The 110,498-nt window shown below is 73.3% G+C and carries 116 protein-coding genes and 1 pseudogene (2 of these 117 only partly in view); 54 read left to right on the plus strand and 63 right to left on the minus strand.

Translation table 11 applies throughout. The features are described from left to right. The 3 genes from Dvina_RS32605 to Dvina_RS32615 all read left to right on the plus strand — a co-directional run. Window positions 1-34: the 3' portion of a VOC family protein gene (locus tag Dvina_RS32605; RefSeq protein ID WP_223093128.1), read on the plus strand. 359 nt of this gene lie to the left of the window's left edge; 34 of the gene's 393 nt are visible here — the last part of the coding sequence; its start codon lies off the left edge, out of view; the stop codon is at window positions 32-34. A 122-nt stretch (window positions 35-156) separates the two neighbouring features. Beyond that, on the plus strand, window positions 157-2,049 hold the full coding sequence (locus Dvina_RS32610; protein ID WP_223093129.1) for a glycosyl hydrolase family 18 protein: 1,893 nt from the start codon (window positions 157-159) through the stop codon (window positions 2,047-2,049). Window positions 2,050-2,108: 59 nt separating this feature from the next. Next, window positions 2,109-2,288 (plus strand): hypothetical protein, encoded by a 180-nt coding sequence (locus tag Dvina_RS32615; protein WP_223093130.1) that lies wholly within the window; start codon window positions 2,109-2,111, stop codon window positions 2,286-2,288. A 205-nt stretch (window positions 2,289-2,493) separates the two neighbouring features. On the opposite strand, the gene Dvina_RS32620 is transcribed toward Dvina_RS32615, so the two are convergent. The 3 genes from Dvina_RS32620 to Dvina_RS32630 all read right to left on the minus strand — a co-directional run bounded on the left by Dvina_RS32620 (window position 2,494) and on the right by Dvina_RS32630 (window position 4,749). Further along, the gene (locus tag Dvina_RS32620; protein WP_223093131.1) at window positions 2,494-2,916 is read right to left on the minus strand and encodes a hypothetical protein; all 423 of its coding nucleotides are present in this window, start codon (window positions 2,914-2,916) and stop codon (window positions 2,494-2,496) included. Window positions 2,917-3,162: 246 nt separating this feature from the next. Continuing rightward, the gene (locus Dvina_RS32625; protein ID WP_223093132.1) at window positions 3,163-3,450 is read right to left on the minus strand and encodes a YggT family protein; all 288 of its coding nucleotides are present in this window, start codon (window positions 3,448-3,450) and stop codon (window positions 3,163-3,165) included. Between the two features lie 213 nt (window positions 3,451-3,663). Further along, window positions 3,664-4,749, minus strand: coding sequence for a GGDEF domain-containing protein (locus tag Dvina_RS32630; protein WP_223093133.1), 1,086 nt, complete (start codon window positions 4,747-4,749; stop codon window positions 3,664-3,666). A 98-nt stretch (window positions 4,750-4,847) separates the two neighbouring features. Here Dvina_RS32630 and Dvina_RS32635 point away from each other — a divergent pair, with 98 nt between their 5' ends. After that, window positions 4,848-6,194 carry an extracellular solute-binding protein gene (locus Dvina_RS32635; protein WP_223093134.1) on the plus strand — a complete coding sequence of 449 codons (1,347 nt, stop codon included), beginning with the start codon at window positions 4,848-4,850 and terminating at the stop codon, window positions 6,192-6,194. On the opposite strand, the gene Dvina_RS55355 is transcribed toward Dvina_RS32635, so the two are convergent. Beyond that, window positions 6,187-6,315, minus strand: coding sequence for a hypothetical protein (locus Dvina_RS55355; RefSeq protein ID WP_281428127.1), 129 nt, complete (start codon window positions 6,313-6,315; stop codon window positions 6,187-6,189). The genes Dvina_RS32635 and Dvina_RS55355 overlap by 8 nt on opposite strands. A 123-nt stretch (window positions 6,316-6,438) precedes the next feature. Between Dvina_RS55355 and Dvina_RS32640 the strand changes: the two genes are divergently transcribed. Next, window positions 6,439-6,990, plus strand: a complete 552-nt coding sequence (locus Dvina_RS32640) for a Uma2 family endonuclease (protein WP_223093135.1) — start codon at window positions 6,439-6,441, stop codon at window positions 6,988-6,990. Window positions 6,991-7,014: 24 nt separating this feature from the next. On the opposite strand, the gene Dvina_RS32645 is transcribed toward Dvina_RS32640, so the two are convergent. After that, window positions 7,015-8,133, minus strand: coding sequence for a PLL family lectin (locus tag Dvina_RS32645; protein WP_223093136.1), 1,119 nt, complete (start codon window positions 8,131-8,133; stop codon window positions 7,015-7,017). 146 nt (window positions 8,134-8,279) lie between these two features. On the opposite strand from Dvina_RS32645, the gene Dvina_RS32650 reads away from it, so the two are divergent. From Dvina_RS32650 to Dvina_RS32665, 4 genes are all read left to right on the plus strand, one after another. Continuing rightward, window positions 8,280-9,392 (plus strand): glycosyltransferase, encoded by a 1,113-nt coding sequence (locus Dvina_RS32650; RefSeq protein ID WP_223093137.1) that lies wholly within the window; start codon window positions 8,280-8,282, stop codon window positions 9,390-9,392. 38 nt (window positions 9,393-9,430) lie between these two features. Then, complete coding sequence (locus tag Dvina_RS32655; RefSeq protein ID WP_223093138.1) at window positions 9,431-9,994, plus strand: hypothetical protein; 564 nt, start codon at window positions 9,431-9,433, stop codon at window positions 9,992-9,994. Window positions 9,995-10,136: 142 nt separating this feature from the next. Continuing rightward, a complete protein-coding gene (locus Dvina_RS32660; RefSeq protein ID WP_223093139.1) occupies window positions 10,137-11,105 on the plus strand; it encodes an aldo/keto reductase in 969 nt (322 codons plus the stop codon). 109 nt (window positions 11,106-11,214) lie between these two features. After that, on the plus strand, window positions 11,215-11,835 hold the full coding sequence (locus tag Dvina_RS32665) for a hypothetical protein (protein WP_223093140.1): 621 nt from the start codon (window positions 11,215-11,217) through the stop codon (window positions 11,833-11,835). Between the two features lie 52 nt (window positions 11,836-11,887). Here Dvina_RS32665 and Dvina_RS32670 read toward each other — a convergent pair whose 3' ends face one another. Beyond that, window positions 11,888-12,859 carry a carbohydrate-binding protein gene (locus Dvina_RS32670; protein WP_223093141.1) on the minus strand — a complete coding sequence of 324 codons (972 nt, stop codon included), beginning with the start codon at window positions 12,857-12,859 and terminating at the stop codon, window positions 11,888-11,890. A 232-nt stretch (window positions 12,860-13,091) separates the two neighbouring features. After that, the gene (locus tag Dvina_RS32675) at window positions 13,092-14,657 is read right to left on the minus strand and encodes a bifunctional AfsR/SARP family transcriptional regulator/alpha/beta hydrolase (protein WP_223093142.1); all 1,566 of its coding nucleotides are present in this window, start codon (window positions 14,655-14,657) and stop codon (window positions 13,092-13,094) included. Between the two features lie 78 nt (window positions 14,658-14,735). Here Dvina_RS32675 and Dvina_RS32680 point away from each other — a divergent pair, with 78 nt between their 5' ends. Continuing rightward, on the plus strand, window positions 14,736-16,100 hold the full coding sequence (locus Dvina_RS32680) for an FAD-binding oxidoreductase (RefSeq protein WP_223093143.1): 1,365 nt from the start codon (window positions 14,736-14,738) through the stop codon (window positions 16,098-16,100). After that, a complete protein-coding gene (locus tag Dvina_RS32685; RefSeq protein WP_223093144.1) occupies window positions 16,097-16,975 on the plus strand; it encodes an SDR family oxidoreductase in 879 nt (292 codons plus the stop codon). The genes Dvina_RS32680 and Dvina_RS32685 overlap by 4 nt, the downstream gene beginning before the upstream one ends. Window positions 16,976-17,131: 156 nt before the next feature. On the opposite strand, the gene Dvina_RS32690 is transcribed toward Dvina_RS32685, so the two are convergent. The 4 genes from Dvina_RS32690 to Dvina_RS32705 form a co-directional block, all read right to left on the minus strand. Then, window positions 17,132-17,308, minus strand: coding sequence for a hypothetical protein (locus Dvina_RS32690; protein WP_223093145.1), 177 nt, complete (start codon window positions 17,306-17,308; stop codon window positions 17,132-17,134). Between the two features lie 24 nt (window positions 17,309-17,332). Next, complete coding sequence (locus Dvina_RS32695; protein ID WP_223093146.1) at window positions 17,333-17,626, minus strand: DUF3618 domain-containing protein; 294 nt, start codon at window positions 17,624-17,626, stop codon at window positions 17,333-17,335. Between the two features lie 59 nt (window positions 17,627-17,685). Beyond that, on the minus strand, window positions 17,686-17,991 hold the full coding sequence (locus tag Dvina_RS32700; protein WP_223093147.1) for an STAS domain-containing protein: 306 nt from the start codon (window positions 17,989-17,991) through the stop codon (window positions 17,686-17,688). A gap of 141 nt (window positions 17,992-18,132) precedes the next feature. Continuing rightward, on the minus strand, window positions 18,133-19,197 hold the full coding sequence (locus tag Dvina_RS32705) for an NAD-dependent epimerase/dehydratase family protein (RefSeq protein ID WP_223093148.1): 1,065 nt from the start codon (window positions 19,195-19,197) through the stop codon (window positions 18,133-18,135). Between the two features lie 35 nt (window positions 19,198-19,232). Here Dvina_RS32705 and Dvina_RS32710 point away from each other — a divergent pair, with 35 nt between their 5' ends. Continuing rightward, window positions 19,233-19,397, plus strand: coding sequence for a hypothetical protein (locus Dvina_RS32710; RefSeq protein WP_223093149.1), 165 nt, complete (start codon window positions 19,233-19,235; stop codon window positions 19,395-19,397). 3 nt (window positions 19,398-19,400) lie between these two features. Here the strand turns inward: Dvina_RS32710 and Dvina_RS32715 are convergent, their stop codons facing one another. Together Dvina_RS32715 and Dvina_RS32720 are read right to left on the minus strand one after the other, a co-directional pair. Beyond that, window positions 19,401-19,679 (minus strand): BatC protein, encoded by a 279-nt coding sequence (locus tag Dvina_RS32715; protein ID WP_223093150.1) that lies wholly within the window; start codon window positions 19,677-19,679, stop codon window positions 19,401-19,403. A 75-nt stretch (window positions 19,680-19,754) separates the two neighbouring features. After that, the gene (locus Dvina_RS32720; RefSeq protein WP_246655464.1) at window positions 19,755-20,183 is read right to left on the minus strand and encodes a DUF6158 family protein; all 429 of its coding nucleotides are present in this window, start codon (window positions 20,181-20,183) and stop codon (window positions 19,755-19,757) included. A gap of 56 nt (window positions 20,184-20,239) precedes the next feature. Between Dvina_RS32720 and Dvina_RS32730 the strand changes: the two genes are divergently transcribed. Beyond that, window positions 20,240-21,046 carry a transglutaminase-like domain-containing protein gene (locus Dvina_RS32730; protein ID WP_223093152.1) on the plus strand — a complete coding sequence of 269 codons (807 nt, stop codon included), beginning with the start codon at window positions 20,240-20,242 and terminating at the stop codon, window positions 21,044-21,046. Between the two features lies 1 nt (window position 21,047). On the opposite strand, the gene Dvina_RS32735 is transcribed toward Dvina_RS32730, so the two are convergent. Then, complete coding sequence (locus tag Dvina_RS32735) at window positions 21,048-21,941, minus strand: DUF3500 domain-containing protein (RefSeq protein ID WP_223105835.1); 894 nt, start codon at window positions 21,939-21,941, stop codon at window positions 21,048-21,050. Window positions 21,942-22,071: 130 nt separating this feature from the next. Further along, complete coding sequence (locus Dvina_RS32740) at window positions 22,072-22,761, minus strand: TetR family transcriptional regulator (RefSeq protein WP_223093153.1); 690 nt, start codon at window positions 22,759-22,761, stop codon at window positions 22,072-22,074. A gap of 74 nt (window positions 22,762-22,835) precedes the next feature. Here Dvina_RS32740 and Dvina_RS32745 point away from each other — a divergent pair, with 74 nt between their 5' ends. Beyond that, window positions 22,836-23,294, plus strand: coding sequence for an anthrone oxygenase family protein (locus Dvina_RS32745; RefSeq protein WP_223093154.1), 459 nt, complete (start codon window positions 22,836-22,838; stop codon window positions 23,292-23,294). On the opposite strand, the gene Dvina_RS32750 is transcribed toward Dvina_RS32745, so the two are convergent. After that, window positions 23,291-24,343, minus strand: coding sequence for a glucose 1-dehydrogenase (locus Dvina_RS32750; protein WP_223093155.1), 1,053 nt, complete (start codon window positions 24,341-24,343; stop codon window positions 23,291-23,293). The genes Dvina_RS32745 and Dvina_RS32750 overlap by 4 nt on opposite strands. Window positions 24,344-24,585: 242 nt before the next feature. On the opposite strand from Dvina_RS32750, the gene Dvina_RS32755 reads away from it, so the two are divergent. Then, window positions 24,586-26,094, plus strand: a complete 1,509-nt coding sequence (locus Dvina_RS32755; protein ID WP_223093156.1) for an MFS transporter — start codon at window positions 24,586-24,588, stop codon at window positions 26,092-26,094. 13 nt (window positions 26,095-26,107) lie between these two features. Next, on the plus strand, window positions 26,108-26,680 hold the full coding sequence (locus Dvina_RS32760) for a TetR/AcrR family transcriptional regulator (RefSeq protein WP_223093157.1): 573 nt from the start codon (window positions 26,108-26,110) through the stop codon (window positions 26,678-26,680). A gap of 83 nt (window positions 26,681-26,763) precedes the next feature. Here the strand turns inward: Dvina_RS32760 and Dvina_RS32765 are convergent, their stop codons facing one another. Then, window positions 26,764-27,975, minus strand: a complete 1,212-nt coding sequence (locus tag Dvina_RS32765; protein ID WP_246655466.1) for a low temperature requirement protein A — start codon at window positions 27,973-27,975, stop codon at window positions 26,764-26,766. A gap of 127 nt (window positions 27,976-28,102) precedes the next feature. On the opposite strand from Dvina_RS32765, the gene Dvina_RS32770 reads away from it, so the two are divergent. Together Dvina_RS32770 and Dvina_RS32775 are read left to right on the plus strand one after the other, a co-directional pair. Continuing rightward, on the plus strand, window positions 28,103-29,041 hold the full coding sequence (locus tag Dvina_RS32770) for a MarR family winged helix-turn-helix transcriptional regulator (RefSeq protein ID WP_223093159.1): 939 nt from the start codon (window positions 28,103-28,105) through the stop codon (window positions 29,039-29,041). A gap of 5 nt (window positions 29,042-29,046) precedes the next feature. After that, window positions 29,047-29,733 (plus strand): endonuclease/exonuclease/phosphatase family protein, encoded by a 687-nt coding sequence (locus Dvina_RS32775; RefSeq protein WP_223093160.1) that lies wholly within the window; start codon window positions 29,047-29,049, stop codon window positions 29,731-29,733. Here the strand turns inward: Dvina_RS32775 and Dvina_RS32780 are convergent. After that, window positions 29,700-30,605: a GNAT family N-acetyltransferase gene (locus Dvina_RS32780; RefSeq protein ID WP_223093161.1), complete on the minus strand. Its 906-nt coding sequence runs from the start codon at window positions 30,603-30,605 to the stop codon at window positions 29,700-29,702. The two genes, Dvina_RS32775 and Dvina_RS32780, sit on opposite strands and share 34 nt — an antisense overlap. Before the next feature lie 228 nt (window positions 30,606-30,833). Here Dvina_RS32780 and Dvina_RS32785 point away from each other — a divergent pair, with 228 nt between their 5' ends. The 3 genes from Dvina_RS32785 to Dvina_RS32795 all read left to right on the plus strand — a co-directional run bounded on the left by Dvina_RS32785 (window position 30,834) and on the right by Dvina_RS32795 (window position 34,282). Beyond that, window positions 30,834-32,072 (plus strand): hypothetical protein, encoded by a 1,239-nt coding sequence (locus Dvina_RS32785; protein WP_223093162.1) that lies wholly within the window; start codon window positions 30,834-30,836, stop codon window positions 32,070-32,072. 104 nt (window positions 32,073-32,176) lie between these two features. Next, entirely contained in the window at window positions 32,177-33,598 is a 1,422-nt protein-coding gene (locus Dvina_RS32790; protein ID WP_223093163.1) for a glycoside hydrolase family 26 protein, read from the plus strand. Window positions 33,599-33,661: 63 nt separating this feature from the next. Then, the gene (locus tag Dvina_RS32795) at window positions 33,662-34,282 is read left to right on the plus strand and encodes a GNAT family N-acetyltransferase (protein WP_223093164.1); all 621 of its coding nucleotides are present in this window, start codon (window positions 33,662-33,664) and stop codon (window positions 34,280-34,282) included. Here Dvina_RS32795 and Dvina_RS32800 read toward each other — a convergent pair. Continuing rightward, window positions 34,279-36,033, minus strand: a complete 1,755-nt coding sequence (locus Dvina_RS32800; protein WP_223093165.1) for a tannase/feruloyl esterase family alpha/beta hydrolase — start codon at window positions 36,031-36,033, stop codon at window positions 34,279-34,281. The two genes, Dvina_RS32795 and Dvina_RS32800, sit on opposite strands and share 4 nt — an antisense overlap. A gap of 112 nt (window positions 36,034-36,145) precedes the next feature. Here Dvina_RS32800 and Dvina_RS32805 point away from each other — a divergent pair, with 112 nt between their 5' ends. Further along, the gene (locus Dvina_RS32805) at window positions 36,146-36,586 is read left to right on the plus strand and encodes a hypothetical protein (protein ID WP_223093166.1); all 441 of its coding nucleotides are present in this window, start codon (window positions 36,146-36,148) and stop codon (window positions 36,584-36,586) included. A gap of 111 nt (window positions 36,587-36,697) precedes the next feature. Here the strand turns inward: Dvina_RS32805 and Dvina_RS32810 are convergent, their stop codons facing one another. Next, the gene (locus Dvina_RS32810; protein WP_246655467.1) at window positions 36,698-37,753 is read right to left on the minus strand and encodes an aldo/keto reductase; all 1,056 of its coding nucleotides are present in this window, start codon (window positions 37,751-37,753) and stop codon (window positions 36,698-36,700) included. An 86-nt stretch (window positions 37,754-37,839) separates the two neighbouring features. Between Dvina_RS32810 and Dvina_RS32815 the strand changes: the two genes are divergently transcribed. After that, on the plus strand, window positions 37,840-38,466 hold the full coding sequence (locus Dvina_RS32815; protein ID WP_223093167.1) for a TetR/AcrR family transcriptional regulator: 627 nt from the start codon (window positions 37,840-37,842) through the stop codon (window positions 38,464-38,466). A gap of 85 nt (window positions 38,467-38,551) precedes the next feature. Further along, complete coding sequence (locus Dvina_RS32820; RefSeq protein WP_223093168.1) at window positions 38,552-39,610, plus strand: hypothetical protein; 1,059 nt, start codon at window positions 38,552-38,554, stop codon at window positions 39,608-39,610. On the opposite strand, the gene Dvina_RS32825 is transcribed toward Dvina_RS32820, so the two are convergent. Next, entirely contained in the window at window positions 39,580-40,320 is a 741-nt protein-coding gene (locus Dvina_RS32825) for an SDR family oxidoreductase (protein ID WP_223093169.1), read from the minus strand. The genes Dvina_RS32820 and Dvina_RS32825 overlap by 31 nt on opposite strands. Before the next feature lie 93 nt (window positions 40,321-40,413). Between Dvina_RS32825 and Dvina_RS32830 the strand changes: the two genes are divergently transcribed. Beyond that, window positions 40,414-40,878 carry an RrF2 family transcriptional regulator gene (locus Dvina_RS32830; RefSeq protein ID WP_223105837.1) on the plus strand — a complete coding sequence of 155 codons (465 nt, stop codon included), beginning with the start codon at window positions 40,414-40,416 and terminating at the stop codon, window positions 40,876-40,878. 145 nt (window positions 40,879-41,023) lie between these two features. Here Dvina_RS32830 and Dvina_RS32835 read toward each other — a convergent pair whose 3' ends face one another. The 9 genes from Dvina_RS32835 to Dvina_RS32875 all read right to left on the minus strand — a co-directional run bounded on the left by Dvina_RS32835 (window position 41,024) and on the right by Dvina_RS32875 (window position 50,186). Beyond that, a complete protein-coding gene (locus tag Dvina_RS32835) occupies window positions 41,024-41,971 on the minus strand; it encodes a fibronectin type III-like domain-contianing protein (protein WP_223093170.1) in 948 nt (315 codons plus the stop codon). Between the two features lie 10 nt (window positions 41,972-41,981). After that, window positions 41,982-44,321, minus strand: coding sequence for an alpha-xylosidase (gene yicI, locus Dvina_RS32840; RefSeq protein ID WP_223093171.1), 2,340 nt, complete (start codon window positions 44,319-44,321; stop codon window positions 41,982-41,984). A gap of 19 nt (window positions 44,322-44,340) precedes the next feature. Continuing rightward, window positions 44,341-45,153 carry a carbohydrate ABC transporter permease gene (locus tag Dvina_RS32845; protein ID WP_223093172.1) on the minus strand — a complete coding sequence of 271 codons (813 nt, stop codon included), beginning with the start codon at window positions 45,151-45,153 and terminating at the stop codon, window positions 44,341-44,343. Next, window positions 45,150-45,992: a carbohydrate ABC transporter permease gene (locus Dvina_RS32850; protein ID WP_246655468.1), complete on the minus strand. Its 843-nt coding sequence runs from the start codon at window positions 45,990-45,992 to the stop codon at window positions 45,150-45,152. The genes Dvina_RS32845 and Dvina_RS32850 overlap by 4 nt, the downstream gene beginning before the upstream one ends. Window positions 45,993-46,063: 71 nt before the next feature. Beyond that, entirely contained in the window at window positions 46,064-47,371 is a 1,308-nt protein-coding gene (locus tag Dvina_RS32855; RefSeq protein WP_246655469.1) for an ABC transporter substrate-binding protein, read from the minus strand. 331 nt (window positions 47,372-47,702) lie between these two features. After that, the gene (locus Dvina_RS32860) at window positions 47,703-47,942 is read right to left on the minus strand and encodes a hypothetical protein (RefSeq protein WP_223093174.1); all 240 of its coding nucleotides are present in this window, start codon (window positions 47,940-47,942) and stop codon (window positions 47,703-47,705) included. Between the two features lie 251 nt (window positions 47,943-48,193). Next, window positions 48,194-48,820, minus strand: coding sequence for a lipoyl(octanoyl) transferase LipB (lipB, locus tag Dvina_RS32865; RefSeq protein WP_223105839.1), 627 nt, complete (start codon window positions 48,818-48,820; stop codon window positions 48,194-48,196). 86 nt (window positions 48,821-48,906) lie between these two features. Then, a complete protein-coding gene (locus tag Dvina_RS32870) occupies window positions 48,907-49,332 on the minus strand; it encodes an SPFH domain-containing protein (protein WP_223093175.1) in 426 nt (141 codons plus the stop codon). Then, window positions 49,329-50,186, minus strand: coding sequence for a hypothetical protein (locus tag Dvina_RS32875; protein WP_223093176.1), 858 nt, complete (start codon window positions 50,184-50,186; stop codon window positions 49,329-49,331). Before Dvina_RS32875 ends, Dvina_RS32870 begins: the two co-directional genes overlap by 4 nt. Window positions 50,187-50,433: 247 nt before the next feature. On the opposite strand from Dvina_RS32875, the gene Dvina_RS32880 reads away from it, so the two are divergent. The 4 genes from Dvina_RS32880 to Dvina_RS32900 are packed head-to-tail and all read left to right on the plus strand — an operon-like array spanning window position 50,434 to window position 55,093. Next, the gene (locus Dvina_RS32880) at window positions 50,434-51,159 is read left to right on the plus strand and encodes a S1C family serine protease (RefSeq protein WP_246655470.1); all 726 of its coding nucleotides are present in this window, start codon (window positions 50,434-50,436) and stop codon (window positions 51,157-51,159) included. 37 nt (window positions 51,160-51,196) lie between these two features. Continuing rightward, on the plus strand, window positions 51,197-52,183 hold the full coding sequence (locus Dvina_RS32885) for an AAA family ATPase (RefSeq protein WP_223093178.1): 987 nt from the start codon (window positions 51,197-51,199) through the stop codon (window positions 52,181-52,183). 4 nt (window positions 52,184-52,187) lie between these two features. After that, entirely contained in the window at window positions 52,188-54,002 is a 1,815-nt protein-coding gene (locus Dvina_RS54660; protein ID WP_246655471.1) for a DUF58 domain-containing protein, read from the plus strand. Further along, complete coding sequence (locus Dvina_RS32900; protein WP_223093180.1) at window positions 54,002-55,093, plus strand: VWA domain-containing protein; 1,092 nt, start codon at window positions 54,002-54,004, stop codon at window positions 55,091-55,093. The genes Dvina_RS54660 and Dvina_RS32900 overlap by 1 nt, the downstream gene beginning before the upstream one ends. A gap of 13 nt (window positions 55,094-55,106) precedes the next feature. On the opposite strand, the gene Dvina_RS32905 is transcribed toward Dvina_RS32900, so the two are convergent. Continuing rightward, window positions 55,107-55,499: a hypothetical protein gene (locus tag Dvina_RS32905; protein ID WP_223093181.1), complete on the minus strand. Its 393-nt coding sequence runs from the start codon at window positions 55,497-55,499 to the stop codon at window positions 55,107-55,109. A gap of 123 nt (window positions 55,500-55,622) precedes the next feature. On the opposite strand from Dvina_RS32905, the gene Dvina_RS32910 reads away from it, so the two are divergent. Then, entirely contained in the window at window positions 55,623-56,585 is a 963-nt protein-coding gene (locus Dvina_RS32910; RefSeq protein ID WP_223093182.1) for a LacI family DNA-binding transcriptional regulator, read from the plus strand. Then, on the plus strand, window positions 56,582-56,866 hold the full coding sequence (locus tag Dvina_RS32915; protein WP_223093183.1) for a putative quinol monooxygenase: 285 nt from the start codon (window positions 56,582-56,584) through the stop codon (window positions 56,864-56,866). Before Dvina_RS32910 ends, Dvina_RS32915 begins: the two co-directional genes overlap by 4 nt. A 9-nt stretch (window positions 56,867-56,875) precedes the next feature. On the opposite strand, the gene Dvina_RS32920 is transcribed toward Dvina_RS32915, so the two are convergent. Continuing rightward, entirely contained in the window at window positions 56,876-58,924 is a 2,049-nt protein-coding gene (locus Dvina_RS32920; RefSeq protein WP_223093184.1) for a tetratricopeptide repeat protein, read from the minus strand. A 246-nt stretch (window positions 58,925-59,170) separates the two neighbouring features. Further along, on the minus strand, window positions 59,171-60,181 hold the full coding sequence (locus Dvina_RS32925; protein ID WP_223093185.1) for a LacI family DNA-binding transcriptional regulator: 1,011 nt from the start codon (window positions 60,179-60,181) through the stop codon (window positions 59,171-59,173). Between the two features lie 194 nt (window positions 60,182-60,375). On the opposite strand from Dvina_RS32925, the gene Dvina_RS32930 reads away from it, so the two are divergent. Next, entirely contained in the window at window positions 60,376-61,902 is a 1,527-nt protein-coding gene (locus Dvina_RS32930; protein ID WP_380029177.1) for a methyl-accepting chemotaxis protein, read from the plus strand. 6 nt (window positions 61,903-61,908) lie between these two features. Here the strand turns inward: Dvina_RS32930 and Dvina_RS32935 are convergent, their stop codons facing one another. After that, window positions 61,909-62,238 (minus strand): GlsB/YeaQ/YmgE family stress response membrane protein, encoded by a 330-nt coding sequence (locus tag Dvina_RS32935; RefSeq protein ID WP_223093187.1) that lies wholly within the window; start codon window positions 62,236-62,238, stop codon window positions 61,909-61,911. A gap of 112 nt (window positions 62,239-62,350) precedes the next feature. On the opposite strand from Dvina_RS32935, the gene Dvina_RS32940 reads away from it, so the two are divergent. Continuing rightward, window positions 62,351-63,724 (plus strand): dihydrolipoyl dehydrogenase family protein, encoded by a 1,374-nt coding sequence (locus tag Dvina_RS32940; protein WP_223093188.1) that lies wholly within the window; start codon window positions 62,351-62,353, stop codon window positions 63,722-63,724. Here Dvina_RS32940 and Dvina_RS32945 read toward each other — a convergent pair. Next, window positions 63,705-64,088, minus strand: coding sequence for a VOC family protein (locus Dvina_RS32945; RefSeq protein ID WP_223093189.1), 384 nt, complete (start codon window positions 64,086-64,088; stop codon window positions 63,705-63,707). The genes Dvina_RS32940 and Dvina_RS32945 overlap by 20 nt on opposite strands. Before the next feature lie 75 nt (window positions 64,089-64,163). Here Dvina_RS32945 and Dvina_RS32950 point away from each other — a divergent pair, with 75 nt between their 5' ends. From Dvina_RS32950 to Dvina_RS32965, 4 genes are read left to right on the plus strand one after another with little or no spacing between them, the layout of a single operon-like run. Continuing rightward, window positions 64,164-64,586, plus strand: a complete 423-nt coding sequence (locus Dvina_RS32950; RefSeq protein ID WP_246655473.1) for a VOC family protein — start codon at window positions 64,164-64,166, stop codon at window positions 64,584-64,586. Continuing rightward, on the plus strand, window positions 64,583-64,762 hold the full coding sequence (locus Dvina_RS32955; protein ID WP_223093191.1) for a hypothetical protein: 180 nt from the start codon (window positions 64,583-64,585) through the stop codon (window positions 64,760-64,762). The genes Dvina_RS32950 and Dvina_RS32955 overlap by 4 nt, the downstream gene beginning before the upstream one ends. After that, on the plus strand, window positions 64,743-65,489 hold the full coding sequence (locus tag Dvina_RS32960) for an inositol monophosphatase family protein (protein ID WP_223093192.1): 747 nt from the start codon (window positions 64,743-64,745) through the stop codon (window positions 65,487-65,489). Before Dvina_RS32955 ends, Dvina_RS32960 begins: the two co-directional genes overlap by 20 nt. Beyond that, on the plus strand, window positions 65,486-66,322 hold the full coding sequence (locus tag Dvina_RS32965) for a ribokinase (RefSeq protein WP_223093193.1): 837 nt from the start codon (window positions 65,486-65,488) through the stop codon (window positions 66,320-66,322). Before Dvina_RS32960 ends, Dvina_RS32965 begins: the two co-directional genes overlap by 4 nt. Window positions 66,323-66,328: 6 nt before the next feature. On the opposite strand, the gene Dvina_RS32970 is transcribed toward Dvina_RS32965, so the two are convergent. From Dvina_RS32970 to Dvina_RS32980, 3 genes are all read right to left on the minus strand, one after another. Then, a complete protein-coding gene (locus Dvina_RS32970) occupies window positions 66,329-67,024 on the minus strand; it encodes a class I SAM-dependent methyltransferase (RefSeq protein WP_223093194.1) in 696 nt (231 codons plus the stop codon). 118 nt (window positions 67,025-67,142) lie between these two features. After that, complete coding sequence (locus tag Dvina_RS32975) at window positions 67,143-67,961, minus strand: IclR family transcriptional regulator domain-containing protein (RefSeq protein ID WP_223093195.1); 819 nt, start codon at window positions 67,959-67,961, stop codon at window positions 67,143-67,145. A gap of 35 nt (window positions 67,962-67,996) precedes the next feature. Next, window positions 67,997-69,415, minus strand: a complete 1,419-nt coding sequence (locus tag Dvina_RS32980) for an amidohydrolase family protein (protein ID WP_223093196.1) — start codon at window positions 69,413-69,415, stop codon at window positions 67,997-67,999. A gap of 184 nt (window positions 69,416-69,599) precedes the next feature. On the opposite strand from Dvina_RS32980, the gene Dvina_RS32985 reads away from it, so the two are divergent. From Dvina_RS32985 to Dvina_RS33005, 5 genes are read left to right on the plus strand one after another with little or no spacing between them, the layout of a single operon-like run. Beyond that, window positions 69,600-70,721 (plus strand): CaiB/BaiF CoA transferase family protein, encoded by a 1,122-nt coding sequence (locus Dvina_RS32985; RefSeq protein WP_223093197.1) that lies wholly within the window; start codon window positions 69,600-69,602, stop codon window positions 70,719-70,721. Then, the gene (locus tag Dvina_RS32990; RefSeq protein ID WP_223093198.1) at window positions 70,706-71,488 is read left to right on the plus strand and encodes a citryl-CoA lyase; all 783 of its coding nucleotides are present in this window, start codon (window positions 70,706-70,708) and stop codon (window positions 71,486-71,488) included. The genes Dvina_RS32985 and Dvina_RS32990 overlap by 16 nt, the downstream gene beginning before the upstream one ends. A 30-nt stretch (window positions 71,489-71,518) precedes the next feature. Continuing rightward, the gene (locus tag Dvina_RS32995; RefSeq protein WP_223093199.1) at window positions 71,519-72,385 is read left to right on the plus strand and encodes a DODA-type extradiol aromatic ring-opening family dioxygenase; all 867 of its coding nucleotides are present in this window, start codon (window positions 71,519-71,521) and stop codon (window positions 72,383-72,385) included. Continuing rightward, window positions 72,378-72,740: a hypothetical protein gene (locus Dvina_RS33000; protein WP_223093200.1), complete on the plus strand. Its 363-nt coding sequence runs from the start codon at window positions 72,378-72,380 to the stop codon at window positions 72,738-72,740. The genes Dvina_RS32995 and Dvina_RS33000 overlap by 8 nt, the downstream gene beginning before the upstream one ends. Before the next feature lie 3 nt (window positions 72,741-72,743). Next, a complete protein-coding gene (locus Dvina_RS33005) occupies window positions 72,744-73,700 on the plus strand; it encodes a quinone oxidoreductase family protein (RefSeq protein ID WP_223093201.1) in 957 nt (318 codons plus the stop codon). Window positions 73,701-73,781: 81 nt separating this feature from the next. Here Dvina_RS33005 and Dvina_RS33010 read toward each other — a convergent pair whose 3' ends face one another. From Dvina_RS33010 to Dvina_RS33020, 3 genes are all read right to left on the minus strand, one after another. Then, window positions 73,782-74,483, minus strand: coding sequence for a phosphotransferase (locus Dvina_RS33010; protein WP_223093202.1), 702 nt, complete (start codon window positions 74,481-74,483; stop codon window positions 73,782-73,784). Between the two features lie 62 nt (window positions 74,484-74,545). Continuing rightward, entirely contained in the window at window positions 74,546-75,130 is a 585-nt protein-coding gene (locus Dvina_RS33015; RefSeq protein ID WP_223093203.1) for an FhaA domain-containing protein, read from the minus strand. 10 nt (window positions 75,131-75,140) lie between these two features. Then, window positions 75,141-76,055, minus strand: a complete 915-nt coding sequence (locus Dvina_RS33020; RefSeq protein ID WP_223093204.1) for a LysR family transcriptional regulator — start codon at window positions 76,053-76,055, stop codon at window positions 75,141-75,143. A gap of 69 nt (window positions 76,056-76,124) precedes the next feature. Here Dvina_RS33020 and Dvina_RS33025 point away from each other — a divergent pair, with 69 nt between their 5' ends. Further along, window positions 76,125-77,018: an EamA family transporter gene (locus Dvina_RS33025; RefSeq protein ID WP_246655474.1), complete on the plus strand. Its 894-nt coding sequence runs from the start codon at window positions 76,125-76,127 to the stop codon at window positions 77,016-77,018. On the opposite strand, the gene Dvina_RS33030 is transcribed toward Dvina_RS33025, so the two are convergent. Further along, a complete protein-coding gene (locus tag Dvina_RS33030) occupies window positions 77,013-77,762 on the minus strand; it encodes a hypothetical protein (protein ID WP_223093205.1) in 750 nt (249 codons plus the stop codon). The genes Dvina_RS33025 and Dvina_RS33030 overlap by 6 nt on opposite strands. A gap of 42 nt (window positions 77,763-77,804) precedes the next feature. Beyond that, window positions 77,805-78,188, minus strand: coding sequence for a winged helix-turn-helix transcriptional regulator (locus Dvina_RS33035; protein WP_223093206.1), 384 nt, complete (start codon window positions 78,186-78,188; stop codon window positions 77,805-77,807). Between the two features lie 192 nt (window positions 78,189-78,380). On the opposite strand from Dvina_RS33035, the gene Dvina_RS33040 reads away from it, so the two are divergent. Then, window positions 78,381-79,028 (plus strand): NAD(P)-dependent oxidoreductase, encoded by a 648-nt coding sequence (locus tag Dvina_RS33040; protein ID WP_223093207.1) that lies wholly within the window; start codon window positions 78,381-78,383, stop codon window positions 79,026-79,028. A gap of 110 nt (window positions 79,029-79,138) precedes the next feature. After that, window positions 79,139-79,819, plus strand: a complete 681-nt coding sequence (locus Dvina_RS33045) for a DUF6518 family protein (protein ID WP_223093208.1) — start codon at window positions 79,139-79,141, stop codon at window positions 79,817-79,819. Window positions 79,820-79,853: 34 nt separating this feature from the next. Here Dvina_RS33045 and Dvina_RS33050 read toward each other — a convergent pair whose 3' ends face one another. From Dvina_RS33050 to Dvina_RS33090, 9 genes are all read right to left on the minus strand, one after another. Next, the gene (locus Dvina_RS33050) at window positions 79,854-82,676 is read right to left on the minus strand and encodes a hybrid sensor histidine kinase/response regulator (protein ID WP_223093209.1); all 2,823 of its coding nucleotides are present in this window, start codon (window positions 82,674-82,676) and stop codon (window positions 79,854-79,856) included. 13 nt (window positions 82,677-82,689) lie between these two features. Beyond that, window positions 82,690-84,090 carry a sensor histidine kinase gene (locus Dvina_RS33055; RefSeq protein WP_246655475.1) on the minus strand — a complete coding sequence of 467 codons (1,401 nt, stop codon included), beginning with the start codon at window positions 84,088-84,090 and terminating at the stop codon, window positions 82,690-82,692. 86 nt (window positions 84,091-84,176) lie between these two features. Beyond that, window positions 84,177-85,130, minus strand: a complete 954-nt coding sequence (locus tag Dvina_RS33060; protein ID WP_223093210.1) for an Acg family FMN-binding oxidoreductase — start codon at window positions 85,128-85,130, stop codon at window positions 84,177-84,179. 179 nt (window positions 85,131-85,309) lie between these two features. After that, complete coding sequence (locus Dvina_RS33065) at window positions 85,310-85,741, minus strand: pyridoxamine 5'-phosphate oxidase family protein (protein WP_223093211.1); 432 nt, start codon at window positions 85,739-85,741, stop codon at window positions 85,310-85,312. Next, on the minus strand, window positions 85,701-87,347 hold the full coding sequence (cydC, locus tag Dvina_RS33070; protein ID WP_223093212.1) for a thiol reductant ABC exporter subunit CydC: 1,647 nt from the start codon (window positions 87,345-87,347) through the stop codon (window positions 85,701-85,703). The genes Dvina_RS33065 and cydC overlap by 41 nt, the downstream gene beginning before the upstream one ends. After that, complete coding sequence (gene cydD / locus Dvina_RS33075; protein WP_223093213.1) at window positions 87,344-88,951, minus strand: thiol reductant ABC exporter subunit CydD; 1,608 nt, start codon at window positions 88,949-88,951, stop codon at window positions 87,344-87,346. Before cydD ends, cydC begins: the two co-directional genes overlap by 4 nt. Further along, the gene (cydB, locus tag Dvina_RS33080) at window positions 88,951-89,955 is read right to left on the minus strand and encodes a cytochrome d ubiquinol oxidase subunit II (protein ID WP_223093214.1); all 1,005 of its coding nucleotides are present in this window, start codon (window positions 89,953-89,955) and stop codon (window positions 88,951-88,953) included. Before cydB ends, cydD begins: the two co-directional genes overlap by 1 nt. 18 nt (window positions 89,956-89,973) lie before the next feature. Beyond that, window positions 89,974-91,380, minus strand: coding sequence for a cytochrome ubiquinol oxidase subunit I (locus Dvina_RS33085; protein ID WP_223093215.1), 1,407 nt, complete (start codon window positions 91,378-91,380; stop codon window positions 89,974-89,976). A 45-nt stretch (window positions 91,381-91,425) separates the two neighbouring features. Further along, window positions 91,426-92,157 (minus strand): sigma 54 modulation/S30EA ribosomal C-terminal domain-containing protein, encoded by a 732-nt coding sequence (locus Dvina_RS33090; RefSeq protein ID WP_223093216.1) that lies wholly within the window; start codon window positions 92,155-92,157, stop codon window positions 91,426-91,428. Between the two features lie 84 nt (window positions 92,158-92,241). On the opposite strand from Dvina_RS33090, the gene Dvina_RS33095 reads away from it, so the two are divergent. Continuing rightward, complete coding sequence (locus Dvina_RS33095) at window positions 92,242-92,880, plus strand: response regulator (RefSeq protein WP_223093217.1); 639 nt, start codon at window positions 92,242-92,244, stop codon at window positions 92,878-92,880. A 14-nt stretch (window positions 92,881-92,894) separates the two neighbouring features. Beyond that, window positions 92,895-94,571: a GAF domain-containing sensor histidine kinase gene (locus Dvina_RS33100; protein WP_380029316.1), complete on the plus strand. Its 1,677-nt coding sequence runs from the start codon at window positions 92,895-92,897 to the stop codon at window positions 94,569-94,571. A 109-nt stretch (window positions 94,572-94,680) separates the two neighbouring features. On the opposite strand, the gene Dvina_RS33105 is transcribed toward Dvina_RS33100, so the two are convergent. Continuing rightward, a complete protein-coding gene (locus tag Dvina_RS33105; RefSeq protein WP_223093218.1) occupies window positions 94,681-95,190 on the minus strand; it encodes a hypothetical protein in 510 nt (169 codons plus the stop codon). A 182-nt stretch (window positions 95,191-95,372) separates the two neighbouring features. Between Dvina_RS33105 and Dvina_RS33110 the strand changes: the two genes are divergently transcribed. Together Dvina_RS33110 and Dvina_RS33115 are read left to right on the plus strand one after the other, a co-directional pair. Then, entirely contained in the window at window positions 95,373-96,068 is a 696-nt protein-coding gene (locus Dvina_RS33110) for a response regulator transcription factor (protein ID WP_223093219.1), read from the plus strand. A 70-nt stretch (window positions 96,069-96,138) separates the two neighbouring features. Further along, a complete protein-coding gene (locus Dvina_RS33115) occupies window positions 96,139-97,548 on the plus strand; it encodes a sensor histidine kinase (RefSeq protein WP_223093220.1) in 1,410 nt (469 codons plus the stop codon). On the opposite strand, the gene Dvina_RS33120 is transcribed toward Dvina_RS33115, so the two are convergent. Continuing rightward, a complete protein-coding gene (locus tag Dvina_RS33120; RefSeq protein ID WP_223093221.1) occupies window positions 97,545-98,108 on the minus strand; it encodes a TetR/AcrR family transcriptional regulator in 564 nt (187 codons plus the stop codon). The genes Dvina_RS33115 and Dvina_RS33120 overlap by 4 nt on opposite strands. Before the next feature lie 99 nt (window positions 98,109-98,207). Between Dvina_RS33120 and Dvina_RS33125 the strand changes: the two genes are divergently transcribed. Then, entirely contained in the window at window positions 98,208-99,059 is an 852-nt protein-coding gene (locus Dvina_RS33125; RefSeq protein ID WP_223093222.1) for an alpha/beta hydrolase family protein, read from the plus strand. Window positions 99,060-99,093: 34 nt separating this feature from the next. On the opposite strand, the gene Dvina_RS33130 is transcribed toward Dvina_RS33125, so the two are convergent. The 4 genes from Dvina_RS33130 to pcaH are packed head-to-tail and all read right to left on the minus strand — an operon-like array spanning window position 99,094 to window position 101,637. Next, window positions 99,094-99,729: a 3-oxoacid CoA-transferase subunit B gene (locus Dvina_RS33130; protein ID WP_223093223.1), complete on the minus strand. Its 636-nt coding sequence runs from the start codon at window positions 99,727-99,729 to the stop codon at window positions 99,094-99,096. Further along, the gene (locus tag Dvina_RS33135; protein ID WP_223093224.1) at window positions 99,726-100,382 is read right to left on the minus strand and encodes a 3-oxoacid CoA-transferase subunit A; all 657 of its coding nucleotides are present in this window, start codon (window positions 100,380-100,382) and stop codon (window positions 99,726-99,728) included. Before Dvina_RS33135 ends, Dvina_RS33130 begins: the two co-directional genes overlap by 4 nt. Beyond that, the gene (pcaG, locus tag Dvina_RS33140; protein ID WP_223093225.1) at window positions 100,379-100,891 is read right to left on the minus strand and encodes a protocatechuate 3,4-dioxygenase subunit alpha; all 513 of its coding nucleotides are present in this window, start codon (window positions 100,889-100,891) and stop codon (window positions 100,379-100,381) included. The genes Dvina_RS33135 and pcaG overlap by 4 nt, the downstream gene beginning before the upstream one ends. After that, window positions 100,888-101,637, minus strand: coding sequence for a protocatechuate 3,4-dioxygenase subunit beta (gene pcaH, locus Dvina_RS33145; protein WP_343217038.1), 750 nt, complete (start codon window positions 101,635-101,637; stop codon window positions 100,888-100,890). The genes pcaG and pcaH overlap by 4 nt, the downstream gene beginning before the upstream one ends. A gap of 97 nt (window positions 101,638-101,734) precedes the next feature. Between pcaH and Dvina_RS33150 the strand changes: the two genes are divergently transcribed. Continuing rightward, on the plus strand, window positions 101,735-102,901 hold the full coding sequence (locus Dvina_RS33150; RefSeq protein ID WP_246655476.1) for a 4-hydroxybenzoate 3-monooxygenase: 1,167 nt from the start codon (window positions 101,735-101,737) through the stop codon (window positions 102,899-102,901). 69 nt (window positions 102,902-102,970) lie between these two features. Then, window positions 102,971-103,618 carry a class I SAM-dependent methyltransferase gene (locus tag Dvina_RS33155; RefSeq protein ID WP_223093226.1) on the plus strand — a complete coding sequence of 216 codons (648 nt, stop codon included), beginning with the start codon at window positions 102,971-102,973 and terminating at the stop codon, window positions 103,616-103,618. Window positions 103,619-103,626: 8 nt separating this feature from the next. On the opposite strand, the gene Dvina_RS33160 is transcribed toward Dvina_RS33155, so the two are convergent. The 3 genes from Dvina_RS33160 to Dvina_RS33170 form a co-directional block, all read right to left on the minus strand. Beyond that, the gene (locus tag Dvina_RS33160; RefSeq protein ID WP_223093227.1) at window positions 103,627-104,070 is read right to left on the minus strand and encodes a hypothetical protein; all 444 of its coding nucleotides are present in this window, start codon (window positions 104,068-104,070) and stop codon (window positions 103,627-103,629) included. Beyond that, a complete protein-coding gene (locus Dvina_RS33165; RefSeq protein WP_223093228.1) occupies window positions 104,067-106,172 on the minus strand; it encodes a tetratricopeptide repeat protein in 2,106 nt (701 codons plus the stop codon). Before Dvina_RS33165 ends, Dvina_RS33160 begins: the two co-directional genes overlap by 4 nt. A 130-nt stretch (window positions 106,173-106,302) precedes the next feature. Beyond that, a complete protein-coding gene (locus Dvina_RS33170; protein WP_223093229.1) occupies window positions 106,303-107,226 on the minus strand; it encodes a LysR family transcriptional regulator in 924 nt (307 codons plus the stop codon). Window positions 107,227-107,298: 72 nt separating this feature from the next. On the opposite strand from Dvina_RS33170, the gene Dvina_RS33175 reads away from it, so the two are divergent. Continuing rightward, complete coding sequence (locus tag Dvina_RS33175) at window positions 107,299-108,234, plus strand: DMT family transporter (protein ID WP_223093230.1); 936 nt, start codon at window positions 107,299-107,301, stop codon at window positions 108,232-108,234. On the opposite strand, the gene Dvina_RS33180 is transcribed toward Dvina_RS33175, so the two are convergent. Beyond that, the gene (locus Dvina_RS33180) at window positions 108,150-108,698 is read right to left on the minus strand and encodes a CGNR zinc finger domain-containing protein (protein ID WP_246655477.1); all 549 of its coding nucleotides are present in this window, start codon (window positions 108,696-108,698) and stop codon (window positions 108,150-108,152) included. The genes Dvina_RS33175 and Dvina_RS33180 overlap by 85 nt on opposite strands. Before the next feature lie 130 nt (window positions 108,699-108,828). Between Dvina_RS33180 and Dvina_RS54665 the strand changes: the two genes are divergently transcribed. Beyond that, window positions 108,829-109,869: an EamA family transporter gene (locus Dvina_RS54665; RefSeq protein WP_246655478.1), complete on the plus strand. Its 1,041-nt coding sequence runs from the start codon at window positions 108,829-108,831 to the stop codon at window positions 109,867-109,869. Here the strand turns inward: Dvina_RS54665 and Dvina_RS33185 are convergent. Continuing rightward, a pseudogene (locus Dvina_RS33185) lies at window positions 109,792-110,498 on the minus strand (dioxygenase family protein) (its annotated part continues 76 nt past the right edge of the window); the annotation flags it as partial. The gene Dvina_RS54665 and the pseudogene Dvina_RS33185 overlap by 78 nt on opposite strands.

The raw sequence follows: 110,498 nt of genomic DNA on the forward strand, positions 1-110,498 counted from the left end.
CCAGGACGTGGCCGGGGACCTTAACGCAGGCTGAACGCTCTTGTCCGCCGCGCATCGATGGCTATAAAATCCCGGGAAACAGTTAACAACCTTAACTGTTTCCCTCGGGAGCTCCGGCGCGGAACCCGAGCGTGCTCTCGGTACAGGAGGAGCGAGATGCGCAGACCCGGTCGGCTCATCACCGCCATCGCAGCCACCGTCCTCACGGCCACCGCCGCGTGGACCTCAGTCGCCGTCAACTCGACCGCCCAGGCGGCCACCACGAGCGGCGGCGTCAAGTTCGCCTACTTCACGCAGTGGGGCATCTACGCCAACGGCTTCTACCCCAAGAACCTCGACACCAGCGGCATGGCCGGCAAGCTCGACTATCTCTTGTACGCGTTCGAGAACATCAACCCCACGACGCTGAGCTGCTTCGAGAACGACTCCCCCGCGTCGCAGGACGAGAACAACGCCAGCGCCGGCGACAACGCGGGCGACTCCTACGCCGACTACGGCAAGTCCTACGGCGCGGACATCAGCGTCGACGGTGTCGCCGACACCTGGAACCAGCCCCTGGTCGGGAACTTCAACCAGCTCAAGAAGCTCAAGGCGAAGTACCCCAACCTCAAGATCCTGGTGTCGATCGGCGGGTGGACCTACTCGAAGTACTTCAGCGACGCCGCCGCGACCGACGCGAGCCGCAAGACGCTCGTCAGCTCGTGCATCGACATGTTCATCAAGGGCAACCTGCCGGTGCGCAACGGCTTCGGCGGGCCCGGCTCCGGGGCCGGCGTGTTCGACGGGATCGACATCGACTGGGAGTACCCGGGCGCGCCCGGCCACACCGGCAACCACTACAGCACCAACGACAAGGCGAACTACACGGCGCTGATGGCCGAGTTCCGCAGCCAGCTCGACGCGCTCGGGACGGGCAGGAAGTACCTGACCGCGGCCGTCCCCGCGGGCCAGGACAAGATCTCCAAGATCGAGACGAACCGGATCGGCAACTACCTCGACTACGCCAACGTCATGACGTACGACATGCACGGTGGCTTCGAGCCGCAGGGCCCCACGAACTTCCAGGACCCGCTGTACGGTTCGCCGAACGATCCGAGCCCCGTGATCGCGCCCGGCACCGGGAAGTACAACATCGACTCGGCAATCAAGGCCTATATCAACGGCGACGCGAGTTACGGCATCCCGGGCGGCTTCCCGGCGGGCAAGACCACGATCGGCTACCCGTTCTACTACCGCGGGTGGACGGGCGTGCCGGCCGGAGCGGGTCACGGGCTGTATCAGAGCGCGGCCCAGCCGGCCACCGGCCACGCGATGTCCGGCAACGTGCCAGGCGTGTCGTTCTACAAGGAGCTCACCGGCTTCGTGGACAACCCGTCGTACACGTACTTCGACCCGACCACGAAGTCGTCGTACTTCTACGACGGCACGACGTTCTGGTCCGGCGACAACCAGCAGTCCATCCAGGCCAAGGCCGACTACCAGCACTGCAACGGCCTGGCCGGCGCGATGATGTACTCCCTGGAGGCCCTCGACGCCGCCGGCACCCTGTTCAACCAGGTCGTGAACGCGACAAACGGTGCCACCGCCGGCTGCTCGACGACCTCGCCGACCGCGTCGCCGTCGCGCACCACCTCGGCCAGCCCGTCGGTCTCGGCGTCGCCGTCCAAGAGCCCCTCGACGAGCCCGAGCCCGACCGGCGGCAGCTGCACCGCCGCGGCCTGGAACGCGGCGACCGCGTACAACGGCGGGCAGCAGGTCTCCTACGGCGGGCACACGTGGACCGCGAAGTGGTGGACCCAGGGCGACATCCCCGGCAACAACAGCCAGAACGTTTGGACCGACAACGGCGCCTGCGGGGGTACCTCACCCACGCCGACCGGCGGCACCGGCGCCTGCTCGGGCCTGTCGGCGTGGAACGCTGGCACGGCCTACAGCGGGGGCCAGTCGGTGACGTACGGCGGCCACAAGTGGACCGCGAAGTGGTGGACCCAGGGCGACATCCCCGGCAACAACAGCCAGGCCGTTTGGACCGACAACGGCGCCTGCTGAACGAGTGACCCGAGTGCGCCGCCCGGCGGAACCACCGTCCGGGCGGCATACTCGGGATCATGACGGAACCGCAGCTCGACCCCGAGCAGTACCCGCCGATCGACCCCCGCGAGCCGGTGCCCGACGACCCCGGCGAACTGCTGCCCGACACCCCTGACACGCTCCCGCCCGCGCCGGCCGAGCCGCTGCCGGGCGATGACGACCCACCGCCCGACATGGGTGTGCCGGAGCCGGCCTAGGCACAGCTCAGCGCGGGCGTCGACGCCGCCGCGGTCGCGGGGCACCCGAGCGTCGTCGGCGCGCCCGCGCCCGGCGCCGCGCTGTCCGGCTGCTTGAGCAACGGCGGCGCCCCTGGAAGCCCTCGTCCCACACGCTGATGGTCGCGGACGGGCCCGCCCGGGCGCCGCCGACGGGCGGGGTCACGCTGGACGCGCCGAGGAACGTTCAGCCCCCGTTGTAGTGGGCGCCGTTGGTGTAGTGGTCGGTGTAGTGCGTCATCTTCGGGTCCGCGGCGTGGATCTGGTCGACGCGGTCGTACTGGCCGTCGTGGTTGCTGTCGGTGTAGAGGCGGTCGAGGTACCCGTCACCGTCGGAGTCGACCTGCAGCAGGTCCGCCTTGCCGTCCTTGTCGGTGTCGTACTTGACCTGCTCCATCGTGCCGTTGTGGTCGTGGTCGTACCCACGCGCGTCGATGTACCCGTCGTGGTTGCTGTCCCACGCCTGGTTGTCGAGGTTCCCGTCACCGTCGAGGTCGTACTGGTACACGTCGTCGCGGCCGTCCGCGTTGGTGTCGGCGCTGAGCCACTCGTCGTGGCCGTCGTAGTTGGTGTCGTGCTCGACGACGTAGGGAATGTCGGCGTCGGTCATGGCGGGCTCCCTCGGTAGCGTGTGTCTCACCTCACGGTAGGCCCGCCGAGAACCGGGCAACTCCCGAATACGTGCCGCCTGACCTGCCCGTTCGATCTGCCCGCAGCCAGACGGCCGGTCACCGTACCGCATATGGGCGCAGCGCGTAACCCACCGCCCTACGCCGGCCCGTCCTGGACGCGCGCCGAGCTGTCACCACCATCGGACACCGCCCACGGGAGCGGTGTCCGATTTGTCGAGCCCGGGTCAGTACAGGAGGCCGAGCACCGCCCGCAGCAGGATGATCCCCAGGAAGACGATGATGAAGGCGAGGTCGAAGGACATCCCGCCGGCCCGCACCGGCGGCAGTGCGCGGCGGACCGGGGCCAGGACGGGCTCGGTGACCCGCCACAGCGCGGAGATCACCCGGGCCCGCATCCCGCCCGGCGCGGACGGGCCGGCCAGCACGACGCTCCAGTCCAGCAGCGCGCGGGCCACCAGGAGCAGCTGGAACACCAGCAGTGCCAGGCTCACGATGCCGATGACGAAATCCACTGCATACCTCCGGTTAGCGGATGAGCGCCTGCTGCAACTGTGCGTCGGCAACCTGAGAGATTCCTGTGGCCCGGCTTAGTACTAGCCACTTTAGTACTCGAACGAGCCCGCGATCCCGCCGAGTGCACCCGCCGTCGCGGCGAGGCCGGTGGCGATACGGCGGACGGCGGCCGCGGCGGGCCGGACACTGCCGAGTTCGGCCGGGGCGCCGCGTTACCGAGCAGTCATGACGCAGGCCACGGCGTACCCGCCCTTGTGGGACTGCTTGACCCGGTACATCGCCTCGTCGGCGTCGCGCAGCAGCCGGTCCTCGTCGCCCGGGTCGGCGGTCGTGGCCAGCCCGACGCTGGCGCCGATGCGCACGGTGGTGCCGGCGATCGCAAACGGGGCACCGACGGCCGCGACCACCCGCTCGGCGACGGCCACGGCGCCGGGCTCGCCGCCGGGCAGCACGATCGCGAACTCGTCACCGCCGAGGCGCACCACGGTGCCGTCCCCGGCCGCGTCGCGCAGCCGGCCGGCCACCGCGACCAGCAGCTCGTCGCCGGCCGCGTGGCCGAGGCGGTCGTTGACCGGCTTGAAGTCGTCGAGGTCGACGAGCAGCAGCGCGTGCGGGCCGTGCGCGGCGCCGAGCAGCTCGGTGAGCGCCCGCCGGTTGGCCAGGCCGGTGAGCGGGTCGTGGGCGGCCTGGTGGCGTACGAGCGCCTCGTGCTCGGCCAGCGTCTCCAGTGCCACCTGCTGTACGCGCATGGAGCGGCGGTGCTCCCGCTCGAACCGGTAGAGCAGCAGGCCGATCGCGATCAGTGCGGCCGCCATGGCGAGCACGAGCGTCAGGTCGGCCAGGTGCTTGGCCAGGTCGGCATCGGCGGTCGCCGAGTCCTCCAGGCGCTGGAGCGTGGCAGCGAGTACCACAAATGCCGGGTCGGTCTTGGTCTGCTCGATCGTCAGCGCCTCGGCCGTCTTGCCCACGCCGAGCAGGCCGAGCTCGACGTCGAGGACGTCGTGGTAGCTCTCGATCTGGCTGCTGATGTTGGCGGCGTTCGGCAGCCGGTCCAGGATCTCGCGCTCGCGCAGCCGGATCGCGCCCAGCTCCCGGGCCACCTTCACGGGCGTGTTGCGGCTGGCCAGGGTCTTCCACTGCAGCGAGCTCTCCTCGTGCAGCAGCACGTTGAGCTCGTTGAGCTGCGAGCGGGTGCCCTCGTGCGCGCGGCTGCGCCCGTGCAGCCAGATGTTGGCCACGGTGACCGCGGCCAGCAGCACCAGGGCGAGCGCCAGCACCCGCGGCCATCGCCACGACAAAGCTGCTGCAACCTTCCCGCGCACGGTCCGCATATCGACCGTGACTGCGTCAACCTAAGGCTCATCCGTACCCCAACCCGGTCGATAGGACAGGTGTGATGAGGCGCACTGCACTCGTGGCCCTGGCCGCCACGCTGGTCCTGACCGGCTGCGCACGCTCCAAGGGCGACACCGCCGCCGGTGACACCGTCGGCTACGCGGCCGACCAGCCGGCCGTCACCCTCGAGTTCTGGTACATGCCCTACGGCGGCCCGATCCAGGACCGCGCGGTCATCCAGGAGACCGAGGAGTTCCACAAGGCGCACCCCAACATCACCATCAAGCCCGTGCGCATCCAGTGGAGCGACGCCCTCACCCGCCTCAGCACCGCCACCACCAGCGGCGAGGGCCCCGACGTCACAGTGCTCGGCACCACGTGGGTCGGCGGGTTCAGCGCCCTCAACGCCCTGCGCCCGTACACCGAGGCCGAGATCGCCGCGGTCGGCGGCCAGGACGTGTTCGCCCCCGCCAGCTGGAGCGCCAGCCACCGCCTCGGCTCCGACGAGATCACCGCGCTGCCCTGGCTCACCGACGTGCGCGCCCTGTTCTACCGCAAGGACGTCCTCGCCCAGGCCGGCGTCGACCCGGCCACCGCGTTCACCGACTGGGCCGCCTTCGAGGCGACACTGCAAAAGATCAAGGACGCCGGGGGTACCGTCTGGCCGCTCGCGATCGGCAACGAGAACAACTTCGGCATCATCCACAACGTGGCCCCCTTCATCTGGGGAGCCGGCGGCAACCTCCTCAACGAGACGGGCGACCAGTCCCAGCTGGCACAGCCGGCCGCCGTGGACGGCGTCACGTACTACCAGCGCCTCGTGCACCTGTACGACGACCCCGAGGCGATGAAGCTGGAGTCCAGCGACGTGCCCGAGGCGTTCGCGAAGGGCATCGGCGCCATCACCATCGACAACTCCCAGTCGGTCGGCGACTACCTGGCCGACCCCGACCGCCCGGGCCTGAAGAACGGCTGGGGCACCGCCCCGATGCCCGCCGGCAAGGAGGGCCGCTTCGGCTTCTTCGGCGGCTCCGGCCTGGCCATCCTCAAGGCCGCCAAACACCCCGCGGCCGCCTTCGAGTGGGTGAAGTTCCTGACCGGCGAGGACAGCCAGCGCCGCTACAGCGTCTCCTCCGGCCTCTGGCCCGCCCGCACCGCCGCCATCAAGGGCACCCGCCTCGAGTCCGACCCCGCCTACGCCGCCTTCCGCACGATGATCGCGGCCGGCCGGATGTACCCGTCCATCCCCGCCTGGATCGTCGTGGAGAGCATCATCGCCAAGGACCTGGCCGAACTCTGGCAGGCCCCGGCCGCCCTGACCCGCGCCCAGGTCCAGGACATCCTGCAACGCACCACGAACGACATCAACGCGGCCCTGCAGGACCCCACCCAGACGGGCATCAAGTAGCCGCGCGGCTGCGCCACCAGATCGCATTCGGGACGGCCGAGAGCACAACGGCCACCGCCAGACCGACCGCCAGGATGCCGGCCAGGTCGTCGTTGCCGCGCACCGCTCCGCCGCCGCTCATCCCGCGAAGGTACCGGCGATCAGAGCTCGAGAACCCGGGCATCCGGCCACTTGCTCGTGCCCGTTCGCCCCGCTGCCATCGCGTCGCTGTAGCCTCTAAACGCGTACCACGTAGGGAGGCACGATGAGCGCTGAAGCTGTAGGGGCAGGGATGCCGACGCACGTGACGCTGGATGACCTTGCCCGGATGGCGGCGACCGACGAGAACCACCGCTACGAACTCAGCCCCGAGGGAGTCCTGTCCGTCATGCCACCCGCGGATCCTGATCACGCGATGCTCGTCTCACGGATGTTCATCTGGTTCGCGACACATGGGTATGGTCACGAAGAAGTCATGACGGACTGCGGGATCGATATCGGCGGAGGGCGGGTACCAGATCTCGCCGTATGGGCGCAAGGTATGCGGCCGCAGCCCGCACGCTCCAGTTACGCCGGGACCGCGGGTCTGCTGCTCGTCGTCGAAGTCGTGTCGCCGAGCTCCGACCTCATCGATCGTATAATCAAAAAGGCGGAGTATGCCAAGGCGGGCATTCCGCGGTACTGGTTCGTTGAGCGGGACAGCGCGAACACCGTGCACCGGCACGTCCTCAACGCGGAAACCGGCGAGTACGAGCCCGTCCCCGGCGACCCCCAGCCGCTGGCCTGGCTGCTGACGACGGTTCCCGACGTTCGCTGAGCGGCGCCCGGGTCCGCCCGTCGCTCACACCGCTCGCCAGTCCGACCAGCGGTCCTGCTTGCCGTACGAGCGCTGGTGCAGCTGCCCGGCCGCGTCGGCGACGATCACCTCGTAGCGGCCGTCGCTGGTGATGCCGGCGGCGACGTCGACGAGGTGGCCGGGGGCCTCCATCTCGTACCAGTCCGACCATGGATCGTCGTGCCAGCGCCATCGGTGGCTGATCCCGCCGGAGGCGTCGACGACGAACACCTCCTGGTGCTCGCGGCTGCCGCTCAGCGCGCTGACGGCGACGCCGGCCAAGGAGGTCGGCGGGCGGCCGAGGTCGTACCACTGCTCCCAGACCTGGTTGACCCAGCCGCGCTGACGCACCCGCCCGTCGAACTTGAGCCGGGTCACCTCCAGCTGCTCTCCGCGCCTGACGGTCATGGCGACGTCGAGGGTGTCGGCCACGCTCCTGTCGTACCACTGCGACCAGGCCTCGCCGTCGCCCTTCCACCGGTGCCCGACCTGGCCGCCGTCGCCGAGGACCCACAGCTCGCGGTGCCGGGGGCCGGCGCTGGCCACGGCCAGCCGGACGACGCGGCCGAGGTGGGCGGTGCCGTCGACGGTCTGCCAGGGCTGCCAGCCGTCGAGGTCGTACTGGCGGTACCAGATCCGCCCGCGCCGGTCGGCCGCGAACAGGTCGATGCGCACGGACCCGATCCGCGTCGCCGCCACGTCGTGGGCCGGGCCGTCGGGGAGGCTGCGGTCGGCCCAGTCCGACCAGCCGTGGTCCTGCCGGTACGTCCGCTCCAGCACCGCCCCGGCCCGGGTGACAGCGAACAGCCGCAGCTCGCCCGTCCCGCCCGACGACACGGCGACCCGTTCGGCGCGGACCGCCCCGCCGTCCGGGGCCGCCGCCGCGTCCGGCGACAGCGCCGGTGCCGGCTCCTGCTCCGGCTTCGTGAACAGTCCCCCGACGAACACGACGGCCGCCGCGCCCACGCCGACGAGCACCACGACCGGCGTCGGCACGCCGCCGCCGAGCACTTTGTCCCCGAGCGCGGTCAGGACGCTGCCGACGATCCCGGCGGCCGCCGCGGCGAGCACGGCGACGAGGCTCTTGACGCCGTTGTCCCAGTGGGGACGTCGAGCGAATTTCACCGGACCAGTGTCGTTTTCGTGCACAGCGCCGGAAACTATCCATATCGATCAAGTTCTCGACCGATCCGACGATGCCGTTCCGGCTCGTGTCAGGAGTGCCTCGCAGTCCTGGCGGCGGCACCGGCGAGACCGGATAATTCGGCGCCATGCGTGTGCTGTTCACCGCAGTACCGATTCACGGGCATTTGCTACCCCTGCTCCCGCTCGCCCAGGCCGTCGCCGCGGCCGGGGACGACGCGGCCTTCGCCGGGCCGGCGTCGCTCGGCGCGCTCATCGGCGACGTGCCGCTGCTGGTGACGTCGCCGGAGATCGCGGAGCTGCTGGCCGAGAACGGGCGGCGGACCGGTGGCGCCGACATGGCCGAGAACATGGGGGCCGTGGCGGAGCTGTTCGCGGGGACGCTCGTCGACGTCACCTACGACCGGACCCTGCGCCGGGCCCGGGAGTTCGGCGCGGACGTGGTGGTCGCGGACGAGTACGACACCGTGGGCCCCATGGTGGCGGCCGCGCTCGGGGTGCCGCTCGTCCGGCACGCCATCGGGCTGCCGGTGTCGCCGCCGCCGCTGCGCCCGGCGATGGACGTCCGGCTGGCCCCTCGCTACGCCGCGCGCGGCATCCGCCCGCCCCGCCGGATCGCGCTCGTCGACCCGTGGCCGCCCGGGCTGCAGGGGCCGCAGTGGACGCCGGCCCCGGACCGGCTGGCCATCCGGCCGGTGGCCTACGCCGGGACCGAGGCCGCCGACGTGCCCGCATTACGCGGCGGCGTGCGGGTGCTCGTCACGCTCGGAACGGTGCTCCTCGACGGGGCGATGCTCGACGCGCTCGTCGATGCGGTCGCCGGACTGGACAATGTGGACGTGCTGGCGGCCGTACCGCCCGGCGTCCCGCACGCACTGGAGGACCCCCGGGCGCACGTGCGGTTCGTCGGATTCGTGCCGATGGCGCAGCTGCTCGCGGCGGACGTCGCCGTGGTCGTCGCCGCCGGTGGGGCCGGCACCGTGCTCGCGGCCCTGGCCCACGGCCTGCCGATGGTCCTGTGGCCCAAGGGCGCCGAGAAGCCGATGAACGCCGAACGGGTCGCCGCAGCCGGGGCCGGGATCGTCATCGACGACGCCGGGAGCGCGCACAGCGCCGTGCTCGAAGTGCTGACCTCGCCGTTGTACCGCACCGGCGCCGCCCGCATCGCGGAGCAGATCCGCACCGCACCGCCCGCCGGCGCCGTCTGGGCCCTGCTGCGGGAGCGAATCCGCAAAATGTGATGATTGCGCGGCCGAACCGCCCGGCTGACAATTCTCGCGTGACGGATCACGGCTCGCCCTACGCGGAGATGACGACCGCGTTCACGTCGAGCCGGCTGCCGGTGCCGCCGGTTCCCGAGCCGCTGAGGCCGCAGCTGCGCACCGTGCGGGACTGGTGCTGGAGCACGCGGGACATCGACGCCTTCGCCATGTACATGTTCGACCGCGACTTTCTCAGCGCCGTACTGTCCGGGAGCGCTCCCGACTACGTCGCCGTGAGCCACGCCGGGCACGGCGTCAACTCCTACGCCGTGAACTACCACCTGGTCTGCGGCCCGCTCGCCGTCATCATGCAGGTGGGCTGGGGCGGCATCTACACCGACAACGCCGCCGCGTCGCAGCGCCTGGGCGAGTACTGGCAGCGCTGTGTGGCTCTGCACGCCCGCGGCGCCGACGCCTCCGGCGGCCGCATCCTGTGCGTCTTCAGCCACTTGCGCGGCATCTCCGCCTGCGGCCCGCTCCCCCAGCCCCCGGACGGCGACGTGGACGCCTTCCTCACCACCCACCGCACCGCCGGCGACGCCGCCTTCGACGAGGCCGAGCGCCTCCTCGCCCACCGCTGACTCCTCCGCGAGGCCCGGCGGCGCCGCGCCGGACCGGGCACCGGTGGGTGCCGTCCGCCCCCGCGTGCGACGCTGGGTGGTGTGGCCACGGCGGGCCGGCGGCGCCCGCGGGCCGGGCCCGGCTGATCGAGGAGGAACTGCGGTGGAGTTCACGCGGCTGGGCCGGACCGGGCTGAGGGTGAGCCGCATCGGGCTCGGATGCATGAGCTACGGCCGGGCTGCGGCCGGCATGCATCAGTGGACCTTGGACGAGGACGCCGCCGCGCCGTTCTTCCGGCAGGCCGTCGAGCTCGGCGTGACGTTCTGGGACACCGCGAACGTCTATCAGGGCGGCACGTCCGAGGAGTTCGTCGGGCGGGCGATCAGCCGGTTCTCCCGGCGGGAGGAGATCGTGCTGGCCACCAAGGTCAGCGGCAGGATGCACGACGGCCCGGGCGGCAGCGGCCTGTCCCGCAAGGCCATCCTGGAGCAGGCCGACGCGTCGCTGCGCCGGCTGGGCACCGACTACATCGACGTCTACTACATCCACCGGTTCGACCCGCAGACACCCGTCGAGGAGACCATGCGGGCACTCGACGACCTGGTCCGGGCGGGCAAGGTGCGCTACCTCGGTGCGTCGTCGATGTGGGCGTGGCAGTTCGCGAAGGCGCAGCACGCCGCCGCGGTCAACGGGTGGACGGCGTTCGCGGCGATGCAGGACCAGTACAACGTCCTCAAGCGCGAGGAGGAGCGGGACATGATCCCGATGTGCCTCGATCAGGGTGTCGGCCTGACCCCGTACTCCCCGCTGGCCAAGGGCCGGGCGGCGCGGCCGTGGGGCCGGCAGACCGCCCGGTCGTCGTCGGACACGGTGGCCAAGGCGTTCGACCGCGACGTCGACGAGCCGGTGGTGCACGCGATCCAGCGGGTCGCCGAGGCTCGCGGGGTCGCGATGGCCCAGGTGGCGCTGGCCTGGGTGCTGGCCAAGCCGGTCGTGTCCTGCCCCATCGTGGGCGCCACCAAGGCCCATCACCTCCAGGACGCCGTCGCGGCGCTCGAACTGCGGCTGAGCGCGGCTGAGATCGCCGAGCTGGAGGCACCGTACCTGCCGCAGGACAACTACTGGTGGTGACCGGCCCCCGCGAGCCGGATGCGCCGGTGGCCGATGCGCGGGCCGGCCGGTGCCCGTCGCGAACGGCTCCTCGGGCCGTGGGGTGGCGTCACGTCTTTACGCTGTGTCCGTGCCCCGGACCGAGCGCCCCGCCCATCGCCTCGCCCCGCGGCCGTGGCCGGAGCGCCTGGCGCACTTCGGCGCGATCGCGGTCCCGATAGCCGTCTTCGTCGCCGCCCGGTGGTGGTTCGCCCCCTGGCTCGTCACCTCGGTGAGCCGGCTCAGCCACGGGTCCCCGACCTGGATGTTCCTGGCCGGCTGGGCGAGCACCGGGCTCGCACCGGCCGCAGCACTCATCCTCCTGCTCGACGGCGACCGCCGGGAACGGCAGCTCGGCGGCGACCCGCGCAACCGCCCCCGCGCGGCCCGCGGCCACGGCGTCCCCGGCCGCACCCCCGGCTACTGGCTCACCCGCCTACCGTTGATCCTGGTGCTGCTGGTGGCGTTCGTGTACGCGCCGTCCCGCGGCGGCAGCGGCGTCGGCTGGCCCGAGATACCCGGCGGCGACGCGTTTCGCCAAGGCTGGTACCTGTCGCTCCTCGCCACCCTGCCGGCCGTGATCGCCCTGCTCATCTTCCGGCTGTTCGCCCTGCTCCCCGGCCACGGCGACCGCCTCCTGCGCACGGCCGGCCCCGTGGCGGCCGCCGCGCCCGTCCTGGCCCTGATCGGCGTCTGGGCCTTCAACCGCTGACCTCCCGGCCCGGCAGCGGCGGGGTGCTGCGCCGGCGCGGCGCCGGCCGGCCTCAGGCCGCCGTCTGGGTGAACCTGACGGCGTCCACGCCGGCGTTGTAGTTCGTCGACCCGGCCGCGTGGCCCACCACGGCCAGGGTCAGCGTGTGGCGCCCGGCGGTGAGCTGCACCGAGCCTTCGCTCAGCCAGCCGGTCGTCACCACCGTGGGGCTGTAGCCGACGAAGGTGCCGCCGACCTTCGTCGTGTCGATGACGTAGACGGTGTTGGCGTAGTCGTTGGACCTGGTCCGGATGTCGGAGAACGTGTAGGTACCGTTCTGGGGCACGGTGAACGCGACGGTGAGCGACCAGCCCTGCGCGCGGGTGACGACGAGCATCTGCGTGTGGCCGGACCAGGTCACGCCGCAGCAGTCTCGCTGCTGGACGACGTCCTGCGGCTGGAGTCCCACGAGGTCGGTGGGCGGGAGCAGCTCCTCCATCTCGTAGGTGACGTTCGCCAACCCGGCCACCGGCGACGCGGCGGCGGCCGTCGAGGGCGCCCCGGACGCCGCGGGTGAGGCCGCGACAGGTGTGGGCGTCGTCCCGCGGGGCCGGAACACGAGCCCGGCGATGACGGCGAGGACGACGAGCACGAGCCCGGCGGCCACCGCATACGGCCACCGCTGCCGCTTCGGCGGCGGCGCCGTCGCCGGCACCGCGACGACCACCCGGCCGCTGCGCCGCGAGGTCTCCTCGGGCGCGGTGTCGGCCGAATACGCACACCCCCGCAGTGCATAGGTGCCCGGCGGCGAGCCCGGCGGCACGGCGAGTGCGACGAGGTAGGCGACCGAACCGTGCGGCGGCACCGTGCGCTGCGGCTCGGCCACCGAGAACCAGGACGCCGACGTGCCGTCCTCGGGCTCGACGACGAAGACGACCCGGTCGTGCGCCTCGCCGGGATTCGTGACCGTGAACGTCATCTCGGCGCGGCTGTCCGGGCTCAGCGGCACTTCCGGTGCCGCGGCGACCACTATCCAGTCTGTCATCGGAGCGCTCCCGTCAACGATCTGCCGCGTGCCCGGGCGGGCCGAGGTTCCCTCCGTCCGAAGGCGAAGCTCAATGTCGACGGTTACGCCCGCGAGCGGGATACGTCAGCGATCCGACACCTCGGGCACGGCAGCCGGTCGGGGCGCCCGGCGATACCGCCCACGAGGCGGACGACGGCGGGTGCCGCCGACCATCGGGGCCCGGCCGTGACCGTGCGCGTCGGCGTCCGCGTCACCGTGCGGTGAGGAAGGCGACCGCGCGCTGCACCAGCTCCGGCGAGTCCGTGAACCACAGTGCGTCAGTGCCGGCGGTCGTCTGCAGGCGGGCGTCCGGCAGGTGGTGGGTCAGGTACGAGGCGTGGCCCACGTCCACGTTCAGGCAGTTGCGCCGGTGCAGGACCAGGGTGGGAGCGCTCACGGCCGGCAGCCGGTGACGCAGATCCGTCCCGGTCGCGACCGTGCGGACGGCGGTCGCGACGGTGGGTGCGGCGGCGCGCCGGCCGATCCGGTTCCACCAGCGCCGGAACTCCTCGTCGCCGGCCATGCTCGGCGCGGCCTGCGCCACCGAGTCGAGCCCCTGGGCCGGGTCGACCGTCTCGCGGATCAGCGACTGCGTCGTCCCCGGGTCGAGGCCGAAAGGATAATCCGGGCTGCGGGTGTACCGCGGGTAGCACTGCGCCAGCACCAGTGAGCGCACGCGTTCGGGGTGCCGGGCCGCGAACTCGATCGCGACGAGCCCGGTGTCGAAGTTGGCGAACAGGTCGGCCCGGTCGACGCCGAGATCGTCCAGGACGCGCCGGACGTCGTCGGCCCACTGCTCCAGCGGCGCCCGGCCCGGGTCGAGCGGGTCGGACAGCCCGATCCCGCGCCGGTCGAGGCACACGACGGCGGCCACCTCGGCCAGGGCGCCGAGCGACCGGCGGGCGTGGGCGCCGTCCAGGAGCCCGTCGATGGTGAGCATGGCCGGGTTGAGCACGATGAGATCCCGCCCGGTGCGCGACAGCCGGGCGTACGCGGTCGCGCCGTCGTCCCCGGCCGCATACCGCACGGTCGCGGCGAGCGCCGGCGGGTCGGCGTGCAGGGCCTCGGCCTGGGCCTTCTGCAGCGCGGCCGACGGGTCGAGGCCGACCTCGGCGAGCGCGGCCCGGGCGGTGGCCACGGCGCGCAGCGCCTCGGCCGGGCGGCCGGACCGGTGCAGGGCCCGCGCGTAGTGCACCCACAGCGGCTCGTCGAGCGGGTCGGCGGTGGTCAGCTGCTCCAGTTCGCGCAGCGCCGCGCCGGGGTTCCGGCCGGCCGCGACGCAGCCGAGGTGCTCCTGGACGAGCAGCCGCCGCTCGTGCCACCAGCCCTGCCGCAGCGCCGCCGCGGCGACCGTGTCGGGCAGCTCCGGCTCGCCCCGCCACAGCTCCCGGGCCTCGGCCAGCACGGCGGCTGCGTCGTCGGGCCGGCCGCCGTCGAGCAGCCGCCGGGCCCGGGCGCGGGCGGCGGCCACCCGGCCGATGTCCGTGCGGTCCGGGTCGAGCGCGAGGCGGTACGCGTCCCGGCCGACCCGCTCCACGTCCGCACCGGGCGCGGCGCCCTGCAGCGCGGCCCGGACCCGGGACAGGTGGGCCCGCAGCGTCTTGACCGCCGACGGCGGCGGGTCGTCCCAGAGCAGCCGGGCCAGCTCGTCGAGCCCGACCGCGGCCGGCGCGCGCACGGTGAGGATGGCGAGCACCTCGCGCGCCTTGCGTTCCAGCCGCGGCCCGGTCGCGCCGGGACCGTGCACACCGGCCGTTCCGAGCACCCGCACGATCACGGGCCCAGCGTAGGACCACATCCGGACCACATCCACAACGCAGCCGTAGCGGGCCGGCGGCCACCTAGCTTCGGCCGCATGACGAACATCGACGCGGCGGCCCGGCGGTTCACGGGCGCCGTGCTGCGCCCCGGTGACGCCGGCTACGACACGCACCGGCTCGGCTGGAACCGGTCCTTCGACGCCCGCCCGGCGCTCATCGTCGCGGCCGCCGACGCCGCCGACATCGCCGCCGCCGTGCGGCTGGCCCGGGACCGCGACCTGCCCCTCGCCGTGCAGGCGACCGGGCACGGCACTGTCGCCCCGGCCGACGGCGCGCTGCTGCTCACGACGTCGGCCATGACCGGCGTCGAGATCGACCCGCACCGCCGGGTGGCCCGCGTCGGCCCCGGCACGGTCTGGGCCGACGTCAACCGGGCCGCCGCACGGTACGGCCTGGCCGGCCTGGCCGGTCGCTGCGGCACGGTCGGCGTCACCGGATACACCCTGGGCGGCGGCCAGTCCTGGTTGTCACGGACCTACGGCTTCGCGGCCGACAGCGTCGCGAACGCCGACATCGTCACGGCCGACGGTGTCGCGCGGACGGTCACCGCACACCAGCACCCCGACCTGTTCTGGGCCCTGCGCGGCGGCGGCGGGAACTTCGGCGTCGTGACGTCCCTGGAGTTCCGGCTGTTGCCGATCCCGAAGGTGTACTCCGGCATGTCCCTCTACCCCGCCGAGCGCGCCCCGGCCGTGCTCGCCGCCTACCGCGACTGGGCCGTCACCGAGCCGGAGGCCATGAACACCGCGGTCCTGCTGATCCGCCTGCCCCCGGCCCCGGCGATCCCCGAGCCCCTGCGCGGCCGCCGCGTCCTGGCCATCCGGGCGTTCCACCCCGGCCCCGGCGGCAGCGAGATCCTGGCCCCGCTCCTGGCCGCCGCCGGCCCGCCGATCGCCGACGACTTCGCCCTGCGCGACTTCCCGGCCGCCAGCACGGCCACGAACGGCCCGGATGCACCGCCGATGCCGGCCCGCCAGGAGATCGAGATGTTCGACGCCCTGCCCGACGCCGTGCTGGACGCGGTCGTCGCGGCCGGCGCCCCCGACTCGCCGCTCGCGTTCGTCGAGATCCGGCACTGGGGCGGTGCGATGGACGACCCGCCGCCGGACGCCGGATCGGCCGGTCACCGGGGCGTGCCGTTCTCCGTGCTGGCCGTCGCGCCGTACCTGACGCCCGACCGCACCGCCGCCGACGCCGCGCTGGACCGGCTCATGGCCGCCGTGCGCCCGCACGCGACAGGCACGTCGTTCCTCACCCTCCTGACCGACCCGGCCCGCACCCGCACCGCGTTCACGCCGGCCAACTGGGCTCGCCTGACGCAGGTCAAGCGCGCCTGGGACCCGGACTGCGTCTTCCGTCTCGGCCACAGCATCCCACCAGCCAGAAAGGCATCCTCATGACTCGCGTGCTCGTCACCGGCGCCACCGGTACAGTCGGCGCCAATGTCGTTGCTGCATTGCAGGCCCGCGGCGTGCGCGTCCGCGCGTTCGTCCGGGACCCCGGCGCGGCCGCGGCCCGCCTCGGCCGGGACGTCGAGCTCGCGCACGGCGACCTCGCCGACGAGGACTCGCTGGTCCGGGCGCTGGACGGCGTCGATCGGCTGTACCTGAGCGCCGCCGACGGCCCCGCGAAGGTCGCCCACGAGACCGGCGTGATCGACGCCGCCGCGAAGGTGGGCGTCGAGCGGATCGTGAAGCTCTCGGCGATGCACGCCGACCCCGCCTCGCCGCTGCCCGCGCTCCGCTGGCACGGTGCGATCGAGGCCCACCTGCACCGCTCGGGGGTGCCGGCGACCGTGCTGCGCCCGGCGTTCTTCATGACAAACCTGCTCATGGTCGCCGGTGGTGTGGCCGCGACGGGCGTGCTGGGCGGCCCGACCGCCGGGCGCCGGATCGCGATGATCGACGTCCGCGACGTCGCCGAGGTGGCCGCCGTGCAGCTCACCGCGCCGAGTGTCACGGCCGGGACGTGGGAGCTGACCGGCCCGGCCGCTGTCACCTTCGCCGACGTGGCGGGAGCGCTCACGGCCGCGACCGGGCGCCCGGTCCGCGCGGCCGACCTGACCGAGGAGGAGGCCCGTCCCCGGTTCGCCGGCGCGGGCCTGCCCGACTGGCTCGCCACCCACCTGGCCGGCGTGTTCGGCATCATCCGCGCGGGCGGCTTCGAGCACACGACCCCGCACGTCACGTCGATCACCGGCCATGCGGGCCGGTCCATCGCCGCCTTCGCCCGCGACCACGCCGCCGCCTTCACCCCGGCCGGCCAGCCCGTGTGAACGCAGGGCCGCCCTCCGACCGCCGCCCGGCACGGCACGGACTGTGCACCAGTACGGCGACCCGTGCCAATGGCAGGGGCCGCCGTGGGAACCGGGCCGCCCGCCCGCGCGCGAAGCAGTACGCGCGGGCGGGCGGCCGGTCGATCAGCAGGTGGGTCAGACGGTGGACGGCGGGGTGGTCAGGTTACGGGCGGCCTCGCCGACCTGGCTGAACGTCGGGTTGTCGCGCAGGCGGCGGGCGTTGTCGACGATCTGCTCGTACTTCGCACGGCCGGCCCGGGTCCCGAGCACGTAGCCGACGGCCAGACCGGCGGCGATGGGCAGCAACTTCATCAGTATCTCCTCAGTGAAGAATCTTCAGCGGCGGCGGGCCCGCACGGTCAGGGCGATGAGCACACCCACGACCATGGTGACCCCGACGGCCAGCGCAACCTGCGTACGCCGCGCCGAGACGGTGTCGGCCGCGGCCCGCGCGCGCACCTTGACGTCGGTCTTGGCCCGGCTCAGGGTCCGGTCGGCCGCGGCCCTGGCCCGGCCTTTCACGTCGGCCTTGGCCGCGAGGGCCTCGACTGTCGCCCCGAGCTCGGCCCGGGTCCGCGCTATCTCGGCCCTCAGTGCATCAGGGTCGTTCAGCCGCCCGTTCGCAGTCACGGCGCTCAACTCCTTCGGTCCGCCGCAGCAGGCGTTCCCCGATTGCGCCGCGGCAAAACCTATTGTGCGTCACCGAGAGCGCCGGGCATGTGCAGCACGGACAGCAGCCGCCGCACTCCGGGCGGGGCGGCGAGCACGACGAGCCGGTCGCCGAGCGCCCGCCGGGCGCCGAGCAGCACGGTCAGCCCGGCCAGGGAGCAGAACGTGACATCGGCCAGGTCGGCCTCCAGCCGCGCGTGCCCGTCGGCGATCGCGGCCTCGAAGGCGGCGCGCAGCAGGTCGGCGTTCGTCGCATCGAGTTCGCCGCGCACCGACATCCGCACGATGCGCGGCGACTCGCGGCGAACGACGGTCGTGACTTCCATGCTCTGGCAGTTCATTGCAGCATCACCGCTGGCCACGGTATGCCGCGGCGGTGCGGGTGCAGTACCACTGCGAGGCTCTGAATCGTCAGACAGTTGACGAAAGCGGTCCCCTGAATGGCTTACCCGCGGCCGGGTCACCCGTCAGTAGGGGTTCCCGGTGCCGGGAAGGCGGCCACGGAGCAGGCCGGCCAGCCGGCCGGGGCTCAGCGGGTTGCCGGACAGCGGCGGGCTGCCGGCGTGCGCGTGGCGGGCCATGCCCTGCGTCAGCTCGCGCAGTGCGGCGTCCGCGTCGACCGCGGGCCGCCAGCCGAGCTCGGTCGCGGCCCGGGCCGTGTCCAGCAGCGGCACGGACAGCGCCAGCTGCACCCAGCCGACGTCGACCGGCTGGAGCCGCAGCCGCCAGTTCGCGTCGGCCGCGCCGCGCAGCAGCGGCGCCGGGACGGGCACGGTCCGGCCGTGGAACATCTCGGCCGCCAGCGCGGGTGTGAGCACGGGATCGGCGGCGATGTTGAAGGCGCCCGTGACATCCTGGGTGATCGCCCGCACGTAGGCGTCGGCGACGTCGTCGGCGTGCACGGCCTGCAGGCGCAGCCGCGGGTGCTCGGGGATCACCGGCACCCGGCCGAAGCGCAGCAGGCGCACGGGCGCGAACGGCCCGAGGAAGTAGCGGGCGATCTCGGTCCCGGCGTCCCGCTGGAAGATCAGCCCGGGGCGCAGCCGGACCACGCGCAGCCGCGACTCGACCGCGTCGAGCATGCCCTCGAGCGTGACCTTGTCCCGGCTGTACGACGACGCCGCCACCCCGGTCGCCGGCCACGACTCGTCGACCCGGCGGTCCTTGGGCCCCGGCGCGTACACGCCCACCGACGACGCGGCGACAAGCGTACCGACACCCGCCTCGACGGCCGCGTCGATCACCGCCCGGCTGCCGTCGACGTTCGTGCGCAGCAGCTGCGCCCGGTCGTGACTCGGCTGGATCTGCCACCCGAGATGCACGACGGCGTCGGCTCCGGCGAAGATGCCCGTCAGCTCGCGCACGGCGTCCGGAGCGCCGATGTCACACGAGCGCCAGACCATGCCTGTGTACTCCGCGCCGCTCGGCAGTCGTCGCGCCACTCCCACGATTCGGTGGTTGCCGTCGGCGCGCAGCCGTCGCAGCAGTGCCGTGCCCATGTTGCCTGTCGCACCGACCACCACGATGTGCATGTGTCTGCCTCTCTTTGCGGGGTACCGGTGCGGCCATGACGACCAACCAGCCGAACGAACGGCTCGAGGCCCTGCCCGACGACGACTTCGACGACTTCGCCGCCGAGCACGAGGACACGACCCTTGCCGACCAGGTCGAGGGCGGGCCGGAGGGCTCATCCGAACCGGAGAGCCCCCGCGGCCGCGCCGGGATGGACTAACCGCTAGTGCCGTGCACCGCCGGCCCCGCCGTCCGCGCCACCGTCGTGGACGGCCGGGTCGGCACCGGCGCCACCGTCGGCCGGGCCCTCCTCGTCCGCGCCGCCGTCGGCTCCGCCGTCCTCACCCTCGATGTTCGCGCCACCGTCCGCGGTGCCCTCGTCAGGCGCCGCACCGCCGTCGGCGCCACCGTCGTGCGCGGCCGGCACCGCACCGCCGTCGGCCGGTCCCTCGGGGCCCTGGCCCGTGGCCGTGGTGGTGATGTCGTCGTCATTGAGCGCCATGAGAAGCTCCTCGAGATATCGGCGGGGTGCGGCCGCATCGGCCGTTCGATCACCCGTTACCCCCGCCCGATCGCGCTAATCCGGCGTCTCCGCGGGCCGCAGCCGGCGCGGGTCCACGGCGCGGTCGGGGAACCGGCGCAGGTACTCGGCCTCCAGCTCCTCGGTGCGCTTGTCGTGGTTGAGCACGGCCTGCGGCGCACCGTGACGGAACGTGTCGTCCCGGGTCTCGTGCAGGTGCCGCAGCTCGCGCGACAGGTCGGCGTCGTCGAGCTCCTCGGCCGGCACGCCGCCGGTCGGGGAGCTGGAGCCGGTGTCCCGGGTGCCGAGCTGGGCGATGGCCTCGCTCGCCTCGTCGTAGGCGTACTCCCCTTCCGGGAGCGCCTCGACGGCGTCGACGACCTCGGCCGACGCGCCGACGGCGACGGCATGGTGGTGGATCTCATCGCGGGTGAGCCGCTCGCGCCCGGCGTACACCTCATCGAGCAGCTTTTCGACCTGGTCCATTCCGATCCGTTACCCGCCATGACACCGTTGCAACAAATTCCGGGTACCGTGCGCGCGTGACCGAGGTGATCGCCGGCTGCTCGCTGGCCTTCGATGTCGAGCCCGCCCTGCCCACCGAGATCGTGCTGCAGATCGCCGCCGCCCGCCGCCCCGGCGTGCAGCTGACCGATGCGCTCACCGTGCACCTCGACGGTGAGCCGGTCCCGGTCGAGACCGTCGAGTCCGGCGACGGCGGCCGGCTGCACGTGCTGCGTCCCGGCCCGGGCCGGCTGGACATCGGCTACGAGGTCCGGGCCCGGCTGTCGGCCGAGCCGGCCGCGGTGACGCCGCTGGAGCGGATCACGTTCCTGCGCCCGAGCCGGTACTGCCCCAGCGACCGCCTGCACGGCTTCGCGGTCGCCCAGTTCGACGCGCAGTCGCCGTCCGTCGTCGATGACGTCCGCGGGTTCGTGGCGCGGCACACGCAGTACACCCTGGGATCAAGCTCCGGGATCACGGACGCGGCGGACACCTTGCTGTCGGGCAACGGCGTCTGCCGTGACTTCGCCCACCTCGTCGTCGCGCTGCTCCGGGCGCTTGACATCCCGGCCCGCACGGCCGCCGTGTATGCCCCCGGCCTCTCCCCCATGGACTTCCACGCCGTGGCCGAGGTCGCCGTCGACGGCGTGTGGCGGGTCGTCGACGCCACCGGCCTGGCTCCGCGCCCGAGCCTGCTGCGCATCGCGACCGGCGCGGACGCGGCGACCACGGCGTTCGCCACGGTCCAGTCGGGCCTCGCCGAACTGTCCTCAATGGAGGTCCGCGCGATCGTCGACGGCGACCTGCCCTACGACGACCTCGGCACGGCGGTCACCCTGCCGTAGGTCAGTGCGGGTGGGCGGTGCGGTGCGCGCGCAGGATGTCGCCGCCGAAGTCGGACTCGGGCCGGCGCAGGACCGTGTGGGCGTGGTTGCCGTCGGCGGTCGTGTTGTCGTACTCGATGAGCAGGTCAGGGCCCTGGATGCGGTAGTAGTGCCGCGTCCCGGGTGCGGTCGGGCCCTCCCACGTGAACGTCAGCGCGTCACGGTCGACGGGGAACGCGATGTCGGCCGGAAGGCGGTCCAGATACAGGCCGACGAGGTCGTCCAGGCGCTCGCGGGCCGCGGCGGGAAGCTCGGCGGCGGGCACGCCGGGCGGCGGGGGCACCACGTCGGCGTGCGGTCCACTGTAGATGTCGACCGGCGCCGAGGCCTTGCGCACGACGTGCGGCCGCAGCGTGTCCGGCAGCGCGTCGAGGACGGCGAAGCCCAGGTCGTGCTCCGGGCCGAGCGGGCGCAGCACGGGGTGGCCACGGTAGTAGGTGGCCAGGGGGTTGGCGCCCAGGAACACCGGCGTCGGGGAGACCGCGTCGCCGTCGAGGGTCATGGTGATCGAGATGTGGTGGCCCTCGAACCGCCAGCCCCACCGCCCGGCCGGGTCCGGCTCGCCGAAGACCAGCACCCGGTAGTCGTTGCTGTGCCGACGGCGGCCGTAGCCCTCCTTGCGGTCGAGGACCTCCTCGAGCGCCACGACGCCCATGGCCTGCGCGAACGCGTGCGGCCGCAGCGCGGTGGCCAGCAGCCGGTGCGCCGCCTTGCGCCCGTCCGCGTCCATCTCACCGAACGCGACGCCGGGCCGCGGCTCGGGCCGGTATTCGATCCACCGCCGCTTCCCGTCGTCGAACGGCACCCGGACCGACGCCGGCGCGGCCCGCAGCAGCCGGGCGGCCTCGTCGCGCATGGCGGCAGCAGAGTTCACGCCCTCAGTTCTACCCGAAGGCGCCGCCCAGCACCGCCTCCGAACCGCACGGTGTGCAAACGCAGGGCCTGAGCGCGCACGGCCCGGAAACGCACGGCCGGGCCGGGGAGCGTCAGGCGAAGCGCTCGAAGATGGGCGCGATCGTCGCCGCCGCGGCCCGGACGTCGGCGCTGACGAGGTCGTGCACCCGGGTCGGGTCGTTGCCGGCGCGCAGGTGGCGCTGCAGGCTGGCCCCCTGCACCCGCCAGAGGCCCAGGAGCGCGACGGCCGCGATGTGCGCCTCGGGCGCGTCGTCGCTCGCCCCGACCCGCGCGGCCAGCAGCCCCGTGACGGTCCCGGTGAGCAGGTCGACCATGTCGTGCTGGTGGGCACGCAGCTCCGGGGTGCTGGTGGTCAGGGCCCGGAACCGCCTGATGGTCGCGGCCGCCTCGGCCGGGTCGGGCTGGGTGCCGAGCCATCCGGTCAGGCCCCTGAGCTCGGCGTCGAGCACGGCGAACGTCGAGGGCAGCGGGACCGCGGCCGGGTTGGCCAGCGCCGTGCGCAGGGCGCTCAGCGTGTCGTCGAACCGGTCGAGCAGCAGCGACTCCTTCGTCGGGAAGTAGTTGAAGACCGTGCGCTCCGACACGCCGCACGCCTCGGCGATCTCGGTGACGCGCACCTCGGCGAAGCCGCGCTCGAGGAACATCCGGGTCGCCACGCCCGACAGCCGGGCCCGCATCTCGCGCTTCTTGCGCTCGCGCAGCCCGCCGAGCGTCGCGCCCGCCGCGCCTTCGGGAAGCCAGGAGACCGCCGTGTCGCTCATCTTCCCAGTGTACTTCAGTCGCTGTACAAATACTGCTACAGTAATTTTTCAGCCACTGAAGGAAGGTCCGTCTCATGCTCCAGGCGATAGCCCTGTTTCTGGCCGGGCTCCTGGCCGGCGAGGAGTTCATCGTGCGCTACGGCGTGCAGCCGGCCCTGCGCACGCTCGACGACCACGCCCACATCCAGGCCCGCGTGGCCCTCGTCAAGAGCCTGCGCATCGTCGTGCCGGCCCTGATGCTGCCGACCGTCGCGCTGGCCGTCGCCGTGCTCGCCCTGACCGACGGGCCCGGCACCGGCTGGCGCTGGGCGGGCGCCGCCGCACTCGCCGCGTTCGTGCTGTCCTCGTTCCTGGGCACGGTCCCGATCAACATGAAGGTCGTGGACTGGCGCCCCAACGCCCCGCCCGCCGACTGGCGCGGCACGGTCCTGCGCTGGCAGCGCATCGACGTGCTGCGCTCCACCGCGGCCATCGTCGCCTTCGCGTGCTTCGCGGCGGCGCTGGCGGTACAGGTGCGGCAGGCAGGTGGTTAGGACTCGAACGTGAGCACGACCTTGATGTCGTCGGGCCGGGCCTCCAGAGCCTCGGCGAAGCGGTGCAGGGGCACGCGGCGGGTGATGAGGCTCGCCAGCCAGGCCGGGTCGGCGGCGGTCAGGGCCTCGGCGGCCGCGGCGTAGTGGCGCAGGTTGGCGTTGACCGAGCCGACCACGACGTCGTTCTCCAGGACCATGGACCGGTTCGCCTGGCCGAGGTCGACGGAGATCGTGCGGCCGCCGGCGGAGACGCCGGTGAGGCAGACGATCCCGTACGCCGCGGTGCCGCCGATGGCGTCGAAGACGACCGACGGTGCCCCGGTCGCCTCGATGATGATGTCGGGGCGCAGGCGCTCGGCGGCCTCGGCGACCGGCGCGCTGTGGTACGTCGCCGTGAGCGCTCCCACCGCCTCGGCCTTCGGCCCGTCCTTCGCCCGGTCGAGCACGTGGACGTCGAGGCCGCGCTGCACGCCGAGCAGGGCCGCGAGCAGCCCGATCGGCCCGGCCCCGGTGACCAGCACCCGCTCGGGCGCGAAGTAGGCGCGGGCGCCGACCCGCTCGATCTGGTCCCACGCCTTGGCCACGACCGAGGTGGGCTCGAGCAGCACGCCGCGCTCGGCCAGGGCCGGGTCGAGCTTCACCGCGTAGTCCGGCTCGACCGTCCACAGTGCACTGCCGTACCCGTCGAGCTGCTTGATGCCCCGCTCCGTGTACTCGCCGTTGCGGCACATGTCGAACTCACCGTGCGCACAGGCCGCGCACGGCTGCGGGTCGGGCCGGCGCACGACACCCACCACCAGGTCGCCCGCGCTGTAAACGCTCCCGGCCGGCGCCGAGCGCACCCGGCCGAGCGACTCGTGGCCCAGCACCAGGCGGTCCGCGCCCGACGGCGCCCACCCGTAGTCGCCGGCCGCGATCTCCCGGTCCGTGCCGCACACGCCGAGCGCCACCGCCTCGACGAGCAGCCGCCCGTCGGCCGGGTCCGGATCGGGCACCTCGCGGATCTCGGCCGAGCCGGACTGCAACGGAACGACGGTCAATGCCTTCATGCCGCGGTGGTACCCGCGCGGGCCGGGCCGCAAAACGCGCCGGGTGCGGCGAATCGGGGGGAGATCCGCCGCACCCGTGTGCGATCGCCACCCGCGGTTCGCAGTCGATAAGGCAGTACGAATGCGGGGGTTATGGATCTGTCTGCCCAGGGGCGAGCGGCCCGAAACGCGTATCCGTCGATCGCACGGACGTGTCGGGTGTCACGGCCCAAACTATACCGACCAGACGGTACAGTTTCGGCATGCGTGTGCACGTGCCGTCGACTGCCCCGCCCGTGCTGCCGGCCCGGCGGCGGTGGGCCGCGCTCGCCGTGCTCGCGGCGGCCGTGCTGCTGCTCGCGATCGACGGCACGGTGCTGTCACTGGCCGTGCCGGCACTCACCGTGAGCCTGGCCCCGAGCGCCGAGCAGGTGCTCTGGATCGGCGACGTCTACTCGTTGACCCTCGCCGGCCTGCTCGTACTCATGGGCAGCCTGGCCGACCGGTTCGGCCGCCGCCGGGTCCTGCTCATCGGCGCCGGCGCGTTCGGGGCGGCGTCGATTGTCGCCGCGGCCGCCACCAGCGCACCGGCGCTGATCGGCGCCCGGCTGCTGCTCGGCGTGGCCGGGGCGACGCTGATGCCGTCCACGCTGTCGCTGATCCGCAACATCTTCACCGACGCCGTCGAGCGGACCCGGGCGATAGCGGTCTGGTCCACCGCGTTCGGAGCCGGCTCGGCGATCGGGCCGCTCGTGGGCGGGTTCCTGCTCGAACACTTCTGGTGGGGCTCGGTGTTCCTCATCAACGTGCCGGTCATGGTCCTCGTGCTCGTCTCCGGCCGGCTGCTGCTGCCCGAGTCCCGTGACCCGCGGCCGGGCCGGTTCGACGTGCTGTCCGCCGGGCTGTCGATGGCCGCGATCGTGCCGCTGGTGTACGCGATCAAGCACGTCGCCGGGTCCGGCCCCGACCCGACGACCGCCGCGTGCGTGCTGACCGGGCTGCTGGCCGGCGCGCTGTTCGTCCGGCGCCAGCGGCGGCTGGAGCGGCCGATGCTCGACGTGGCGCTGTTCCGCAGCGCGGCGTTCTCGGGTGCGGTCGCGGCCAATGTCATCGCCATCGTCGCGCTGGCCGGGCTGCTGTTCTTCTTCTCGCAGTACCTCCAGTTCGCCCGCGGCTACAGCCCGCTGCGGGCCGGGCTGGCCGAACTGCCGGCGACGCTCGCCTCGATCGTGGTCGTGGCCGTCATCGCGCCCGCCGTGCGCCGGCTCGGCCGCGGCCGGGCGATCGCACTCGGCCTCGCCCTGGCCGCCATCGGGCTGGCCGCAGTCGCGACGGCCGCGCACGGCCCGTTCGTGTGGCTCGGCCTGGCGCTCGTGCTCATCGGCCTCGGCATCGGCCTGGCGATGACCCTGACCGGCGACGCCGTCGTGTCCGCCGCCCCACCGAGCCGGGCCGGGGCCGTCTCCGCGATCACCGAGACCGCCAACGAACTCGGGGTCGTGCTCGGGATCGCCGGGCTCGGATCGCTCCTGGCCCTCGTGTACCGCCACCGGGTGCCCGTGCCGCCCGGCCTGCCGGCCGCGGACACCGCCCGCATCCGCGACTCGCTCGGCTCGGCCCTGCAGGTCCTCACGCCGGAGGCCGCGGCCGGAGCCCGCGCCGCGTTCGTCACCGGCATGCAGGTCACGTCGCTCGTCGCGGCCGCCCTGACCGTCGCCGCCGCGGTCGTCGCCTGGGCCCTGATCCCGTCGCCGCGCACACCGCGCCCGTAGGTACGGTGTCGCCGTGGGACGCACAGCCGGCCGCACGCCGGACGACACACGCCGGGCCCTGCTCGACGCGGCCGCCGACGCCGTCCGCGCCCGCGGCATCCACGCGTCCCTGGACGAGATCGCCCGCTTCGCCGGCGTCTCCAAGGGCGGGCTGATCTACCACTTCGCGAGCAAGGACGACCTGATCCTGGAGCTGGCCCGCGACCAGCTGGCCGCGTTCCAGGCCAGCATCGACGCCGCCCTGGACCCGGCCGACACCTCCCCGGGCCGCCTCACCCGCGCCTACATCCGAGCCGCCCTGACCCCGGCCGGCGACGACGCCGCCGTCCGCCAGTCCATCGCCCTGATCACGCAGCTGATGACCCTGCCCGCGGTCGCCGAGCTGGCCCGCGCGGACGCCGAACGGCTGGATGCCGCCCTGGCCGCCGACGGCCTGCCACCCGACGTGCTGGCGCTGGTGGTGGCCGCGGCGGACGGGATGAGCTGCGCGCCGCTGTGGGGCGCCGCGACCCGGACGCCGGCCCACCGGCGCCTGACGGAGCGGCTGCTGCACCTGACCCGGCACCCCGAGCTGTGGGAGTCGTAGCCCGTCAGGTGCCGGATGCGGCGCCGCACTGTGCTGCCGCTTCGACCGCGGCCGCCGTCAGTGTGCCCGCCGGCCGCGGATGATCAGACCTTGGCCGTGCGGACCTCGCCGGAGCGGTGCAGCAGGAAGCCGGCGAGCACGCCGACGACCGTGAGCGCGGTGTACAACCCCACGGTCACCACGGCGGGCCTGTCGAACGCGGCGATCACCAAGGCCAGCGGCACGCCGGCCCCCGGCCAGAGCAGCGCCCCGCGCACCCGCCCGCCGAGCTTGGCCTGCATGACCGCCGCGCTGAGCAGGTAGCCGGCGGTGGAGATACCGAGCACCCACCTGGTCCCGGTGGTCAGGTGGTCGTCAGCGCCGTGCAGGACGGCGTGTTCCAGTCCGACCGCCACGGCCGCCAGGAACACCGTCAGGGGCAGATGGATGAAGACGTAGAAGTCATGGACGCCGTGTTTGGTGACCTTGTCCCCCTCATCCGTGAGGCGCCGCTTGGCCGCGCCGCCGGACAGGTCGAAGTACACCCACCACAATGCCGCCGCGACCACGAGGGCCGCCGTCGCGGTGACCACGACCGACGGACTCCACGCGCTGTCGTGCAGGCCGGTCACGACGGCCGCGACGGACTCGCCGAGGACCAGGATGACGAAGAGGCCGAAACGCTCCGGCAGGTGTTCCAGGTGCAGCGGGACGGCGTCCTTGAGCCGGGCGGCCGCGGTGGGCCAGGCCAGGTCGACGAGCACGCCCGCGGCCCACAGCCAGTAGCGGGCCGGCTCCGGGACGGCCGGCGAGACGAGCCAGACGGCGGCGCCGAGCGAGTGGCCGATCAGGTACAGCCGGACGGTGGCCCGGGCGTCGGGCACGTGCCGCCACGCCCGCACATAGCCGATGATCAACGCCAGCCGGATGAGCACGTAGCCGATGGCGAACCAGTACTCGCCCGGCCCGCCGATCCGGTCGACGCTTGCCGCCATCGCCACGACGCCGACCATGGCGGCCAGGGTGAGCAGGCGGAAGATCGCATCGTCGGTGTCGAACCGGTTGGCGTAGAGGGTGGTGCTGACCCAGGCCCACCAGCCGACGGTGAGCACGGCGCAGAACACCAGTGCGCCGTGCCACGTCTCGTCCTTCGCGAGCAGGTCGGCACAGCGCGCGACGAACAGCACGAAGGCCAGGTCGAAGAAGAGCTCCAGGCGGGTCGCGGAACGGTTCGAGTCGTGGTTCAGGTCGGGCGGCCGGACAGCCTCAACCTGCTCGGCCTCCTCATCGTCCAGTCGCTGCTGGTCATGTGTCACTCGTCCTCCCCGGCCGGTGCTGCATGCTCCCGGTCTGCAGTACCCGCACAACCATCGACCACACGGCACGGGCCTTTCCGCACCGTGCGGCAGCCCGTGACGCACATCTCTGACTATAGTCAGAGAAATGGAAGCGGCAGCGGTCGAGCAGGTGCGGCGGTTCAATCGGACGGTGACGCAGCGGATCGGAGCGCTCGAGGACGAGTACATGGCCCGGGAGCGGTCACTGGGCCTGGCCCGGGTGCTCTGGGAGGTGGGTGCGGACGGGGCTGATGTGCGGCAGCTGCGCGAGCGGCTCGGGCTGGACTCCGGATACCTCAGCCGCCTGCTGCGCACCCTCGAAGCCGACGGCCTCGTCGTCGTGGCGGCCGGGCGGGGTGACGGGCGGGTGCGGACCGTGCGGCTGACGCCGGCCGGGCTCGGTGAGCGCCGCGAGCTCGAGACGCGCTCCGACGAGCTCGCCGCGTCCATCCTGCGCCCGCTCAGCGAACGGCAGCGGGCCCGGCTCGTCGAGGCGATGGCCGAGGTCGAGCGGCTGCTGACGACGTCGATGGTCGCCGTCGCCCCGCTCGACCCCCGGCACCCGCACGCCCGGCACTGCATCCGGGCCTACTACGAGGAGCTGGCCGGCCGGTTCCCCGGTGGCTTCGACCCCGGGCGCAGCATCTCCGCCGCCGACGACGAGCTCACCCCGCCCAGCGGTGTCCTGCTCGTGGCCACACTGCACGGCGAACCGGTCGGCTGCGGCGCGCTCAAGTTCCACGCCGGCGCACCGGCCGAGGTGAAGCGCATGTGGGTCGCCCCCACCACCCGCGGCCTGGGCCTCGGCCGCCGCCTGCTGGCCGAGCTCGAGGCGGTCGCGGCCACGGCCGGCACCACCGTGCTGCGCCTGGAGACCAACAACACACTGCACGAGGCGCTGCAGCTGTACCGCTCAACCGGCTACGAGGAAGTGGACCCCTTCAACGCGGAGCCGTACGCCCACCACTGGTTCGAGAAGCGCGTCAGCCCGCGGCCGCCGCGGCTGCCGGGTGAGCCGGCCGGTGAGGGTGACGCGGTAGGTTGAGCGCCGTGTTGACCGTGGCGACCTGGAACGTGCTGCATCGCGTGCACGCCGAGAACTACACGGAGCCGGTCACCGTGCGCTGGCCCGATGAGACGGACCGGGTCGACGCGATCGCCGCCGTGCTGGCCCGGCGCCCGGAGCAGGTCGTCGCGCTGCAGGAGGTCAGCGGCGATCAGCTGGCCGCACTGCACGGTCTGCACTTCACCGTGCACGCGTACCGGTACTCGCGCGTCCCGGCCGTGCGCCGGACCGACCCGCACCTGCAGGACCGGGGCGAGCACCTGGTCATCCTGACCGCCGGGCCGTCCCGGGCGGTGGCCGGCGAGTCCTTCGCCGGTGACCCCGGCAAAGGGCTGCTGGCGGTGGCCGCGTTCGACGCGCTGATCGTGTGCACGCACGTGGGCTTCGGCCCGGCCGCCGGGCGCCAGCTGGCCCGGCTGGCCGCCGCGTCGTCCGACCGGACCGTGCTCCTGGGGGACTTCAACGCGGACGCCGCGACGGTCTCGGCCGGTCTGGGCCCGGACTTCACGGTCGCGGGCACGGCACCGGGATCGCTCCCGACCCGCCCGGGCGCCCGCGTCCCGGACATCGACCACGTCGCCGTGCGCGGCGGCGCGGCGCACCCGGCCCGGGTCGAGGACGCGAACGGCCTGTCCGATCACAACCTGCTGTCGGCGGCCGTGCACTGGTAGGCCGCCACCTGCCGGTCGACGGCGAACCCGGCCCGGGCGTAGACGGACGGCGCGCCGGTCGGGTTGGCCGCGTCCATGGTGAGGGTGGCGACCGTGAACCCCTGTGCGCCGGCCGCCGCGAGCACCTCGGTCAGCAGCGCTGTCGCGATGCCGCGGCGCCGCCGGTCGGGGGCGGTGCCGACCTGGCCGATGTAGAGCGTGCCCCGGTCGTACGGCAGCACGAACCCCGCGATCGCGTCGCCGTCGAGCGCCAGCCGCGCGAGGTCGCCCCGGAACTGCTCCGACTCCACAGTCAGCGCCTTCCACTCCGGGAAGCTCCTCTCCTGGTGACCCCAGAGCTCGGCGAAGGCGGCGGCGTGCACGCGGTACAACTCGAAAGCCTGTGTCGTGTCGAACGGCACGACCCGGAGTCCCTCGGGCCCGGGCTGCGCCGGCGGGTCGCCGATCGGCGCCGACATCTCCACGAAGTATCGAACGACGTGGAACCCGAACCGCGCGTAGAGCCGGATCGACGGCCGGTCGCCCACCGCGGCGATGACCTGGGCCCGATGCCCCGCGGCGACCCGCAGCTGCCAGGCCAGCACCGCGCGCCCGATCCCGAGACCGCGCCGTTGCGGATGTACCGCACCGATGAGCTCGACCCGATCCCCCTGCGCCAGCGGCACGATCCCGACACCGGCCAGGCGCCCGTCGCCGTCGAGCGCGGCCAGGGTGTCGGTGCCGAGGTCACGGACCTCGTGCCGCAGCAGCTCCTCGAACTCCGCCACGGCGTACTCACCCCGCAGCCCGTCGGCCCGGTCGGCCAGGTTCACCAGCTCCGCGATCGCCGCCGCGTCCTGCGGGCCGCACGCCCGGGTCCTGAAGCCCTGCATAGCCGCCCTTCGAAAGGGGCCACGAGATCAGAGCGCCGGCGGGGAGGGAGTTGAACCCTTCCGTCCCATGGGGCCGGATTCGCCAGAGAAGTATCCGCCGGCTGCGCACCGTGACCGCCGCCCACTGTAGGCGCCGGGAGCGTGCCCGGCACCCGATTAATTCCCGGATTGGTGCCAGCCACGGCCCGGCCGGCGGACCGCGGGCCGGCGGCCGTCTACGGTCCCGGCATGACGAGAGTCCGCACCGGCACCGTGGTGGCGCTGGCGGCCGCCGTGGTGGCGGCCGCGGCCGTGCTCGCCGCGCAGCTGGTCTCGCTCGGCCCCGGCTCGACCGCGTACGCCGCCGCCGCGTTCGAGCGGACCGGGCCGGTCGTGGGGCCGGGCGAGAACCCGCTGTACGCGATCCAGGAGGTGCTCAAGGGCCAGACCGCGGCCGTGCTGCACGGTGACCGCGACGCCTACCTGGGAGCGATCCCGGTGGCCGACACGACGCTGCGCGACCGGGCCGGTGACCGGTTCGACGCGCTCACGGCGCTGCACGTCACGCGCTGGGACCTCGCCACGAACGGCGTGCCGGGACAGGTGAACGGCGCCTGGCGGCTGCCGGTGTCGATCGGCTACTGCTTCGACGACCCGGGCTGCACGCCGATCCCGCTGCTGATCGACACCGAGTGGACGGTCGTGCACGGCCGGGTCCGGCTGGTCGGCTACGAGCAGACCGACCGGCCCTGGGACCGGTCCCGGCTGACCGTGCGACGGGGTGAGCGGGTCACGGTCGCCGGGGCCGGGTCGGTGGCACCGGAGCTCCTCGATCGGCTGCTGCAGGCGTCCGAGCGGGGCGCGCCGATCGACGACCGGGCCGCCTCCGCGTTCGGCGGGCCGCCGCGCCGCTACCTCGTGTACGTCGCCGGGGACGAGGAGTGGAAACGCTGGTACGTGGGCGACACCGAGAACGCCGCCGCGTACACGATCCCGCTGCAGCCCGGCACGGCCGAGGTGGTCGTCCACGACCGCTCGATCCGCGCCGACGACTGGAATCTCACGATGATGACGCACGAGTTCGCGCACGTCGTCACGCTCGTCGGCAACCGCTACCCGGCCGGCGCCTGGTGGCTGGTCGAGGGCATCGCCGAGTACATCGCCAACGGCGACGGCGGTGCGCTGCACGACGACCTCGACGCCGTGCAGCGCTACCTCACGGCCGGCCGCTGGGACGGCACCGTCGCGCTGGGCCCGCCGGCCGCCGGGGCGACGCTCGACGACACGGTGGCCCGGTACGGCATCGCCCTGCTGGCCGTGGCGTACCTGGCGCAGCGCTTCGGCGAGGCGAAGCTGTTCGCGTTCTTCACCGAGGTGGTGCGCAGGTACGGCACCGTCGAGGCCGCGTCCCGCACGGTCCTGGGCGCCGAGTGGCCGGCGGTGGCGAAGGACGCGGCCGCCGCGGTCCGTCAGGCCGGGCGGCAGTAGCGCGCGGCGGGGTCGCCCGCGCGTGCGCAGCGGCCCGGTCCACGACGCCCGTGAAACTTGCTCTTCTTTCGCCGCGGCGCCGGATCGCTGGTATGACTGGTGCCGTGCGGATTCGGGCGTTGGGGTGGCCGCTGGCGGGCGCGGTGGCGCTGGTCCTGGCGGTCGCCGGCCTGGTCTCGCTGCCCTGGTCGGCGTCCGCGGCCGACCCGGCGATCCAGGACACGGCCCGCGGCGGCGGCCTGGGCCAGGCCCAGTTCACCGGCGGCTGGAGCCGCTGCGCCGGCACCTGCGCCAAGGCGAGCGACAACAGCTACGTGTGGACGGACGTCACGGGCGCCGCGGCCACCGTGCGATTCACGGGCCGCCAGATCGCCGTGTACGGCGTGCGGGACCCGGCGGCGTTCATTGCCACGGCAACGATCGACGGTGGCCCGGCCGCGGACGTCGACGAGTACGCGCCGGCCGCCTCGGCCGCGGCCGAGCGCGTGTGGACATCGCCCGTACTGGCCGACGGCGCGCACACGCTGGTCCTGCGCCTGACGAACCGCAAGCACCCGGCGTCGGCCGGCGGGAAGGTGTTCACGTTCGACCGCGCCGACATCGTGAGCAACCCGGCCGGCCCCGGCCCGTCCGCGACCCGGGCACCGGCCGGTGCGGCCGCTCCCGCTCCCGGGCTGGGGGCGGGGCCGGGGCGAGCGTCCGGGCTGCCCTGGTCCGATGGCGGCTACTTCCTGCACGACCCGGCCCAGGCCGACGCCTTCGCCGCGTGGCGCGGGCGCCCGGTCGACAACATCCTGGCGTTCACGTCGCGGGCGACGTTCACGGCGCTGCTGAACCCGTGGTGGGCCGACAGCGTCCCGGCCTCGTTCAGCGCCGTCCGGGACGATTTCATTGTGGCGGTACCCCTCTGGAGCGATGACGGCAGCGCGGGGACCGACGCGGAGTGGGCCGAGCTCGCGGCGGAGATCGCGGCCGTGGACGCCGACGCGTACGTCCGGCTCGGCTGGGAGATGAACTGCTGCACCTCCCTGGCCACCGACCCGGCCGTGTGGCGCGCCCAGTTCACCCGGGCCGCCACCCTGCTCAAAACGGCCGCGCCGGGCCTGCGGATCGTGTTCAACCCGAACGAGGGCACCAGCGAGCCGGGCCTGGTCAAGGACGCCTCGACGCTGTTCGTGCCCGGCCTGGTGGACGTCGTCGCCATCGACGCCTACGACTGGCACCCGAGCTACGACCGGGACGCGGCCGCGCACTTCACGAAGCAGTACGGCTGGGACTGGTGGTACACCTTCGCCCGCTCGAAAGGGCTGCCGTTCGCCCTTGGCGAGTTCGGTGTCATGAACGGCTACGACGACCCGGCCTTCTTCACAGAGGTGTACTCGTGGCTGCGGGCCAAACCGCCGGGCACCATCGCGTTCGTGACGCTGTTCAACGAGCCCGCCGACTACTGCCGCTGCAGCGTGTATCCGCCGGGCGCCAACCCGGCCGCGGCCGCCCGCTACCGGGAGATCATCGCCGCCGGCTGAGCCGTTCGCGCTCACGCGGAGAATTCCGGTGCACCCGCCGGGCGCTGACACTAGGGTCGCGCCATGGAGATCCGTGATGCGACGCCGGCCGATGCGCTGAGCGCCGAGGAGGTCGTCGCGGCGGCATTCGGCGAGCCGGCGGACGGCCGGGTCGTGCAGATGATGCGCGCCCTGCGGGCCGGCGGAGCTGCGCGGGCGAGCCTTGTCGCCGTCGTCGACGGGGAGCTGGTCGGGCACGTCGGCCTCTCCCGCGCCTGGGTGGACGCCCGACGTGAGCTGGTCGAGGTGCTGGTGCTCTCCCCGCTGTCGGTACGCCCCGACCGCCAGCGCCAAGGCGTCGGCACCGCACTGGTCAAGGCGGCGCTGGCAACCGCCGAGGCCACTGACGCGCCGGCCGTCTTCCTCGAGGGCAGCCCCGACTACTACGGACGCCGCGGGTTCGGCTACGCCTCCCCGCTCGGGTTCGAGCCGCCCTCCACCCGCGTCCCGATCCCGGGGTTCCAGGTGGTGCTGCTCCCGTCGCACCAGCCGTGGATGGTCGGCCGGCTGATCTATCCCGAGGCGTTCTGGACCACCGACACGGTCGGCCTGCGCGACCCCGAGCTGGAGCAGGTGGAAGCGCAGATCGCGGCGTGGCGGGCGGCGCACGGCGCGCAGGAGGCCGCAGCCGGTCCGGCGCACTAGCTCGGCGGCGGCGCCGGCGTGCAGGTCCAGCGGCCGTCCTGCCAGCCGCAGACCTGCTCGTAGCCGGAGCGGAACGACCCGAGCCAGGCGATGTCGTCCTCGTAGCGCACGGGCGGCGGTGCCGGGGTGAAGTTCGCCGCGTCGTCGCTGCTGCCGCTGCCGTCATAGCGGGCGACGATCGGATACGGGTACACCGGCCGGGTCCGCACGACGGCGTCGTCCTGGCGCTTCGTGGCGACGAGCCGGTCGGGTGCGACGCCCTGCTCGACCCAGGCGAGGGTCGGGGTGATCGCGTCGAACGCGTCAGGTCCCTGCCCGTCGCCGCAGTGGGCGACGCCCGGCAGCATGAACAGGCGGGCGAAGCGCTGCGTGGCGTTCACGCCGCCCATGCGTTCGGTGAGGGCGTGGTAGTAGGCGATCGTCCCGTACGGCGAGATCGCCTGGTCGGCCCAGCCGTGCCAGAGCAGCAGCTTCCCGCCCGCGGCACGGAAGGCGCTCAGGTCGGGGTCGCTCGCGTCGTAGATGCCGGCCCGCTGGAAGATCTCGTAGAACGTCGCCGAGTCGTAGTGCAGGTCGCGCAGTGTCATCGACGGCCGCGGGGACGCGTAGGCGAGGTACTTCAGCGCGCTCGTCGCGTTGCCCTCGGCCACGGCCGGCGCGCCGGTCGCGGTCGGGGTGACCCAGCGGGCCCAGTTCGCCTCCGAGCCCACGGGCTCGCCGCCCGGGTACATCCGCCGGCCCCGCTCGTCGCGCGGCCCGTCGTAGAGCTTGCGCACGGCGTCGACCTGCGCGTCGGTGAGGCAGGTCGCGGTGTCGGTCCCCGACGGGCAGCGCAGGCTCCGCGGATCGAACGAGCAGGCCCGCGGGTCGTCGATCTGCCCGTCGGCGAGCCCGTCGCGGGCATCGCACTCGCGCAGGACGGCGGCGTGCAGCGCGGGAAGCTTCGCGGCGGTCAGGATGGGCCGGCCCTGCGCGTCGGTGTTCGCCGTGGCGTGCCAGCCCGCCGACCACACGATGAGCGACGTGAGCAGCGATGCCGGGGCGCCGGCGACGATACCGTCGAAGTCGTGCGGGTAGCGCTGCGCCTCGGTCAGCCCCTGGTGGCCACCCTGCGAGCAGCCGTCGAAGTACGAGTAGCGCGGCCCCTGCCCGTAGTAGAGCGCGATGAGCCGCTTCGCGACGAGGGCGACCACGTGGTCGGCCCGGTAGCCGAAGTCGACCCGCAGCTGCGGATCGGCGCCGAATGTCGCGTCGAAGCCGGAGACGCCGACGTGCCCCTCGTTGTTGGTGGCGACGACGAAGTCACCGCGGTCCAGCGGCACACACCCGTCCGCCGCGTCGGCGAAGAAGTCGACGCTGCCGCAGAACGCCCCGCACCCGGTCTGCAGATAGCGCTGCCGCCACGTCCTGGTCGGCAGCAGCACGTCGAACTGGATCTGCGGCGCCGCGATCCCCTTGACCTCACAGGCCGCCCACCCACCCGGCGAGGTCGTGGCCGTCGCGGACCCGACGACCGCCGCCGCCCCGGGCGTCTCCGACAGGTCCTGCCCGACGAGGCTCGCGCAGTCGACTTTCGGCAGCACCACGGCCGGCCCGGAGCCCGAGCCGTCAGCCGCGCCGGGCATTGCGGCCACTGTCGTGTAGGGCCCGGCCGGCCCGCCACCGGCCAGCGCGAGGACGGCCAGCAGCGCCGGCAACGCCCGCAGCCCCACGGCCCGTCCCGGCTTCCGGCCCCACAGGCGAGCGCGCATGGCTGTCCTCCCGGTTCCGCGGCGAGCGCGTCATCGCGGGCCTCCGGCGACGCCGGCGACCCCCGCGAGACGAGCACGGAAAGCCAAGTACGGACGTGGACAGGCGTCAATCTTGAACCCGACACCGAAACTCGCGCCGGCAGGCAACCCGGGCGCCGTCAGGAATGTCCCGAGCGGCAACGGCATCGTGCTGAGCCTGCACTACTTCGACATCCCGCCGGACCTGCCGGCCCCGCTGGAGTCGGTGCCGCAGCTGCAGGCGGCGCTGGCGCGGCACACGGCGGCGGCGGGGGTCGGGCTCGTCGACTGTGCCGTCGAGCCGGTCGACGGCGTGCCGGCCGTGCGCCAGCTCGTGAAGCTGAGGCACCCGCGGGGCCACGGACAGGTGTTCATCGCCTCCTGCACGGTGCCCCGGGCCACCTGCAGCACCGTGCTGAAGCTCCAGGCGCCCGAGCGCGGCATGACCGGCTTCCGCGAGGCCATCATCATGCAACGGCTGCTGCCGACGGTCCGCCTGGACCCGCGCTTCAAGGCCGAGCCCGCCTTTGCCTGATCGGCGACAGTCCCGGGCGGCCCGCCGGACGGGCCGGGCGGCCGGGGCACGGCGACGCCGGCGCTGTGAGCGTCGCCGATGCGGCCGGCCCTTCACCCCCTCCGCGGGGCCCTACAGCCCGGCCCCGGTGCGGTGCAGCGGCGGGTTGAGCCGGGCGAAGCCTTCCTGGCGCTCGTACGGGAAGTACGGATACGGCGCCGGGCGGGCGCTCGCGGCGTCGAGGCGGCCCACCTGCTCGGGGGTCAGCGCCCAGCCCACCGCGCCGATGTTCTGGCGCAGCTGCTCCTCGTTGCGCGCGCCGATGATGACGCTCGCCACCGTCGGGCGGCGCAGGAGCCAGTTGACGGCGATCTGCGGCACCGCCTTGCCGGTCTCGGCGGCGAGCTCGTCGAGGACGTCGACGACGGCGAAGAGCCGCTCGTCGTCGACCGGCGGGCCGAACTCCGCGGTGGCGTGCAGCCGGCTGCCGTCGGGCAGCGGGGCACCCCGGCGGACCCGCCCGGTGAGCCGGCCCCAGCCGAGCGGGCTCCACACGACCGCGCCGACGCCCTGGTCGCGGCCGAGCGGCAGCAGCTCCCACTCGTAGTCGCGGCCGACGAGGGAGTAGTAGACCTGGTGCGCCACGTACCGGCGGCGGCGGTCCCGGTCGGCCACGGCCAGCGACTGCATGAGCTGCCAGCCGGAGAAGTTCGACGCGCCCAGGTAGCGGATCTTGCCGGCGGTCACGAGATCGTCGAGCGTGCCCACGACCTCCTCGACCGGCGTCCCGGCGTCGAACGCGTGCAGCTGATACAGGTCGATGTACTCCGTGCCGAGCCGGCGCAGCGCCGCGTCGACGGACCGGATCAGCCGCGCCCGTGACGTTCCGGCGTCGTTGGGCCCGTCGCCGGTCGGCAGCCCGCTCTTGGTCGAGATGAGCACGGCGTCGCGCCGGCCCCGGATCGCCTGGCCGAGCACGGTCTCGGAGGCGCCGTCGGAGTACACGTCCGCGGTGTCGAACATCGTGATCCCGGCGTCGAGGCAGACATCGACGAGCCGGCGCGCCTCGCGGGCATCGGTGCTGCCCCAGTTGCCGAACAGCGGCCCCGCGCCGCCGAATGTGCCGGCCCCGAAGCTGAGGGCCGGGACGTGCAGACCCGAAGAGCCGAGTCGTCGGTACTCCACCATGCCTCCCATTAAAGGTACTGTGATTCCGTTAAGGTTCGGCGGTACCATAGCAGGCACCCGACTCTTAATGGAACCGGAGAACCGTTATGACGGCCGCCACCACCCGCCCCGGCGGACGGACCGCACGCGTCCGTGCGGCCGTGCTGCAGGCCACGGCCGACGCCCTGATCGAGCACGGCTTCGACCGCCTGGACCTGGCCGACGTGGCCCGCCGCGCGCTCGTCGGCAAGACGACGGTGTACCGGCGCTGGGGCACCGTCGCCGCCCTGGTCGCCGACCTGCTGTCCGACATGGCCGAGCAGTCGGTGCCCCGCACGGAGACCGGCACCCTGGCCGGCGACCTGCGCGCGAACGCTCGCCTGGTCCAGCGCACGCTCACCGACCCCCGCCAGGGCCCGCTGTTCCGCGCCGTCATCGTCGCCGCCACCTGCGACCCGCGCGCAGCCGAGGCCCTGCACCGCTTCTACGCGATCCGCATCGCCGAGTGGTCTCCCTGCGTCACCCGGGCGACGGCCCGCGGCGACCTCCCGCCCGGCACCGACCCGGGCGAGGTGATCCGCGCCGTCTCCGCCCCGCTGTACTACCGCCTGCTCATCTCCGGCGACCCCCTCGACGAGGCCGCCGCCGACCGGGCCGCCGCCGCCGCCCTCGCCGCCGCCCGGGCCGGTGCCTACACCGCGGCCGGGAGTGCTCCCGGCGCCCCGAACGCCTGAGGCGGGCAACTGGGACGCGACCCCGGACGGCCGGGCGTGGCGAGCGAGGACTGCCGCGCCGCCCGGGCAACGGTAGGTTGCGGCAATGGTCGACTTCGGGATGCTGCTGCACGCGTACGGCCCGGCCACCGACACGCCCGGGCACCTGGCCGCGCTCACGGGCGGGGACGCCGAGGCGAAGCGGGCGGCCCAGCAGCACCTCTGGGGGGCGATCATCCACCAGGGCACGCCGTGGCTGGCGACGCCGCCGGCCGCGCTCGCCGTGGCCGCGCTCGTCGGCGATCCGCGGCTGGCCGGGCCGTCGGACGCGCCGCTGCGGGCCAACCTGCTCGACTTCCTCGGCGCCGTGGCCGCGGCCGGGCGCAGCACCGATCGGGACATCGAGGACCTCACACCCGAGCAGGAGGCCGAGCTGCGCCGGGCGATCGAGGAGGACGACGACGAGGCCGTCTACGCCGACGAGGACCTCGGCAACGCCGTCTACGGCCGGGCCGTCGCCGGCTGCCGCGAGATCATCCCGGTCATCGCCGCCGCGGCCCGGGCCGCTCTCGCCGATGACGACGCGGCCGTGCGGGCGTCGGGCGCCGCCACCATCGGCGCGTGCGGGATCGGCACCGACGGGCTGGCGGCGCTCGCGGCCGCGGCGGGCCCGGACGAGCGGGCCGCGATCGTGCTCACGATGGCCGAGCTGGGCCAGGACGTCCGGCCGTTCCTGACCGATCCGCATCCGGGTGTCCGCGCCTGCGCCGCCCTGGCACCGGCGCTCGCCGATGACGAGGCGGCCACCGCGGAGATCCTGGCCGCGCTGGCGGACCCGGCGGCCATCGCGACCTGGTTCGGCAGGAGGCCGCCCCAGCTCCCGAGGCACGTGCGCTTCCCGCTGATCGCCGCCGCCGTGGACCGCGTTGCCGACCGGGCGCGGCTGCTGCCGGCCGCACTGGCGCTCGCGCCGATCGTGAGCGTGTACACCGTCCGCGACGACTGGGGAGTCCTCCTGCAGGCGCTGCCGCACGAGCAGCGGCGGGTGTACCTCCACGCGCTCGCCGAGCACGAGGAGCTCTGGGACCCCACGAACGGCAGTGCGGGCCTGATGTTCGAGCAGGCCGGGCTCCCCTATGACCGGGCGGCCAGCCAGTCCGCGTAGCCGATCGCGCCGATGTGCGCGTGCGGGCCGGTGGTGAGCTGGGTGTCGTCGATGTGCGCGCCGAAGTAGGTGGCCGCCGGGTCGGTGACGATGATCGTCGAGGGGTCGACGGCCCGGCGCACGAACTCGTCCAGGCCGATCTTCTCCGGGCCGCCGAGCTCGACGATGCCCTTGACCGGCGGCGCCGGCACGACCTCGGCCAGGAGCCGGGCCACGTCGTCGGCGGCGACCGGCTGGAGCTTGGCCGGCGTGAGGTGGGCAGTGCCGTCGGGGCCGGTGGCGGAGGCGGCGATCCCGGCCGCGAACTCGTAGAACTGGGTGGCCCGCACGATCGTGAACGGCACCGGGCCGCTCGTGATCAGCTCCTCCTGGACCGCCTTGGCCCGCAGGTAGCCGCTGTCGGGCACCCGATCGGTACCGACGATCGACAGGGCGACGTGGTGCCCGACCCCCGCCTTGGCCGCCGCGGCCAGCTGGTTGGCGGTCGACGTGCGGAAGAACGCGAGCACGTCGTCGTCGGCGAACGACGGCGAGTTGGTCACGTCCACGCTCACGTCGGCGCCGGCCAGGACCTCGTCGAGCCCGATGCCGGCGATGGTGTCCACGCCCGAGCTGGGTGACGCGGCGACCGGCACGTGGCCGGCCCGCTCGAGCAGCGCGATCAGCTTGCGGCCGATGAGGCCGGTGCCCCCGAAGACAACGATCTTCATGACTGAACCTCCAACTCGGACAACTCTTGTCCGGGATGACCTGACTGTACCCGGACACCACGTGTCCGAGTCAAGTAGGATGGGCGGGTGAAGATGTCGGGCGGCGTCGAGTGGGCCGTGCACTGCTGCGTCGTGCTGACCGCCGCGCGCGGGCCCGTGCCGGCCGCCCGGCTGGCCGAGCTGCACGACGTGTCCGGCAGCTACCTGGCCAAGCAGCTGCAGAGCCTGGCCCGGGCCGGCCTGATCCACTCGGTGCAGGGCCACGCCGGCGGCTACGCGCTTACCCGGGATCCGGCGGATATCACCGTGCTGGACGTGGTCGAGGCGGTCGACGGTGCGGCCCCGGCCTTCACCTGCACCGAGATCAGACAGCGCGGTCCCCTGGCCGCCCCGGCCGAGGCGTGCACGCTTCCGTGCCCCGTGCACCGCACGATGATGGCCGCCGACGATGCCTGGCGGGCGTCGCTGCGCGCGGTGACGATCGCCGACCTGGCCCAGATGGTCACCGCCGACAGCGGCCCGTCGACACTGCTCACCGTGCGCCAGTGGCTGGGCTGAACCCGTGTGCGACAAGTGCGCATCGGCATGACCGGCCCGCGGACGTCCGCCCGGGCCCACCCCGGTCAGGCCGGACGGAGGCGCCTGAGCGCGGAGACGGGGAAGGGCCGGCGCCGCCCCACACGCGGCGCCGGCCCCGTTCCCGTCAGCGCAGCGAGAAGGTCGACAGCCGCGCGGGACCGCCGAACACCAGGTACACGTCGTGCCGGCCGCCCAGACGCGGCAGACGTGCGGTGATGTCGGCATAGGTGTACACGTCAGCGGTGGCCGGAAGGTTCACCGTGGCCACGACCCGACCGTGGACCGGGTCGTCCAGCCGGACCTGGAGCGTCGCCGGGTCGCCCGGGACGGCCGCCCGGGCCGTGAACGTTCCCGGGCCGCCGCACAGGTCGGCGTCGGCGTAGCACAGCCACTGTCCGGCCGCGGTGGCCGCCACCACGGTGCCGCCGGCCAGGACGGTGCCCGAGGAGCCGTCGAAGTCCGCGGCCCGCACCGCGCGCAGGTCACGGGGCGGGATGGTGTCGCCCCGCACCTCGAGCTGCGCCCGCGAGCGGATGTCGGCCGAGGAGGTACCCACGAGAATGTCCTGGGTGGCGCTCTCGACGACCCACCGGTTGCGCGTCGCGTCCCAGATTCGCAGATCCGACGCCGCCAGAGAGAACGTCACGCGCCTGGTCTGACCCGCCTCGAGGTGCACCTGCTGAAAGCCCCGCAGCGCCTCGGGCGGCTGCGGCACCCGCGACCGGCGCTGGTGCGTGTACAGCTGCACGACCTCGTCGCCGGCCCGGGTGCCGGTGTTCGTGACGTCCAGCGTGACCTGCACGGTGCCGCGGCTGTCCATCGTGGACTGCGACAGCGACACGGCGCCGTACCGGAACGCGGTGGACGAGAGCCCGTCCCACCGGTCGGGGTCGGTGGCGTGCGGGCCACGGGCCTCGTCGAGCGCGAGCCGGTGCGGCAGGTCGTCGACGCGCACGGCCATCGGCCGCCGTGGGTCGCGAGACGCCTCCGGCGGGGGTGCCGCCCCGACGCCGGTGGGCGCCGGGGCGGGAGCGGGCGACACGGTCGGGGACATGACGATCAGCCTGCACATGCGGTGCCTCCTAGCTGTGGAGGTGCACGATCACCTGTTCCAGGTCGGCGTCCGCCTCGACGAGGACGCCACCGTCGGCGAAGGGAGCCGAAGGGGATGCGAGCCGGCCGGCGTCCACGGCCGCCACCGTGTCGACGCCGGCCAGCTGCACCCGCCAGGGCGCCGCGCTCCCGCCGCGGCGCACCTCGACGTCGGTCCCGGACCGGCGGACCGTGAACGTTCCCGCCGGCCGGCCCTGCGGGGTGGGGACCTCGACCGTCACGCCCACCCCGTCGTGCAGTTCGTAGGCGCGCAGCGTCACACCGTCCGCGTAGTCGTAGCTCGGACGGTCGTCGTGCGCGCCCAGTGCGATGACCGAGCCGGGCCGGACGAGCACCGGCAGATCGCCGATACCGTACCGGCGCCTGACCCACCCCGGCCCGGTCAGCACCTCCCCGCTGCGCAGGTCCGTCCAGCGGCCCGCGGGCAGGTAGAACGCGGTGTCGCCGGCGGCGCTGAACACCGGGGCGACGAGGATGGAGTCGCCGAGCATGTACTGGCGGTCCAGGTGGGCGCAGGCCGGGTCGTCCGGGAACTCCAGCGCCATCGGCCGCATCACCGGCACACCCTCGCGGTGGGCGGTCACGGCCGCGCCGTACAGGTACGGCATCAGCCGGGCCTTGAGCCGGGTGTACTCCCGCAGCACGGTGACGGCCTCGTCGCCGAACAGCCACGGCACCCGGTACGACCCGCTGCCGTGCAGCCGGCTGTGCGAGGACAGCAGCCCGAACGGGATCCACCGGGTGAACACGGCCGGGTCCGGGGTGCCCTCGAAGCCGCCGATGTCGTGGCTCCAGAAGCCGAACCCGGACATCGCCAGCGACAGCCCGCCGCGCACGCTCTCGGCCATCGACGGGAACGTCGACTCGCAGTCGCCGCCCCAGTGGACCGGGAACTGCTGCCCGCCGGCGGTCGCGGAGCGGGCGAAGAGCACCGCCTCCCCGTCCCCGCGGTGCTCGCGCAGCAGCTCGAAGACCGCCTCGTTGTACAGGTGCGTGTAGTAGTTGTGCATCCGGGCCGGGTCCGAGCCGTCATACCAGACCACGTCGGTCGGGATGCGCTCGCCGAAGTCCGTCTTGAAGGCGTCGACACCCAGGTCGAGCAGAGCCTTGAGCTTGCTCTGGTACCACGCCCGCGCCTGCGGGTTCGTGAAGTCGACGAGGGCCATGCCGGCCTGCCACAGGTCCCACTGCCACACGTCGCCGTTGGGGTACGTCACCAGGTAGCCGGCCGCGGCGCCCTCGGCGAAGAGCTTGGAGCGCTGGGCGATGTACGGGTTGATCCACAGGCAGATGCGCAGCCCCTTGGCCTTGAGCCGGGCGATCATCCCGGCCGGGTCCGGGAACGTCTCCGGGTCCCACTCGAAGTCGCACCAGTGGAACTCGCGCATCCAGAACGTGTCGAAGTGGAACACCGACAGCGGCAGGTCCCGCTCGGCCATCTCGTCCACGATCGCCGTGACGGTGGCCTCGTCGTAGTTGGTGGTGAACGAGGTCGACAGCCACAGCCCGAACGACCAGGCCGGCGGCAGCGCCGGGCGCCCGGTGAGCGCCGTGTACTTGCGCAGCACCTCCTTCGGCGTCGGCCCGTAGACGACCAGGTACTCCAGCACCTGCCCGGGCACGCTGAACTGGACCCGCGACACCGCCTCGGAGCCGACCTCGAACGACACCGGGCCGGGATCGTTCACGAACACGCCGTAGCCGCCGCTGGTGACGTAGAACGGCACGTTCTTGTACGCCTGCTCGCTGCTCGTGCCGCCGTCGGCGTTCCACACGTCGACGGTCTGGCCGTTCTTGACCAGGGGGCCGAACCGCTCGCCGAGGCCGTACACGGTCTCGCCGACCCCGAGCTCGAGCTGCTCGCGCAGGAAGTGCCCGTCGTCGGTGGCCAGCGCGGCGAGGGCTTTGCGCGGGCTGGTGGTGAGCACCCGCCCGCCGGCCGCGAACTCCAGGCGCCACTCGTCGCCGAGCGCGAAGCGGGCGCTGAGCTCGCCGGAGGTGAACGTCGCGTACTCCTCGTCCCGGGTCACCTTCGGCGAGGCGGCCGGGTCGGTCTCGATGCGGAAGTGCGGGCCGCGGTCGACGCCGCCCGCATACCGCGTGACCCGCACCGCGATCACGTCCGGAGCCGGGGCCGTGCACTGCACGGTCAGCAGCGGCATGTTCAGCGTGTCCCCGCGGCTCGCGACGCGCTTGGCCGGCGCATAGACCGTGAGCCGGTCGGACTTGACCTCGACGTCGCGGACGTGCACGGGGTACTGCGGCTCGACGCCGCTGCGCAGACGCCAGTACCCGTCGGTGAACTTCATGCGGGCTCCAGGTGTGGAATCACTTGACCGCTCCTGCCGTGACACCCCGGGTCAGGGTGCGCTGGAAGACGAGGAAGAACAGCACCGCGGGCAGGATGCCCAGCAGCGCCGAGGCGCTCGTCGCGGTCGCGTCGAGGTCGTGCTCGCCCTGCAGGAGGGCCAGCGCCAGGGGTACGGTCTGGTTGCTGTTGGAGACCAGGAAGATGAGCGGGATGAACAGCTCGTTCCAGGTCCAGATGAAGAAGAACGTGAACAGCACCGCGATGGTCGGGCGGCTGACCGGGGCGACGACGCGCACCAGGGTGCGCAGCCGGCCGGCGCCGTCCATCGCGGCCGCGTCAAGCAGCTCCGGCGGGAACTCGGCCAGGACGGACGAGAGCAGGAAGGTGCCGAACGCGCTCTGGATCGCCGTGAAGATGATGATCACGGCGAGCTGGGAGTCGTAGAGGTCGAGCTCGGTGGCGATGTGGTACAGCGGGTAGATGAGGCTTTCCTGCGGTACCAGGTTCGCGACCAGGAAGGCGGCCAGGAACCAGCGCCGGCCGCGGATCCGCCCGACGCCCAGCGCGTAGGCGTTCAGCAGCGAGAAGCCGACGCCCAGCACGGCCACCGCACCGGAGATGACGAGGCTGTTGACGAGGGTCCGGCCGAAGTCGGCGCGAATCCAGAACGCCTTGACACCCTCGAACGACACGTGCGTCGGCAGTGCGAGGGGGCCGACCGACGCGTAGTCCTGAGGTGTCTTGACCGCGTTGAGGAGGACCAGCGCGAACGGCGCCAGGAAGACCAGGATCACGGCGACGAGCGCCACGAGCACGGCGTATTTTCTCATCGCGTCTGCACCCGGATGAAGGCGAACGTCAGCGCGACGATCAGCACCGCGAGGACGGTGGAGATGGCCGAGGCGTAGCCGACGTTGACGCTGCCGAAGTACTGCTGCCACGCGAAGTACGACGGCACCATCGTCGAGCCGCCGGGGCCGCCGCCGGTGAGCACGAAGATCTGGGCGAAGACCTTCAGCGCGGCGATCGTCGTGGTGATGAGCACGACGCCGATCTCGGGCCGGATCTGGTGCACCGCGATGCGGGTGAACCGCTGCCACCAGCCGGCGCCGTCGAGCGAGGCCGCCTCGTACAGCTCCGGATCGACCCGCTGCAGCCCGGCCATGAACATGACGACCGGGTAGCCGATCTGCACCCACACCATGACGGCCATGACGGTGTACAGCGCGTACCGCTCGTCACCGAGCCAGTTGCGGGCCAGCACACCGAGCCCGACCCTGTCGAGGATGGAGTTCAGCACGCCGTAGTTCGGGTTGAGAATCCAGCTCCACACGATGCCGGTGACCGCGAGCGGCAGCACCTGCGGCAGGTAGAAGCCGGAGCGCAGCGCCCGGGCGGTGCGACCACCCAGGCGCGGCGCGACGTAGTCGAACAGCAACGCGGCAAGGAACAGTCCGAGCAGCGTCGGCACCACGGCCATGGCGACGATCATGAACGCGATGTTCTTGAACGACAGCCAGAACCGGTCGTCGTGCAGCAGCCGGTCGTAGTTGTCCAGCCCGGTCCAGCGTGGAGTGCCCACGCCTGACCACTCCGTGAAGCTGGTGCCGACCGTCATGAGCAGCGGTACCGCCACGACCAGCCCGACCAGCAGGAGCCCCGGAATCAAGAACGGCCAGTAGCCCGTGCGCCGGTGCAACGACCTGGGCCTTGCCGCCCGACCGGTGCCGTTCGACATGTTCATTTGCCGACGTTCGCCAAGTTGTCGTTGTACGGCTTGGCGATCTGGTCGAGCACCTCGGCCGGCTTGGCCGAGCCGTTGATGAGCTTCTGCGTGCCGGAGACGAGCACGTCGTAGTAGCCGGGCGCCGGCCAGTCCGGGTAGAACGCGAGCCCGTCCTGCTTCGAGATGGCGTCGAAGTTGGCGATGAGCTCCTTGCTCTTCGCATCGGTGATCTTGTCCGCCTGCGCCGCGACCGGGATGCCGCCGTTGTTGCCGAGCAGGTTCTGGATCTCCGGCTTCATGGTGATGTCGATGAAGTCGTACGCCAGCTGCTTGTTCTTCGCCTTGGCCGGCACGACCCACAGGTTGCCGCTCGAGCCCGGGAACAGCTTGCTACCCGGGAACAGCATCGAGCCCCACTGGAACGTGGCCTCCTTGGCCGCCCGGCCGTACAGCCAGCTGCCGGTGATCATGATCGGGGACTTCTGCTGCTCCCAGGCCAGGATCATGTCCTCGGCCTTGAGCCCGGCCGAGTTCTTGTCGATGAACCCCTTGGCCACCCAGTCCGCGAACGTCGTGGCCGCGCCCGACCACTGCGGACCGTGGAAGTCCACCTTGTTCTTGTACAGCTGATAGTTGTCCACAAAGGACCTGTCGGCCTTCGCGAGCGCCAGGGAGTACAAAATCTGCTGTGCGGGGTATTCGGCACCACCCACGCTGATCGGCGTGATCCCGGCCGACTTGAACGTCTGCATGGCCGACTCGAACTGCTCGAACGTCGTCGGGACCGGGACGTTGTTCTTGGCGAACATGTCCTTGTTGTAGTAGACCATCACGTATTCGGCGTAGTTGGGCACGCCGAACCACTTGCCGCTGCCCATGATGCCGCGGGCGTCGTACCTGGCCGTGGTGGCCAGGCCGGGCGAGAGGGCCTTGCTCCAGCCGCGCTTGTCGGCCTCGGCCGAGAGGTCGGTGAGCAGCCCCTGCTTGGACAGCAGGCCGGAGGTCGCGTTGCCCTTGTTGTACTCCATGACGTCGGGCGCATCGCCGGAGTTGAGGATCATGCTGGCGCTCTGACGGATCTGCTCGAAGCCCTTCTCCTCGAACGCCACCTTGACGCCCGGGTGCGACGCCTCGAACTGCTTGATCGCCTCGTTCCAGGCGACCCCCATGGCACTGGCGGCGCCCTCGTAGTGCCAGAGTTTGAGCGTCTTGCCGTCACCTTGCGCCTGATCGTCGCCGCTGCCGCCACAGGCGACGAGCGCCGGGGTGAGCGCGAGTATGGCCGCCGCGGCTACAGCGGCGCTGCGGATGCGCGTGAACACGTCGACTCCTGATGTATGGTCTCGCGCCGCGCGCGAGGGGTGTGACACGGCGGGGGTGGCGCCGTGCGCGTTTGCAGTACGCAGTCGGTTCGTGGAGTGGGGTCTCGGCGCCGGTGGGGCCTTCGCAGATTCCGATGGGGTTTGTTCGAAATCCTGTCGAAGCGCTTCGACAGGCAAGTTACGAACTCGAACGCAGCTTGTCAACAGGCATGTGAACGCTCCCAGGTCAACGGTGCGCCCCCGGGAAACTTCCAGCCCCCCGCCCACCAGCCGGGACACCTTCCGGGAGCGCCGGCGCGGGCGTCCGTTCCCGGGCGCCGGCCGACCGCCGCTACCGACCGGATGAGCTCGACACCACCATGCCGTCAGAGTCGCCGCCGAACAGATTCGGCCGGTGATCGTCACGCCACCAGATCAGGGCGACGATGATGCACATGATGATGGACAACACGACAAAACCCACCAAGCACCCCAACACCTGCGAGCCACACCCGCCCGCGTCCCCGCCACTGTCGATTCGCCGCTGACGCTCGCGCTCCTGCAACTGCCGATAGGTATCCCAGTCCGCCACGTGACCCGCCTCCTCGGCAATCCCGGCCGATTGCCGAGACGGCACTGCGCACCCCATCGAACGGCGTCATGTCCAAAAGGGCACCGCACGACATTGCTCATGGCCAACGGTATGCACTTGGCGGTTGCGCGGTCATCGTCCCTTGCTCCATGGCGGCCCGGCCGGGCATACATCAGCCCGTGCCGATCGACCGACCCGTTCCGGGCCGCCCTCGTTGTCGCGCAGCCCGGGCCGGCCCGGCCCGGGCGGGCTCAGTGGGCGCCCAGGCGGTGGGCGACCGCGTCGCGGACCTCGGCCATGGTGGGTGCCGGCCGGCCGGTGGACTCGGCCACGCGGCGTAGGGAGGTCATGGTGACGCCGTCCAGGCGGCAGGCCACGAAGCGGTCGTAGACGTCCAGGTCGGAGTCGACGTTGATGGCGAAGCCGTGGCTGGTGACGCCCTCGCGGATGCGCATGCCGATCGACACCAGCTTGTGGTGCTCGGGGGTCCAGACGCCGACCAGACTGTCGGCGCCCGGTGGGGTGTCGCGCCGGATCGCGGCGATTCCCAGGTCGGCCAGGGCTTCGATGAGCGCCGATTCGAGCCAGCGGACCACGTCGCCCGGGGCGCGCTCGCGGATGTTCATGATGAGGTAGCCGACCAGCTGGCCGGGGCCGTGGTAGGTGGCGTGGCCGCCGCGGTCGACCTCGATGACCGGCATCGAGCCGTCCTGCGGCAGATCCGCGGCGGCGGTGTGCCGGCCGTAGGTCACCACGGGCGGGTGGGTCAGCAGGAACAGCCGGTCGGGTACCGCGCCGGCCTGGCGTTCCTTCACCCAGCCGCGCATCGCCTCGGCGGCCTCCAGATACTCGACCTCGCCGAGGTCGACGCGCACCATCTCCACCACAGGTCAATCCTGCCGCACCCGCGCCGCCCGGCCACTGTGCCCTGCGCCTCAGGTCCGGCCCCGCCCGGCCGGGCCCGTCATCGATCTTGCGGCCGCAGCTGCGTGATCTCCGTGCGCTCGACCCGAAGCCCCCACCGGCCGACGTATCGGCCCAGCTCCTCGGCCAGCCGGCGGTTCAGGTCCAGCCGCGAGTCCAGCACCGCCTGCCGTGACAGCTCGCCGCCGAGCGACCGCAGGACCGTCACCGTCAGCTGCTCGACCGCCTGCCCGTAGTTCGAGATCTCGTACGTGGCCTTGACCGGGTCGGTCACCGTGCACCACACGGTCGCCGCGGCCGACACCACCAGGTTGTCGCCGGTGATGACCGGCTGCGCCGGGAACTCCAGCCGCTGCGGGCCGAGGTCGACCCGGGCCCGGACCCGGTCGATGCCGGGCAGGCGCGGGCGGCTCGCGGCGGTCCGGTGGTAGCGGCCGAGCCGTTCGATCACGTAGACGACTGTCACGGCGCTACCACCGAGACCGCGCACACCGGCCGGGACGGCCCGGGCCGGGCGGTCCAGATCTCGATCCCCGCCCCGGGAACCAGCACGGCCGCCTCCTCCTCGGCGACCTCGTGCCCGGCCGCGGTCAGCGCGGCCCGGACGTCGGCGATCGTGCGCGGCCGGGACGGCAGCAGGTTGACCCCGTCGAGCAGCACGGCGCCGGCCTGCGTCACTGTCACCCGCACGGCCCGCCCGGCCGCGTCGTAGGTGACGGTCAGGCCCTCGTCGACGAACGAGTCCTCGTCCGGATACCCGACGAGCGCCACCCCGCCGTTGCGCGTCGCCCGCACCGCGTCGCGGTGCGTGCCCAGCGCGAGCGCGGTGAGTCCCCGGCCCGGCAGCACCGTGTAGGAGCGCAGCGGCTTCACCGCGGCCGGTCCGGCGCCGAAGTCCACGACCCGGGCCCCGGCCCGCCGCGGCGAGTACGCGGTCACGATCTCCACGTGGGAGCCGGCCTGGGTGGCGAGCATCGCGGCGCCGCCGGCCACGATCCAGCCCTCGTCCTCGTCGTCCTTCGTCACCGCGACACCGGCCGCGCGCAGCGCGGCCACGACGTCGCGGACCCTCCCGTGCAGCGGCACCCCGAGATGGTGCACGCCGACCGGCTCATGGATCTCGATGAGGTACAGCCCCTCGCCGGGCGAGCACGTCAGCTGCACGCCGTCGGGGTAGTCGTCGGTAAGGTCCACCGAGTCGGGCGTGCGCCGGAACGGCCGGCAGGTCCCGAGCGCCGCGCGCAGCTCCCCCCGCGGCGTGCCGAACCGGAACGGTCCGATCCCCAGACCGGGCGCGACCCACCAATTACGCCTGTCCATACCTGGGCACTGTAGAACCTTCTCTTACCGTTCTCCGAGGTACCGCGGCTATCTTTGGCGCATGCGCCCAGCCGGGAAGCCCGTGCAGTGGGCCGGCCCCGAGGTGAGCATCATCCCGGAACCCGGTCCGACCCCGCCCGCGCCAGCCGAGCCCGAAAATGCTGCTGAACAGGAAAAACGGGACTCCCCCGGTGCGAAGCCGGTTGCCCTAAGCCGCCGCGACCTCGCGGTCGGGGTCGGGGTGGTCGTGCTCGCGATCATCGCGACGGGCGTGCTCGCGTTCCGGGCCGGCGGCTCCGGCGGGGCACCGGCGAGCGCGCGGCCGTCCGCGGCGGCGTCGCCGAGCGCGTCCGGGCCGCCCACAACGGCGCAGATCTACCAGGCCGTGGCGCCGTCGGTGGTGACGATCCAGACGACGCTGCCGGGTGGCGGCGCGACCGGCACCGGGGTCATCGCCAACCAGGCCGGGCTGATCCTGACCGCGTTCCACGTGGTCAAGGGCGGCACCGCCATCAACATCATCTATGCCGACGGCACCGAGTCGGCGGCGACGGTGTCGGGGTCGAACGCGGAGATGGACATCGCGACCCTCGCCCCCGCCGGCGGGCCGGACGTGCTGGTCCCGGCCGTCATGGGCAACTCGGGGCGGATCGCGGTCGGCAACGACGTGGTAGCGATCGGCAACCCGCTCGGGCTCACGCTCAGCACCACCACCGGCGTCATCTCCGGGCTCAACCGGACCGCGGCCAACCCGGACGGCACGAAGCTCACCGGGCTTGTCCAGTTCGACGCGGCGGTCAACCCGGGCAGCTCCGGCGGGCCGCTGATCAACGCCCGCGGCGAGGTGATCGGCATCGTCGTCGCCCTGGCCAACCCCACGTCGGCCGGCACGTTCGTCGGCATCGGCTTCGCGGTGCCCATCGGCGCCGCACTCGGATCGACGGGCCCGGGTGAACCGGGACCAGCGCAGTAGCTGCGGACACACCAGGCACAAGAGGCAGGAATCGAGCATGGACGTACCGAACGCGACCGCTGTCGAGCAGGTGCTCTACGAGGTCCGCAAGACCATCGTCGGGCAGGACGGGCTCCTCGAGCGCCTCATGGTCGCCCTGCTCAGCCGCGGGCACATCCTCGTCGAGGGCGTCCCCGGCCTGGCCAAGACCCTCGCCGTGAAGGCGCTTGCCGCGGCCATCGGCGGGCAGTTCCACCGGGTGCAGTTCACGCCCGACCTGGTGCCCGCCGACATCGTCGGGACCCGCGTCTACCACCAGCCCTCCGGCGAGTTCCAGGTCGCGCTCGGCCCCGTGTTCACCAACCTGCTGCTGGCCGACGAGATCAACCGGGCTCCGGCGAAGGTGCAGAGCGCACTGCTGGAGACGATGCAGGAGCGGCAGGTCACGATCGGCCGGGAGACGCACCGGATCCCGAGGCCGTTCCTGGTCATGGCCACCCAGAACCCGATCGAGTCGGAGGGCACCTACGCGCTGCCCGAGGCCCAGGTCGACCGGTTCATGATGAAGGTGCTGGTGGGGTACCCGAGCCCGACCGAGGAGTTCGTCATCGTCGAGCGGGCCATCCTGCCGGAGGCGGTCACCCAGGCCGTCGTCGACCCGGAGCGGCTCGTCGCCATGCAGGCCCAGGTCGACGACGTGTACGTCGACCCGTCCCTGATCGAATACTCGGTGCGGCTGACGAACGCCACCCGCAACCCGGCCGACGTCGGCCTGGGCGACCTGACCCGTTACGTCACGTTCGGCGCCAGCCCGCGCGCCTCCATCAACCTGGTCCTCGCCTCCCGGGCCCTCGCCTTCATCCGCGGCCGCGACTACGTGGTGCCCGAGGACCTGCACGAGCTCGCCCCGGACGTGCTGCGCCACCGGCTCGTGCTGTCCTACGAGGCGCTCTCCGACGACGTCACCGCGGACATGGTCGTGGCCCGGGTGCTGGCCGCCGTGAACGTGCCCGCCCCGACGCCGGCGCGCAACGGAAACCGCTGACCCGATGACCACGGCCGCCGACCGACTGCTGCGCCGCCTGGAGTGGCAGGTGCTGCGCCGCCTCGACGGGCAGTTGCAGGGGTCGTACCGCACCGTCTTCCGCGGCACCGGGATCGACTTCGCCGACCTGCGCGAGTACATGCCCGAGGACGACGTCCGGCACATCGACTGGAACGTCACGGCCCGGCTGGACGAGCCGTTCGTGCGGCAGTACACCGAGGACCGGGAGCTCACCGCGTGGCTCGTGCTGGACCTGTCGGCGTCCATGCGACAGAGCAGCCCCGAGCAGCGCGGGAAGGACTCGGCGCTCACCGAGCTGGCGGTAAGCCTCGCGCGGCTGCTCACCTACGGCGGCAACCGGGTCGGTGCGGTCCTCTACGACAACGCCAAGCAGCTCGTCCTGCCGCCGCGGGCCGGGCGGCCGCATGTGCTGCGGATCGCTCACGAGCTCAGCAAGGCCACTGCCGGTACCCCCGAGCGAGGGGCAACCGACATCGGGGCCATGCTGAGGCTCGTCGCTTCGACGGCGCGGCGGCGGGCTCTGGTCTTCGTCGTGTCCGACTTCATCGGCGACAACTGGGAGGCCGAGCTCACCCGGCTCACGTTCCGGCACGAGGTCGTCGCGGTCCGCGTCGTCGACCCGATCGAGCTGGACCTGCCGGACCTCGGGCTCGTCGTCGTCGAGGACGCGGAGACGGGCGAGCAGATCCTGGTCGACACCGGCGACCCGCAGTTCCGGCTGCGCCTGCGGGCCGAGGTCGACACGCGGGAGGCCGAGGTCGCGGCGGCGATGCGGGGTGCACGCGAACGTCGTCACCACCGACGAGGACCCGCTCCAGGCGCTCGTCGCCATGGTCCGCGAGACGAAGCGCAGGCGCCGATGACGTTCCAGTATCCACTCCTCGTCGCCGTCGCGGTCGTCGTCACCGCGGCGCTGGTGGTGCTCTACCTCCGGCTGCAGCGCGGCCGGCCGGCGCTGAGGGCCGGCTCCGCGTGGCGCCGCCACCTGCCCCAGGTCATGTTCCTGCTCGCGGCCGCGCTCATGTTCCTCGCCGTGGCCCGGCCCGCGGCCACGCTCCCGGTCGCCCGCGCCGCCGGCACGGTCATTCTCGCCTTCGACGTCTCCAACAGCATGAAGGCCGAGGACGTGCAGCCCAGCCGGCTCGCCGCCGCGAAATCCGCGGCCACCGAGTTCGTCGCGGCCCAGCCGGACAGCGTCAACATCGGCATCGTCGCGTTCGACCAGGGCGCGCTCACCACGCAGCAGCCGTCCGAGGACCACGACGCCACGACGGCCGCCATCAAACGGCTTCAGGTCAACGGGGGTACCTCCCTGGGCCAGGCGATCCTCGCCTCGCTCACGGTCGTCGTCGGCAAACCGGTGCAGCTGCCCGAGAACGGCGGCGCGGCGCCCGACATCGGCTACTTCGGCAACGCCACGATCGTCGTACTGTCCGACGGCGAGGACACCGGCGGCCCCGATGCCCTGGCCGCGGCCGGTGTTGCGGCGAAAGCCGGCGTCCGGATCGAAACCGTCGGCATCGGTACCGTCGAGGGCACGACCGTCGAGGTGGACGGCTACCAGGTGGCGACGTCCCTGAACGAGGACCTCCTCACCCAGATCGCGCAGACGACCGCCGGGCACTACCACCGCGCCGAGAACGCCCAGGCCCTGCACGACGTGTACCAGTCGCTCGACCTGCGGCTGACCACCGAGCGCAAGCCGGTCGAGCTGACCGGCGCGGCCACGGCGGTCGCCGTGCTGCTGCTCTTCATCGGGGGCATACTGATGACCACCTGGTTCGGACGGATCCTCTGATGTCGCTGACCTGGCCGTGGGCCCTGCTCATCCTGCTGGCGTTCCCGCTGCTGCTGGCCTACCGGTGGTGGAGCCGCCGCCGGCGCCGCAAGGTCGCCGTCCGCCTGCCCAGCGTGGCCCTCGTGCGCGCCGCCGCGCCCGGCCCCACCTCGTGGCGCCGGCGCGTCCCGCTCGCGCTGCTGGCCCTGGGCATCCTCTTCGCCGGCACCGCCGCGGCCCGCCCGCAGGCGTCGGTCGTCGTCCCCGACGACGCCGCCACGATCCTGCTGGCGATCGACGTCTCCGGCTCGATGTGCTCCACCGACGTCGACCCCAACCGGCTCACCGCCGCCCAGAAGGCGGCGAAGGAGTTCATCGCCGACCACGAGGGCGGGGCGAAGATCGGCCTGGTCGCGTTCTCCGGCACCGCGGGCCTGCTGGTGCCGCCGACCGCCGAGAAGGACAAGCTCACGAAGGCGATCGACGGCCTGCGGACCTCGCGCGGCACGGCTATCGGGCTGGCCATCCTCGCCTCGATCGACGCCATCGCCGAGATCAACCCCGACGTGCCGCCCACGGGCGTCGAGGTGCCCGAGAACAGCGGCAACGCCCCGGCCTCCGGTGACTACGAGCCCGACACCATCGTGATCCTCACCGACGGGCGCAACACCGACGGCGTCGACCCGGTCACGGCCGCCGAGCAGGCCGCCGCCCGCCGGCTGCGCGTCTACACGATCGGCTTCGGCACCGACCAGCCCTCCCCCATGGTGTGCAGCAGCAACCAGATCTCCGGCGACCAGAGCTTCCGCGGGGGCGGCCCGGGCGGCGGGTTCGGCTTCGGCGGCCGCGGCCGGTTCCAGGACATGGACGAGCCGACGCTGACGAAGGTCGCCGAGATGACCGGCGCGAAGTACTTCAAGGCCGACAACGCCGAAGGCCTCAGCGACGTCCTGCGCGACCTGCCGAGCCAGGTGACGCTGCAGCACCGGAAGACGGAGATCAGCATGTGGTTCGCGCTGGCGGCGGCGCTGGCGGTCCTGGGCGCGGTCTTCCTCGCCCAGTGGTGGTCGCGGCCCCGGCCCCGCGACAGCGCGGACACCCGCACCACCTGAGACGCCGCGGCGCTCAGCCGCCGTTGACCACCGACCAGCCGACGAACACCAGCAGCAGGGCCGGGACGAGCAGCCCGTAGGCCGCGCTCCGGTCGAGCAGCGGCTTGCCGGGGTCGAGGGTGCGCTCGTTGCGCGCGCGCTCCGGCTCCGGCAGCCTGGCCACCTTCCCCCGCTGGACGGCGTTGACGACGAGCACCCCGGCCGCGGCGAACACCGACAGCATGCCCCACCAGCCCCGCACCAGGGTCGTCGCGCTCATGTCCCGGTAGGCGGCCAGCCCGCAGTCCCGGCAGAACGGCCCGTCGATCCGGCTGAACCGCATCAGCACGACGAGCCCCTGATGCCCGTGGAACCGCACGTTCGCGGCCGGTGTCCGGTGGCAGATCCGGCAGGACAACTCCGACATGACAGGGGCTCCGTTTGCAGGTCCGGCGAGGTGGGCGGCGCACATGCTACGTGATCATCTCCGCCCGGGTGACCCCGTTTCGACGCCTTGGCCGGCCCGGTGTGTCCGGATATGTTGACCCGTGTGGAGCATGAACGTCCCAAGCTGGCCGACGTCGCCCTCGCCGCCGGCGTCTCGCGGGCCACGGCGTCGCGGGCGCTGAACGGGCTACCCGGGACCACCGAGGCGGTGCGCATACGGGTGCGGGAGGTCGCGGCCCGGCTCGGGTTCGAGCCGCACGCCGCCGCGCGGGCCCTCGCGACCGGGCGGGCCACGGCCGGGCGGACCGAGCGGATCGAGATCCTCATCGTCGACCCCGACCCCGAGGCGCTGAGCGTCAAGCCGTACTACGGGCGGGTCCTCACCGGGGCCGCGCGCGCTCTCGCCGGGCACGACGTCGCCCTCGAGGTCCGGCGGGTCGCCGCGCCGCCGGCCGGTGACGACGATCCGCCGTTCGGGCGGGTGCTCATCAACATGCCGCTCGCCGTGGCCGGGCGGATGCGCCGGAGCCGGACCGTCGCGCTCGGCCAGTCCGCGCCCGGCGTCGCGTTCGTGGCGCCCGACAACGACGGCGGCGGACACCAGGCCGCCGACCACCTCATCGCGACCGGCCGCCGGCGCATCGGCGCCGTGTTCGGCCCGGACACACCCTGCGCGACCGAGCGCAAGACCGGCTTCCTGCGGGTCACGGACGGCGCCGGGCAGGCCGTCGCCGCCATCGACGGGGACTTCACCCGGGCCCGGGCCTACGCCGCGGCCCGGGAACTGCTCGCCCGGTTCCCCGGCCTGGACGCGCTGTTCGCCGCGTGCGATGTCTCAGCACTGGGGGTACTGCAGGCCCTGCGCGAATCCGGCCGCCGAGTCCCCGACGACGTGGCCGTCGTCAGCTTCGACGGCAGCGCCCTGGCCGAGGCGGCCGACCTCTCGTCGGTGTACATGCCCGTCGAGGACGAGGCGGCCGCCGCGGTCCGCCGGCTGCTCGACCCCGCGCTGCCCCGACCGGCCCGGCTCCCCACCACACTCACACTGCGAGGTTCCAGCCGATGATCATCATTGCCGGTGCGCTGCGGGTCGACGCGGCCGACCGGGACCGCTATCTCGCCGCGGTCGTCGACGTCGCCCGGCTGGCCCGGGACGCGCCCGGGTGCCTCGACTTCATCCAGTCGCCGGACCCCCTCGACGCCGAACGGATCCAGGTCTACGAGCGCTGGGAGTCCGACGAGGACCTCCTCGCGTTCCGCAGCAGCGGCGGGCCCGACCTGGACCTGCCGCCGCTGGTGTCGGCGGACGTGCGCAAGTATCGGATCGCGGGGGTCGAAGCGCCGTAGGCCCGGCGCTCAGTGCTGCTTGGTCAGCGTCACCGTGGCGATCGGGGTCGGGTTCAGCGAGCTCATCGTCGTGCCCTTGTCGCCCCACGTGTTGTTCGCCATCTCGGCGCTCTTCTCGGCCCGCAGGCTGTCGTAGGTGGCCTTCTGCAGCCGGTCCACGCGGACCTGCCACTTGGAGTTGATGCCCTCCGTGGCGGCCGAGCCCAGGCGGATCGGGTAGGTCGCGGTGTCCTTGCCCGCCGACACGTCCAGCTTGCCGTCGAGGTAGCAGCGGCCACCCACGCACAGCGTGATGGCGAGCACCGTGTCGGCCGACGACGCGTCCTCGGGTGAGACCGTGAACTGGGCGTCGACCGGCCACGGCACGACTGCGCCGTCCACCGGGGACACGAGCGCGGTGACCGCGGGCGGCCCGGTCGGCGACGGCGAGACGCTCGGGGCCGCGCTGGGCCCGGCCGTCGGATCGGCCGCCGTGGACTTGTCGAACGGCTTGAAGTAGAACACCGCACCGGCCGCCAGGCCCAGGATCAGCAGCACGGCGATCCCGGTCACCACCAGGGGCCAGCGCCGGCGCTTCGGGCCCTCGTCGCCGTACGCGGGCAGCGGCGGCACCTCGTTGCCGGCCGGCGGCGCGGAGACCGGCGGCAGCTGCGACAGCGGCGGGCCGGACACCGGTGGCAGCGACCCGCCGGGCGGGTAGGGGGCGCCGGAGACCGGTGGATACCCGCCACCGCCGGGCGGATACGCGCCGCCCGACACCGGCGGGTACGGCCCACCGGACACGGGGTGCGCCGCGCCCGACACCGGAGCACCGGACGAGGGCCACGGCGGTGACGAGACCGGCGGCGGCTCCGGCAGCGGCGCGAACGGCGGCAGCGGCAGGGGCGGCAGCGACGAGCCGGGCGGCGGCAGGGGCAGCGGCAACGGCGGCGGCCCGCCGAACGGCGCACCGGGCCGGGACGCGTCAGTCCCGGTGGCCGACCCGCCGGCGCCCGACGAGGCCGGCCCCGCAGCGCCCGGCCCACCCGAGCCGGAGGCGCCGGGACCCCGGCCGTCCGAGCCCGCGGCGCCGGACTCCGACGCGCCCGGCCCCGGGGGCGCGGACTGCGGCGGCGATGCGAAGGGCGAACCCGACCCCGGGCCGGGCGGGCCGGACGTGGGTGGCGCGGACTGCGGCGGCACCGCGAACGGCGAACCGGACCCCGATCCCGGCGGGCCGGAGACCGGGGGCTGCTGGGCGAACGGCGAACCGGACTGCGGCGGGCCGGAGACCGGCGGCGGTCCGAACTGCTGACCAGGGTGCGGCGGGCCGGAGACCGGCGGCTGCTGCTGGGGCACGAACGGCGGGCCCTGCGGCGTGAAGGGCGCGCCGGGCTGCGGCTGGCCGGGTTGCGGCTGGCCCGGCGGGGCGGGCTGTGGCGGCGAGGGGTAGGACGGCCAGGCCAGGGGTGGGGTGGACTGGGGTGCGCCGGAGACCGGCGTGGTCGGCTGGGGTGGGATGGCGTTGATGCGGACGGTCGGGGCGTCATCCTCGGTGATCGGGCGCGGTGGGGCGGCGGGTGGCGGGGGGCCCGGCACGAACGGGACGGGCGGTGCGGCCGGGGCGGGGCCGGGGACGGCGGGTGGGGCGCCGGCCTCGTGGGCGGCGACGCGGCGGGCGTGCTCGACCGCCGGATGGGCGGGGCCGAGCGCGGCCGGGCCGAAGCGGGCGACCCGGCCGAAGTTGGTGCGGGCGACGTATCGGTTGCCGAGCTCCGTGGCGACCACCGCGAGGTCGTAGGCCAGCAGCAGCGCCAGGGGGTCGGACTCGCCCCGCTGGTTGCCGGCCTCGACCGCCTCTTCCAGGACCCTCCGGGCGCTCATGTGATCGCCGGCGCGGACCTGCAGTGCGGCCAGCTGGCGCATGGTGGACAGCAGCTCCGGGTCGCCGCCGGCGAGGCCCGGGCGCCCGGCATTGACGGCGCTTTCGAGCACGGCCCGCGCGCCCGCGAGGTCGCCCCGATCGGCGAGGGCCTGGGCGTGCTGACGGGCGTGCGGAAAACTCGGAGACGCGGGCACGACGACATGGTGCCTGGCCGCGGCGCTCAACGCCAGCCGTCCATCGCCCGGCCGGAGCGGCGAAACCCGGCCGCAGTGACGACGATCGCTGGACCGGGTCGCGATTGTGCACGTAAGTCCAGCTCATGGCCCCGAGATTGGCCGGTGCAGCCGCCACGGCCCTTCGACCGGCCGAAGCGCCTCCGGTGCGCTGCGGCGAACGTCACCGCCGCCGCGCGGCGCCCACGCGGTTCGGGCGCAAGCCGTCTACAGCAGGTCGGGCGGGCCGGCGCTGTCGCGGGGGATCAGCAGCGGCTCGACGAGCGTCGCGTCCGGGACGGGGCGGCCGTCCAGTTTGGCCGCCACCAGCTCCACCGCGCGGCGGCCGATCTCCTCGGCCGGGATGCCGACCGACGTCAGCCGCGGCTTGGAGCGCTCGGCCAGGTCGTCCGGGCCGATGGCGACCACCGACACGTCGTGCGGCACCGAGCGGCCCAGGGCGGCGAAGGCGTCGAGCAGCAGGGGTACGGCCGGCTCGTTGTGCACGACAACGCCCGTCAGATCCGGGTGCCGGGCCAGGAGCGACTCGGCCACCGCCTGCACGGCGTCCGGCGACGGCTCGCAGGGGACGGTGGAGCCGCTCAGGCCGCGCCGGCGCAGTGCCTCGTGGAACCCGTCGGCCGTGCGGCGGGCGAAGCCGAGGCCCCGCTCGTACACCTCCGGCGGCGAGCCGACGAGGGCGACGCAGCGGTGGCCGAGGTCGGCGAGGTGGTCGACGCAGGCCGCGCCGGCCGCCGCGAAGTCGAGGTCGATGCAGGTCAGGCCGGTGCCGTCGGCGGGAAAGCCGATCAGGACGGATGGGCGGCCCAGGGTGCGCAGGCGCGGCAGGCGGGGATCGTGCTCCTCGATGTCCATGACGATCAGGCCGTCGGCGAGGGAGCTGGCGGCGACCCGCTCCAGGCCCTTCTCCCCCTCGTCCTGGGTGAGCAGGAGCACGTCGTGGTCGAAGCGGCGGGCCGCGGTCACCACCGAGATCACGAACTGCATGAGGATCGGTACGTAGAGGCCGGTGTACAGCGGCATGATGAGGGCGATGACGTTCGACCGGTTGCTCGCCAGGGCGCGGGCGCCGGCGTGCGGGTGGTAGCCGAGGACCTCGATGGCCGCCAGGACGCGGGTGCGGGTCTCCTCGGAGATGGTGCGCTTGCCGCTCAGGACATACGAGACGGTGCTTGGGGAGACTCCCGCCTGCTTCGCCACGTCACCGATCGTTGCCATGGCGCACACGGTAGCCGGTCCCGCACCGCCCGTCCCGCACCACCGCCACGCCTGTCGATCATCGCGGGGTCCGCGCCCGGCCGCGCAGGGTTTCTGGTGGTCCAGGCGAAACGATGGCCCATGTCCGTTTCATGGAAGTTGCACGGGCGAACGGTTTTACTACAGAACCGCTCCCCGGTGCCGATGCGGCAAGCGTGGGTCTGTTGTCGCGTTCACGCCCCGCCGCCCGCCCCGAGCCGGCCCCGCGGGACGTCGAGGCACTCGAAGAGCTGGTCACGGCGCTGCTCGAAGCCGCCGACGAACCGAGCACCTGGCGGATCACCGTCGAGACGCTGGTGCGGTCGTACGGGTACGAATACGGTGCCGTCTGGCTGCCCGGCGGGGCGCAGGGCCCCCTGGAGATCGCCTTCGCCACCGGGTCGATCGTCGATCAGGTGCGAGCGGCACCGACCGGCATGGTCACCCGGGCCGCGCAGAGCCGCCAGGCCATCTACACCGGGGACCTCGCCGACGTGCGGGACGACCCGCGGGCGGCCGAGGCGGTGCGGGCCGGGATGGTCGCGGCGTCGGTGGTGCCGGTCGTCCGCGACGGCCGGGTGCTCGCGGTGTTCGAGTACTACTCGCCGTACCACTTCCACGTCGACGAGCCGCGGACCCAGAAGTGGAACGCGATCCTGCGCATCGCCGAACTGGCCCGCAACCAGGTGCTGTCCGCGGCCGAACTGCGTCAGGACGCGAAGGACCGGGCCGCCGTGACCGAGATCGTCAGCGCGCTCGGGCACTCCACCGACAGCCAGGCCGCGATCAAGTCCGCGCTGGACAACGTGCGCAACTCGTTCGGCTGGGCGTACGGGTCCTACTGGGAGGTCGAGGAGCGGCCCGGCGGCCCCGCGCTGGTGTTCCGGCTCGAGTCCGGCTCGGCCGGCCCGGAGTTCCGGGAGGTGACCCTGGCCGCGACGTTCGCCGAGGGGGTCGGGCTCTCCGGCCGCGCGTGGAAGGCCCGCGACCTGGTGTTCGTGGCCGACCTGGCCGAGCTCACCGACTGCGTGCGGGCCCCTGCGGCCCAGCGGGCGGGGGTCCGCTCGGGCGTCTGCTTCCCGATCGAGTCCGGTGGCCGGGTCGTCGGCACCATGGACTTCTTCACGACCGACCGGATCAGCCTGAGCGACTCGCGGGCGTCGGCGCTGCGCAACGTGCAGCAGCTCGTCTCGCAGCGGCTGGACATCGTGCGGGCGGGCGAGGCGGCCGAGCGCAACGGGCGGATGCTGCTGGAGTCGATCGGGCGCCTGCGCGAGACGAGCAGCGACGCGGCGGGCGTGGCCCAAGAGGCGGTGAACCGGGCCTCGACGATGACCGGCGAGATCGACACGCTCAACCAGGCGTCGGCCGCGATCGGCGACGTGATCAAGATCATCTCGTCGATCGCCGACCAGACGAACCTGCTCGCCCTCAACGCGACGATCGAGGCGGCCCGGGCCGGCGACGTCGGCAAGGGGTTCGCCGTGGTCGCCGGCGAGGTCAAGGACCTGGCCCGGGAGACCGCGGCGGCGACCCAGAAGGTGGCCGACCAGATCGCCGGCATCCAGGACAGCGCCCGCTCGGTCTCGGCCGGCATCCACACGACGAGCGAGACGATCGGCCAGATGGACGCGGTCCAGTCCCGCATCACCGCGATCCTGGAGGATCAGGCCCACCTGGCCCAGCTGCTCAACGAGCGGTAGCCGGCCTCAGCGGTCGTAGTCGTAGCGCGAGTGGTGGTGATGGTCGTCCGAGCGGAACACCCGGGTAATGGCGGCGGCCAGCCCCACACCCACCACCGCGATGCCGACCTGCACGCCGACGACCAGCCAGTCGTAGGTGTGCCCGACCGCCGTGAAGTGGTACTTGCTCGACAGCTCCCAGCGGTCGGCGGCCCACGTCCCGGCCACGGCGGCGCCCATGCCGATCAGCGTGGTCAGGATGATGCCGATGGACTGGCGGCCCGGCAGGATGACGCGCGCCACGATGCCGATGATGGCGCCAAAGATGATGGCCGCCAGGTAGTCCTGGAATTGCACCGGTGCCTCCAACCCTTACAGATCTGACACCGAGCATTGTTCCGCCCCGGCGCAAGCCCACAACCCGCGTACGGTCGTATCCAACAGACCGAAACGCGAAGGGAAGTCCTTGATGGTGGAGCGCAGCTTCGACGTCGTGGTCGTCGGCGCCGGGCCGGGCGGTGAGGTCGCGGCCGGGCGGCTCGCCGAGGCCGGGCTGGACGTGGCGATCGTGGAGGACCGCAAGGTCGGCGGGGAGTGCTCATACTGGGCCTGCATCCCGTCGAAGGCCCTGCTCCGCCCGGGAGAGCTGCTCGCCGAGGTGCGCCGGGTCCCGGGCGTCCGCGAGGCGGTGACCGGCCCGCTCGACGCCGCCGCCGTGCTGGCCCGCCGCGACGAGCTCATCGGCAACCTCGACGACGCCGGGCAGCTGCCGTGGCTGGAGGAGCGCGGCATCACGCTGCTGCGGGGCCGGGGACGGCTGGACGGCGACAAGCGGGTCATCGTCGGCGACACGACACTGACGGCGCGCCGGGCGGTCATTCTGGCCGGGGGTACCGCACCCGCGCTCCCGCCGATCGAGGGCCTGGCCGAGGCGAACCCCTGGACCAACCGCGAGGCGACCACCGCCAAGACGGTCCCGGGGCGCCTGGTCGTGCTCGGCGGCGGCGTCGTGGGCGTGGAGCTCAGCCAGGCGTACGCGTCGCTCGGCGCGAAGGTCACGCTCATCGAGGGCGAGCGGCGGCTCCTGCCCCGCGAGGAGGAGTTCGCGTGCGAGCAGGTGACCGCGTCACTGCGCGAGCAGGGCGTCGACATCCGCACCGCGCAGAAGGCGACGGCGGTACGCCGCGACGGTGACACTGTCGTCGTCACGCTCGGCGACGGCAGCACCGCCACCGGCGACGAGCTGCTCGTCGCGACCGGGCGGGTGCCGGAGACGAAGGGCCTGGGCCTGGACTCGGTCGGGCTGGGCGAGCGCGGGTACATCACCGTCGACGAGCACACGCAGGTCCCAGGCAAGGACTGGCTCTACGTCGTCGGCGACCTCAACGGGCGGGCGCTGTTCACGCATATGGCGAAGTACCAGGCCGCGCTGGCCGCCGGGCACATCCTGGGCAAGCCGATGGCCGCCACCCACCTGGCCGACGGCGCCGGCTCCCCGCGCGTCATCTTCACCGACCCGCAGGTCGCCGCGGTCGGCCACACCGAGGCGTCGGCCCGCGCGGCCGGCCTCGACGTCCGCGTCGTCGACCTGCCGACCTCCGGCAACGCCGGCGGCTCCTACTACGGCAGCGGCGCCCCGGGCACCAGCCGCTTCGTCATCGACCAGGCCCGCCAGGTCATCGTCGGCGCCACCATCACCGGCTCCGAGGTCGCCGACTTCCTGCACGCGGCGACGATCGCGGTCGTGGGCGAGGTACCGCTGAGCCGCCTGCGCCACGCGATCCCGGCGTTCCCGACCCGCAGCGAGATCTGGCTGTACCTGTTCAACGAGCTGGGCCTGTAGGCCGCCCCAGCTCCCATTCGTGCCCGAACGGATCGACGACCCGGCCGACCCGCCAGCCGTGCTCCTCGGCGACCGGCGAGCTCGGCCGGGCCCCGGCCGCCACCGCCCGCCGGTGCAGGCCGTCCGGGTCGTCCACGACGAGCAGCACCCTTCCGGTGGTACCGCCGGCGGCCACCGGGTCCGCCCGTCCCATCGCCGCATCGGCCGACCCCACCCAGAACACGGCCCCGTCGACGTCCAGCTGCGCCACGACGTCCTCCCCGTCCCCGACGAGGTGCAGCACCCGCGCCCCGAACGCCACCGTGTAGAACTCGACAGCCGTGCGCGCCCCGTTCACCCAGAGCTGCGGCTGGATAGTCGCCATGTGCCTCACTCTAGGGCGGGGTTCGGGCCGGCGCGGGCCGGGCAGTGCGGCCGGGTGGATTGCAAACTCGAGGTCGTGGTCATTCCCGTCGCCGACGTCGACCGGGCGAAGGAGTTCTACACGCGGCTCGGCTGGCGGCTGGACGCCGACTTCCCGGCGCCGGACGGGCTGCGGGTGGTGCAGGTGACGCCGCCCGGCTCCGCCTGTTCGATTATCTTCGGCGATCGGCTCACCGACGCCGCGCTCGGTGCCGTGCAGGGGCTGCACCTGACCGTCACCGACATCGAGAAGGCCCGGGCCGAGCTGGCCGAGCTGGGCGCGGACGTCAGCGAGCCGTTCCACGACGCCGGCGGGGTGTTCCACCACGCCGGGCGGGAGGGCCGGGTGTCGGGGCCGCACCCGGACCGGGCCGACTACAACTCGTTCGCCTCGTTCAGCGACCCGGACGGCAACGGCTGGGTGCTGCAGGAGATCAAGGTCCGGGCGCCCGGCCGGTGATCACCTTCGACACGGCCGAGCAGCTCGCCGCGGCCCTGCGCCGGGCGGCCGCGGCCCACGGGCGCCACGAGGAGGAGCTCGGCCACGCCGACGAGGGCTGGCCCGAGTGGTACGCGGCGTTCATGCTGCGCGAGCCTGGGCCCGTAGACTCGGCCGGTGCCGCCGACCGACGCTGAGCTCGCCGTGACCGCCGCGGAGGCGGGTGCCGCCGTGGTGCGGGCCCGCTTCGGCGCCGACCTGGACCGGGTCGACAAGGGCGGCGGGGACTTCACCACCGCTGCGGACATGGAGGCCGAGGCCGCGATCGCCGCGGTCCTGCGCGCGGCCCGCCCGCACGACGCCATCGCCGGCGAGGAGGGTGGCCGCACCGGGCCGGCCGGGGCCGAGCGGACCTGGCTCGTCGACCCGCTGTGCGGCACCCTGAACTTCGCCGCGGGCACGATGGCCGTGGCGGTCAACGTGGCGCTGCGGGCGGGCGGGCGAACCGTGGCCGCCGCGGTCGCCGATCCGTTCGCCGCCCGGGTGTACTGCACCGAGGGCCCCCTCGCACCATCCGCCCGCACCACGCTCGTCGACCTCAACCTGGACCCGCCGTATCCGAATGCGCCCGCGATCCGCGTGGCCGCCCTGCTCACGAACCCGGCGTTCGAGGCCCGCTTCCGCCCCCGGGTGCTGTCCACCACCCTCGCGCTGGCCTGGGTGGCGACGGGCGACCGGGCCGCCTACCTGACCGACGGCGACCTGCGCGACAGCGTCCACTTCGCCGCGGGGATCGCCCTGTGCGAGGCCGCCGGCTGCGTCGTCACCGACCTGCGCGGCGCCCCGGTCCTCACCGGCGACGGCGGCCTGCTCGCCGCGGCCGACGCAGCCACCCACGCCGAGCTGCTGGCGATGCTGTCATGAGCGTCGTCGTGGTCGGGGCGGTCAACTCGGATCTGATCGTGCACGTGCCGCGGATCGCCGCGCCGGGCTCGACGGTCATCGCGACCGGCTCCGCGACCGGGCCCGGCGGCAAGGGCGGCAACCAGGCGGCGGCGGTCGCCCGGCTCGGCGGCTCGTGTGCGCTGATCGCCCGCGTCGGCCCGGACTTCGACCCGGCCTCACTGTCCTGCGTGGACCTGTCCCGGGTGGTCGCCGACCCCGCACCCACCGGGCTCGCGGTGGTGCTGGTGGACGCGGCCGGGGAGAACGCGATCACCGTGGTGCCGGGCGCGAACGCGAACCTGTCCCCCGCCGACATCGGCCCGCTCACCGGGGCCGGGGTCGTGCTGGCCAGCCTCGAGGTCCCCCTGCCGGCCGTGGCCGAGGCCGCCGCCCGGGCCGCCGCGGCGGGATGGACGTTCGTGTTGAATCCGGCGCCCGCGGTACAGCTGCCGGATCTTCTGCTGCGCCAGACCGACGTCCTCGTGCCGAACGAGCACGAGCTGGCCGTGCTCGGCTCCCCGCAGAGCCTCCTGGCCGCCGGCGCGGGCGCGGTCGTGGTGACCCTGGGCGCGGCCGGCTGCCGAATCCACCGCCCCTCCGGCACCGTCACCATCCCCGGCGTCCGTGTGGCCACCGTCGACACCACCGGCGCGGGCGACGCCTTCTGCGGCGCCCTGGCCTGGGCCCTGGACTCCGGCCGCCCCCTCGACGAGGCCGCCCGCCTCGCCTGCGCCGCGGGCGCCCTGGCCACGACCGCGGTGGGCGCCCGCACGGCCCACCCCACCGCCGCCGAGCTCACCGCGCTCCTGTGAGTCCCTCTAACCACGCTCGGGCCGGTACACCGAGACGTGCCGTTCACTGTGCTCGGTGAACGGCTCTTCCGACCAGCCGCCGTACCGGGCAACCCGGCGAAGCCCGGCCAATCGGCACATCATGTCGAGCTCGGACGGCCACAGGTAGCGGAATCGGACCGGCACCATGCGGACGCCGTCTCCCTCGGTGATGACCACCCGCTGTGATTCCACGACCTGTGCGACCGGATCGTGCAGGAACGCCTCGAGCCGCAGGTAGCCCACCCGCATCTCGGAAACGCGCAGACGCTGGCCGTTGTCGTACACCCACGGCCGCGGCACGGACGCCTCGACGACCAGTGCGCCGCGCTCATCCAAGCGCTCACGGACGTTGCGAAGACAGCGCTCCTGCTCCTCGACGCCGCGGAGCATGAACAGCGTGTTGAAGACGGTATAGACAAGCGCGAACCGGCCCGGCACGTCGACGTCCGTCATGTCGCCCAGGGTGGTGACGACCGCGGTCGCGCCGTCCTTCGCCCGGAGCTGTTCGAGCATTGCGGTGGACGCCTCGATGCCGTGCACCATGACGCCGTGGGCCGCGAGAGGAAGGGCTACCCGACCGGTGCCGATGCCGAGCTCCAGCGCCGTTCCCGTTCCGGCGAGGCCGGCCAGGAACTGCGCCGCTTCGTCCGCATCACCCGCCGCGTAGGCCCCGGGCCGCATCCACCCGTCGTACTGGTCAGCGGCCGCATCGCCGTACGTGTTAATTCGATAGCCATCCATGTCTTGGACTATGGCACAGCCCCGGCACGATATGTAGGCGGTCGGTTGCGGTCCGGCGTCAGCCTGATGGCGCCGCCGCGCGGGCCACGGCGATCGGGAGGGTGTCGAGGAGGGACCAGTCGTGGCTGACGTCCGCGGCCGCGCGCAGGAGCAGCGGCAGGTGGTGTTCCAGGAGGTGCTCGACTGTCGTCTCGGCGGCGTGGACGGTGACGTTCAGGGCGGCCACGACGCGGCCCTCGGCGTTGCGGATGCCGGTGGCCACCGAGCGGATGCCCGGGGCCAGGTCCTGGTCGGCCAGGGCCCAGCCCTTCGTGCGGACCTCGCGCAGCGCGGTGTCCAGGTCCTCGCGGGTCGGCTGCCAGCGGGGTGTGATGCCGGAGCGTGTCGGGTCGGCCAGGACGGTGGTCAGCTCGGACGGGCTCAGGCCGGCCAGGAGGACCTTGCCCATCGAGGTGGCGGGGGCGGGGAAGCGGGTGCCGATGGTGACGGCGAGGGTGACGATCTTCGGGACCGCGACCCGGGCCACGTAGACGATGTCCGAGCCGTCCAGCTGGGCCATCGACGTCGACTCGCCGGTCGCGGCGACCAGGCGCTCCATGTGCGGGCGGGCGATGTCCCAGACGCTGAGCGCGTTCACGTACGCCATGCCCAGGTCCAGCACCCGCGGGGTCAGCGCATACCCGCGCTCGGCGGCGGAGCGGACGTAGCCGAGCTCCTCCAGGGTGAGCAGGATCCGCCTGGCCGTGGGGCGGGCCAGGCCGGTGGCGGTGGCGACCTCACTGAGGGTCATCACCGGCCGGCCCGGCCGGAAGCAGCGCACCACGTCCAGGCCGCGGGCGAGAGCCTCGATGAAGTCCGGTCCCGCATCGCGTGGCATCGCTGTCCTTTCAAGTACCTGTCAGACCCATGCTGTCACTGCGCGGATCCGGCGTCCCAGTCGGTGTACGTGTACGGGTTGTCGGTCACCTTCGTTTCCGGAACGTCGGGGTTCATGCCCTTCTCCCACGCCTCCGGGCCCATGACGGCGATGAGGTGTTCGACAGTGCGCTCCACGTCGCCGCGGACCTTGGCCGCGTCGAAGCCGACCAGCCGGCCGTCCTGCTTCACGATCCGCCCGTTCACCACGACCGTGTGCACGTCGCCGCGCTGGGCCTGGAAGGCGACGTGGCCGTACGGGTTGAGGATCGGGAACATCACCGGGCTCGCGTCGTTCTTCAGCAGTACCACATCCGCCTTCTTGCCCGTCTGGACGCTGCCGATCCGGTCGTCGAGGCCGAGGGCCCGGCTGCCGCCGCGGGTGGCCCAGTCGACGACCTGCTCGGCGCGCAGGTGGACGTGGGTCACCGTCTCGTTGCGCTCGTGGGCCTGCATGTGCATGCGGGAGCGGTCCGCGCCAAGCGTCGTGCGCATCGCCGAGAACAGGTCGCCGCTCCACCAGACGCTGGTGTCCATCGACAGCGACACCGGGATGCCGTGCTCGCGCAGGGCCCAGGTGGGCGGGTACCCCTGCCCGGCGCTCTGCTCGCTCTCGGTCGACACGGAGACGCTGCCGCCGGTCGCGGCGATGCGGTGGTACGAGTCGGGTGCGAGCGTGGCGGCGTGCACGTACACGGTCTGGGGTGTCATGAAACCGTGCTCGTGCATCAGCCGGATGCCGTCGTCGTTCGTCGCGCCCCACACGCCGGCGTGCGTCGTCACGGGCACGCCGAGGTCGCGGGCCACCTCGAACGCGGCCTTCTCCGGGAACGTCGGATCGCCGGTGACGTCGAACGCCATCTGGAACCCGAGCAGGTCGTTGCCGGTGATGCGGCGGCTGACGAAGTCGCGGAACTCGGGCGCGGCCGACCATTCCCAGGGGCCCTGCTGGATGTTGCCGTACGCGAGCACGAACCGGCCCGGGACCGCTCCCAGCGCGTCGGCGGCGGCGTCGGCGTGCTGGGTCGTCTGCAGGCCGTGCGACCAGTCGACGGTGGTGGTGACGCCGGCGTCGAGCGCCTCCCAGGCGGCGAGCACGTTGCCGGCGTGGATGTCCTCGGGCCGGAAGTGCCTGCCCGACTCCAGGTAGTACCAGACGAAGTACTGGGTCAGGGTCCAGTCGGCGCCGTAGCCGCGCATGGCCGTCTGCCACATGTGGCGGTGCGTGTCGACCATGCCGGGCATGAGGATGCCGCCGGTGGCGTCGATCTCCTGGGCGCCCTCGGGGGCGGTGAGGCCGACGCCGATCTCGGCGATGCGCTCGTCGACGATCAGGACATCGGTCCCGGGCAGCACGGTGTGGGTGTCGTCCATGGTCAGGACCAGTGCGTTGCGGAAGATGACAGCGCCCATCATTGGGCTCCCATCTGCGGACATCCGTCCGCCTGGCGGTGAATGCGGCCCAGGGCCGGATTCGCCCGGCGCGGAGCGCGTGCGGATCCGGGACTGGTGCATTTGCAGGGTGCTGGCATTCTGTTCCCAGTCGTGTACCGTGTCAACGAGTTGCGGACGGTTGTCCGCAGAGCGGTCAGGAGGCGCCGTGGGACCACTTGACGGGCTGCTGGTCGCGGACTTCTCGCGAATCCTCGCGGGGCCGTACGCGACGATGCTGCTGGCCGACCTCGGAGCCGACGTCATCAAGGTGGAGGGGCCGGGCGGGGACGACACCCGCACGTGGATGCCACCCACTCGCGATGGCATCTCCACCTACTATCTCGGCATCAACCGCAACAAGCGGTCGATTGCGCTGGACTTCCGCCAGGAGGACGACCTCGCCGCCGCCCGCGAGCTCGCCCGGCGGGCCGACGTGCTCATCGAGAACTTCAAGCCGGGCGGCCTCAAACGCTTCGGGCTGGACTACGAGGCCCTGTCGGGCGTGAACCCCGGGCTGGTCTACGCGTCAATTTCCGGATTCGGTACCGCCGCGGGCGCGTCACTGCCCGGATACGACCTCATGGTCCAGGCGATCTCGGGCCTCATGAGCCTCACCGGCGACCCGGACGGCCCGCCGTACCGTGCGGGCATCTCCGTGTTCGACGTGATGGCCGGGATGCACGCAGGACTGGGCATCCTCGCCGCGCTGCACAGCCGCGCCGGGAGCGGTCACGGCCAGCACGTCGAGGTGAACCTGTTGTCCTCCGCCCTGTCGGGGCTGGTGAACCACAGCAGCGGCTACGTCGCCGGCGGCACCGTGCCGTTCCGGATGGGCAACGCCCACCCGAGCCTGTTCCCGTACGAGCCGCTGCCCACCGCCGACGGCGAACTCATCGTGATCGCCGGCAACGACCAGCAGTTCCGCAAACTGTGCGGTGTACTGGGAACCGAACACCTGCTGGACGACGCACGGTTCGCGCACAACCAGGACCGCACGGCCAACCGGGAGGCGCTGCGCCCGCTGCTCGTCGAGGCGCTCGCCACCAAGGGCAAGGACGAGTGGTTCCGCCTGCTCACCGACGCTGGTGTGCCGTGCGCGCCCATCAACACCATCGACGGCGGCGTGGCCTACGCCGAGGCACTCGGGCTCGATCCGGTCGTGGTGACCGGCGGCGTGCCCGGTGTGCGCAACCCCATCACGTTCTCGTCGACGCCGGCGCGGTACCAGCTGCCGCCTCCGGGTCTGGACGAGCACGGCGAGGAGATCCGGCAATGGCTGAAGAGCTGAGCTTCCCCACCGGCATCGGCACGTCCGACGCCGACCAGATCCGCCTGCTCGGCCACGACCTGGCCGAGGACCTCATGGGCAAGGTCGGCTTCGGTGAGCTCGCGTTCTGGCTCGTCGCCGGCCGCCGGCCCAGCCCCGGCGAGACCCGGGTCTTCGAGGCGGTCCTCGTCGCCCTGGCCGACCACGGCTTCACCCCGACCGCGATCGCCGCCCGCCTCACCTACGCCAGTGCCCCCGAGGCCCTCCAGGGCGCTCTGGCCGCGGGCCTGCTGGGCGGCGGCTCCCGCTTCCTCGGCGTCACCGAGGACTGCGGTCGCTTCCTGTCGGGGGTACTGGCCCAGCTCGATCGGGTGCCCGCGACGGACGCGGACTGGGACGTCGTCGCCGAGGACGCGGTCCGCGCCCAGCGCGCCGCCGGCAAGTTCGTCCCCGGGCTCGGCCACCCCGTGCACAAGGTCCGTGACCCGCGGACCCCGGTGCTCATCGCCATCGCCGCCGAGGAGGGCCTCCGCGGCCCGCACCTGCAGCTGTTCGAGGCGATCGGCCGGGCCCATCCCGCGGTGCTCGGGCGCACCCTGCCGCTGAACGGCGCCGGGGTCTGCGGCGCCGCCCTGGCCGACCTGGGCCTGCCGGTGGAGATGCTGCGCGGCTTCGCCCTGCTGGCCCGCGCGGCCGGCCTGCTCGGGCACCTGGCCGAGGAGCGCCGCACCAACCTGGGCCTGGAGATCTACAAGACAGTGGACCGCAACGCCAAGTACACGTCCTAGTTTGCCGGCACGCTCGTGAAGGGAGCCGCCGTGGCCGAGATCGTCGCGGTGATCGCCTCGACGCACCACCCGTTCTACTACAAGGCCAGCACGGCCGTCGGCGCGGACCGCCCGCCGTTCGCCGACGAGTGGGTGGCCAAGATCCAGCGGTTTCGGGAGACCCTGACCAGAGCCCGCCCCGACGTGCTCGTCATGGTCGGCTCCGACCACTTCCACCAGCTGTGGCTGGACAACATGCCGCAGTTCCTCATCGGCAAGGCGCCGTTCTACGACGCCAACTGGTACAACGAGGAGCGCGAGTTCGGCCTGCCCCGCATGCGGCTCAAGGGCCAGGAGGACCTCTCGGCGTACATGCTGCGCGAGGGCCTCGACGCCGGCTTCGACCTGGCGTTCAGCAACGAGCTGCGGATCGACCACAGCATCACGTGCCCGATCATCACCCTGCGCCCCGAGGCCGACCTGCCCATCGTGCCGGTCTACACCAACATCTTCGCCCCGCCGCTGCCCCAGCCGAAGCGCTTCGTCCAGCTGGGCGAGACGATCCGCGAGCTGGTCGCCGCGTGGCCCAGCAACCTGCGGGTCGCGGTCATCGGCACCGGGCACCTCTCGCTGGAGCTCGGCGGCCCCCGCCAGTTCGGCCCGCACGGACCCGACCCGGAGTTCGACGCCCGCGCGGTCGAGTGGATCGCCAACGGCGACCTCGACGGCTGCCTGTCCGCGGTGACCCTGGACTCCCTGCACGCCCCCGGCAACGCGACCCACGGCTTCATGGACTTCATGCTCATGATGGGTGTGGCGGGCGCGGGCCGCAAGGCCGACTACGTCGACACGTACGACCTGTTCCACACCATGGAGGCGTACTTCACCTGGTACCCGTCGGGGGTCTCGGATGTCTAAGTATCTGCTGAACAAGTTCCTGTTCACCGTGGACCGCGACCCGGACCTGGTCGAGCGCTACCTGACCGACCCCGTGGGCACCGTCTCGTGGTGGGAGTCCACCATGGCCAACGCCCTGCTCAACTCCCACACCGGCGAGGCCTCGACCTGGCTGGCGCTCGAGCCCGAGGAGCGCACGGCGCTGGAGGGCCACGACTACGTGAAGCTGTTCGAGCTCGGCGCCCATCCGTTCCTGACGCTGACGCTGTTCATCGCGATGTTCGAGCGCGACAACACCGAGCCGCTGGAGTTCCAGAAGCAGTACGCCCTGCGGCTGCAGCACTTCAACCTCCCGTACCCCGACATCGCGACCTGACCCATGCGGGCCGCCGTCATCCTCCAGTGTGGACAGCCACCGGTCGTCGCCGACCACGACTTCGTCCCCGGCGCGGGCCGGGCCGTCACCGTGACCGCCGCACCGATCACACCGCTGGACGTGCTGTGCGCCACCGGCACGTCCTACTTCGGCGCCCCCGCGGTCCCGTACATCCCGGGCGTCCAGGGCGTCGGACACCTGGAAGACGGCACCCCCGTGTGGTTCGCCACCGACGCCGGGATGCGCCCCGGCAACGGCAGCATGGCGCAGTACGCGACAGTCCCACCGGACGACGTCGTCGCACTTCCTTCCGACGCCGACCCGGCCCTGGTCGCCGCACTGGGCCTGTCCGCGGTAGCCGCGTGGCAGTCCCTCACCTCGTGCGGCGACCTGCACCACGGCGAGCAGGTGCTCGTCCTCGGCGGCGGCGGGATCGTCGGCCAGGCAGCGATCCAGATCGCCCGCCTGCTCGGCGCCCGCCGCGTCGTGGCCGCCTGCCGCTCCACCACCGCCCAGACCCGAGCCACCACACTGGGCGCGGACGCGGTGGTCGCGCTGCTCGACTCCGACACCCCCGCCGCCCTGGCCGGCCGCCTGCGCGCGGCGCTGGACGGCCCCCTGGACCTGGTCCTGGACCCGCTCTTCGGCATTCCGGCCGCCGCCGCGCTGCAGGTCCTGCGCCCGGGCGGCCGCCTGGTCAACCTGGGCGGCTCGGCCTCCCCCACCGCCCCGTTCGACTCGGCAACCCTGCGCAGCGGCTCCCTGCGGATCCTGGGCTACACGAACAACTCGCTGACCAAGCCCGAACGCGCCGAAACCATGCGCACCATCGCCACCCACGCCGCCGCCGGCCGCCTGACCGTCTCCTACGAGGCCGTACCGCTGTCCGAGGCCGCGTCCGCCTGGACCGCCCAGTCCACCGGCTCCGCCCCGTCTCGCCTGGTCCTGCTCCCCCACTGAACGCCGGCGACCCGAACGGCGCCATCCGGTGGTGGTGGTGGCGCACGCTGCTGCCGTCGATCGTGGCGCGGGCACACGAGGTCACGCGCCGCCCCACAGCGGGGCGGCGAGGCGTGAGGTCGCCGCGATGGCGGCCAGGCGCCGGGTCCGCAGTGGTGACGGTGGGAGGGCCTCGTGCATGCGGCGCTCGCGGTGCAGCTGCAGGGTCAGGCTCACCGCGAAGCCGTCGGCGATGGGCCCGCGGGTGGCCTCGGCCAGGATGGCGGCGGCCAGTGTCGGGGCGGCCGTCGCGCTGACCGTGTAGAGCACGGCGAGGTCGTGGCCCGGCAGGTAGCGCCCGCAGAACTCGAAGTCGACCGCGTGGCACATCTCGCCGTCCACCAGGAGGTTGGGCGGGATCGGATCGCCGTGCGCGACGACGCGGCCCGGGCCGGCGGCGGCCAGCCGCTCGTGCACCGCGGTGCCCAGGCCGGCGGCGTCGATCCGGGCGGCGTAGTCGGGAATGGGCTCGTCGAGGTCCTCCGGCGGCGACCAGTCCCGCAGGCAGGCCAGCGTGCGCAGGACGGCGGCCGCCGTGGATGCGGGCACGTCCGACGTCAGGTGCCGGTCCGGGCCGAGGCGCTCGCCGGGCAGGAGTGAGAGCACGGTCAGGTGCTCGTTCGCGTACAGCAGGTCCGGGACCGGGCACGGTGGCGGGAAGCGGGCGAAGGTGCGGTACACCCGCAGCTCGCGCTGCCGGCAGGCGACCCAGAGCGGCTCGTCGGTGGTGAGCAGCTTCGCCACGACCGGGCGGCCGGCCAGCGTGAGGCGGGCGACGAGCGCCTTGTCGGTCCGGTGCAGTGTGCTCAGCGGGCGGCCTCGACGGTCAGGGTCACGCCGCCCAGGGTGATGACGTCGCCGGGACGCACGATCGTCGGCTCGGTGACCGGCCTGTCGTTGAGCAGGGTGCCGTTTGTCGAGCCGAGGTCCATCAAAGCCAGATTCCGGCCGTCGTACCGCAGCGACGCGTGCCGCCGCGAAACGCCCTCGTCGCGCACGCGCAGGTCCGCCTGCCGGCCGCGGCCGATGATGGTCTCGCCCGACTGCATGGTGTAGCGGCGCCCGTCGTCGATGAGCAGACCGACACCGACGCCGGCCTCGTCCTCGCGGCGGGTGCGGGCCTTGCGCACGTCGGCGAGGACCCGGAACTGGCCCGGCGGGAGCGTGTCGTCCGGCTGGAGGTTGACCACGACCTCGTCGACGACGCCCCAGCGCTGCTCGGCCAGGAACTCGGCCTGGGCCCGGGCCAGCGGCCCGGCGAACGGGACGAGACCGTCGAGGTCGCCGGGAGCAACGAGCACCAGATAGTTGTTCGGTGCCAGCGTCTGCTCGCCGACCTCCGCCTCGCGGTGCATCGCCTCCAGGATCGCGGTCCGCTGCGGCAGACTCATGCCGCGCAGCCTACCCGAGCCGTCGGCCCTCCTCGATGCCTGTGGTCGCCGGGCCGTCGGGAACTGCGGAAACACCCTGGTACGCGGCCCGCGTCAGCGCCACCAGGTCGTCCAGGTGCGCGGGCGGGTCGTCGCGCCACCAGGCCAGCCGCACCTCGATCGGCGGGGCGTCGCTCATCCGGCGGTAGGCGACACCCGGGCGCGGGTTCTGGTGTGCGGTCGCCTCCGAGGTGACGCCCACCGCCTGGTTCGCCGCGATGAGCGTGAGCCACTCGTCGGTGCCGCGCGTCGCCCGCACGGTAGCCGGGACCGCTCCCGGTGGCCACAGTCCCAGGCTCGTCGTGCCCGTGCGCTCGTCCATCGCCACCGTGTATCGGGTCAGGTCGGCCAGCCGCACGGTCCGCCGCCGGGCCAGGGTGTGCTCGGTGGACACGGCGGCGAGGCGGTGCTCGAGGCCGACCTCGGCGGTGGCGAACCGCGGATCGTCGAGTGCCCGGCGCACCACGGCGGCGTCGGCGGTACCGTCGGTCAGCCCGGCCGCGAGCGAGTTCTGTTGCACGAACACCAGCGGTACCCCCGGATGCCGCTGCGCCCAGGCTCGCTGGATGCGCCGCGTGTGCCGCCCCATCGCCGCCCACGCGTAGCCGACCCGCAGCTCGGTGCGGGACCGCTCGACCGAGCGCCGCAGATGGGCCACCTCGTTCAGCACGGCCCGCGCCCGGGCCAGCACCTGCGTGCCGGTCGCGGTGAGCCGCACGTGCCGCGTCGTGCGGTGCAGCAGCCGGGCGCCGAGCACGGTCTCCAGCCCGGCCACCGCCCGGGACACGGCCGCCTGCGACATACCGAGCCCGGCCGCCGCGTCCGTGAACGTTCCCGCCTCGACCACGGCCACGAACGCGCGCAGTTGCCGCAGTTCCAGATCCATGCGTACAGCGTATGAATCCCGCGGTCCGCGCATTTCCGGGGGCCGCCGGACCGGACCAGAATCGGGGCTGTGAGCAGGCTGAATCTCGGCACCGAGGGCGCCGTCGCGACGATGGTCGCGAGCGCGTCGGTGAACCAGGCGGGCGCCGCGCTGGCCGCCCGGGCGTTCCCGGCGATCGGGCCGGCGGGTGTGGTCGCGATCCGTCAGCTGGTGGCCGCGGCCGTGCTGCTGCCGGTGGCCCGGCCGAACCTGCGCCGGATGACGTGGTCGCAGTGGTGGCCCGCGCTGCTGCTGGGGCTGGTGTTCACCGTGATGAACATCAGCCTGTACACCGCGGTCGACCGGGTGGGCCTGGGGCTCGCGGTCACGCTCGAGTTCCTGGGACCGCTCACGGTCGCGCTGTGCGGCTCCCGGACACCCATCGACCTGGTGTGCGCGGTCGTCGCCGGGATCGGCGTGTACGTCCTGGTGCTGCCCGGCCCCAGCACCGACGTCGTCGGCCTGGGCCTGGGTCTGCTGGCCGGGGCCTGCTGGGCGGCGTACATCCTGCTCAGCCGCCTCATCGGCGCTCGCCTGCCCGGCCTGCAGGGGCCCGCGGTCGGCACGGCTGTCGCGGCGGTCCTGTACCTTCCGGTCGCCGTCGTCATGCTGGCCCAGGGCCGGTTCACGGTGACCGCGCTGGCCTACGGGATCGGAGCGGGCGTGCTGTGCTCGGTCGTGCCGTACGCGGCCGACGTCGTGGCCCTGCGCCGGGTCCCGGCCCGCTTCTTCGGCCTGGTCCAGAGCGTCCACCCGATGCTGGCCGCGCTGGCCGGCGCGGTGATCCTGGGCCAGGTCCCGGCCGCGCACGTCTGGGCCGGCATCGTCATCGTGGTCTGCACCAACGCGGTCGCCGTCGCCGTGGCCGGGACGCGGGCCGCCCGGCTGCCCGAGCCGCTGCTGGCGCGGCCCGAACCGTCATGACTCGCCGTCGGTCTCGCTGGCCGCGCCGCGGCGGCGGAGCATGCCGAAACCCGGGATGCCGATGATGGCCTGGCGCAGGTCGCGGGTCACGTTGAGCAGCTCGTGGATGTCGGGTCCGACCCGGTCGAGGGTGGCCAGGATCGGCATGACGTCGGTGTTGAGGTGGTGGGCCAGGCGCGGCAGCTCGTCCACCATCCGGATCGCGGCGGTGACCTCGTCGGCCGACAGGTTGTCGACGAACCGCTGCAGCGAAGGCTCGTAGGCGGAGATCAGCCCGTCGGCGGTCCCGGCCGTCTGCGCCGCCCGCACGACCACCGCCGCCGCCTCACTCGACGTGCGAGCGGCCTCCGTGACAAGTTCCGCGGCCGCGCCTGAGGTGCGCTGCGCCTCCGCGACAAGCGCCGCGGCCGCGCCCGACGTGCGCTGCGCCTCCGCGACAAGCGCCGCCGCCCCGCTCGAGGTGCGGGCGGCCTCCGCGACAAGCGCCGCGGCGGCACCAGACGTCCGCTCGGCCTCCGCGACCACGGCGGCCGCCGCGGCGCCGGCCGCCCTGACCTCGGCGATCGTCTCGTCCACCGCATCGACGGCCACGGTGGCCCGGGCCAGCAGCAGCTCGGCCCCGTCGACGAGCCGCACGACCCGCCCGGGCAGGGCAGCGACGGCGGCGACCGTGCCGACGGCCGTGCCGGCGGCGGACATGGCCAGGTCGACGACGTTGGACAGGCGGGGCAGCGGCAGAGGCATATGGCAAGTGTGCCCAATCGGAGCCACCGTGATGCGGTTTGTTCAGTCCGCCCGGTCGTAGGCGGCCTGTGCCGCCGACACGTCACCGAGGTGCTCGATCGACCACTGTTGCAGCGCCCGGAGCGGCCCGAGCAGGGTGCGGCCGGCGTCGGTGAGCGCGTACTCCACGCGGACGGGCACCTCGGGATGGACCGTGCGGCGCACGAGCCCGTCGCGTTCCAGCCCGCGCAGCGTCTGGGTCAGCATCTTCTGCGAGATGCCCTCGATGCGCCGCCGCAGCTCGGAGAAGCGGGCGTCGCCATTGCCCAGGATACCGACGACGAGCACGGTCCACCGGTCGCCGATGCGGTCGAGGATGCGCCGGGTCGGGCAGTCGGCGTGATAGGGGTCACCACCGAAGAGCGACTCCACCTGCGTGGTTACCACAAAGTGCCTTCTTCCCGCCGGAGACCTGGTCTCCTACGGTAACCGAGGCGGACGTCGAACCGTAACGGCGTCCTGCCGGGTCGACAACCGAACCGGTTCGACAACCGAGCCGCGTCATGGGCCGGTCCGGATGGGTGACCAAGCCGTATCAGCGGCCGAGCCCGAAGCAGTCCCGTAGCAGAGAGGCACATCATGTCCCGCATCACCGTCATCGGCGGCACCGGATACGCCGGATCGGCAATCGTCGCGGAGGCCGCGGCCCGCGGCCACGAGGTCACCGCGTTCAGCCGCTCGCTCCCGGCCGAGCCGGTCCCGGGCGCGTTATACGTCCAGGGCGACGCGGCGGACGAGGCGGCCCTGAGCGCGGTCGTCACGGGCGCCGATGTCGTGGTCGGCGCGCTCGCCCCGCGCGGCGCACTGGCCGGGAACTACCGGGCCGTCTACCTGACCATCGCCCGGCTCGCCGACGCCGCGCACGCGCCGCTGTACATCGTCGGCGGCTTCTCGTCGCTGCGCCCGGCGCCCGGTGCGCCGCGCTTCGTGGCGGACCTGAGCGACGCCCCGGCCGCGTTCCACGACGAGATCCGCGCGGCCGCCGCGCTGGTCATGGACGACCTCCCGGCCACACCGGACACGCTCGACTGGGTGTTCGTGAGCCCGGCCTACAGGTTCGGCTCCCACGTCCCCGGCGAGCGCCTGGGCCGCTACCGCCGCGGCGGCGACATCGCCGTGCAGCCCGAGGACGGCGGCGCGATCTCCGGCCCCGACTACGCGCAGGGCTTCGTCGACCTCATCGAGCGGGGCGACGCCCACCGCGCCCACGTCAACCTGGGGTACTGAGCGCCGGCCACGGCGTCGGCGGCCGCGGCGGTCGACGAGGATCGCCGCCGGGCCGGGAGGGTTTCCGGGAAGGGGCGGCGCGCAGTACTTGACGGTTGGATCATTGGGGCATGGCGGAGTCGCATGGCGGGGCGGCGGGGCGGCCACGGATCGGCATCGGGTGGCCGCTGGCCGCGGGTGTCGCCCTCGGGATCGCTTCGTTCTGTGCGGACCTGGTCGACGGCACGCTGCGGACGGTGCTGCAGTTCGTGGCCAGCACCGGGTTCGCGTGGGGGTGTGCGGCGTTCGTGGCCGCGTTCCCGGCGCGGACCCGGCGCGGGGCGGCGGCCGCGGCGATCATCGTGCTGTGCACCGCCACCGGCTGCTACTACTGGCTCAACCTGCCCGGCGGGTTTCGGCCGGGCGGGCAGTTCGGCCCGTTGTTCAAGGCGTTCGCCTACTGGATGGTCCTCTCCGTCGTCGGTGGTGCGCTGCTCGGGCCGCTGGCTCACGCGGTGCGGACCGACCGGGCGCGGCGGGCGGCCGTCGCGGCCGGGGTCGCGTGCGGGCTGCTGTCCGGGGCCGGCATTGCGATAGTGACCTCACTGCTGGCCGCCGGGAACTACGGGCGGGCCGGGCTGACCGAGGGCATGCTGCAGGCGGCCGCGGGCATCGCCGTGGCCACGTGGGCGTTCGCCCGGCGCCGGGCGGCCCGGGACTGGGCGGTCTACGGCGCCGCCGCCCTGGCTGCCTGCACCGCGGGCGCTCTCGCCTGGAGCGCCGTCGAATCCGTGCCGGTCACCGGCTTCTGAGCCACGCACCCGCCGCCGGGCCGGTGCCCGAAGGTCAGGTCCGTTCCAGCTGCTCCCGAACCGCGCCCACCGCGGCCACGACGCGGTCCAGCTCGCCGCGGAGCCGATCGAGCGCGTCAGTCGCGTCCGGTGGCAGGCCGGTCCGCGCCTGCGTCTCGAAGTCGCTGCTCAGCCGGGCCAGGACGGCCGCACCGACGTTGCCGGCCGCGCCGGTCAGCGTGTGGGCCGCGCTGACGGCGGCGGCCGAGTCGCCCGCGCCGACCGCGTCCGTGAGCCGGCCCAGCGTGTCGGGGGCCTTCGTGCAGAACGAGCCGAGCACCCGGCCGACCAGGGCCAGCTCCTGCGGCGACGGGTCGTCGTCGGTGAGCTCCCGGACCCGGGCCCGGATGTCGTCCTCCAGGCCGTCCGCAGACGGCGAAGGCGCGGAAGGCTCAGGCGGCGACGGCTCGGTCTCCACAGTGGAGTGTGCCGAGATGAACGAGTGCAGTACGGCGGACAGGTCGGTCGGGCGCATCGGCTTGGTCAGGTAGTCGTCCATGCCCGCCGCCTCGCACGCGGCCCGGTCCTCGATAAGCGCGCTCGCCGTCAACGCGATGATGTACGGCTGGCGGTCCGGCGCGAGCTCGGCCCGGATCCGGCGGGTGGCGTCCAGACCGTCGAGGACCGGCATCTGGACGTCCATGAGCACCACGTCGTACTGCACGCGCCGGACCGCCTCCAAGGCTTCCGCGCCGTTGGCCGCCACATCGGCCCGGTGCCCCAGTTTGGCCAGCATCATCGTGGCGACGGTCTGATTCACCTGGTTGTCCTCGGCTACCAGGATCCGCAGCGGACGCACCGGCGGTACCACCGAAACATCCTGAGCAGCGGAGGACTCCGGCCCGCCGTTGAGCACGCGGGCCAGCGTGGACTGCAGCGCGGCGGCCCGGGCCGGCTTGCTCAGCACGGCCGCGAACCGGCCCAGACGGTCCCGGTCGGCGTGCGCGTTCACGCTGCTGAGCAGGATCATCGGGATGTCGGCGAGGGGGCGCAGGCGGGCGGCGAGGTCGGCGCCGTCCATGTCGGGCATGTGCATGTCGAGCAGCGCCACGTCGAACCGGTCGGACTCGGCAAGCGCGAGGGCCTCCCCCGGCGTCGGCGCGGCGACGCACTCCATGCCCCAGCCGGCCAGCTGGGCGCGCAGCACGCGGCGGTTCGCGGCGTTGTCGTCGACGATCAGCGCGCGGCGGCCGGTCAGGTCCCCGGAGGCCACGGCGCGCGACGGCGGTGTCGGCGAGATCTTCAGCACCGCGGTGAGCGTGAACGTGGAGCCCACACCGGCCCGGCTCGACACGGTCAGATCGCCGCCCATCGCGCGGGCCAGGCGCCGGCTGATGGCAAGCCCCAAGCCCGTTCCGCCGTACGTCCTGGTCGTCGACGCATCAACCTGACTGAACGATCGGAACAGCCGGTCGATCCGGTCGGGCGGGATGCCGATGCCGGTATCGGTCACGGCGACGGTGACCCGCGCCTGCGGCTCCTCGAGCACATACGAGCCGGTCACGATGACCTCGCCGCTGGACGTGAACTTGACCGCGTTCGACAGCAGGTTCACCAGGATCTGGCGCAGCCGCGTCACGTCACCGCACAGCGGCGGGCCGTCGGCCACGTCGGCGACGAGCTCGAGGCCCTTGTCCGCGGCGGGCATCGCCACCAGCGCGAGCGCGCTGTCGACGCACTCGCGCAGGTCGAACACGGCGTCCTCGAGCTCCAGCTGGCCCGCCTCGATCTTGGAGAAGTCGAGGATGTCGTTGATGATGGCCAGCAGTGCCTCGCCGCTGTCGCGCACGGTGGCGGCCAGGTCCCGCTGCTCGGCGCTCAGGTCGGTGTCCAGGAGCAGGCCGGTCAGGCCGATGACGGCGTTCATCGGGGTGCGGATCTCGTGGCTCATGGTGGCCAGGAACGCGGACTTGGCCTGGGTGGCGGCCATCGCCTCGTCGCGGGCGTGCAGCACGACGCGGGTGGCCTCGTCGACGGCGTCGGCCATCTCGGCGAGCTCGGCCGGCTCCCGCCACAGCGAACCCCTCGAACCGCCCGCTACCCCGTCCCGGCCCGAGACACCGCCCGCCGGCGGTACACCGTCCAAAACCGATACACCGCCCGCCCGCGATACACCGGCCAAAACCGGTACGCCGTCGCCGGGCGGGGCGGCCGAGCCGGTGGCCACCCGCCGCGCGGCCGCGGTGACCGCGGCGATCGGCCGCGACACGGCCCGCGTCGCCCACCAGGCCCCGAGCGCCGTGAGCAGCGCGGTCCCGAGCGTGATGCCGAGAATCGACCGCCGCGTCGAAGCGGCCGCCGCGGCCGAGGCCCGCTGGTCGGCGTCGACCTGGCGCAGCTGCCGAGCCCGGATCTCGCCGACGCCCCGCTCGATCGCCGCCATGTCCCGGGCACCACGGTCGGTGTCGACCACCGTCTGCGCCGCCGCAAAGCCCTGCGCGCGCCGCAGCCAGATCGTCTGGGCCAGCTCGGCCAGCTTGTCCTGCACCGGCTCCACGAGCGCGCCGACCGCCGCCCGCTGCAGCGGATCACCCGCGGTGCGCGACTGCAGCCGCTGCATCGTCAGCGGGATCGCGGCGACAGCCGACGTGTAGGGCGCCAGATACCGCTCGTTCCCGGTGATCACGAAGCCGCGCTGCCCCCGCTCGGCGTCCTGCAGCCCGTCCTGCAGCGCGTCGAGGTCGTCGAGCATCGCGTGGCCGGCCTCGACACCGGCGCGGGCGTCCAGGAGCTCGCCGATGCGGATGTACGCCGACCCGCCCACGAGCAGCAGCCCGCCGATGGCCAGCACATATCCGGCGGCGAGCAGGCGCGCCACCGTCCATCCGCCGCTACGAGATCTCATCCCGTCCGGTAGATCGCCCGTCCGGGGCCGGACCTGAGAACTCCACCGGCAGCCGCAGCCGCAGCAGCGCCCCGCCGGCCGGGGCGTCCTCGACGGTGAGCGTGCCGCCGTGCGCGAGCACGATGTCCCGGGCGATGGCCAGGCCCAGGCCGGTGCCGCCGCCCTTGCGGGAGCGGTCGTCGTCGAGCCGCACGAACCGGTCGAAGATCCGGTCCCGGGCCGCGGGCGGGATGCCGGGGCCGTCGTCGGCGACGGTGATCTCGGCAACCTCGCCGCTCAGGGCGGTCGTGAGGACCACCGCACCGGCCGCGTACCGGGCGGCGTTGTCGACCAGGTTGCGCAGCACCCGTTGCAGGTGGTGCGGGTCGCCGCTGACCCGCACGGGCACGGCCCAGGTGGTGACCCGCAGGCCGGGGCGTTCGAGGGCCAGCCGCTCCCGCTCCAGGTACACCAGGTCGTCCAGGTCGACGTCGGATCGGCGCAGCTGCAGGCCGCTCTCGTCGACGCGGGCGAGCAGCAGCAGATCGGCGATCAGGCGGGACATCCGCTCGCTCTCCCGCCGCATCCGGGTGACGTGTGGCCCCTCGCCGACCAGGTCCAGACCGGCCACGACAGTCGACAGGGGGCTGCGCAGCTCGTGCGAGGCGTCGGCGACGAACCGGCGCTGGGCCTCGGTGGCCGCCTCGATCCGGTCGAGCATGGTGTTCATGGTCGTGGCGAGCGCCGCGATCTCGTCGGCGGTGGGCGGTACCGGCAGCCGGGTGTGCAGGTTTCGACCGGTGATCGTCTCGGCCTGCCGGCGCATCGCGTCGACGGGGCGCAGGGACCGGCCCACGAACAGGAACGTCGCCACACCGACGATCACGGTGAGCAGCGGCAGGCCGACCGCGAGTGCGCCGACGGCGGCCGCGGTGCCCTCGTCGATCTCGTCGATCGACTGGGCCACGAGCACCGTGCGCTGGCCGGCGGCAGTGGCCACACCCAGCGCGGTGATCCGGAACGACACGTCGTGGGCCACGGGCAGTTCGTGCTGCTCCCGCTGGATCTCGCCGGGAGCCGGGCGCAGCGACGAGATCGTCTGCGCGCCGGTGATCACCGCGGACGCGCGCAGCACATGACCGTCGGCGTCGAGGACCTGCACGACGGTACGGTCACGCAGCGACGGGCGCAGCATCGCCGCGAGCGCCGTGTCGTCGTCGAGCGCCCCGGCCACCTGCGAGGCCCGGTCCGCCGTGTCCTGGTCGACGTTGCGGGTGAGGATGACCCGGGCCGCCCAGACGAACGCGATCCCGGTGAACACCGAGGCGACCGCCACGACGGCGGACGCGGCGAGTGCCGAGCGCATCCGCACCCCGAGGCGCTGGCGAATCCGTCCGGCGAGCGTCACCCCCCGAAGTTACGCGCTCGGCCCCACCGGCAGGCAACGGCACGGCGCCGCGGGGCACGTCGTACACCCGGCGCCACCGCGCGATGTCAGACGGTCAACGTCGCCGACGACGAGCGGCGCGGCGTCGGCGGCGGCTGGGTCTCCCGCACCGGCACCCCGATCCGCATCGCCACGGCCGGCTGCCCGACGCCTCCGAGCAGCCCGCGCAGCGCATGCCGGACCCCGGGCACCTCCACGACCTCGGAGATCGGCGAGGCGGCCAGGCCCCGGGCGGTGAGCGCCAGCCATACCTCGGAGAGCGCCTCCCCGGCGGCCAGCCAGTCCCTCGGCTCGTCACCATCGGTGACGAACAGCGCGTACACGGTGCCGCGGTCGCTGCCGGGCCCGGCCTCCAGCCCCGCCTTGATCGCGAAGTCCCGCGGGGCGACGGTCCGCCGGGTGGCCGCCACGACGCTCTGGGCCGTGACCCCGTCACCGTGCGCCCGGTTCGTCCAGACCCGCAGGTCGGCCCGGAACCGCGGGTCGTCGCGCTCGATCTCCCCGGCGTGCGCGACGGCCGCCGCGAACGCGGTCACCTGCTCATCCTTCACAATCTGCAGGTGTACCGCATGCCGGCGGGCGACTTCCCGCAGCTCCTCCAGCACCGGGGCCGCCGGCCGCTCGTCGCCGAACGGCCGCCGGTCGGTGTGCCGGTGCCCGATCGCCTCGGCCAGGGTGTCGGCGGGCACTGACTCGCCGCGCCCGAACCGGGCCACGAGATCGGGCTGCGCCGGGTCGGGCCGGCGCTCGACGGCGGCCGAGTATCCGGCCGCCCGCAGCGTGACGACCGCGTGGTTGAGCGCGGCCCCGCAGCTGAGCAGCAGGAGCCGCCCGTCCGGGTCGAGCCCGGTGAGCTGCCGGGACCGGTCGGCCCACAGCTCGGCGTGCTCGCCGTTGAGCCGCCAGCGCCACGGCTGGCTGTTGAGGATCGAGGGCGCCCGCAGCGCCGCGATCGACGCCTCGGCCACCAGATCGAGCTCGGCACGCAGGTCGCGGTCCATGGGGGTTCTCCTTCGAGGCTGCCGCTCGGTGTTCCCTCCACGATCACCCCGCGGCGGGCACCGCGGCAGGGCCTTTGGTCACGAGATCCCCGGGACCGCGGCTCGCTCGCCGCTCGAGTGCGCCGATACTTGCTGATAGCCGACGAATGCTCCCACAGCGGACAGGGGGCCGCCCGGGATTACCGATTTAACGGATTGCCGGTAATCGACAATGCCGCCAGCTCGAACCCGCTGACCAGGTCGCAGTCGATGCCGATCACGCAGTTCATCGGCTCGTCGATCCATGGGTCCAGGACGCTCTCGTAGTATCGGATCCGCTCCTCGTCCATGATCAGCCGGGCGCTCCCGGTGACGACGACGCTCCAGCCAGTGCGGGCGGTGGCGTCGATCTGGTCGGCCTCGTAGGCCACCACCAGCGCGCCGTGCGCCGTCGCCGCCGAGGCCAGGCCGTGGCCCAGGCCGCTGCGGATGACGATCGTCTCGCCGTCGAGCAGGTGGTTGACCGGCCGGATGGCCGGTAGGGCGCGATCGGTGAAGACCACCCGGCCCAGTGGTACCGACGCGAGCAGTTCAAGACACCGCCGCCGCCCCAGCGAGCGCAGGGTTCCCATGGATCTCACCACCATCCAGCGTCATGATCGAGTCGACGTACTGCCCCGCGTCCGGCCGGTGGGTGATCAGCAGGACGGTCCGTCCGCTCGTCGCCGCCATCAGGTCGCGCAGCAGCGCGGTCGCGGTCTGCTCGTCGAGGTGCTCGGTCGGCTCGTCGAGGACGAGCACCGGGAAGTCGGCGAGCAGGGCCCGGGCCAGGGCGAGCCGCCGCCGCTGCCCGCCGGAGACGGCGACGCCGTGCTCCCCCACGCCTGTCGCGAGGCCCTGCGGCAGCCCCCGCACCCAGTCACCGAGCCGGGCCCGGTCCAGCGCCGAATACAGCTCCTCCGCCGTGGCGTCGGGCCGGCCGATCCGCAGGTTGGCCTCGATCGTGGTGTCGAACAGGTACGCGTCGTCGCCGAGGTATCCGACGATCCGCCGCACGTCGTCGCCCGCCCACCGCCGCAGGTCGACCCCGTTGAGCGTGACCGTCCCCGCACAGGGGTCGAGCCACCGCACCAGCAGCGCCGCGATCGTGCTCTTCCCGGAGCCGCTGGGCCCGACGAGCGCCACCCGGGCCCCCGGCTCCAGCGTGAACGACACGTCCCGCACGACCGGCCGCCCCGGCACCCACGCCGCGGAGACCCCTTCGACCCCGAGGGCCGCGAACGAGCGCCCAGCCGCCACGGCCACGGCCGGGTCAGGCGCCGGGTCACGGGTCGCCGCGACCTCGGCCAGCCGCCGCAGGGCGGCCCGGGCGGCGGCCCACTGCTGCGCGGCGACCGGCACCGCCCCGACGATCTCGAAGACGGCCAGCGGCGTCAGCACGACGACCGCGAGCAGTTCCCCGTCAAGCGTCCCCCCGCGGACGGCGAGCGCTCCGGCGACCAGCGCGGCCAGCACGGCGAGCCCGGTGCACAGCGACGTCACGGCGGCCGACACACCCGAGGCCCCGGCCGATCGCCGGGTGGCTGCCACCAGCTCCCGGTCGGTCCGGTCGAGGGCGGCCAGGGCCTCGTCGACCGCCCCGTAGGCGATCAGGTCCGGCAGCCCCTGCACCAGATCGACGGTCCCGGCGGCCAGGGCCCCCCGCAGCGGCGCCAGCCGGGCGTCGGCCCGCCGGACCAGCACCGATTGCAGCACCGGCACACCCACCCCGGCCACGAGGACCGCGGCCGCGAGGGCGATGGCCGCGGCCGGCAGCAGGGCCCAGATCAGCAGGACCGAGGCGACGCCGGTCACCGCGGCCACGGCGATGGGCAGCGCGACCCGCACGACCAGGTCGACGACCGACTCGACGTCGTCGACGAGCCGGGCCGCCAGGTCGCCGCGCCGGAACCCTGCCAGCCCGGCGGGTGCGAGCCGCTCGAGCCGCCGGAACACCCGCACCCGCACCACACCGAGCAGCCGCAGGGCGCCGTCGTGCCCGGTGACGCGCTCCACGTATCGCAGCACGCCCCGCCCGATCCCGAACGCCCGCACGGCCACGATCGCGACCATCAGGTGCAGCACCGGCGGGTGCAGGGCCGCGCGCGAGATGAGCCACGCCGAGGTGGCCATCAGCCCGACCGCGCACAGCGCCGCCGCGACGCCGGACACCAGGGCAACGAGCAGCCGCCCGATCATCCTGCCACCCCCGCCGGGGCCGGGGTCACCGACGGCAGCGCGATGACCCGGTCCGCGATGGCCACCAGTGACGGCCGGTGCGCGGCCATGATCACGGTCCGACCGGCGGCGTGCGCCCGGATCGCGGCGAGCAGCTCGGCCTCGGTGGCCGCATCGAGCCCGGCGGTCGGCTCGTCGAGCAGCACCAGCGGCGCATCCCGGAGGAACACCCGGGCCAGGGCGATCCGCTGCCGCTGCCCCGCCGACAGCCCGGCCCCGTCATCGCCGAGCGGCGTGTCGAACCCGTCGGGCAACGCCTCGATGAACGACAGCGCACCGGCCTGAGCCGCCGCCGACCGCATCGCGGCCGGGTCCCGCCCGGCGGCCCCGAGGCAGATGTTGTCCGCGATGGTCCCGGCGCCGAGCCAGGGCCGCTGCGGCAGCCAGGCGACGTCACGCAGCGCCGGCAGCGGTGACACGGTGCCGGCGGTGGGGGTCACGAAGCCCATGAGCACCGACAGGACCGTCGACTTGCCGCACCCGCTCGGCCCGGTCAGCGCCACCAGCTCACCCGGCGCGACGGCACACGAGAACGCCGGCAGCGGCGGGCGCCCCGGGTAGGCCACGACGACGTCGGAGAACCGGATCGGGGCATCGGCGGAGGTCCGGGCGGCGGCCGGCAGCGGAGTCTCCAGGATGGCGAAGACGTCCGTGGCCGCGGCGAGGCCCTCGGCGCTGGCGTGGTAGTTGGCGCCCACCTGGCGCAGCGGCAGGTACGCCTCCGGGGCCAGGATCAGCACCAGCAGCGCCGTCGCCAGCCCCAGCGACCCGTCGACGAGCCGCAGCCCGATCCCGACCGCGACGAGCGCCACCGACAGCGTCGACAGCAGCTCCAGGACGAGCGACGAGAGCAGCGCGACCCGCAGCGTCCGCATGGTGACCCGGCGCTGCTCGGCGCTGATCTCCGCGATCACCGCGGCCTGCCGCTTGGCCCGCCCGAAGACCCGCAGCGTCGGCAGCCCGGCGACGACATCGAGGAAGTGGTGCGACAGCCGGGTCAGCAGGCGGAACTGCCGCCGGTTGGCCGACTCGGTGTGCAGCCCGACGAGGGCCATGAACACGGGGATCAGCGGCAGGGTGAGCGCGACAGTGGCCGTCGCGACCAGGTCCGCGGGCGCGAGCCGCACCAGCACGACGACCGGCACGAGCGCGGCCAGGACCAGCTGCGGCAGGTACTTCGCGAAGTAGGCGTCGAGGGCGTCGAGCCCGCGCGTGGCAAGCGTGGCAAGCGTCGCGCTCGTCGGTGCCCGGCCCGGCCCGAGCGCGGCGGCATGGGCCAGCAGCCGCGCCCGCAGCTCCCGCTTGACCGCGGCCGCCGCCCGGGTCGCCACCACCTGCTGGGCCCAGGCGACCGCCGCGCGGAGCAGCACGACCACGGCCAGCGGGGCGACCGCCGCCGGGCCGACGGCCGCGCCGTCCAGGAACACCGACGTGATCAGGGAGGCGAGCAGTGTCGCCTGGGCGACGACGAGCCCGGCCAGGGCCACGCCCAGGGCGACGGACAGCACCAGGAAGGTGCGGGTCGCCCGGGCGTGGCGCAGCAGCCGCGGATCCAGTGGCCTCATCAGTGCCCGCCGGCCGGGATGTGCTCGACGCGCAGCCGCCGCCGGAACACCCAGTAGGTCCACGCCTGGTAGGCCAGCACGATCGGGGTGAAGCACACCGCGACCCACGTCATGACCTTCAGCGTGTACGGCGTCGAGGCCGCGTTGGTCGTCGTGAGCGAGTCGCCCCCGGCGAGGGTCGTCGGCATGACGTCGGGGAAGAGCGTGACGAACAGCGCGGCGACCGCGAGCACGATTGTCGCGCCGGTGCAGATGAACGCCCACCCCTCGCGGCGGGCCCGGGCCGCGAGCACGCCCGCGATGAGGGCGGCCGCGGCCGCGCCGGACAGCACCCAGCCCCAGACGTCGCTGTGGGTCAGCTGCGTCCACAGCAGGAACCCGGCGGCGAGGACCACGGCCGGCACGGCGACCCGCACGGCCACGGCACCGGCCCGCGCCCGGATCTCGCCGTCGGTCTTCAGGGCCAGGAACACGGCGCCGTGCAGCAGGAACAGGCTCGTCGTGGTGAGGCCGCCGACGAGTGCGTAGGGGTTGAGGAGGTTGAAGAACCCGCCGACGTACTCGTGCTCGGCGCTGATCGGCACCCCGCGCACGATGTTGCCGAACGCGACGCCCCACAGGACCGCGGGCACGATGCTGCCGCCGATGATCGCCCAGTCCCAGTACCGCTTCCACTGTGGACTGTCGGACTTCCCGCGGTATTCGAACGCGAGCCCCCGCAGGATGAGCGCGACGAGGATCAGCAGCAGCGGCAGGTAGAAGCCGGAGAACAGGGTGGCGTACCACTCGGGGAACGCGGCGAACGTGGCACCGCCGGCGACGAGCAGCCACACCTCGTTGCCGTCCCAGACGGGGCCGATGGTGTTGATGAGCAGCCGGCGCTCGCGGTCGTCGCGGCCGAGGACCGGCAGCAGCATGCCGACGCCGAAGTCGAAGCCCTCGAGCAGGAAGTACCCGCACCAGAGCACGGCGATGAGGATGAACCAGACGGTGGTGAGCTCCATGAGAGTGCCTCCCTTCGATCAGTACGCGAACGCGAGCGGGCGGTCCGAATCGTCCGCGGCGTCATCTTCCTCGCCGGGTACGACATTTTCCGGCGCCCCGGCCCTGGCGTAGCGCAGCATGAGCATCAGCTCGATGACCGCGAGCCCGCCGTACAGCAGCGTCAGCAGGACTACCGAGAACGCGGCCTGGCTCGTGGCCACCGACGGCGACACGCTGTCCGCGGTCTTGAACATCCCGAACACCGTCCACGGCTGCCGCCCGACCTCGGTGAAGATCCAGCCGAACGAGTTGGCGAGCAAGGGCATGGCCACTGTGGACACTGCCGCGATCCACAGCCAGCGCCCGCCCGGCAGCCGCCCCTTGCGGGTGCTCCAGAGCGCCAGCGCGGCGATCGCCATGGTCAGGACACCGAAGCCGATCATCAGGCGGAAGGACCAGTACGTGACCGGCACGTAGGGCACGTAGTCGCCGGAGCCGTACTTCGCCGCATACTCCTGCTGCAGATCGTTGATGCCCTCGACCTCGCCCTGCGGGTCGGCGGTCGCCATGAAGGACAGCAGCGACGGGATCCGCACGCTGTACACCTCGTCGCGCCCGTCGAGCGACCCGATGGTGAAGATGGAGAACGACGCCGGCTTGCTGGTGTCGTACAGCGCCTCGGCCGCCGCCATCTTCATCGGCTGCTGCTCCGTCATGACCCGGGCCTGCAGGTCGCCGGTGATGAGCACGGCCACGCCGGAGATCAGGACCACCCAGGCGCCGAGCTTCAGCCCGGGCCGGAACACCTCGATCTGGTTGCGCCTGCGCAGATGCCAGGCACTCACCGCGAGCAGCAGCGCGCCCGCGGTCAGGAAACACGCGGCGATCGTGTGCGGGAACGTGACAAGGGCGGTGCTGTTCGTCAGCACGGCCGTGATGTCGGTGAGCTCCGCCCGGCCGCGCGCGGCGTTCATCGTGTAGCCGACCGGGTGTTGCATCCAGGAGTTCGCGGCCAGGATGAAGTACGCCGACAGCATGGTCCCGATCGACGCGATCCAGATCGTGGCCAGGTGGACCCGCTTCGGCAGCCGGTCCCAGCCGAAGATCCACAGGCCGAGGAACGTCGACTCCAGGAAGAACGCCAGCAGCCCCTCGATCGCCAGCGGCGCGCCGAAGATGTCGCCGACGAACCGCGAATAGGCGCTCCAGTTCATCCCGAACTGGAACTCCTGCACGATGCCGGTGACGACGCCCATCGCAAAGTTGATCAGGAACAGCTTGCCCCAGAACTTCGTGGCCCGCAGGTACTGCTCCTTGCCGGTGCGCACCCACGCCGTCTGCAGTCCGGCGACGAGCGCCGAGAGCCCGATCGTGATCGGCACGAAGATGAAGTGGTACACGGTGGTGATCGCGAACTGCCACCGCGCCAGGTCGAGCTTGTCCATGCCGCGATTCTGTTGCGGGCCGACGACACCGAGGAGGGCCGAAGGTCACTTCCGCAACGGGACTTTCTCCATCGAGGCGGGCGAGACAAGCCCGATGCCGCCGTCGTAGCGCCGGTACATCAGGTTGCCCCGCCCGGTCGACGAGTCCGTGAAGAACAGGAACGGCAGCCAGCCCTCGGTCATCCGCCCGGCCGCCGCGTCCGGTGCGAGCACGGGCGGGCGCCGGGGGTTGACAGTCGGCGCGGGTGCGCCGGCGGCGCGCGGCGGGTGCATGCTGCGCTGCCGGGTCAGCTGCAGCCCCGTCGGCCCGGCCCGGTGCACGACGGCGTCCTCACCCGTGGCGCTGTCGATGAAGAGGTACGCGTCATAGTCCATGGCCGCCAGGTGCGCGGCGGCCTGGCACACGCTCTGGCGGTGCAGCCGGGGGGATTTCACACGGGAAATCACCGGGCGTCCCGGCACCGCGAGCGGCCGCCGCTCCGGATCGGGCCACGGCCACGGCTCCCAGCTCGTCGACAGCCGCCGCACCTGCCGGTCCAGACGCGCGGCACCGGCGGCGAGGGCCTCGGCGGGGTCACGGCCGGCGACCTGGATGCGCGCCGGCGCCCCGAACAGCCGCAGATTGGCCTGGACCAGCATCGGGCCGCCGGGCGCGGCCGCCCCGGTGACCCGCAGCCGCAGGTCGTCGTCGAGCCGGTGCCGGGTCGAGAGGGCACTGAACAGGGCCTCGGCGGCGGTGCGCTCGTGCGGGCGCAGCCCGCGCACGGTGAGCTTCATCCTGCAACCACGCCAGAAAACGCGCAGCGACGACAGGGCCGAAGGTCCTTTCATTCCCGCCCCCGGATTGGGTAAGAATAGGGCATGATCCGGGTGTACCTCCTCGACGACCACGAAGTCGTGCGCTTCGGCCTGCGCGAACTGCTCGAGCGCGAGGGCGACATCGAAGTCATCGGCGAGTCCGGCTCCGCCGTCGAGGCCGCGCACCGCATTCCCGCGCTGCGCCCCGACGTCGCCGTGCTCGACGGCCGGCTGCCCGACGGCAGCGGCATCGACGTGTGCCGGGACGTGCGCTCGATCGACCCGACGATCAACGCGCTGATCCTGACGTCGTACGACGATGACGAGGCGCTGTTCGCGGCCATCATGGCGGGTGCGGCCGGCTACGTGCTCAAGCAGATCCACGGCACCGACCTCGTCGACGCCGTGCGGCGGGTGGCGGCCGGGCAGTCGCTGCTCGACCCCGCGGTGACCGCCCGAGTGCTCGAGCGCATCCGCAACGGCCCGCAGGAGCCGGACGAGTTCAAGCACCTCACCGAGCAGGAGCGCAAGATCCTGGTGCTGGTGGCCGAAGGGCTCACCAACCGCGAGATCGCCGAACGGATGTTCCTGGCCGAGAAGACCGTGAAGAACTACGTGTCGAGCCTGCTGGCCAAGCTGGGGCTCGAGCGCCGGACGCAGGCCGCGGTGCTCGCGTCCAAGCTGCTACAAAAGAAGCCGTGACGTCGCCGCTGCCACTGCCCGAACTCAAGCGTGTCGACCTGGACGCGCTGCTGCAGGAGCTGCACGCCCGGGTCGGCGAGGTGATGACCAGCCGGGAACAGCTGCGCGCGCTGCTCGACGCGGTCGTCGCGATCGGCTCGGACCTCGATCTGCACAGCACCCTCGAGCGGATCGTGGCCGCGGCGTGCCGGCTGGCCGACGCCCGGTACGGCGCGCTCGGAGTCATCGGCACCAACCGGATGCTCGTCGAGTTCATCAACCACGGCATCTCCCCGCAGGAGCGGGCCGAGATCGGTGAGCTGCCCCGCGGCCACGGCGTGCTCGGCCTGCTGATCGACGAGCCGCGGCCCATCCGCCTCGAGGACATCACGCAGCACCCGCGGGCCTACGGGTTCCCGGCCAACCACCCGCCGATGCACAGCTTCCTCGGCGTGCCCGTCCGCATCCGCGACCAGGTGTTCGGCAACCTGTACCTCGCGGAGAAGCGCGGCGGCGAGCAGTTCACCCAGGACGACGAGGACCTGGTCGTGGCCCTGTCGATCGCAGCCGGCGCCGCGGTGGACAACGCCCGGCTCTTCGCCCAGGCGCAGCGGCGGCAGCGCTGGCTGGCGGCGGCGGCCGAGATCACGTCGGTGCTGCTGGGCGAGATCCGCCGCACCGAGGCCCTGGAGCTCGTCGCGACCCGGGCCCGCGAGGTGGCCGAGGCCGAGCTGGCGATGGTGCTCCTGTGCACGTCGCAGGAGGGTGAGGCCGACGACCGGCTGGTGGTCGAGGTCGCCGTCGGCGGCCCGGCCGACGCGTCCGGCTGGTCGATCCCGATCGCCGGCAGCGACTTCGCCGAGGTGCTGGAGCACCGCCACGTGGCCGTCGTGACCGACCTCGGCGCGGCCGCGAACTGGCCGATCCTGCTGCCGACCGGCACCGCCCTGCTGGTGCCGCTCGCGGTCAACCGGATCTCCCTGGGCGCGCTGGTGGTCGCGTTCGGCAAGGAGCACTCGCCGATCACCGACGGCCTGGAGCTGGCCATGGTGGAGACGTTCGCCGGGCAGGCCGCCCTCGCCCTGGAGCGGGCCCGGGCCCAGGACGAACGGGAGATGCTGGCCGTCGTCGGCGACCGCGAGCGCATCGCCCGCGACCTGCACGACGTGGTCATCCAGCGGCTGTTCGCGGCCGGGATGCAGCTGCAGGGCGCGGCCTACCGCAGCTCGCAGGACGACGTCCGGGAGCGCATCGGCCGGGTGACCGACGACCTGGACACCACGATCCGGGAGATCCGCGGCGCCATCTTCGAGCTGCGCGGCGCGGCCGGCCACAGCCTGCGCAAGGCCCTGCGCGACCTGGTCGACGAGGCCGCCGAGTCCCTGGGCTTCCGCCCCGCCCTGCGCATCGACGGCCCTATCGACACCGCCGTTCCAGATGCCCAAAGGACGGCTCTGCTGGCGGTACTGCGAGAGTCCCTCTCCAACGTCGCGAAGCACGCCCGGGCCACGTCGGTCCGCGTGCTCGTCGCGGCCGGCGGCGGCTCCCTGGACCTGGCCGTCGAGGACGACGGTGTCGGACCGGCCGCCGCGGGCTCCTCCGGCCACGGCCTGCCGAACATGCGTGCGCGGGCCTCCGACCTGGGCGGCGAGTGCACCGTCGCCGCGGCGGAGACCCGCGGCACGCGAGTTGCGTGGAAGGTCCCGATCTGAGTCGGCCGTTATTGCAGGTAGTTGGCAATAGCGGCTGTGTTGCAGGCCCGCGGCGGCGTCCGGTGATGGTCCTCAGCTGTGAACCGGACGCCGCGGTCGCGCGCCACCGTCAGGACGCGCTCGGCGTCGGAGCTGTCGTCGTCGCAGGGGGCGCTACCGTCGTCGGCACCGGGGCCGGGGGGCGCCTGTCACCCGGGCGGCCGTACCCCGGGCCGTATCCCGGGCCGGGGCCGGGGCCGCGGTTGTCGCGCGGGTCGCCGCCCCGGTAGTAGCCGTCGCGTCCGTCCCGGTCGAAGCGGCTGTGCCCGGGCGGGCCGTGGTGCCCGAAGGCCAGGGCGCCGATGGCGACCACACCTCCACCCAGGCAGCAGCCGACCACCAGCGCGACGAGCGCGATCAGCAGTCCGCCGCGCCGCCCGCCGCGGGGCCACCCGCCCCAGCCCGGCCGCCCGCCCCAGGGCCGGCCCGGCGGCGGGGGTGGCGGCGGCGGTGTGGGTGCGGCCGCCGGCGCGGCCGGAGGAGCCTCCGCCGCGGTGGCCACCGGCACCTCGGCGCCGACCGGCCCGGCCGCCGGCGGGGCGACCGGCGGCTCCACCGGTTTCGAAGGTTCTTCACTCATGACAAGCTCCAAAGGGGTCTGCTGGTCCAACGCAGCCCAGCATCGACCCCCCGCTTAAAGAGTTCCGGCCGACGATCATAAGAATTGCGTGAGAGACGACCTCTTAGGAATTTCTTAGCCCCGCATCACGGCTGCTCTCACGGGCCGCGGCGATAGTCGGGACCGTGGACGGAGGGGCAGGCGTGCGGATTCTGGTGGTCGACGACGACGCGGCGGTGCGTGACTCGCTCGCGCGGACCCTGCGCTTCGAGGGGTACCAGGTGGACACCGTCCCCGACGGCGCCCAGGCGCTGCGCGCGGTGAAGGGCCAGGAGCCCGACGCGGTGGTGCTCGACGTCAGCATGCCCGTCCTGGACGGCCTCCAGGCGTGCCGCGAGCTGCGGGCCGAGGGCGTCCTCGTGCCGGTCCTGATGCTCACCGCGCGCGACAGCGTCGGCGACCGGGTGGCCGGCCTCGACGCGGGCGCCGACGACTACCTCGTGAAGCCCTTCGCCCTGCAGGAGCTGCTCGCCCGCCTGCGTGCCCTGCTGCGCCGCGCCCAGCGCCCGGCCGCGAACGGCACCGCCGCCGACGGCCGGCTGCAGTTCGCCGACCTGCGCCTCGACCCGCAGACCCGCGAGGTGTGGCGCGGCACCCGCCCGCTGCGCCTGACCCGCACCGAGTTCTCGATCCTCGAGGTGTTCCTGCGGCACCCCCGCCAGGTGCTGACCCGCGACGTGCTGTTCGAGCACGTATGGGGCTACGACTTCGGCGAGACGAGCAACAGCATTCACGTGTACCTCGGGTACCTGCGCCGCAAACTGGAGACCGACGGCGAGTCACGCCTGCTGCACACCGTCCGCGGTGTCGGCTTCGTCCTCCGCGAGGAGCCGCTGTGACCCCCTGCGCCCAACCGCCACACGCTGCGGCACCCGACGCCACCCGGCCGGCCCGGCGGAGGGTCGCCCGATGACGCGCTGGTGGAACCGCCGTACGCTGCGGGACCGGCTCGCGATCCTGGTCACCGGCGCGGTCGCGGTGGCCGTGCTCACCGTGGCCGCCGTCGCGTTCACCGCCGTGTTCGAGATCCAGCACCGGCAGCTGCAGGCCCAGCTCACCACGGACGCGCAGGCCATCGCCGCCCAGCCGGACCAGTGGCGGGCCGGCGCCGGGCAGCTGCCGGACGTCGACCGTGGACCCGGTCCCCCCGACGGGCACGGCCCGCCCTGGCACCGGCCGCGCGACCTCGGGACCCGCTGGCAGATCGTCGGCGCCGACGGGGCGGCGGTCAGCGACGCCTCCTCGCTGCCGATCACCACGTCGGTGCGCCAGGTCCTCACCGGGCGCCGGACGTCGGCCCGCGAGACGGTGGTGCTGAACGGGGAGCGGTACCAGATGCTGACCATCCCGGCCCAGGGCGGCGGCGTGGTGCAGGTCGCGATCAGCCAGGACCCGGCCGGCGGCACCCTGGTCCAGCTCAGCGTGCTGCTCGCCCTCGGCAGCGCGGTCGTGATCACCGGCGCGGCCCTGCTCGGCCGCCGGCTCGCGCGGACCGGCCTGATCCCGGTGTCCCGCCTGGCCGAGGCCGTCGAGGACGTCGCCGTCACGATGGACCTGACCCGGCCCGTGCCGGTGCACGGCGTCGACGAGATCGCCCGCCTGGGCCGCTCGGTCAACACGATGCTCGGCGCCATCGACGCATCCCGCCGGGCCCAGCGCACGCTCGTCGAGGACGCCGGCCACGAGCTGCGTACCCCGCTCACGAGCATCCGCACCAACGTCGAGCTGCTCCTGGCCGTCGAGCGCCGCCCCGAGCTGGCCCACCGCCTGCCCCCGGAGGAGCGGGCCAAGCTGCTGGCCGACCTGGAGGCCCAGGTCGCCGAGCTGGCCACGCTCACCACCGAGCTTGTCGAACTGTCCCGCGAGGAGACGACCCGCGAGGAGCCCGAGCCCCTCGACTTCGCCGACGTCGTCGCGGCCGCGGTCGACCGGGTCCGCATCCGCGCGCCGGGCCAGGCGTTCACCACGAGCCTGTCGCCCGTGCCCGTGCACGGCCGCCCCGGCGAGCTCGAACGGATGGTGGTGAACGTCCTGGACAACGCGGCGAAGTGGAGCCCACCGGGCGGCACCGTCGCCGTGCACCTGGCCGCCGGCGGCACGCTGACCGTGACCGATCACGGGCCCGGCATCGACGAGGCCGACCGCCCCCACGTCTTCGACCGCTTCTACCGCGCGACCGCCGCCCGCGGCCTGCCCGGCTCCGGCCTGGGCCTGGCGATCGTGGCCCAGACCGCGGCTCAGCACGGCGGCACGGTCGCGGTCGCCCCCAACACGCCGCAGGGGACGGTCCTGACCATCCGCCTACCGGTCCAGCACTAGCGCACCCGCAGACCGGCGAGCACCAGCGCAACCATCCGCCGGGCGTCGTAGCCGGGGCTGTCGGCGCCGATGCAGAGGTTGCCGATGCCGTGCATCAGCAGCAAGGCCTCCATGCCGGGCTCGATCTCCCCGGCCGCGGCCGCCGCCTCCAGCAGTTCGGCGCAGACGGGGACGAGGCGGTCGAGGAAGTACCCGTGCAGGCTCTGGAAGCCGGCGTCGTCGGAGCGCATCGCCTCGGCGAGCCCGTGCTTGGTGACCAGGAAGTCGACGAACATCCCGGTCCAGGCACTCAGCGCGGCGTAGGGCGACGGGCTCGACGCGAGCAGCTCGGGGCCGGCGGCCGCGCACGCCTCGACCTGGTGCCGGTAGACGGCGACGACGAGGTCGGCCCGGGTCGGGAAGTGCCGGTAGATCGTCGCGACCCCCACGCCGGCCCGGGCCGCGATGTCGCGCACGGGCGCGTCGACGCCCGCGCTCACGAAGGCGGCGGCGGCCGCCTCCAGCAGCGCCTCCTCGTTGCGCCGCGAGTCCGACCGGCGCCTGCGCGGCGAGCCTTCCACGTGTCCCCCGTCACATCCATTGGTAAACGGAACAAGGTTCCGGCTAACTTAGCGGAACCAGGTTCCACTTCTGGCCAGCATACGCGAAGGAGCTCCACCATGCCGACGCCCGTCGTCTCCGTCCACCCGATCACCGTCCCCGCGCCTGGCCGCGGCACGGACCTGACCGTGCGCGTGAGCGCTCCCACCACCGGTGACCACCTGCCGGTCATCGTGTTCTCGCACGGTTTCAGCCAGTCCGCGATGGGCTACGAGCCCCTCGCGGGCTACTGGGCCGCGCACGGCTTCGTCGTCGTGCAGCCCACCCACTTGGACTCCCGCACGCTCGGGCTCGCCCCGGACGACCCGCGCACGCCGGACATCCACCGCATCCGCGTCGAGGACCTGGTGCGCTCCATCGACCACCTCGACGCGCTGACCGCGGCCGTGCCCGGGCTGGCCGGCCGGGCCGACACCGGCTCGATCGCCGTGGCCGGGCACTCCTGGGGCGCCCAGACGGCGAGCGTCCTGCTCGGCGCGCGCACACCGGACGGCCGGGACCGCACGGACCCGCGGGTCGCCCGGGGCGCACTGCTGGCCATCACCGGCACGGGCGGCGCCGACCTGTCACCGTTCGCGGCCGAGCACTTCCCGTTCATGAGCCCGGACTTCGACGCGATGAAGGCGCCCGCGCTCATCGTCGCCGGCGACCACGACCAGTCGCTGCTGTCGGTGCGCGGCCCCGACTGGTTCACCGACGCGTACCACCTGAGCCCGGGCCCGAAGACGCTGCTCACGCTGTTCGGCGCCGAGCACTCCCTCGGTGGCATCTCCGGCTACGCGGCGGCCGAGACCACCGACGAGCACCCGGCCCGCGTCGCGCTCGTGCAGCGGCTCACGACCGCGTATCTGCACGGCACCGCCGACCTCGAGGCCGACCCCGAACTGGGCCGGATCGACCAGCACGGTTAGGCGCATCCAGCGACCCGGTCACCCGGCGGCACGGTCAGAGAGCGTCGAGCGGCACGGCCAGCCGTGTGCGCAGCTCCTCCACTGTCGTGCCGAACGTCTCGGCCACCCGCACACCGTCCGGGCCGAGGTGAAACACGGCGTGCTCGGTGTACACCCGGCTCACGCAGGCCAGCCCGGTCAGCGGATACGTGCACGCCGGCACCAGCTTCGGTGTGCCGTCCCGGGCGAACAGGGTCATCATCACGAACACCTGCTTCGCCCCGATCGCCAGGTCCATGGCGCCGCCGACGGCTGGGATCGCTCCCGGCTCGCCGGTGTGCCAGTTGGCCAGGTCGCCGTGGGCGGACACCTGGAACGCGCCGAGCACGCACACGTCGAGGTGGCCACCGCGCATCATCGCGAACGAGTCGGCGTGGTGGAAATAGGCGGCGCCGGGCAGCTCGGTGACCGGCTGCTTCCCGGCGTTGATGAGGTCCGGGTCCTGCTCGGCGGGGTCGGCCGGGGGCGGCCCCATGCCCAGCATGCCGTTCTCGGTGTGCAGCACGATCTCGCGCTCCGGCGCCAGATACGCGGCGACGGTCGTCGGCTGGCCGATGCCTAGGTTCACGTACGAGCCGTCGGGGATGTCCCGGGCCACCAGCCGGGCCATCTCGGCCTTGGACAGCGTCATACCGCCACCAGCCGGTCCACGTAGATGCCCGGCGTGACGACCGTCTCCGGGTCGATCGCGCCGGGCTCGACGATGTGCCGGACCTCGGCGATCGTGAGCGCGGCCGCGGCGGCCATGACCGGGCCGAAGTTGCGGGCGGTCTTGCGGTAGACCAGGTTGCCCATGCGATCGCCCGTGTGCGCCCGGATCAGGGCGACGTCGCCGCGGATCGGGAACTCCAGGACGTACGTGCGCCCGTCGATGACCCTCGTCTCCTTGCCCTCGGCCAGCGGCGTGCCGACCCCGGTCGGGCAGTAGAACGCCCCGATCCCGGCGCCGGCCGCGCGCATGCGTTCGGCGAGCGTGCCCTGCGGCACGACCTCCAGCTCGATCTTCCCGGCCCGGTACAGCTCGTCGAACACCCACGAGTCGGCCTGGCGCGGGAAGGAGCAGATCACCTTGCGGACCCGGCCCGCGGCGAGCAGCGCGGCCAGGCCGGTGTGCCCGTTCCCGGCGTTGTTCGACACGACTGTCAGCTCGCCCGCGCCGTGCGCGATGAGCGCGTCGATGAGCTCGACCGGCATGCCGGCCATCCCGAACCCGCCCACCAGCACGGTGTCACCGTGCTGCACGGCATCGACGGCTTCGGCTGCGGTACACACGAGGGCAGTCATGGCTTGTGCTTGTGGAAGTTCAGGAACACCGTCTCATTCTCCCCCTGCAGCCGGATGTCGAACCGGAACCCTCGCGGCTCGGCGACGGCGCGCAGCGACTCCGGGATCCCGGGCGGCAGCACCGCATCGGGGAGGTAGGCCCGGGTGAAGAGCCGGTCGGTGAGGCCGCGGGCGAACACCACCAGGGCGAAGAACGGCACCGGCCCACCGGGTACGAGGGTGCTGAACGTGTATCGCCCGGTCGCGTCCGTGCCGGCCCGGCCCCAGCCCGTGAACGTCCAGCCGTCCCTGTGCAATGACCCGGTCTCGCGCACGGTCGCGCCGTCCGGACCGGCCTGCCACAGCTCGACGAGCGCATCCGGCACGGGATCGCCCGCGCCGTCGAGCACGAACCCTCGCAGGTGTACGGCCAGCGGATGCCCGGCCGGCACGAGTGCACTGTCGCCGGGAAAGGGCAGTCCCAGGTGGAAGAACGGCCCGACGGTCTGCCCGGGTGTCGGCTCGGTCACGCGCCTTCCTCCGCCGACTCGAACAGTGTGCTGTGCACGCCGGTGAGCACGATGTCCCAGCGGTAACCCAGGCTCCACTCGGGCGTGTTCAGGTCGTGGTCGTACACGGCGACCAGCCGCTCCCGGGCCCGCGGATCGGTGACCGACTGGAGAATCGGGTCCCGGTCGAACAGCGGATCGCCCGGGAAGTACATCTGCGTCACCAGCCGCTGGGTGAACACCGTGCCGAACACGGAGAAGTGGATGTGCGCCGGTCGCCAGGCGTTGCGGTGATTGCGCCACGGGTACGCTCCCGGCTTGACCGTGACGAACCGGTAGCCGCCGTCCGCGCCGGTGATGCAGCGGCCCTGGCCCGTGAAGTTCGGGTCGTGCGGGGCCGGGTGCCTGTCACGCTGGTGGCGGTACCGGCCGGCCGCGTTCGCCTGCCACACCTCGACGAGCTGGTGCGCGACCGGGCGGCCGGCGCCGTCGAGCACCTTCCCGGTCACGACGATGCGCTCCCCCAGCGGCTCCCCGGCGTGCTGCGCCGTCAGGTCGCTCTCGTGCTCGGCGACGTCGCGGGCTCCGAACGCCGGCGCCCACAGCTCCACACCCTCCGGGTCCACGGCGAGCGGCGGGCGACTCGGGTGGCGCAGCAGCGTGCTGCGGTACGGCGGATAGTCCAGCAGTGGCTGCCGGCCGGGCCCGGTCAGTCGGGCGGCGGCGATCTCGGCGTCGATGTCGGCCTGCGTCGGCACGGTGTTCACCCTGGCACGGTAAGCACACGGCCCCGCCCGGCGCGACAGCTCCCTTCCGCTGGACGGAACGCGGGGCTTGTGACAGTGCACGGCGCACGGTTGGCTGATGGTCATGCGAACCGAGGTCGCGATCGTCGGCGCGGGCCCGGCCGGGCTGCTGCTGGCCCACCTGCTGACCCGCGCCGGCATCGAGTCGGTGGTGGTGGAGACGCGCTCGCAGGAGTACGTGGCGTCGCGCGTCCGGGCCGGCATCCTGGAACAGTCGAGCGTCGACGTGCTCACCGCGGCCGGGCTGGGCGACCGTCTCCGGGCGGAGGGCCACGAGCACCGCGGCGTGTACCTGCAGTGGCCGGGCGGGCGCCACCACCTGGACTTCGTCGACCTGACCGGCCGCAGTGTGTGGGTGTACGGCCAGACCGAGGTGCAGAAGGACCTCGTGCGCGCGCACGGCGGCCCGGTCGTGTACGAGGTCACGGACACGGCCCTGCACGATCTGACCACCGACCACCCGTACGTCACGTACACCGACCGCGACGGCGTCGGCCGGCGCCTGGACGCCGCGGTCATCGCGGGCTGTGACGGCTCCTTCGGCCCGAGCCGCGCCGCCGTGCCCCAGTCCGCCCGCCAGGTCTACGAGCGCACCTACCCGTACTCCTGGCTCGGCGTCCTGGCCGACGTCGCCCCGTCGACGGACGAGCTCATCTACGCCTGGCACCCCGACGGCTTCGCCCTGCACTCGATGCGCTCCCCCACGGTCTCCCGCCTGTACCTCCAGGTCCCCAACGGCACCGACCCGCAGACGTGGCCGGACGAGCGCGTCTGGTCCGAGCTCGCCAAGCGCCTCGGCCACGGCCAGGACGGCTGGACCCTGACCCCCGGCCCGATCACGGAGAAGTCGGTCCTGCCGATGCGCAGCCTCGTGCAGACCCCGATGCGCCACGGCCGCCTCTTCCTGGCCGGCGACGCCGCCCACATCGTCCCCCCGACCGGTGCGAAGGGCCTCAACCTGGCCGTCGCCGACGTGGCCCGGCTGGCCCCGGCCCTGACCGCCCTGCTGCGCGGCAACGACCCGGCCCGGGCCGACCGCTACTCGGACGACGCCCTGGCCCGGGTCTGGCGCTGCACCCACTTCTCGTGGTGGATGACGACGATGCTGCACGCCACGTCCGACCCGTTCGACGCCCAGCTCCAGCTCTCCCAGCTCCGCTGGGTCACCTCCAGCCGAGCCGGCGCCACCGGCCTGGCCGAGAACTACGCCGGCCTGCCCCTGTAGCCCGACCGGCCAATTGAAGCCTGACGGCGCTCTACCAAGACGTACGTACGGTTTGCTACTGTCGGCGCCATGACGCCAGACCTCCGCGCCCAGGCCCGCCAACTTGCCGGCGACGGCCGCTCGACCACCTGGTTCGAGACCCTGTACGCCCAGGCCGAGGCCGGCACCGCCACCGTCCCCTGGGCCGATCTGGAGCCCAACCCGCTCCTGACCGCCTGGACCGGGCGCACGGGAGTCCGGGGCCCGGGCCGGGCCGCGGTGGTCGGCTGCGGCTACGGCGACGACGCCGAGCACCTGGCCGGCCTGGGCTTCGACGTGACCGCCTTCGACATCGCCCCGACCGCCGTCAGCGCCGCCCGCCGCCGCTTCCGCAACTCCGCGGTCACCTACGCGACCGCCGACCTGCTGGACCTCCCGCCCGCCTGGCGTGGCGCGTTCGATCTGGTGGTCGAGGTCTACACCGTCCAGGTCCTCCAGGGCACCCTGCGCACCGAAGCCACGGCCGCGGTCGCGTCCCTCGTCGCTCCCGGAGGCACACTGCTGGTCCTGGCCCGGGCCCGCCACGACGACGAGGACCCGGGCCGCATGCCGTGGCCCCTCACCCGCGCCGAGATCGCCGGGTTCGCCGCCGACCCCCTGACCGAGGTCCGCGTCGACCTCGTCCCCGACGGCGAGGAGCCGCCCGTCCTGCGCTGGGTGGGCACCTTCACGCGCTGACCCGCGGCCTACCCCCGGGCCGTCCTCGCCTGCGGCGCCACACCGAGGTCGTCCCGCATCGCGGTCAGCAGCGCCACCGGGTCCCCCGCCGTGACGGCTGCGGTGACCGGTGGCGGGGCGATGAGCAGGACCGCCTGTGCCGCCCGGTTGGCCGCGGCGGCCAGCTCACGCAGGCGGGCCCGGTCGGCGTCGCCCGGCCGGCCCACGCTTTGCAGCGCGGCCGCGAGCGTGTCGTGCTCGTGCCGGGCCGTCAGCAGGTCCGCGTAGGCGCTGCGCCGGTCGGCCAGCCAGCGGGCGGCGTCCTCGCGGGCCCACTGCTCGCGCCGCTCCGCCCGTTCGCGTTCCCAGCGCACGTCGTCGCGGCGGCGGATCAGGGACTGGGTGACGAGCGCGGTCACCGCGGCGACCACGGCCGAGACCAGCGGCACCCCCACCGCCACGGCCCCGCTCACAGCGGACCCGGCCGGGTGCCGCGGTTCGTCTGCCGGGACCGGGTGGCCCGGGTCTCGTGGTGCTCCCGGCCCAGGACCTCGCACTGCTGCCGGTACACCTCGTCAAGCGCCGCCTCGTCGCCGCGGCCGCACGCCGACTGCAGCAGCAGGAGGTTGGCCCGGGTCAGCAGGGTCTCCGGGTGGCGCGGGCCGAGCAGCTCCAGCTCGATGTCGAGGACCTGGCGGTACTCGTGCTCGGCCGCCTCCAGCCGGCCCTGCGCGTGCAGGCACAGGGCCAGATTGTGGCGGGTCGCGAGCGTGTGCCGGTAGTCCGGGCCCATCAGCCGGCTCTGACGGGCCAGCAGGTCCCGGTACCGCACCTCCGCCTCGCCCAGCCGCCCGGTGTCGTGCAGCAGCCGGGCGATGTTGTGCTCGGTGGCAAGCGTGTGCCGCTGATCCGGGCCGGCGATGCGGACCCGGTCGGCCAGCACCGCCTCGTACTCGGCCCGGGCCTCGTCGTGGCGGCCCAGCGTGTGCAGGGTCATGGCCCGGTAGTGGCGGCTGCGGACCGTCTCGGGGTTGTCGGCGCCGAACAGCCGCTCCCGGGCCCGGTAGATCTCGTCGTAGGCGGCGTACGCCTCGGCGATCTGACCCCGGGCGTGCAGCACGATCGCCCGGATGTGCCGGCAGCGCAGCGTCTCGAAGTCGTCCGGGCCGAGGTCACGCACGGCGAGCGCCTCGATGCGGGCCAGCGCCGCGTCGGCGGTGTCGTACAGCCCGCGGGCCTGGATCGACCGGACCACGTAGTCAGCGGCGTAGCAGGCGTCGCGGACCACGCCGGCCGGCTGCCCGGGCCACTCGTCGAGGAGCAGGTCGACCACCCGCATCGCGTGCGGGGTCAGCAGCAGCCAGTCCGGCCAGACGTTGACGTCCTCCGGGGTCGGCGTGTCGTCCGGCCGGTCGCTCAGCGTCCGGCAGTGCCGCACCAGGCTCACGAGGTCGGCGGCGTCCGCGGCGGACGGCGGGAACCGGCGCGCCGTGGTGTCGCGCACGAGCGGGTGCAGCGCCGGCCGGCAGTCGTCGTCCACGAGGGACATGGCCTTGAGCGCATCGAGCGCGTCCAGCAGTTGCTCGCCGTGGAGGCCGATCCGGTCCAGGGCCGCCGGGCTCAGGATGTCGCCGACCGGGACCGGGCCCGGCCCGAGGTGGGCGAGCAGCCGCAGCAGCGGCACGGTCAGCGGCGGGGCGTGGCGCTCCAGGAACTCGATCGCGACGCTCCACGGCCGGTCGATGTACACCCGGACGCCCGGTGAGTCCGGCGGGTCCTCGAGCCGCAGCCGGGCGCCGATGTCGGCCAGGTAGTCGGCGATCGTCGGCGGTGGTCGGCGCTCGGCAAGGGCCTGCCGCCGGGCCTGGTGCAGCAGCGCGCCCGCCAGCCGCAGCGCCAGGGGCAGGCCGCCCAGGCGGTCCACCAGCTGCCCGGCCGCGTCGAGCTCGGTGTCGACCTCGACGTGGTCGGCGAGTGTCTCGATGCCCGCCGCCCGGTCGAGGCGCCCGACGGGATGCGCCCGCCACCAGCCGACGGGGGCCTGCTCGTCGAGGTAGCGGCTCAGGACCAGCACTGTCCCGTGCCCGCTGCGGCACGGCTGCACCCACCCGCACCCGTCGGCGAGCCGTCCGGTGCCGGCCGCCAGCACCTCGTGGTCGTCGGCATTGTCGATGACGAGCAGCCACCGGTCGTCGCGGCGGGCGTTCAGCGCCTTCCACAGGCTGTGCGGCGAGTCGGTCTCGGAGACCCCGACCTCCTTGCCGAGGGCCCGCATGTGCTCCTGCAGGGTCAGCGCGTCGTCGGCGCGCACCCACCAGACGTCGAGCCCGGCCGCGTCCGCTCGGCCGGCGACGGTGAGCGCTACGGCGGTCTTGCCGCTGCCGCTCAGGCCGTGCAGGAGGTGGACCCGGTCGCCGCCGGTATCGAGCACGGCCGCCCAGAGCCGCTCGATGAGGTCGCTCCGGCCGTGCAGCGACTGCTGCGAGGCGAGACGGCCGAGGGGCGCCTGGAGCGTGGCCCGCACGGCCCGCTGATCGTCGCGGACGGCGTTCGCGGACCGGTCGGCTGGCGTCACAGTCGACCAGGGTACTGATGGACGGCAATGGCGACCGGGGTTCCGGCGAGAAACGCACCGCGGTCGGAAATCCGTCAGCCGACGAGGCCGCCCGCGGTGCGCCGGGTGAAGCCGCAGCGGCGCGGGGACCTCACCCGGTGCCTCCGTAGGGGGCGGCGGCGCGGGAGACGGCGGTCAGGAAGGCGGTCAGGGCGGGGGCGGGCGGGGTGTCGCGGGTGACGACGACCAGGCGGCGGCGCAGGCCGGGGGCGGCGAGGTCGCGCACGGCGATCGCGGGGTCGCCGGCCGGGAGGGCCAGGGGTGGCAGCAGGGCGACGGCGGCCCCGGCCCGGACGAGTTCGAGCTGCACGTCGGAGTCGCTGGAGCGGTGGCGCAGGTCGGGCTCGTAGCCGCCGAGCGCGCGGCAGGTGCCGACCACCATCGCGTGGTGGCCGGTGCCCTCGGCGGAGGCGGTCCACACGTCGGCGCGCAGCGCGCCGATGGCGACCGGGCCGCCCGCGCCGGCCAGGGGGTGCGCGACCGGCAGGACGATCCGCAGCGGCTCCTCGAGCAGGACGGTGAAGCGCATCCCGGCCGGCCGCGGCCGCGGATGCCCGTCGTACTCGTCGCCGACGACCAGGTCCACCGCGCCCAGCCGCAGCCCGGGCAGGGCCTGTTCCAGCTCGAGCTCGAAGATCTCGACGCGCACGTGCGGGTGCTCGCCGCGCATCCGGGCCAAGGCGGGCACGAGCAGGCGGCGGGCCGCGGACTGCAGGCCCCCGGCGCGCACGGTGCCGCGGACGGCGCCGCCGAGGGCGGCCAGGTCGGTCTCCGCCGCCTCGGCCGCCGAGAGCAGGACGCGGGCGTGCTGGGCCAGGAGGCGGCCGGCGTCGTTGAGCCGCACGCCCCGCCCGGCCTTCTCCAGCAGGCGGATGCCGACGTCCTTCTCCAGCAGGCCGAGCTGCTGGGAGACGGTCGACGGGCTGTAGCCGAGGGCGGCGGCGACGGCGGCGAGGGTGCCGCGCTCCTCGAACTCCCGCAGGAACCGCAGCCGCCGCAGGTCGAGCGTGACCATGCGGGAATCCTAACGAATCAGCTCCACGAATCGTCGCTGGTCCTGATGACTGCGGTGCCCGATGCTCATGGCATGGGTCCGGTCCTGGTGTTGCTCTCGGCGGCGTGCTTCGGCAGCCTCGCCATCTTCGGCAAGCTCGCGTACGACGCCGGTGTCTCGCCCGACGCGCTGCTGCTGGTCCGGTTCGCCCTGGCCGCGGCGATCCTCGGCCTCATCCTGTGGGCCCGCCCGAGGGGGCGCCCCCGACCCGCCCGGCGGGACCTGGCCACCGCCGTGGGGCTCGGGGCGATCGGGTACGCGGCCCAGGCGAGCCTGTTCTTCCTCGCGCTGCAGCGGATGGACGCCGCGCCGCTGTCGCTGCTGCTGTACACGTTCCCGGTCATGGTCACGGTCGCCGCGGTGCTGCTGGGCCGGGACCGGTTCAGCCCGCTGCGCGCGGCCGCCCTCGCCGCCGCGTCGGCCGGCACGCTGCTCGTCCTGCTCGGCGCGGGCGGCGGCACCTTCACCCCGGCCGGCGCGCTGCTCGGCTTCGGCTCCGCGATCGTCTACACCGTCTACATCCTGGTCTCCGACCGGGTCGTGCACCGGCTCGACCCGGTGCTGCTGACCACGCTGGTGATGACCGGCGCTGCGGGCACGCTCGGCCTGCTCGCGGCGGGCCGGGGCGGCGTCGACCTGAGCTTCCGGCCGGTGGCGTGGGCGTGGCTGGCCTGCATCGCGGTCGTCTCCACCGTGGTGGCCGCGCTGACCTTCTTCGCCGGCCTGCGGCGCACCGGCCCGTCGGCGGCGGCGATCCTGTCGACGTTCGAGCCCGTCGTCACCACCGCCCTGGCCGCGCTGACGCTCGGTGAATCCCTCACGCGGCTGCAGCTGGTCGGCGGCGTCCTCGTCATCGCCTCGGTCGTCGCCCTGCAGCTGCGCCGCTACGCGGCCCCGCCGGCGGCGGCTCCCGGGGAGGGGGTGCCGGACGAGGCGGTGCCGGACGAGGCGGCCTTGCGGGCGCGGTAGGCGGCGACGTTCTGCCGGTTGCCGCAGCCCTGCAGGCAGAAGCGGCGCGAGCGGTTCTTGGAGAGGTCGACGAGCACGTCGTCGCAGTCGGGAGCGGCGCAGATGCGCAGCCGGTCGAGCTCTTTCATGCGGATCACGTCGACCATCGCCATCGCGAACTCGACCATGAGCCGCACGTCGAGCCCGGCATCGTCGCCCGTCGCGTGGAGGTGGTAGTCCCAGCCGTCGTGGCGCATGAGCTGCGGCAGCGCCCGCCCCTCGCGCAGCATCGCGTTGACCAGGTCGACGGCCTCGTCCTCGTCGGCGCCCCACAGGGCCCGCAGCCGGGGCCGAAGCGCCCGCACAGCGTCGAGTTCGGCCTGGTCATGACGCCTGTTTCCGGTGTACCCCTCCCGCTCGACGAACGCGTCGAGCGCGGCGACATCGGGCAGCAGTTCGCCGTCTTCGGCGGCGTCGGTGTTCACGAGGGCGGCCGTGGCGTTCAGCGCAGCCTCGGTGTCATGAGCAAAAATCTTCTTGACTCCTTACGCGGCGAGGGCCTACGTTGCTGTCATGAGCATAACGCGGTTCACTCATGACGAAAGACTGAAGGGAGTGACGGGTCTCGCTATCGCCGTGCTCGCCTCGGCCATGTTCGGCACGTCCGGCGCGTTCGCCGACGCGCTGATGGCGACCGGCTGGACGCCGGGTGCCCTGGTCACGGTGCGGGTCGCGATCGCCGCGCTGGTGCTCACCCCTTTCGCCCTGCGGTCGCTGCGGGGCCGCTTCCGGCTGCTGCGCGCCGCGTGGGGTCAGGTGCTCTCGTTCGGCGCGGTGGCGGTGGCGGGCTGCCAGCTCTTCTACTTCAATGCGGTGCAGCGTCTCGATATCGGGGTCGCGCTGCTGCTGGAGTACAGCGGCATCCTGCTTGTGGTCCTCTGGGCCTGGCTCCGCCACGCCCAGCGGCCCCGCCGGCTCACGATCGCCGGTGGTGCGGCGGCGCTGGGCGGGCTCGTGCTCGTGCTGAACCCGGGCGGCGGCGGCCTCGATCCGCTCGGCGTCGTGTGGGGCATCCTGGCCGGCACGGGCCTGGCCGGGTACTTCGTCATGGCGGCCCGCGGTGAGGGCGCGCTGCCGCCGATCGCGCTCGCCTGGTCCGGCATGGTGGTCGGCGCGGCCGGGCTCGCGGCGTTCGACGTGCTCGGGCTGCTGCCGTGGGGCACCAGCACCGCCGACGTGACGCTGCTGGACCGCCCGGTGCCGTGGTGGCTGCCGATCGCCGGACTGTCCGTCGTGGCCGGTGCGCTGGCCTACGCGACGAGCATCATGGCCTCGCGGCTGCTCGGCGCCAAGGTCGCCTCGTTCACGGGCCTGCTCGAGGTGCTCTTCGCGATCCTCTTCGCGTGGCTCGCGCTGGGTCAGCGCCCGGGCCCGTGGCAGCTCGCCGGCGGCCTCGTCGTGTTGGCCGGCATCGCGCTGGTGAAGGCCGACGAGTCAACCACCCCCGTCCCGGCGCACGACGATCGGGAAGTCGACGTGCCGGAAGGGGTTCGGCATCCCGTGACGCTCGGCCCGCCGGGGATCGTCGACGGTCACGAACTCCCGCACGAGGCTCTCCTTGACTCCGAAGACGGCGTCGGAGTCCAGATACGGTGAGCCGTCGACGAACAGGTGCGTGGTGAGCGTGCGCACCCCGGGCGCCGAGACCTGCACGTGGATGTGCGCCGCGCGATACGGATGCCGGCCCGCCGCCCTCAGCAGCTCGCCCACCGGCCCGTCGGTCGGGATCGGGTAGAAGCGCGGCACCACGGTCCGGAACCAGAACCGCCCCTCGGCATCGGCCGTGAACAACCCCCGGAGATTGCGCGGCGGCACCTCCCCGGGCCGCTGCACATCGTAGAAGCCCTCGGCGTCGGCCTGCCACACGTCGACGGCCGCACCCGGCACGGGCCCGCCGTCACCGTCGTGCACCTGCCCGGTCACCAGGCACGGCTCGCCGTCGCCGACCAGGTCGATCGAGTCGCCGAGCGCCCGGACCGGCGACGCGACCTGGTGGAAGGGCCCCTCCACGGTGGACTCGGTGCTGCCGCCGACGGCCCGGTTGCCGATCGTCTCGACGAGCATGGACACGCCGAGGACGTCGGACAGCAGGATGAACTCCTGCCGGACGTCGTCGCACGTGTGCCCGGTCGCGGTCAGGAACCGGACCCCGGCCGCCCACTCCTCGCCGGTGAGCCCGACGTCCTTCACGAACGCGTGCGTGTGCCGCACGAGCGCGGTGAGGA

The organism is Dactylosporangium vinaceum (assembly GCF_019904175.1).
Classification (GTDB): domain Bacteria; phylum Actinomycetota; class Actinomycetes; order Mycobacteriales; family Micromonosporaceae; genus Dactylosporangium; species Dactylosporangium vinaceum.

What these genes read in the sequence shown, in the direction of transcription:
- Dvina_RS32610 (WP_223093129.1), top strand. Translation starts at nt 157, where the DNA reads ATGCGCAGACCCGGTCGGCTCATCACCGCCATCGCAGCCACCGTCCTC.
- Dvina_RS32615 (WP_223093130.1), top strand. Translation starts at nt 2,109, where the DNA reads ATGACGGAACCGCAGCTCGACCCCGAGCAGTACCCGCCGATCGACCCC.
- Dvina_RS32620 (WP_223093131.1), bottom strand. Translation starts at nt 2,916, where the DNA reads ATGACCGACGCCGACATTCCCTACGTCGTCGAGCACGACACCAACTAC.
- Dvina_RS32635 (WP_223093134.1), top strand. Translation starts at nt 4,848, where the DNA reads ATGAGGCGCACTGCACTCGTGGCCCTGGCCGCCACGCTGGTCCTGACC.
- Dvina_RS55355 (WP_281428127.1), bottom strand. Translation starts at nt 6,315, where the DNA reads ATGAGCGGCGGCGGAGCGGTGCGCGGCAACGACGACCTGGCCGGCATC.
- Dvina_RS32640 (WP_223093135.1), top strand. Translation starts at nt 6,439, where the DNA reads ATGAGCGCTGAAGCTGTAGGGGCAGGGATGCCGACGCACGTGACGCTG.
- Dvina_RS32650 (WP_223093137.1), top strand. Translation starts at nt 8,280, where the DNA reads ATGCGTGTGCTGTTCACCGCAGTACCGATTCACGGGCATTTGCTACCC.
- Dvina_RS32670 (WP_223093141.1), bottom strand. Translation starts at nt 12,859, where the DNA reads ATGACAGACTGGATAGTGGTCGCCGCGGCACCGGAAGTGCCGCTGAGC.
- Dvina_RS32680 (WP_223093143.1), top strand. Translation starts at nt 14,736, where the DNA reads ATGACGAACATCGACGCGGCGGCCCGGCGGTTCACGGGCGCCGTGCTG.
- Dvina_RS32685 (WP_223093144.1), top strand. Translation starts at nt 16,097, where the DNA reads ATGACTCGCGTGCTCGTCACCGGCGCCACCGGTACAGTCGGCGCCAAT.
- Dvina_RS32690 (WP_223093145.1), bottom strand. Translation starts at nt 17,308, where the DNA reads ATGAAGTTGCTGCCCATCGCCGCCGGTCTGGCCGTCGGCTACGTGCTC.
- Dvina_RS32700 (WP_223093147.1), bottom strand. Translation starts at nt 17,991, where the DNA reads ATGGAAGTCACGACCGTCGTTCGCCGCGAGTCGCCGCGCATCGTGCGG.
- Dvina_RS32705 (WP_223093148.1), bottom strand. Translation starts at nt 19,197, where the DNA reads ATGCACATCGTGGTGGTCGGTGCGACAGGCAACATGGGCACGGCACTG.
- Dvina_RS32710 (WP_223093149.1), top strand. Translation starts at nt 19,233, where the DNA reads ATGACGACCAACCAGCCGAACGAACGGCTCGAGGCCCTGCCCGACGAC.
- Dvina_RS32715 (WP_223093150.1), bottom strand. Translation starts at nt 19,679, where the DNA reads ATGGCGCTCAATGACGACGACATCACCACCACGGCCACGGGCCAGGGC.
- Dvina_RS32720 (WP_246655464.1), bottom strand. Translation starts at nt 20,183, where the DNA reads ATGGACCAGGTCGAAAAGCTGCTCGATGAGGTGTACGCCGGGCGCGAG.
- Dvina_RS32735 (WP_223105835.1), bottom strand. Translation starts at nt 21,941, where the DNA reads ATGCGCGACGAGGCCGCCCGGCTGCTGCGGGCCGCGCCGGCGTCGGTC.
- Dvina_RS32740 (WP_223093153.1), bottom strand. Translation starts at nt 22,761, where the DNA reads ATGAGCGACACGGCGGTCTCCTGGCTTCCCGAAGGCGCGGCGGGCGCG.
- Dvina_RS32745 (WP_223093154.1), top strand. Translation starts at nt 22,836, where the DNA reads ATGCTCCAGGCGATAGCCCTGTTTCTGGCCGGGCTCCTGGCCGGCGAG.
- Dvina_RS32750 (WP_223093155.1), bottom strand. Translation starts at nt 24,343, where the DNA reads ATGAAGGCATTGACCGTCGTTCCGTTGCAGTCCGGCTCGGCCGAGATC.
- Dvina_RS32755 (WP_223093156.1), top strand. Translation starts at nt 24,586, where the DNA reads ATGCGTGTGCACGTGCCGTCGACTGCCCCGCCCGTGCTGCCGGCCCGG.
- Dvina_RS32770 (WP_223093159.1), top strand. Translation starts at nt 28,103, where the DNA reads ATGGAAGCGGCAGCGGTCGAGCAGGTGCGGCGGTTCAATCGGACGGTG.
- Dvina_RS32780 (WP_223093161.1), bottom strand. Translation starts at nt 30,605, where the DNA reads ATGCAGGGCTTCAGGACCCGGGCGTGCGGCCCGCAGGACGCGGCGGCG.
- Dvina_RS32785 (WP_223093162.1), top strand. Translation starts at nt 30,834, where the DNA reads ATGACGAGAGTCCGCACCGGCACCGTGGTGGCGCTGGCGGCCGCCGTG.
- Dvina_RS32795 (WP_223093164.1), top strand. Translation starts at nt 33,662, where the DNA reads ATGGAGATCCGTGATGCGACGCCGGCCGATGCGCTGAGCGCCGAGGAG.
- Dvina_RS32800 (WP_223093165.1), bottom strand. Translation starts at nt 36,033, where the DNA reads ATGCGCGCTCGCCTGTGGGGCCGGAAGCCGGGACGGGCCGTGGGGCTG.
- Dvina_RS32810 (WP_246655467.1), bottom strand. Translation starts at nt 37,753, where the DNA reads ATGGTGGAGTACCGACGACTCGGCTCTTCGGGTCTGCACGTCCCGGCC.
- Dvina_RS32815 (WP_223093167.1), top strand. Translation starts at nt 37,840, where the DNA reads ATGACGGCCGCCACCACCCGCCCCGGCGGACGGACCGCACGCGTCCGT.
- Dvina_RS32820 (WP_223093168.1), top strand. Translation starts at nt 38,552, where the DNA reads ATGGTCGACTTCGGGATGCTGCTGCACGCGTACGGCCCGGCCACCGAC.
- Dvina_RS32825 (WP_223093169.1), bottom strand. Translation starts at nt 40,320, where the DNA reads ATGAAGATCGTTGTCTTCGGGGGCACCGGCCTCATCGGCCGCAAGCTG.
- Dvina_RS32830 (WP_223105837.1), top strand. Translation starts at nt 40,414, where the DNA reads ATGTCGGGCGGCGTCGAGTGGGCCGTGCACTGCTGCGTCGTGCTGACC.
- Dvina_RS32835 (WP_223093170.1), bottom strand. Translation starts at nt 41,971, where the DNA reads ATGTGCAGGCTGATCGTCATGTCCCCGACCGTGTCGCCCGCTCCCGCC.
- yicI (WP_223093171.1), bottom strand. Translation starts at nt 44,321, where the DNA reads ATGAAGTTCACCGACGGGTACTGGCGTCTGCGCAGCGGCGTCGAGCCG.
- Dvina_RS32845 (WP_223093172.1), bottom strand. Translation starts at nt 45,153, where the DNA reads ATGAGAAAATACGCCGTGCTCGTGGCGCTCGTCGCCGTGATCCTGGTC.
- lipB (WP_223105839.1), bottom strand. Translation starts at nt 48,820, where the DNA reads ATGGTGCGCGTCGACCTCGGCGAGGTCGAGTATCTGGAGGCCGCCGAG.
- Dvina_RS32875 (WP_223093176.1), bottom strand. Translation starts at nt 50,186, where the DNA reads ATGGACAGGCGTAATTGGTGGGTCGCGCCCGGTCTGGGGATCGGACCG.
- Dvina_RS32885 (WP_223093178.1), top strand. Translation starts at nt 51,197, where the DNA reads ATGGACGTACCGAACGCGACCGCTGTCGAGCAGGTGCTCTACGAGGTC.
- Dvina_RS54660 (WP_246655471.1), top strand. Translation starts at nt 52,188, where the DNA reads ATGACCACGGCCGCCGACCGACTGCTGCGCCGCCTGGAGTGGCAGGTG.
- Dvina_RS32900 (WP_223093180.1), top strand. Translation starts at nt 54,002, where the DNA reads ATGTCGCTGACCTGGCCGTGGGCCCTGCTCATCCTGCTGGCGTTCCCG.
- Dvina_RS32905 (WP_223093181.1), bottom strand. Translation starts at nt 55,499, where the DNA reads ATGTCGGAGTTGTCCTGCCGGATCTGCCACCGGACACCGGCCGCGAAC.
- Dvina_RS32915 (WP_223093183.1), top strand. Translation starts at nt 56,582, where the DNA reads ATGATCATCATTGCCGGTGCGCTGCGGGTCGACGCGGCCGACCGGGAC.
- Dvina_RS32925 (WP_223093185.1), bottom strand. Translation starts at nt 60,181, where the DNA reads ATGGCAACGATCGGTGACGTGGCGAAGCAGGCGGGAGTCTCCCCAAGC.
- Dvina_RS32940 (WP_223093188.1), top strand. Translation starts at nt 62,351, where the DNA reads ATGGTGGAGCGCAGCTTCGACGTCGTGGTCGTCGGCGCCGGGCCGGGC.
- Dvina_RS32945 (WP_223093189.1), bottom strand. Translation starts at nt 64,088, where the DNA reads ATGGCGACTATCCAGCCGCAGCTCTGGGTGAACGGGGCGCGCACGGCT.
- Dvina_RS32965 (WP_223093193.1), top strand. Translation starts at nt 65,486, where the DNA reads ATGAGCGTCGTCGTGGTCGGGGCGGTCAACTCGGATCTGATCGTGCAC.
- Dvina_RS32970 (WP_223093194.1), bottom strand. Translation starts at nt 67,024, where the DNA reads ATGCGGCCCGGGGCCTACGCGGCGGGTGATGCGGACGAAGCGGCGCAG.
- Dvina_RS32975 (WP_223093195.1), bottom strand. Translation starts at nt 67,961, where the DNA reads ATGCCACGCGATGCGGGACCGGACTTCATCGAGGCTCTCGCCCGCGGC.
- Dvina_RS32980 (WP_223093196.1), bottom strand. Translation starts at nt 69,415, where the DNA reads ATGATGGGCGCTGTCATCTTCCGCAACGCACTGGTCCTGACCATGGAC.
- Dvina_RS32990 (WP_223093198.1), top strand. Translation starts at nt 70,706, where the DNA reads ATGGCTGAAGAGCTGAGCTTCCCCACCGGCATCGGCACGTCCGACGCC.
- Dvina_RS33000 (WP_223093200.1), top strand. Translation starts at nt 72,378, where the DNA reads ATGTCTAAGTATCTGCTGAACAAGTTCCTGTTCACCGTGGACCGCGAC.
- Dvina_RS33005 (WP_223093201.1), top strand. Translation starts at nt 72,744, where the DNA reads ATGCGGGCCGCCGTCATCCTCCAGTGTGGACAGCCACCGGTCGTCGCC.
- Dvina_RS33015 (WP_223093203.1), bottom strand. Translation starts at nt 75,130, where the DNA reads ATGAGTCTGCCGCAGCGGACCGCGATCCTGGAGGCGATGCACCGCGAG.
- Dvina_RS33020 (WP_223093204.1), bottom strand. Translation starts at nt 76,055, where the DNA reads ATGGATCTGGAACTGCGGCAACTGCGCGCGTTCGTGGCCGTGGTCGAG.
- Dvina_RS33030 (WP_223093205.1), bottom strand. Translation starts at nt 77,762, where the DNA reads ATGCCTCTGCCGCTGCCCCGCCTGTCCAACGTCGTCGACCTGGCCATG.
- Dvina_RS33040 (WP_223093207.1), top strand. Translation starts at nt 78,381, where the DNA reads ATGTCCCGCATCACCGTCATCGGCGGCACCGGATACGCCGGATCGGCA.
- Dvina_RS33045 (WP_223093208.1), top strand. Translation starts at nt 79,139, where the DNA reads ATGGCGGAGTCGCATGGCGGGGCGGCGGGGCGGCCACGGATCGGCATC.
- Dvina_RS33060 (WP_223093210.1), bottom strand. Translation starts at nt 85,130, where the DNA reads ATGGACCGCGACCTGCGTGCCGAGCTCGATCTGGTGGCCGAGGCGTCG.
- Dvina_RS33065 (WP_223093211.1), bottom strand. Translation starts at nt 85,741, where the DNA reads ATGGGAACCCTGCGCTCGCTGGGGCGGCGGCGGTGTCTTGAACTGCTC.
- cydC (WP_223093212.1), bottom strand. Translation starts at nt 87,347, where the DNA reads ATGATCGGGCGGCTGCTCGTTGCCCTGGTGTCCGGCGTCGCGGCGGCG.
- cydD (WP_223093213.1), bottom strand. Translation starts at nt 88,951, where the DNA reads ATGAGGCCACTGGATCCGCGGCTGCTGCGCCACGCCCGGGCGACCCGC.
- cydB (WP_223093214.1), bottom strand. Translation starts at nt 89,955, where the DNA reads ATGGAGCTCACCACCGTCTGGTTCATCCTCATCGCCGTGCTCTGGTGC.
- Dvina_RS33085 (WP_223093215.1), bottom strand. Translation starts at nt 91,380, where the DNA reads ATGGACAAGCTCGACCTGGCGCGGTGGCAGTTCGCGATCACCACCGTG.
- Dvina_RS33090 (WP_223093216.1), bottom strand. Translation starts at nt 92,157, where the DNA reads ATGAAGCTCACCGTGCGCGGGCTGCGCCCGCACGAGCGCACCGCCGCC.
- Dvina_RS33095 (WP_223093217.1), top strand. Translation starts at nt 92,242, where the DNA reads ATGATCCGGGTGTACCTCCTCGACGACCACGAAGTCGTGCGCTTCGGC.
- Dvina_RS33105 (WP_223093218.1), bottom strand. Translation starts at nt 95,190, where the DNA reads ATGAGTGAAGAACCTTCGAAACCGGTGGAGCCGCCGGTCGCCCCGCCG.
- Dvina_RS33115 (WP_223093220.1), top strand. Translation starts at nt 96,139, where the DNA reads ATGACGCGCTGGTGGAACCGCCGTACGCTGCGGGACCGGCTCGCGATC.
- Dvina_RS33125 (WP_223093222.1), top strand. Translation starts at nt 98,208, where the DNA reads ATGCCGACGCCCGTCGTCTCCGTCCACCCGATCACCGTCCCCGCGCCT.
- Dvina_RS33130 (WP_223093223.1), bottom strand. Translation starts at nt 99,729, where the DNA reads ATGACGCTGTCCAAGGCCGAGATGGCCCGGCTGGTGGCCCGGGACATC.
- Dvina_RS33135 (WP_223093224.1), bottom strand. Translation starts at nt 100,382, where the DNA reads ATGACTGCCCTCGTGTGTACCGCAGCCGAAGCCGTCGATGCCGTGCAG.
- Dvina_RS33150 (WP_246655476.1), top strand. Translation starts at nt 101,735, where the DNA reads ATGGTCATGCGAACCGAGGTCGCGATCGTCGGCGCGGGCCCGGCCGGG.
- Dvina_RS33155 (WP_223093226.1), top strand. Translation starts at nt 102,971, where the DNA reads ATGACGCCAGACCTCCGCGCCCAGGCCCGCCAACTTGCCGGCGACGGC.
- Dvina_RS33170 (WP_223093229.1), bottom strand. Translation starts at nt 107,226, where the DNA reads ATGGTCACGCTCGACCTGCGGCGGCTGCGGTTCCTGCGGGAGTTCGAG.
- Dvina_RS33175 (WP_223093230.1), top strand. Translation starts at nt 107,299, where the DNA reads ATGGGTCCGGTCCTGGTGTTGCTCTCGGCGGCGTGCTTCGGCAGCCTC.